89 protein-coding genes, 1 other RNA gene and 4 pseudogenes (2 of these 94 running past the window's edge) are annotated in these 115,343 nt (G+C 65.7%); 58 read left to right on the top strand and 36 right to left on the bottom strand.

Annotated elements, in window-relative coordinates:
- Positions 1–1,723, bottom strand: the 5' portion of a protein-coding gene (locus CA260_RS17170; RefSeq protein WP_111984221.1) for a penicillin-binding protein activator. 134 nt of this gene lie to the left of the window's left edge; 1,723 of the gene's 1,857 nt are visible here — the first part of the coding sequence; its start codon is at positions 1,721–1,723; its stop codon lies off the left edge, out of view.
- A gap of 83 nt (positions 1,724–1,806) precedes the next feature.
- Here CA260_RS17170 and rsmI point away from each other — a divergent pair, with 83 nt between their 5' ends.
- The 17 genes from rsmI (at position 1,807) to lpxC (ending at position 20,253) form a co-directional block, all read left to right on the top strand.
- Positions 1,807–2,634: a 16S rRNA (cytidine(1402)-2'-O)-methyltransferase gene (gene rsmI / locus CA260_RS17165; RefSeq protein WP_111984452.1), complete on the top strand. Its 828-nt coding sequence runs from the start codon at positions 1,807–1,809 to the stop codon at positions 2,632–2,634.
- Between the two features lie 187 nt (positions 2,635–2,821).
- Positions 2,822–3,188, top strand: an RNA gene (gene rnpB / locus CA260_RS17160) — RNase P RNA component class A.
- A gap of 313 nt (positions 3,189–3,501) precedes the next feature.
- Positions 3,502–3,948 (top strand): division/cell wall cluster transcriptional repressor MraZ, encoded by a 447-nt coding sequence (mraZ, locus tag CA260_RS17155; protein ID WP_038621199.1) that lies wholly within the window; start codon positions 3,502–3,504, stop codon positions 3,946–3,948.
- 57 nt (positions 3,949–4,005) lie between these two features.
- Positions 4,006–4,932, top strand: a complete 927-nt coding sequence (gene rsmH, locus CA260_RS17150; RefSeq protein ID WP_111984220.1) for a 16S rRNA (cytosine(1402)-N(4))-methyltransferase RsmH — start codon at positions 4,006–4,008, stop codon at positions 4,930–4,932.
- 5 nt (positions 4,933–4,937) lie between these two features.
- Positions 4,938–5,198 carry a cell division protein FtsL gene (ftsL, locus tag CA260_RS17145; protein ID WP_172461904.1) on the top strand — a complete coding sequence of 87 codons (261 nt, stop codon included), beginning with the start codon at positions 4,938–4,940 and terminating at the stop codon, positions 5,196–5,198.
- A complete protein-coding gene (locus CA260_RS17140) occupies positions 5,195–7,009 on the top strand; it encodes a peptidoglycan D,D-transpeptidase FtsI family protein (protein ID WP_111984219.1) in 1,815 nt (604 codons plus the stop codon). The genes ftsL and CA260_RS17140 overlap by 4 nt, the downstream gene beginning before the upstream one ends.
- Positions 7,006–8,478 carry a UDP-N-acetylmuramoyl-L-alanyl-D-glutamate--2,6-diaminopimelate ligase gene (locus CA260_RS17135; protein ID WP_111984218.1) on the top strand — a complete coding sequence of 491 codons (1,473 nt, stop codon included), beginning with the start codon at positions 7,006–7,008 and terminating at the stop codon, positions 8,476–8,478. The genes CA260_RS17140 and CA260_RS17135 overlap by 4 nt, the downstream gene beginning before the upstream one ends.
- Positions 8,475–9,845, top strand: a complete 1,371-nt coding sequence (locus CA260_RS17130) for a UDP-N-acetylmuramoyl-tripeptide--D-alanyl-D-alanine ligase (protein ID WP_111984217.1) — start codon at positions 8,475–8,477, stop codon at positions 9,843–9,845. Before CA260_RS17135 ends, CA260_RS17130 begins: the two co-directional genes overlap by 4 nt.
- Entirely contained in the window at positions 9,835–10,935 is a 1,101-nt protein-coding gene (mraY, locus tag CA260_RS17125; protein ID WP_111984216.1) for a phospho-N-acetylmuramoyl-pentapeptide-transferase, read from the top strand. Before CA260_RS17130 ends, mraY begins: the two co-directional genes overlap by 11 nt.
- Before the next feature lie 2 nt (positions 10,936–10,937).
- Positions 10,938–12,176 carry a putative lipid II flippase FtsW gene (gene ftsW / locus CA260_RS17120; RefSeq protein ID WP_172461880.1) on the top strand — a complete coding sequence of 413 codons (1,239 nt, stop codon included), beginning with the start codon at positions 10,938–10,940 and terminating at the stop codon, positions 12,174–12,176.
- Entirely contained in the window at positions 12,173–13,240 is a 1,068-nt protein-coding gene (gene murG / locus CA260_RS17115) for an undecaprenyldiphospho-muramoylpentapeptide beta-N-acetylglucosaminyltransferase (RefSeq protein ID WP_111984214.1), read from the top strand. Before ftsW ends, murG begins: the two co-directional genes overlap by 4 nt.
- On the top strand, positions 13,237–14,679 hold the full coding sequence (gene murC / locus CA260_RS17110) for a UDP-N-acetylmuramate--L-alanine ligase (protein ID WP_111984213.1): 1,443 nt from the start codon (positions 13,237–13,239) through the stop codon (positions 14,677–14,679). Before murG ends, murC begins: the two co-directional genes overlap by 4 nt.
- Positions 14,676–15,611 (top strand): D-alanine--D-alanine ligase, encoded by a 936-nt coding sequence (locus CA260_RS17105; protein ID WP_111984212.1) that lies wholly within the window; start codon positions 14,676–14,678, stop codon positions 15,609–15,611. The genes murC and CA260_RS17105 overlap by 4 nt, the downstream gene beginning before the upstream one ends.
- Positions 15,608–16,345: a cell division protein FtsQ/DivIB gene (locus CA260_RS17100; protein ID WP_111984211.1), complete on the top strand. Its 738-nt coding sequence runs from the start codon at positions 15,608–15,610 to the stop codon at positions 16,343–16,345. Before CA260_RS17105 ends, CA260_RS17100 begins: the two co-directional genes overlap by 4 nt.
- Entirely contained in the window at positions 16,342–17,574 is a 1,233-nt protein-coding gene (ftsA, locus tag CA260_RS17095; protein ID WP_111984210.1) for a cell division protein FtsA, read from the top strand. Before CA260_RS17100 ends, ftsA begins: the two co-directional genes overlap by 4 nt.
- Positions 17,575–17,692: 118 nt before the next feature.
- Positions 17,693–18,874, top strand: coding sequence for a cell division protein FtsZ (gene ftsZ, locus CA260_RS17090; protein WP_111984209.1), 1,182 nt, complete (start codon positions 17,693–17,695; stop codon positions 18,872–18,874).
- A 464-nt stretch (positions 18,875–19,338) separates the two neighbouring features.
- A complete protein-coding gene (gene lpxC, locus CA260_RS17085) occupies positions 19,339–20,253 on the top strand; it encodes a UDP-3-O-acyl-N-acetylglucosamine deacetylase (protein WP_111984208.1) in 915 nt (304 codons plus the stop codon).
- A gap of 221 nt (positions 20,254–20,474) precedes the next feature.
- On the opposite strand, the gene CA260_RS17080 is transcribed toward lpxC, so the two are convergent.
- Positions 20,475–20,960 (bottom strand): DUF721 domain-containing protein, encoded by a 486-nt coding sequence (locus CA260_RS17080; protein ID WP_111984451.1) that lies wholly within the window; start codon positions 20,958–20,960, stop codon positions 20,475–20,477.
- A 29-nt stretch (positions 20,961–20,989) separates the two neighbouring features.
- On the opposite strand from CA260_RS17080, the gene CA260_RS17075 reads away from it, so the two are divergent.
- Both CA260_RS17075 and secA read left to right on the top strand, forming a co-directional pair.
- Positions 20,990–21,919, top strand: a complete 930-nt coding sequence (locus CA260_RS17075) for a M23 family metallopeptidase (protein WP_111984207.1) — start codon at positions 20,990–20,992, stop codon at positions 21,917–21,919.
- Positions 21,920–22,172: 253 nt separating this feature from the next.
- Complete coding sequence (secA, locus tag CA260_RS17070) at positions 22,173–24,905, top strand: preprotein translocase subunit SecA (RefSeq protein ID WP_111984206.1); 2,733 nt, start codon at positions 22,173–22,175, stop codon at positions 24,903–24,905.
- A gap of 185 nt (positions 24,906–25,090) precedes the next feature.
- Here the strand turns inward: secA and CA260_RS17065 are convergent, their stop codons facing one another.
- The 6 genes from CA260_RS17065 to CA260_RS17040 form a co-directional block, all read right to left on the bottom strand.
- Positions 25,091–25,942 (bottom strand): symmetrical bis(5'-nucleosyl)-tetraphosphatase, encoded by an 852-nt coding sequence (locus CA260_RS17065; RefSeq protein WP_111984205.1) that lies wholly within the window; start codon positions 25,940–25,942, stop codon positions 25,091–25,093.
- Entirely contained in the window at positions 25,942–26,325 is a 384-nt protein-coding gene (gene apaG / locus CA260_RS17060) for a Co2+/Mg2+ efflux protein ApaG (RefSeq protein ID WP_111984450.1), read from the bottom strand. The genes CA260_RS17065 and apaG overlap by 1 nt, the downstream gene beginning before the upstream one ends.
- Before the next feature lie 89 nt (positions 26,326–26,414).
- Positions 26,415–27,200, bottom strand: coding sequence for a 16S rRNA (adenine(1518)-N(6)/adenine(1519)-N(6))-dimethyltransferase RsmA (gene rsmA / locus CA260_RS17055; protein WP_111984204.1), 786 nt, complete (start codon positions 27,198–27,200; stop codon positions 26,415–26,417).
- 49 nt (positions 27,201–27,249) lie between these two features.
- Positions 27,250–28,251, bottom strand: a complete 1,002-nt coding sequence (gene pdxA, locus CA260_RS17050; RefSeq protein ID WP_238149803.1) for a 4-hydroxythreonine-4-phosphate dehydrogenase PdxA — start codon at positions 28,249–28,251, stop codon at positions 27,250–27,252.
- Between the two features lie 7 nt (positions 28,252–28,258).
- Positions 28,259–29,608 carry a peptidylprolyl isomerase gene (locus CA260_RS17045; protein ID WP_111984203.1) on the bottom strand — a complete coding sequence of 450 codons (1,350 nt, stop codon included), beginning with the start codon at positions 29,606–29,608 and terminating at the stop codon, positions 28,259–28,261.
- A 38-nt stretch (positions 29,609–29,646) separates the two neighbouring features.
- Entirely contained in the window at positions 29,647–32,106 is a 2,460-nt protein-coding gene (locus CA260_RS17040; RefSeq protein WP_111984202.1) for an LPS-assembly protein LptD, read from the bottom strand.
- Between the two features lie 92 nt (positions 32,107–32,198).
- Here CA260_RS17040 and msrB point away from each other — a divergent pair, with 92 nt between their 5' ends.
- Positions 32,199–32,600 carry a peptide-methionine (R)-S-oxide reductase MsrB gene (gene msrB / locus CA260_RS17035; protein WP_111984201.1) on the top strand — a complete coding sequence of 134 codons (402 nt, stop codon included), beginning with the start codon at positions 32,199–32,201 and terminating at the stop codon, positions 32,598–32,600.
- A gap of 110 nt (positions 32,601–32,710) precedes the next feature.
- On the opposite strand, the gene CA260_RS17030 is transcribed toward msrB, so the two are convergent.
- The 3 genes from CA260_RS17030 to CA260_RS17020 are packed head-to-tail and all read right to left on the bottom strand — an operon-like array spanning position 32,711 to position 34,820.
- Complete coding sequence (locus CA260_RS17030; protein ID WP_111984448.1) at positions 32,711–33,631, bottom strand: histone deacetylase family protein; 921 nt, start codon at positions 33,629–33,631, stop codon at positions 32,711–32,713.
- 8 nt (positions 33,632–33,639) lie between these two features.
- Positions 33,640–34,206 (bottom strand): cob(I)yrinic acid a,c-diamide adenosyltransferase, encoded by a 567-nt coding sequence (locus tag CA260_RS17025; RefSeq protein WP_111984200.1) that lies wholly within the window; start codon positions 34,204–34,206, stop codon positions 33,640–33,642.
- Positions 34,207–34,214: 8 nt separating this feature from the next.
- Positions 34,215–34,820: a hypothetical protein gene (locus CA260_RS17020; RefSeq protein WP_111984199.1), complete on the bottom strand. Its 606-nt coding sequence runs from the start codon at positions 34,818–34,820 to the stop codon at positions 34,215–34,217.
- A gap of 99 nt (positions 34,821–34,919) precedes the next feature.
- Between CA260_RS17020 and ubiH the strand changes: the two genes are divergently transcribed.
- The 3 genes from ubiH to CA260_RS17005 are packed head-to-tail and all read left to right on the top strand — an operon-like array spanning position 34,920 to position 38,193.
- On the top strand, positions 34,920–36,152 hold the full coding sequence (gene ubiH / locus CA260_RS17015) for a 2-octaprenyl-6-methoxyphenyl hydroxylase (protein ID WP_111984198.1): 1,233 nt from the start codon (positions 34,920–34,922) through the stop codon (positions 36,150–36,152).
- The gene (locus tag CA260_RS17010; RefSeq protein WP_111984197.1) at positions 36,149–37,372 is read left to right on the top strand and encodes a UbiH/UbiF/VisC/COQ6 family ubiquinone biosynthesis hydroxylase; all 1,224 of its coding nucleotides are present in this window, start codon (positions 36,149–36,151) and stop codon (positions 37,370–37,372) included. Before ubiH ends, CA260_RS17010 begins: the two co-directional genes overlap by 4 nt.
- A 32-nt stretch (positions 37,373–37,404) precedes the next feature.
- Positions 37,405–38,193, top strand: a complete 789-nt coding sequence (locus CA260_RS17005; RefSeq protein WP_111984196.1) for a dienelactone hydrolase family protein — start codon at positions 37,405–37,407, stop codon at positions 38,191–38,193.
- Between the two features lie 97 nt (positions 38,194–38,290).
- Here CA260_RS17005 and CA260_RS17000 read toward each other — a convergent pair whose 3' ends face one another.
- Positions 38,291–39,292 (bottom strand): polyprenyl synthetase family protein, encoded by a 1,002-nt coding sequence (locus CA260_RS17000; protein WP_111984195.1) that lies wholly within the window; start codon positions 39,290–39,292, stop codon positions 38,291–38,293.
- Between the two features lie 136 nt (positions 39,293–39,428).
- Between CA260_RS17000 and CA260_RS16995 the strand changes: the two genes are divergently transcribed.
- The 13 genes from CA260_RS16995 to CA260_RS16930 all read left to right on the top strand — a co-directional run bounded on the left by CA260_RS16995 (position 39,429) and on the right by CA260_RS16930 (position 57,130).
- Complete coding sequence (locus tag CA260_RS16995; protein ID WP_111984194.1) at positions 39,429–40,646, top strand: MFS transporter; 1,218 nt, start codon at positions 39,429–39,431, stop codon at positions 40,644–40,646.
- A 184-nt stretch (positions 40,647–40,830) separates the two neighbouring features.
- Entirely contained in the window at positions 40,831–42,606 is a 1,776-nt protein-coding gene (ggt, locus tag CA260_RS16990) for a gamma-glutamyltransferase (protein WP_202864109.1), read from the top strand.
- A 92-nt stretch (positions 42,607–42,698) separates the two neighbouring features.
- Positions 42,699–43,670 (top strand): DedA family protein/thiosulfate sulfurtransferase GlpE, encoded by a 972-nt coding sequence (locus CA260_RS16985; protein WP_111984192.1) that lies wholly within the window; start codon positions 42,699–42,701, stop codon positions 43,668–43,670.
- 1,030 nt (positions 43,671–44,700) lie between these two features.
- On the top strand, positions 44,701–44,793 hold the full coding sequence (gene kdpF, locus CA260_RS16980; protein WP_111984191.1) for a K(+)-transporting ATPase subunit F: 93 nt from the start codon (positions 44,701–44,703) through the stop codon (positions 44,791–44,793).
- Positions 44,790–46,592: a potassium-transporting ATPase subunit KdpA gene (gene kdpA, locus CA260_RS16975; protein WP_111984190.1), complete on the top strand. Its 1,803-nt coding sequence runs from the start codon at positions 44,790–44,792 to the stop codon at positions 46,590–46,592. The genes kdpF and kdpA overlap by 4 nt, the downstream gene beginning before the upstream one ends.
- A gap of 19 nt (positions 46,593–46,611) precedes the next feature.
- Positions 46,612–48,693, top strand: a complete 2,082-nt coding sequence (gene kdpB / locus CA260_RS16970) for a potassium-transporting ATPase subunit KdpB (RefSeq protein WP_111984189.1) — start codon at positions 46,612–46,614, stop codon at positions 48,691–48,693.
- Positions 48,694–48,835: 142 nt separating this feature from the next.
- On the top strand, positions 48,836–49,036 hold the full coding sequence (locus CA260_RS16965) for a hypothetical protein (RefSeq protein ID WP_111984188.1): 201 nt from the start codon (positions 48,836–48,838) through the stop codon (positions 49,034–49,036).
- Positions 49,037–49,177: 141 nt separating this feature from the next.
- A complete protein-coding gene (locus CA260_RS16960) occupies positions 49,178–50,641 on the top strand; it encodes an outer membrane beta-barrel protein (protein WP_425479753.1) in 1,464 nt (487 codons plus the stop codon).
- Positions 50,642–50,650: 9 nt separating this feature from the next.
- Entirely contained in the window at positions 50,651–51,220 is a 570-nt protein-coding gene (gene kdpC, locus CA260_RS16955; protein ID WP_111984186.1) for a potassium-transporting ATPase subunit KdpC, read from the top strand.
- Between the two features lie 40 nt (positions 51,221–51,260).
- The gene (locus CA260_RS16950; RefSeq protein ID WP_111984185.1) at positions 51,261–53,927 is read left to right on the top strand and encodes a sensor histidine kinase; all 2,667 of its coding nucleotides are present in this window, start codon (positions 51,261–51,263) and stop codon (positions 53,925–53,927) included.
- Positions 53,924–54,619: a response regulator gene (locus tag CA260_RS16945; protein WP_111984184.1), complete on the top strand. Its 696-nt coding sequence runs from the start codon at positions 53,924–53,926 to the stop codon at positions 54,617–54,619. The genes CA260_RS16950 and CA260_RS16945 overlap by 4 nt, the downstream gene beginning before the upstream one ends.
- 365 nt (positions 54,620–54,984) lie before the next feature.
- Positions 54,985–55,548, top strand: a complete 564-nt coding sequence (gene ssb / locus CA260_RS16940) for a single-stranded DNA-binding protein (protein WP_111984183.1) — start codon at positions 54,985–54,987, stop codon at positions 55,546–55,548.
- A 1,009-nt stretch (positions 55,549–56,557) separates the two neighbouring features.
- Complete coding sequence (locus CA260_RS16930; protein ID WP_111984181.1) at positions 56,558–57,130, top strand: hypothetical protein; 573 nt, start codon at positions 56,558–56,560, stop codon at positions 57,128–57,130.
- Positions 57,131–57,575: 445 nt separating this feature from the next.
- Here the strand turns inward: CA260_RS16930 and CA260_RS16925 are convergent, their stop codons facing one another.
- The 3 genes from CA260_RS16925 to CA260_RS16915 form a co-directional block, all read right to left on the bottom strand.
- Positions 57,576–58,472 carry a flavin reductase gene (locus CA260_RS16925; protein ID WP_238149802.1) on the bottom strand — a complete coding sequence of 299 codons (897 nt, stop codon included), beginning with the start codon at positions 58,470–58,472 and terminating at the stop codon, positions 57,576–57,578.
- A 28-nt stretch (positions 58,473–58,500) separates the two neighbouring features.
- Complete coding sequence (locus CA260_RS16920; RefSeq protein WP_111984179.1) at positions 58,501–59,130, bottom strand: class I SAM-dependent methyltransferase; 630 nt, start codon at positions 59,128–59,130, stop codon at positions 58,501–58,503.
- Between the two features lie 148 nt (positions 59,131–59,278).
- Positions 59,279–59,788 (bottom strand): gluconokinase, encoded by a 510-nt coding sequence (locus tag CA260_RS16915; RefSeq protein WP_238149801.1) that lies wholly within the window; start codon positions 59,786–59,788, stop codon positions 59,279–59,281.
- A gap of 211 nt (positions 59,789–59,999) precedes the next feature.
- Here CA260_RS16915 and CA260_RS16910 point away from each other — a divergent pair, with 211 nt between their 5' ends.
- Positions 60,000–60,419, top strand: coding sequence for a type II 3-dehydroquinate dehydratase (locus CA260_RS16910; protein WP_111984177.1), 420 nt, complete (start codon positions 60,000–60,002; stop codon positions 60,417–60,419).
- A gap of 18 nt (positions 60,420–60,437) precedes the next feature.
- Here the strand turns inward: CA260_RS16910 and CA260_RS16905 are convergent, their stop codons facing one another.
- The 5 genes from CA260_RS16905 to CA260_RS16885 form a co-directional block, all read right to left on the bottom strand.
- Positions 60,438–61,370, bottom strand: coding sequence for a YihY/virulence factor BrkB family protein (locus CA260_RS16905; RefSeq protein ID WP_238149800.1), 933 nt, complete (start codon positions 61,368–61,370; stop codon positions 60,438–60,440).
- Between the two features lie 265 nt (positions 61,371–61,635).
- Positions 61,636–63,450 (bottom strand): DUF4231 domain-containing protein, encoded by a 1,815-nt coding sequence (locus CA260_RS16900; protein ID WP_238149799.1) that lies wholly within the window; start codon positions 63,448–63,450, stop codon positions 61,636–61,638.
- A 17-nt stretch (positions 63,451–63,467) separates the two neighbouring features.
- Positions 63,468–63,866, bottom strand: coding sequence for a hypothetical protein (locus CA260_RS16895; protein WP_111984176.1), 399 nt, complete (start codon positions 63,864–63,866; stop codon positions 63,468–63,470).
- 68 nt (positions 63,867–63,934) lie between these two features.
- Positions 63,935–66,127, bottom strand: coding sequence for a toll/interleukin-1 receptor domain-containing protein (locus CA260_RS16890; protein WP_111984175.1), 2,193 nt, complete (start codon positions 66,125–66,127; stop codon positions 63,935–63,937).
- Between the two features lie 461 nt (positions 66,128–66,588).
- Complete coding sequence (locus CA260_RS16885) at positions 66,589–67,098, bottom strand: hypothetical protein (protein WP_111984174.1); 510 nt, start codon at positions 67,096–67,098, stop codon at positions 66,589–66,591.
- Positions 67,099–67,670: 572 nt separating this feature from the next.
- On the opposite strand from CA260_RS16885, the gene CA260_RS16880 reads away from it, so the two are divergent.
- From CA260_RS16880 to CA260_RS16835, 10 genes are all read left to right on the top strand, one after another.
- On the top strand, positions 67,671–68,702 hold the full coding sequence (locus tag CA260_RS16880; protein ID WP_238149798.1) for an HAD family hydrolase: 1,032 nt from the start codon (positions 67,671–67,673) through the stop codon (positions 68,700–68,702).
- Positions 68,703–68,800: 98 nt separating this feature from the next.
- Entirely contained in the window at positions 68,801–70,468 is a 1,668-nt protein-coding gene (locus tag CA260_RS16875) for an arylsulfatase (RefSeq protein ID WP_111984172.1), read from the top strand.
- Between the two features lie 121 nt (positions 70,469–70,589).
- The gene (locus CA260_RS16870) at positions 70,590–73,118 is read left to right on the top strand and encodes a fused MFS/spermidine synthase (protein ID WP_111984171.1); all 2,529 of its coding nucleotides are present in this window, start codon (positions 70,590–70,592) and stop codon (positions 73,116–73,118) included.
- A gap of 67 nt (positions 73,119–73,185) precedes the next feature.
- Positions 73,186–74,169, top strand: coding sequence for an AAA family ATPase (locus CA260_RS16865; protein ID WP_111984170.1), 984 nt, complete (start codon positions 73,186–73,188; stop codon positions 74,167–74,169).
- Positions 74,170–74,331: 162 nt separating this feature from the next.
- On the top strand, positions 74,332–75,282 hold the full coding sequence (locus tag CA260_RS16860) for a DUF58 domain-containing protein (protein WP_111984169.1): 951 nt from the start codon (positions 74,332–74,334) through the stop codon (positions 75,280–75,282).
- A gap of 3 nt (positions 75,283–75,285) precedes the next feature.
- Positions 75,286–75,789 (top strand): DUF4381 domain-containing protein, encoded by a 504-nt coding sequence (locus tag CA260_RS16855; protein ID WP_146745365.1) that lies wholly within the window; start codon positions 75,286–75,288, stop codon positions 75,787–75,789.
- The gene (locus CA260_RS16850) at positions 75,776–76,807 is read left to right on the top strand and encodes a VWA domain-containing protein (RefSeq protein WP_111984167.1); all 1,032 of its coding nucleotides are present in this window, start codon (positions 75,776–75,778) and stop codon (positions 76,805–76,807) included. Before CA260_RS16855 ends, CA260_RS16850 begins: the two co-directional genes overlap by 14 nt.
- 3 nt (positions 76,808–76,810) lie before the next feature.
- The gene (locus CA260_RS16845) at positions 76,811–78,445 is read left to right on the top strand and encodes a VWA domain-containing protein (protein WP_111984166.1); all 1,635 of its coding nucleotides are present in this window, start codon (positions 76,811–76,813) and stop codon (positions 78,443–78,445) included.
- Positions 78,442–79,770: a BatD family protein gene (locus tag CA260_RS16840; protein WP_111984165.1), complete on the top strand. Its 1,329-nt coding sequence runs from the start codon at positions 78,442–78,444 to the stop codon at positions 79,768–79,770. Before CA260_RS16845 ends, CA260_RS16840 begins: the two co-directional genes overlap by 4 nt.
- 110 nt (positions 79,771–79,880) lie before the next feature.
- A complete protein-coding gene (locus tag CA260_RS16835; RefSeq protein WP_111984164.1) occupies positions 79,881–82,325 on the top strand; it encodes a tetratricopeptide repeat protein in 2,445 nt (814 codons plus the stop codon).
- Positions 82,326–82,330: 5 nt separating this feature from the next.
- Here CA260_RS16835 and arsB read toward each other — a convergent pair whose 3' ends face one another.
- The 6 genes from arsB to CA260_RS16805 all read right to left on the bottom strand — a co-directional run bounded on the left by arsB (position 82,331) and on the right by CA260_RS16805 (position 86,214).
- Positions 82,331–83,422 (bottom strand): ACR3 family arsenite efflux transporter, encoded by a 1,092-nt coding sequence (arsB, locus tag CA260_RS16830; protein WP_111984163.1) that lies wholly within the window; start codon positions 83,420–83,422, stop codon positions 82,331–82,333.
- Positions 83,412–83,903: an arsenate reductase ArsC gene (locus CA260_RS16825; RefSeq protein WP_111984162.1), complete on the bottom strand. Its 492-nt coding sequence runs from the start codon at positions 83,901–83,903 to the stop codon at positions 83,412–83,414. The genes arsB and CA260_RS16825 overlap by 11 nt, the downstream gene beginning before the upstream one ends.
- Positions 83,904–83,910: 7 nt before the next feature.
- Positions 83,911–84,372, bottom strand: a complete 462-nt coding sequence (locus CA260_RS16820; RefSeq protein ID WP_111984161.1) for an ArsI/CadI family heavy metal resistance metalloenzyme — start codon at positions 84,370–84,372, stop codon at positions 83,911–83,913.
- Positions 84,369–84,707: an ArsR/SmtB family transcription factor gene (locus CA260_RS16815; RefSeq protein ID WP_111984160.1), complete on the bottom strand. Its 339-nt coding sequence runs from the start codon at positions 84,705–84,707 to the stop codon at positions 84,369–84,371. Before CA260_RS16815 ends, CA260_RS16820 begins: the two co-directional genes overlap by 4 nt.
- Before the next feature lie 130 nt (positions 84,708–84,837).
- Entirely contained in the window at positions 84,838–85,251 is a 414-nt protein-coding gene (locus CA260_RS16810) for a DoxX family protein (protein WP_111984159.1), read from the bottom strand.
- Between the two features lie 147 nt (positions 85,252–85,398).
- Positions 85,399–86,214 (bottom strand): SDR family NAD(P)-dependent oxidoreductase, encoded by an 816-nt coding sequence (locus CA260_RS16805; RefSeq protein WP_111984158.1) that lies wholly within the window; start codon positions 86,212–86,214, stop codon positions 85,399–85,401.
- A gap of 168 nt (positions 86,215–86,382) precedes the next feature.
- On the opposite strand from CA260_RS16805, the gene CA260_RS16800 reads away from it, so the two are divergent.
- Both CA260_RS16800 and CA260_RS16795 read left to right on the top strand, forming a co-directional pair.
- Positions 86,383–88,143: a mechanosensitive ion channel family protein gene (locus CA260_RS16800; protein WP_172461879.1), complete on the top strand. Its 1,761-nt coding sequence runs from the start codon at positions 86,383–86,385 to the stop codon at positions 88,141–88,143.
- A gap of 54 nt (positions 88,144–88,197) precedes the next feature.
- The gene (locus CA260_RS16795) at positions 88,198–88,821 is read left to right on the top strand and encodes a hypothetical protein (RefSeq protein WP_111984156.1); all 624 of its coding nucleotides are present in this window, start codon (positions 88,198–88,200) and stop codon (positions 88,819–88,821) included.
- A gap of 430 nt (positions 88,822–89,251) precedes the next feature.
- Here the strand turns inward: CA260_RS16795 and CA260_RS16790 are convergent, their stop codons facing one another.
- The 5 genes and pseudogenes from CA260_RS16790 to CA260_RS16775 form a co-directional block, all read right to left on the bottom strand.
- On the bottom strand, positions 89,252–90,460 hold the full coding sequence (locus CA260_RS16790; RefSeq protein WP_111984155.1) for an AGE family epimerase/isomerase: 1,209 nt from the start codon (positions 90,458–90,460) through the stop codon (positions 89,252–89,254).
- The gene (locus CA260_RS16785; RefSeq protein WP_172461878.1) at positions 90,457–91,434 is read right to left on the bottom strand and encodes a carbohydrate kinase family protein; all 978 of its coding nucleotides are present in this window, start codon (positions 91,432–91,434) and stop codon (positions 90,457–90,459) included. Before CA260_RS16785 ends, CA260_RS16790 begins: the two co-directional genes overlap by 4 nt.
- Positions 91,434–92,165 (bottom strand): annotated as a pseudogene (gluP, locus tag CA260_RS21525) (glucose/galactose MFS transporter); the annotation flags it as partial. The pseudogene gluP and the gene CA260_RS16785, both read right to left, overlap by 1 nt.
- Before the next feature lie 204 nt (positions 92,166–92,369).
- Positions 92,370–93,071 (bottom strand): annotated as a pseudogene (locus CA260_RS21520) (MFS transporter); the annotation flags it as partial.
- A gap of 95 nt (positions 93,072–93,166) precedes the next feature.
- Entirely contained in the window at positions 93,167–94,219 is a 1,053-nt protein-coding gene (locus CA260_RS16775) for a LacI family DNA-binding transcriptional regulator (RefSeq protein WP_111984152.1), read from the bottom strand.
- Positions 94,220–94,656: 437 nt separating this feature from the next.
- On the opposite strand from CA260_RS16775, the gene CA260_RS16770 reads away from it, so the two are divergent.
- The 9 genes from CA260_RS16770 (at position 94,657) to CA260_RS16730 (ending at position 110,916) form a co-directional block, all read left to right on the top strand.
- Entirely contained in the window at positions 94,657–97,275 is a 2,619-nt protein-coding gene (locus CA260_RS16770; RefSeq protein WP_111984151.1) for a beta-mannosidase, read from the top strand.
- Positions 97,276–97,312: 37 nt separating this feature from the next.
- Positions 97,313–98,752, top strand: coding sequence for a glycoside hydrolase family 125 protein (locus CA260_RS16765; protein ID WP_111984150.1), 1,440 nt, complete (start codon positions 97,313–97,315; stop codon positions 98,750–98,752).
- Between the two features lie 44 nt (positions 98,753–98,796).
- Complete coding sequence (locus CA260_RS16760) at positions 98,797–101,241, top strand: GH92 family glycosyl hydrolase (RefSeq protein WP_111984149.1); 2,445 nt, start codon at positions 98,797–98,799, stop codon at positions 101,239–101,241.
- Positions 101,242–101,674: 433 nt separating this feature from the next.
- Positions 101,675–102,769, top strand: a complete 1,095-nt coding sequence (locus CA260_RS16755; protein ID WP_238149797.1) for a glucokinase — start codon at positions 101,675–101,677, stop codon at positions 102,767–102,769.
- Between the two features lie 55 nt (positions 102,770–102,824).
- The gene (locus CA260_RS16750; protein WP_111984148.1) at positions 102,825–104,474 is read left to right on the top strand and encodes an alpha-L-fucosidase; all 1,650 of its coding nucleotides are present in this window, start codon (positions 102,825–102,827) and stop codon (positions 104,472–104,474) included.
- 151 nt (positions 104,475–104,625) lie between these two features.
- The gene (locus CA260_RS16745; RefSeq protein ID WP_111984147.1) at positions 104,626–106,938 is read left to right on the top strand and encodes a GH92 family glycosyl hydrolase; all 2,313 of its coding nucleotides are present in this window, start codon (positions 104,626–104,628) and stop codon (positions 106,936–106,938) included.
- 143 nt (positions 106,939–107,081) lie between these two features.
- Positions 107,082–108,860 (top strand): sensor histidine kinase, encoded by a 1,779-nt coding sequence (locus tag CA260_RS16740; RefSeq protein WP_111984444.1) that lies wholly within the window; start codon positions 107,082–107,084, stop codon positions 108,858–108,860.
- Positions 108,857–109,297: a response regulator gene (locus CA260_RS16735; protein ID WP_111984146.1), complete on the top strand. Its 441-nt coding sequence runs from the start codon at positions 108,857–108,859 to the stop codon at positions 109,295–109,297. Before CA260_RS16740 ends, CA260_RS16735 begins: the two co-directional genes overlap by 4 nt.
- 41 nt (positions 109,298–109,338) lie before the next feature.
- A complete protein-coding gene (locus CA260_RS16730; protein WP_172461876.1) occupies positions 109,339–110,916 on the top strand; it encodes a hybrid sensor histidine kinase/response regulator in 1,578 nt (525 codons plus the stop codon).
- Positions 110,917–111,081: 165 nt separating this feature from the next.
- Here the strand turns inward: CA260_RS16730 and CA260_RS21515 are convergent.
- The 5 genes and pseudogenes from CA260_RS21515 to CA260_RS16710 all read right to left on the bottom strand — a co-directional run.
- Positions 111,082–111,228: pseudogene (locus CA260_RS21515) on the bottom strand (IS30 family transposase); the annotation flags it as partial.
- 512 nt (positions 111,229–111,740) lie between these two features.
- Positions 111,741–111,866, bottom strand: a pseudogene (locus CA260_RS21510) (helix-turn-helix domain-containing protein); the annotation flags it as partial.
- A gap of 265 nt (positions 111,867–112,131) precedes the next feature.
- The gene (locus CA260_RS16720) at positions 112,132–113,532 is read right to left on the bottom strand and encodes a sigma-54-dependent transcriptional regulator (protein ID WP_111984144.1); all 1,401 of its coding nucleotides are present in this window, start codon (positions 113,530–113,532) and stop codon (positions 112,132–112,134) included.
- 79 nt (positions 113,533–113,611) lie between these two features.
- Positions 113,612–114,685 (bottom strand): alpha/beta hydrolase, encoded by a 1,074-nt coding sequence (locus CA260_RS16715; protein WP_111984143.1) that lies wholly within the window; start codon positions 114,683–114,685, stop codon positions 113,612–113,614.
- Positions 114,682–115,343, bottom strand: the 3' end of a protein-coding gene (locus tag CA260_RS16710) for a trehalase family glycosidase (protein ID WP_111984142.1). The gene runs 1,072 nt beyond the window's last position; only the last 662 of its 1,734 coding nucleotides appear in the window; its start codon lies beyond the right edge, outside the window; it ends in the stop codon at positions 114,682–114,684. The genes CA260_RS16715 and CA260_RS16710 overlap by 4 nt, the downstream gene beginning before the upstream one ends.

The following is a 115,343-nucleotide window of genomic DNA, read 5'->3' as shown; positions in this document are numbered from 1 at the left end:
ACACCAGCACGCGACGGATGCGGCCGAACTGGTCCGCGGTGAGCTGTCCGCTGGCGCCGGGCAGGTAGCTGCCGGGGTGGGCGCGCAACCAGTCGACGTAGGGCGCGAGGTTCCATGCATCCATGCCGAAGGCGAACAGGCGCGCCGAGGTGCCGCGTGCGGCGGGCAGCTGGCCGGCGATGTCGCCATGGTTGGGCAGGCCGGGCTGTACGTCGAACAGCCATGGCGCGTCGCAGAACTCCACGCCTTCCAGGTCGCGGTTGGCGCCGGCGTCGTCGACGCCGGCGTAGATGTGCGAGGTGCCGAACACGGGCAGGTTCACGCGGGCTAGCTTGAGCTGGGGCAGCAGCAGGCGTGCCTGCTGCGGGCGCATGCTGATGAAGATGCCGGTGTTGTTGGTGGCCGCCGAAACATCGCCGGTATCGGTGGGCATGCCCAGGCCGCTGATGGTCGAGGCGTAGTTGACGCCGGTGGTGCCGAGGTTACCCATGCCGGCGACCTTGCCGCCGCGCGCTTCCAGCTCGGCCTTGAACGACTTGGCCGCACGCTGCGCGAAGTCATCGTTGCCGGCGATGACGAAGGCGTTGGTGATGCCACTTTCGCTCATGTGGTCGGCGGCTTGTGCGCCTTCGGTTTCCGGCAACAGGCCGAATTCACTCACGCCGCTGGCCGGCAGGCTCTTGTCGTCGGGATGGTTGAGCGCGAGCAAGGCCACGGGCAGTTGCGGCTGACCGAACAAGGCGGACACTTCCGCGCGCGTCAGCGGGCCAATGACGAGTTGCGCACCATCGGCGACGGCTTGTTGGTAGCCCTTGATCGCACCCGCGGCGGTGCCGCCGCTGTCGTATACGCGCACCGGAGGACGTGGTGCATGGTTACGCGAAGAATCGGCATACGCCGCGAAGAAACCTTCGCGCACCGTAGTGCCGGCAGACGCAGTGCTGCCGCTGATCGGCAGCAGCAGCGCCACGCGCGCGGGCATCTTGAAGCCTTCGCGTACGTTGGCGCCTTCGCCGGGGATCATCGTGCCTACTTCCTGCTCCAGCGACGGAGCTGGGCGAGCGACGGCGACGCCGAGCTGGCCGAGGGCTTCATTCACCCACGGCAGCATGCGGTCACCCGGCTGCATGGCTGCCGCGCGCGCCTTAAGCGGTTCTACGCCGAGCTGGGTAAGCAAGGTGACGATCTGCTTGCGATTCTGTGCCTGATCGAGGCCGCTCAGTTGGCCGTCCATTTCCACGCGCGTGCGCGCAGCGCCCCACGGGTCGCCGGTTTGCTGCATGGCTTGCGAGCGCAGTTCGAGCAGGCGAACCTGCAGCGCGGCGGGCACGGCCAGATTCGGCTGCGTGGTGAGCTGCAGGGCATGCGGCGCGTTGTGCTGCTTGAGCGCGAGTTCGGCTTGCAGCAGGTCCAGTCGCACGGGCTCGTCGCCAGTGAGGCGCTGGCGGCGGATAGCGGCGAGGAACGGCGCGGCTCGGTCGAGCTGGCCTTCCTGGCGGTACGCCTCGGCGGCGAGCAACTGGTATTCATCGCGATTGCCGCTGGTCTGCGCCAGCGTGAGGTACGACTGCGCCGCTTCCTCGAACTTGCCCTGCTGCGCCAGTGCCTGAGCTTGCTGGGCGGCGGCGATCTCGGCGGGAGAGCGCTGGGCGGCAGGGGGCACGCAGGCGGTGAGTGCGAGTGAAATCAGCAGGGCGATGCCTGCGGCGCGGTACAAGCGCATGGCCAAATCCCTTCGAGCTTTTGACGCGGATGGGCGATGATAGCCCATTGGATCGCCGCCTCGCGGCGGGAGAGATGGCACAGATGTCACAGATTCAGCCCGGCCAGCTATGGGTCGTCGCCACGCCGATCGGCCATCGCGATGACTTTTCCGCGCGCGCCATCGAAACCTTGCGCTCGGTGGCGGTGATCGCCGCCGAAGACACGCGGCACAGCCGTCCGCTGCTCATGCACTACAACATCGGCACGCCGCTGGTGGCCTTGCACGAGCACAACGAGCGCGACGTGGTGGACGCGATCGTGCGGCGGTTGCAGGGCGGTGAGTCGGTGGCGTTGATTTCCGATGCGGGCACGCCGTTGATCAGCGATCCTGGCTTTCGTCTCGTGCGTGCGGCGCGCGCAGCCGGCATTCGCTGTGCGCCGGTGCCGGGCGCGTGCGCGGCCATCGCGGCGCTGTCGGTCGCAGGACTGCCCAGCGATCGCTTCGTGTTCGAAGGTTTTCTGCCGCCCAAGGCAGCCGCGCGGCGGTCACGCTTGCAGGAACTTGCGGGTGACGCGCGCACGCTCATCTTTTATGAATCCTCGCATCGCGTGGCGGAAAGCCTGGCGGATATGCGCGACGTGTTCGGCGAGGCGCGGGAGGGCGTGCTGGCGCGCGAGTTGACCAAGTTGTTCGAGACGGTGATCGGCGAGCCGCTCGGCGAGCTGGCGACGCGCGTGGCGAATGACCCTGACCAGCAGCGCGGCGAGTGCGTGATCCTGGTCGCGGGGCGTGGCGAAGAGGCGGATGCGCGTGAGGCCGAAGGGCGGCGCGTGTTCGCCATCCTGCGCGAGGAATTGCCGCCGGCGAAGGCGGCGAAGTTGGCGGCGGCGATCAGTGGGGCGCCGCGCAAGCTGTTGTACGAGGGTTGAAGCGGTGATCTTCACCTTCCTGTAGGAGCGCACCCAGTGCGCGATCACGGTTGCGTCGGTGCCCCACGGCGACAAATGGAAACAGCGTTGTGCCATGCCTCTGCGGTCGCGCACTGGGTGCGCTCCTACAAGTGCCTTGTGCAACTCTCAAGCCCTTTGATCCTCACATTCCACTAGAATGCACGGCGGAGTCGGCCGGACAGTCGCGTCGCGTGCAAGCGCATCGAGGAAAGTCCGGGCTCCACAGGGCAAGGTGCCAGGTAACACCTGGGCGGCGCGAGCCGACGGCCAGTGCAACAGAGAGCAGACCGCCGAACGGCATCTCCGGATGCGCGTGGTAAGGGTGAAAGGGTGCGGTAAGAGCGCACCGCGTGCGGGGCTAACGCCGCATGGCACGGTAAACCCCACCTGGAGCAAGACCGAATAGGGGAACGATAACGCGGCCCGCGTTGTTCCCGGGTAGGTTGCTGGAGCCTGGCGGTGACGCCAGGCCGAGAGGAATGACTGTCGCGCCGCAAGGCGTACAGAACCCGGCTTACAGGCCGACTCCACCCTCTTTCTTGCCGGCTGTCGCCGCCGTGTCGGGTCCCGATACGGTGGCGACGGTCGCGTATGGAAGGCCTGAATGGCCGGTTCATGCGGAATGGCATTTCGGTGGCCGGAGGGCGGTCCGTTGGGAGTGGCCTGGATTCAAAAAATCCTAGTCATTCAAGCACCTTCGGGCAGTTCCTCATAAAAGGCTGGAATTACTGCCAGATCACCGCCTTTCTCATTGATTCACAAGCAAAATTCCCTTGACAGTCTCAGGGGGCGAGACTATCGTGGGTTCCTGTGTGAAATCGTGGGAATTAGTGGAGCCTAACGGTCGTGTTCCAGGGCGAAACCGCCATCACCGTTGACGACAAGGGCCGGCTGGCCATACCGACCGCGTACCGCGAGTTGGTGGCCGACGCCTGCGCCAATCGTCTGGTGATCACCTACAACCCCTTCGAGACGGGCTGCCTGTGGCTGTTCCCGTACGCCGAGTGGGAAAAGGTGCGCGACCAGGTGAACGCATTGCCCAAGGTCAAGGCTGCCCATCGCGACATGCAGATGAAGCTGGTCGGTGCCGCGGCGGTAGTCGAGCCCGATGGCGCCGCCCGCCTGCTGCTGCCTGCCAGCCAGCGCGCGACCACGGGTATCGAGAAGAAAGCGGTTCTGCTGGGCATGGGCAACAAGTTCGAGCTTTGGAGCGAACAGGCCCACCTGGCCAAGATCCGCCAGACCATCGGCGAAGACGAGATCACAGACGAGATGGCGGAGCTGCAGCTGTAACCGGCGACGGTTGCGGCGCGGCTATTTGGTGGCGGGACGGGAGCGGGAGTGCGCGGCATGGCCGAGCAGCAGCTGAAGCACATCCCGGTGATGCTGGGTGAAGCAGTGGAGGGACTCGCCGTGCACTCTGGCGGGCGGTATCTCGATGGCACCTTTGGACGCGGCGGTCACGCTCGCGCCGTGCTGTCGCGCCTGGGCCCCGATGGTCGCCTGCTGTTGATGGATCGCGACCCGCAGGCCATCGCGACGGCGCAGGCCGAGTTCGCCAGCGATCCGCGCGTCTCCATCCGTCATGCCAACTTCTCCACCATGGCCGAGTGGGATGAAACCGCTGGCGGCCTCGACGGCATCCTGCTGGATCTCGGCGTGTCCTCGCCCCAGCTCGATGAAGCCGCGCGCGGCTTCAGCTTCATGGCCGACGCGCCGCTCGACATGCGCATGGACACCACGCAGGGCGAGAGCGCGGCCGATTTCCTCGCGCATGCCTCGGAGAAAGAAATCGCCGACGTGCTGTGGATCTACGGAGAAGAGCGCTTCAGCCGCAAGATCGCGCGCGCCATCGTCGAGGATCGCACCGAAAACCCGATCACCCGCACCGGCCAGCTGGCTGGCTTGATCGAGCGCGTGGTCGGGCGTCGCGAGCCCGGCAAGCATCCGGCCACGCGCAGCTTCCAGGCGCTGCGCATCCGGGTGAACGGCGAACTCGACGCGCTGGAGCATGGCCTCAACGCCGCGCTCGAGCTACTCAAGGTCGGCGGCCGCCTTTCCATCATCAGCTTCCACTCGCTGGAAGACCGCGCGGTGAAGCTGTTCATCCGCGACCACTCCGGCCGCGTGCAGGGCAGCCGTCGCGGTCCGCCGGTGGCGGCGGCGCCGGCGCGTCTGGCGGCCGTGGGCAAGGCCCGGTTTCCTTCGGACGAAGAGCTCTCCGTCAATCCGCGCTCCCGCTCGGCCGTGCTGCGCGTGGCGGAGAAGCTCGCGTGAAGGTCATCGGCACCCTCTTCATGTTGATCCTGATCGCGGCGGTGCTGTCCAGCGCCATTGCCGTGGTGTGGACGCGTCATGAGAGCCGCGTGCTGTTCGTCGAGCTCACCCGTCTGCAGAACGCGCGCGACGACCTCAACATCGAATACGGCAAGCTGGAACTGGAGCAGGCTACCTGGGCCGAGCCGCGTCGCGTGGACGAAGAGGCCCGCAAGCTGGGCATGCTCAATCCCAAGCCGCAAGACATCCAGCTGGTGCGTCGATGAAGCCGCGCCCGCGCACCACGCCATCGCCCACCCGCCGCCGCACCTCGGCCCCCAGCGCCCGCCGCCGCATGTTGCTGGTGGTGGGCGTGCTGTCCCTCGCTTCGCTGGGCCTGGTCGCGCGCGCATTCGACCTGCAGGTGGTGCGCAAGGAGTTCTACCAGAACCAGGGTGACGCCCGATTCCTGCGTGAAGTGCCGATCGCCGTGTCGCGCGGCACCATCTTCGATCGCAACGGCGAGCCGCTGGCGGTGTCCACGCCGGTCGTCTCGATCTGGGCCAATCCGTCCGAGGTGCTGAACAGCGAGGACAAGCTGCCGGCGCTGGCCAAGGCCATCGGCATGGATGCGGATGCGCTCAAGCAGTACCTGATGCAGCGTTCGGAGCGCGAGTTCGTCTACCTGAAGCGCCAGATGTCGCCGGATGCGGCGCAGGTGGTGCTCGACCTCGGCGTGCCGGGCGTCAACGGCCAGCGCGAATTCCGCCGCTTCTACCCGTCGGGCCCGGTGACCTCGCATGTGTTGGGCTTCACCAACATCGACGACCACGGCCAGGAAGGCCTGGAACTGGCGTTCGACGACTGGCTCGCCGGCAAGCCGGGCGCCAAGCGCGTGATCCGCGATCGCATGGGCCACGTGGTGGAAGACGTGGAACTGGTGCGCGCGCCGCAGCCGGGTCGCGACATCACGCTCAGCATCGACCGCCGCATCCAGTTCCTCGCCTACAACGAACTGAAGAACACCATCGAGCAGTCCGACGCGGACTCCGGTTCGATGGTGATCCTCGACGTGCATACCGGCGAAGTGCTGGCCATGGTGAACTGGCCCACGTACAACCCGAACGCCTTGCGCGGCAGCAATCCGTCGAGCCGCCGCAACCGCGCGATGACCGACGTGGTGGAACCCGGCTCCACCATCAAGCCGTTCGTGATGGCGGCAGCGCTCTCCAGCGGCAAGTACACGCCGACCGGTCCGCTGATCGACACGGGCAACGGCCACTTCTATTACATCTCGCACGACATCCGCGACACGCACGCCTACGGCATGCTCTCGCCGACGGGCATTCTCGCCAAGTCGAGCAACATCGGCGCCGCCAAGGTCGCGATGACGCTGGATACCGGCCTGATGTACGACACCTACCGTGCGTTCGGCTTTGGCAACAGCACCAACAGCGGCTTCCCGGGCGAAGCCTCCGGCTACCTCAAGCCGGGCAAGAGCTGGGGCATGCTGGAGAAGGCCATCCTGGCCTATGGCTACGGCCTCAACGTGACGCCGCTGCAGCTGGCCAACGGCTACGCCACCATCGCCGACAGCGGCGTGATGCACCTGCCCACCTTCGTAAAAGGTTCGGACAACGAAGCCAAACAGATCGTCGATCCGAAGATCGCCAACGAACTGGTGCAGATGATGGAGTCGGTGACGCAGCCGGGCGGCACGGCAGCACCGTGGGCGTGGATCGCCAATTACGGCGTGGCCGGCAAGACCGGTACCGCGCACAAGGCCAGCGCCGGCGGCTACTCGAAGAACAACTACAGCGCCGCCTTCGCCGGCATCGTGCCGGCGTCGAATCCGCGCATGGCCGCGGTGGTGGTGATCGACAACCCGAAGAAAGGCAGCTACTACGGCGCGCTCGTCTCCGGCCCGGTCTTCGCCAAGGTGATGGATGGCGCGCTGCGGCTCATGGATGTGCCTCCGGACAACATCGGGCGCTGGTATGTCGGCGGCCCTCTGCAAGGACAGAACGGTTTGACCAGCAACAAGCAGCCCACCGTCGAACAGGTGGACGACGCGCCCATCGAAGGGGCGACGCCATGAGCGCTCGCCTCGACCAGCTTCTCCACGGCATCGCCGACACCCCTGGTGTAGGCGATATCGTCGTTTCAGGGCTCACGCTGGATTCGCGCGAGGTGAGGCCCGGCGACGCGTTCTTCGCGCTGCGTGGCACGCGCGAACACGGCATCACCTTCGCGAAAGGTGCGGTCGCGCGTGGTGCACGCGTGGTGCTGGCCGAGGCGCCCGCCGCCGACGCGGCCGGCATCGACGTGCCGGTGCTGTGGGTCGACGGCCTGCACGGCAAGGTCGGCGAGATCGCCGCGCGCTTCTTCGGACGTCCGTCTGAATCGCTGCACGTGATCGGCGTGACCGGCACCAACGGCAAGACCTCCACCGTGCAGTTGCTCGCGCAGGCGCTGGAACTGCTCGGTCATCGCGCCGCCACCATCGGCACGCTGGGTGCCGGCCTGCATGGCCAGATCAACGAAGGCGAGCGCACCACGCCGGATGCCATCAACGTGCAGGGTCTGCTCGCATCATTCCGTGAACAGGGTGCGACGCACGTGGCGATGGAAGTGTCCTCGCACGCGCTGGAGCAGGGGCGCGTAGGCGCCGTCGCGTTCGAAGTGGCGGCGTTCACTAATCTCACCCGCGACCATCTCGACTATCACGGCAGCATGGAGGCCTACGGCGAAGCCAAGGCCAAACTGTTTGCGTGGCCGACGCTGAAGGGCGCGGCGATCAATATCGACGACGCGTTCGGTCGTTCGCTCGCCGAGCGCCTGCCGCAGGGCGTGCGTGCGCTTCGTCTGAGCGCCGAGGGCCATGCGTCTGCCGACGTGCGTGCGACCGACGTGGTGACTTCCGCCGAAGGTTTGGCCTTCACCCTGCATACGCCGTGGGGCGAGCGCGCCGTGCGCAGCCGCCTGCTGGGTCGCTTCAACGTCGCCAACCTGCTGGCCGTGGTGGCCTGCCTCGGTGCCATGGGCGAATCGTTCGACCGCATTGCCGATGCCATCGCCGTGCTGGCGCCGATCAACGGCCGCATGAACCGTCTCGGTGGCGTCGACGGCGTGCCGCTGGCCGTGGTCGATTACTCGCATACGCCGGACGCGCTGGAGCAGGCGCTCAAGGCGCTGCGTGCGCATTGCGAAGGCCGCCTGATCTGCGTGTTCGGCTGCGGTGGCGATCGCGACGCTGGCAAGCGTCCGCAGATGGGCGAGATCGCCGAGCGCCTGGCTGACGCCATCATCATCACCGACGACAATCCGCGCACCGAGGACGGCGACGTCATCGTGGCGGATATCGTCGCCGGGTTGCGTCATCCCGAAGCGGCGACGGTCGAGCGCGATCGCGCCGCCGCCATCCAGCACGCGCTCGCCTCGGCCAAGGCCGGCGACGTGGTGCTGATTGCCGGCAAGGGGCACGAGACCTATCAGGAAGGCGCAACGGGCAAGCGTCCGTTCGACGACCTTGCGGTGGCCCGCCACGCGCTGGAGGGCCGCGCATGATGCGCCTGAGCGCCATCGCCCTGTGGACCCGCGGCCGCCTGCTGGGCGAGGACGTGGACGTCACTGGTGTCGCCATCGACACGCGCAAGCTGCAGCCCGGCGACTTGTTCGTGGCGATCAAGGGTGAGCGTGTCGACGGGCATGATTACCTCGCCGACGCCAAGGCCAGGGGCGCGATCGCCGCGCTGGTCACGCGCAAGATCGATTTCGACCTGCCGCAGGTGCTGGTCGACGATACCGAGCTCGCCCTGGGCGACCTCGCCAGCGCCGTGCGTGCGCAGAGCAACGTGCGCGTGATCGGCATCACCGGCTCCAACGGCAAGACCACGGTAAAGACGCTGACGGCGTCGATCCTGTCGCGCCATGGCCGTACGCACGTCAATGCCGGCAACTACAACAACGAACTGGGCCTGCCGCTGACTCTGCTGGCGATGCCGCAGGACACGGAATACGCCGTGCTGGAAATGGGTGCGGGCAAGCCGGGTGACATTGCCTACCTCGCCGCCATCGCGCGTCCCGATATCGGCCTCGTCAACACCATCGCACCCGCGCATCTTGAGCGCATGGGCAGCGTGGAAGGCGTGGCCGAGACCAAGGGCGCGCTGTATCAGGCCCTGCCGGTCGACGGCGTGGCAATCATCAATGCGGACGAGGCGTTCGCCAGCTTCTTTACGGGGCTGGCCGGCACGCGTCGCCAGCTGCGCTTCGGGCTGGACCACAAGGCGGACGTGGGCGCCGACATCCTCGACCAGCGCGTGGATGGCTCGCACTTCCTGCTGAGCACGCCGGTGGGCGACGCTGAAGTGCAGCTGCCGCTGGCGGGCCACCACAACATCGCCAATGCGCTGGCTGCCGCCTCCATCGCGCTGGCGCTGGACGTGCCGCTCGACACCATCGTGGAGGGCCTCGAGAACGTGCCCGGCGTGGCCGGTCGCCTGCAGTTCGAGCGCATGCCCGGTGGCTGGACGCTGATCGACGACAGCTACAACGCCAATCCCGGTTCCGTCGGTGCGGCCATCGACACGCTGGCCCTGGCCGAAGGTGAGCGCTGGCTGGTGCTGGGCGACATGGCCGAGCTCGGCGAGAACGCTCTTGCGTTGCATGCCGGCATCGGCGAGCGCGCGCACCAGCGAGGCATCGATCGCCTGTTCGCGGTCGGCCCGCTGAGTGCTGCCGCGGTGAAGGCGTTCGGCGAACGTGGCGAGCATTTCGCGGACAAGCCCGCGCTGGCCACCGCACTGAAACAACATCTGCACAGCGGCGTTGCCTGTCTGGTCAAGGGCTCGCGCTCGTCCGGCATGGATCAGGTGGTCGCTGCGCTCCGCGATAACAAGAAAACAGGGGAGGGCGCATCCGATGTTGCTTGAACTCGCAGACTGGATGGCACGGCACTTCACTGCCCTCCACCTGTTCCAGTACATCACGTTCCGCACCATCATGGCCGCGCTCACCGCGCTGGCGATGTCGCTGCTGTTCGGACCCAACGTCATCCGCAAGCTGGCCGAACTCAAGGCCGGCCAGGTGGTGCGCAAGGACGGCCCGCAGACGCACCTGTCCAAGGCCGGCACGCCGACCATGGGCGGCGTGATGATCCTGCTGGCGGTCACCGTATCCACCCTCCTCTGGACCGACCTGCACAACCGCTACGTGTGGCTGGTGCTGGCCGTGCTGCTCAGCTTCGGCGTGATCGGCTTCTACGACGACTACAAGAAGCTGGTGCTGAAGGACAGCCGCGGTCTTGCCTCGCGCTGGAAATATTTCTGGCAGTCGGTGTTCGGCCTGGCCGCCGCACTGTTCCTTTACTACACCGCGCCGCACGGCATCGGTAACGCACCGGTCGCCGAGACGGCGCTGTACGTCCCGCTGTTCAAGCAGGTGGCGGTGCCGCTGGGCGTGATGTTCGTGGTCATTGCCTATTTCATGATCGTGGGCTTCTCCAACGCGGTGAACCTTACCGACGGTTTGGATGGCCTCGCCATCATGCCCACCGTGCTGGTCTCCGGCGCGCTCGGCGTGTTCGCGTACCTCGCGGGTAACCGCGTGTTCTCTGAATACCTGGGCATTCCGTCGATTCCGGGTGCGGGCGAGTTGGCGATCTTCTGCGGTGCGCTGTCTGGGGCTGGCCTCGGGTTCCTTTGGTTCAACACCTATCCCGCCCAGGTGTTCATGGGCGACGTGGGCGCGCTGGCCATTGGCGCGGCACTCGCAGCTATCGCGGTGATCGTGCGCCAGGAAATCGTGCTGCTGGTGATGGGCGGCGTGTTCGTGATGGAAACCGCCTCGGTGATGATCCAGGTGGCCAGCTTCAAGATGACCGGCAAGCGCGTGTTCCGCATGGCGCCGATCCATCACCACTTTGAACTCAAGGGCTGGCCGGAGCCACGCGTGATCGTGCGCTTCTGGATCATCAGCGTCGTGCTGGTGCTGATCGGCCTCGCCACGTTGAAGGTGCGCTGATCATGTTCTTCGACGCCACCCAGGCCAAACGACGACAGGGACCCCGCGGCAGCTTCGACATGCCGCTGGTGATCGCGCTCGTCGGTCTCGCCTGCATCGGGGTGGTGATGGTGGCGTCCAGCTCGATCGCAGTGGCCGAGAGCCAGCACATTGGTGCGTTCTACTTCCTCAAGCGCCACCTGCTGTTCCTCAGCATCGGCATGGTGCTGGCGGGCATCGCCATGCGCACCGAGATGAAACTGCTGGAGAAGAACGCCTACCTGCTGCTCGCAGGTGCGGTGGTCTTGCTGCTGCTGGTGTTCGTGCCAGGCATCGGCATGCGCATCAACGGTGCGCGCCGCTGGCTCAACTTCCTGATCACCAGCTTTCAGCCGGTCGAGGCGGTGAAGCTGATCCTGGTCGTGTACACCGCCAGCTATCTGGTGCGCCACCGCGAGAGCGTGGAAACCAGTTTCTGGGGCCTGTTCAAGCCGATCATGGTGGCGGGCCTGTTCGTGCTGCTGCTGCTGGCGCAGCCGGACTTCGGCTCGGCCACGCTGATGATCGCGGTGACCATCGGCATGATCTGGATGGGCGGTGCCAAGCCCATGTACCTCGGTGGCATGGGCCTGCCGGTGGTGGCGCTGCTGTGGTTCGTGGCGAAGTTCGAGCCGTACCGCATGCGCCGCCTGACCTCGTTCATCGATCCGTGGGCCGATCCGTTCAACGACGGCTTCCAGCTCACCCAGTCGCTGATGGCGATCGGTCGTGGCGAGTGGACCGGCGTGGGCCTGGGCTCGAGCGTGCTCAAGCTGTCCTATCTGCCCGAAGCGCACACCGACTTCATCTTCGCGGTGATCTCCGAGGAACTGGGCCTGGCCGGCATCCTGCTGGTGATGGGCCTGTTCGCGCTCGCGGTGGGCCGCGGCCTGTACATGGGCCTCAAGGGCATGGAGATCGGCCAGCGCTTTGCGGGTTTCGTGGCCTGCGGCGTGTCGTTGATGCTCGGCCTGCAGACTATGGTGTCCATCGGCGTGAACCTCGGTGCGCTGCCGACCAAGGGCCTGACCCTGCCGCTGATCAGCTACGGCGGTTCGTCCATCGTGCTCACCTGTGCGATGGCCGGCGTACTGCTGCGCACCACGTATGAAATCAATCGCGCGCTCGACGCCCGCCAGATGGCGGCGCGCATGCCGGCGAACGCCGTGCCGGATGCGAACAGCGCCGTGGCCGCGCCTGCGCGCGAGGCGGTGACCGCATGACGGCGCCTGTGCTCATCATGGCCGGCGGTACCGGTGGCCACATCTTCCCGGGCCTCGCCGTGGCAGAAGCGCTGCGCGCACAGGGCGTGCCGGTGGTGTGGCTGGGTGCCGAAGGTGGCATGGAGACCAAGGTCGTGCCGGCGCATGGCATCGATCTGGTGACCGTGCCCGTCGGCGGACTGCGTGGCAAGGGACTGAAGACGCGTTTGCTGGCGCCCTTCATGCTCGCCCGTGCACTGCTCGCTTCGCTCGGCGCGCTGCGTCGCATCAAGCCGCGCAGCGTGCTGTCGATGGGCGGCTATGTGGCCGGCCCCGGCGGCGTCGCCGCGCGCATCACACGTCGTCCGCTGCTCGTGCACGAACAGAATCGCGTGGCCGGCTTCACCAATCGCAAGCTGGCCGAACACGCACAGCGCGTGCTGGCCGGCTTCAGTGATGCGCTGCCCGGTGCGGAATGGGTCGGCAATCCGGTACGTGCTGCCATTGCGGCGCTGCCGGCGCCGAGCGAGCGCATGGCCGGTCGTACCGGTCGTGCACGCCTGCTTGTGCTGGGTGGCAGCCTCGGCGCTCGTGCCTTGAATATCGCGCTGCCGCAGGCATTGGCATTGTTGTCGCCGGCCCAGCGCCCCGAGGTGCTGCATCAGTGCGGCAACCGTGGCATCGATGAAGCGCGCGCCGCCTATGCCAAGGCCGGCGTCGACGCGCAGATCGTGCCGTTCATCGAAGACATGGCCGGCACCTATGCCTGGGCTGACCTCGCGGTGTGCCGCGCGGGCGCGCTCACGCTGGCCGAGCTGACGGCCGCCGGACTCGGCGCCGTGCTCGTGCCGTTCCCCTATGCGGTGGATGACCACCAGACCCGCAATGCCGAGGCGCTGGTCGCCGTGCATGCGGCCGAACTGATTCAGGAGAAGGATCTGGACGTACAGCAGTTGGCGCAGCGCCTCGAGGCGCTGCTGGATGATCGCGAGCGACTGGTCGCGATGGGCGAGGCGGCACGCACGCTGGCCAAGCCCGACGCCGCGACGGTGATCGCACGCGCCTGCATGGAGGTGGCCGCATGACGCCGCGTCGCTTGCTCGCGCACGAAGACCTGATGACCACCTTCCGTCGCGTGCATTTCATCGGCATCGGTGGCGTGGGCATGAGCGGCATCGCCGAAGTGCTGCACAACCTGGGCTATGCCGTCTCCGGTTCCGATCGCGCCAATTCGCTGACCGCGCAGCGCCTTTCCGCGCTGGGCATTGACGTGCATGTCGGACATGCCGCCGAGAACATTGGTGATGCCGATGTCGTGGTGACCTCCAGCGCCATCAACGCCGACAACCCCGAATTGCAGGCTGCCCGCGCCGCGCGCATCCCGGTGGTGCCGCGCGCCGAGATGCTGGGCGAGCTGATGCGCTTCCGCCGCGGCGTCGCCATCGCCGGCACGCACGGCAAGACCACCACCACCAGCCTCGCGGCGAGCGTGCTGGCCGAAGCGAACTACGACCCGACCTTCGTGATCGGCGGCCAGCTCAACGCCGCCGGCGCGAATGCACGGCTGGGCACGGGCCAGTACATCGTGGCGGAGGCTGACGAGTCGGACGGTTCGTTCCTGATGCTGTCGCCGGTGGTCGCGGTGGTCACCAACATCGACGCCGACCACCTGGAGAACTACCACGGTGACTTCGCGCTGGTGAAGAAGGCCTTCGCCGACTTCCTGCATCGCCTGCCGTTCTACGGCCTCGCCGTGCTGTGCGTGGACGATCCGGAAGTGGCCGCGCTGGCCAAGTCGACGCCGCGTCGCGTGATGACCTACGGCATCGACACCCAGGATGCCGACGTGCGTGCGAGCAACCTCTCGCAGCACGGCTTCGAGATGCATTTCGACCTTTGGCTCCCGGGCCGCAACGAGGCATTGCACGTCAAGCTCAACCTGCCGGGACGCCACAACGTGCTCAATGCGCTGGCCGCCGCCACTATCGGCTGGCAGCTGGGCGTGGAAGCCGAGGCGATTGCGCGCGCGCTGCAGAACTTCCAGGGCGTGGGTCGCCGCTTCCATCGCCGTGGCGAGATCGCGCTGGACAAGGGCACGGCCCTGCTGGTCGACGACTACGGCCATCACCCGCGCGAGCTCGCGGCTGTGTTCGCCGCGGCACGCGGCGGCTGGCCGGATCGCCGCCTCGTGGTCGGTTTCCAGCCGCATCGCTACAGCCGCACGCGCGACCTGCTGGACGACTTCGCCAACGTGCTGGCCGAGGCCGACGTGCTGGTGCTGACGGACGTCTATCCGGCCGGTGAAGCGCCGATCGCCGGTGCTGACGGTCGCGCCCTGGCGCGCGCGGTGCGTGCGCGCGGCAAGGTCGATCCGGTGCTGGTCGATCATCCGCGCGAACTGAAGGACACGCTGCCCGCGCTGCTGCGCGACGGCGATCTGTTGCTGCTGCTCGGCGCCGGCGATATCGGCGCGGCGGCGGTGGAAATGGCGAATGCCGGTCAACTGAAGACGAGCAAAGCATGAGCAAGACGATCACCGATCCCGCACAGTTTGGCCGCGTCGCCGTCGTCATGGGCGGCAGCTCGGCCGAGCGCGAGGTCTCGCTCGATTCCGGACGCAACGTGCTTGCTGCGTTGCAGGCGCGCGGCGTGGACGCGCATGCGATCGACGGCATCCCGGCGCTGCTGGACGCCGTGCGCGCCGGCCACTTCGCCCGCGTGTTCAACATCCTGCACGGTGGTGGCGGCGAGAACGGCGAGCTGCAGGGTGCGCTGCAGTCGCTGCGCATTCCGTTCACCGGCTCCGGCGTGCTGGGTTCCGCGCTGTCGCTCGACAAGATCCGCGCCAAGCTGGTGTGGCAGGCGATGGGTCTTCCCACGCCGAAGTTCAAGGCGCTGCCGCGCGGCGCCGACGTGCACGCGGCCGCGCTCGAAATCGGTTTCCCGCTGATCGTGAAGCCGGCATGGGAAGGTTCCAGCGTGGGCGTCAGCCGCGTGTTCAAGGAAGAAGACCTCGATGACGCCGTGGCGCTGGCGCAGCGCTATCCCGGCGACATGCTGATGGAGACGCTGATCGAAGGTGGCGAATACACCGTCGGCGTGCTCGATCGCCAGGTGCTCGCCACCATCAACATCGTGCCCAAAGGCGAGTACTACGACTACAACGCCAAGTACATCGCCGAGGACACCCAGTACATCTGCCCGGGCCTGCACGGCGACGCCGAGCGCGAGATGCAGGAACTGGCGTTGCGCGCGTTCGACGCGCTGGCCTGCTCGGGCTGGGGCCGTGTCGACGTGATGCGCGACAAGCAGGGTCGCAACTGGCTGCTGGAAGTGAACACCGCGCCGGGCATGACCTCGCATTCGCTGGTGCCCAAGGCCGCCGCCGTCGCCGGCATCGACTACCAGACGCTGTGCTGGCGCGTGCTTGAAACGAGCTTCCGGGAGGACGTGTGAGGGGAATCATCCGCCTCGTTGCCTGGGTACTGGCCATCGCGCTCGTAGCGCTGCCGATCGTCGGCGTGCTGCGCGGATGGTTTGCGGCCAATCGTTGGCCGGTGACCCAGCTGACGGTGCAGGCCGAGTTCAAGCATGTGACCGAGGACGAACTCCGTACGGTCGTCATGCCGCGCCTCGGCAAGGGGTTCTTCGCGCTCGACCTGGACGGCGTGCAGAAGGCTGTTGCTGCGTTGCCATGGGTGGAATCGGTGGAAGCGCGCAAGCGCTGGCCCGACACGCTGATCCTGCGCATCTACGAGCGCCAGCCGTTCGCGCGCTGGAACGAGAAGCGCCTGATCAGTCGGCAGGGCCTGGTGTTCGACGTGCCTGACGTGTCCGCCAACGGGGATCTGCCGGACCTGCGTGGACCCGATGCCCGTCTCGCGGAAGTGGTGAGCTTCTATGCGGAAACGCAGAAGGCCTTCGCCAACACCAAACTGAAAATCACCGGCGTCTCGCTCACCGAGCGCGGCAGCTGGAGCCTCACCACGAGCAGCGGCGCACAGATCGTCGTCGGCGATCGCGACCAGGCCGGTCGTCGCCTGCGCCGCTTCCTCGATGTCTACCCACAACTCATGGCGGGCCATGCCGATGGCTTCGCCTATGCCGATCTTCGTTACACCAATGGATTTGCCGTTCGATGGCCGCCGCAGGCGAGCACCGTGAACGCTGGAGGCTCACCCCGCACATGAAACCCAAGAACGACAAGCAACTGGTCGTCGGCCTCGACATCGGCACCTCGAAAGTGGTGGCGATCGTCGGCGAGTACGAGCCTGGCGAGCCGATCGAAGTGATCGGCATCGGCACCCACGTCTCGCGCGGCATGAAGCGCGGCTCGGTGGTGGACATCGAATCGACCGTGCACTCGATCCAGCGCGCGGTGGAAGAGGCCGAGCTGATGGCCGGCTGCGATATCCGCTCGGTTTACGCCTCGATCTCCGGCAGCCACCTGGAAACCAAGAACTCCCACGGCACCGCCGCGATCCGCGATCGCGAAGTGACGCCGGGCGATCTCGACCAGGTGCTGGAGGCCGCCAGCGCGGTGGCGATCCCGGCCGACCGCAAGGTGCTCTACAAGGAGTCGCAGGAATACCGCATCGACGGCCAGGACGGCATCCGCTCCCCGGTGGGCATGAGCGGCGTGCGCCTGGAGGCGAGCGTGCACCTGGTCACCGGCGCCGCCGCGGCCGTGCAGAACATCTCCAAGTGCATCCAGCGCTGCGGCCTCACCGTGGACGAACTGGTGCCGTCGGCGGTGGCCAGCGCCAAGTCGGTGCTGACCGATGATGAGCGCGAGCTGGGCGTGTGCCTGGTCGACATCGGCGCCGGCACCACCGACATCGCCATCTACACGCAGGGCGCGATCCGCTACACCAAGTCGCTGCCGGTCGGTGGTGACCAGGTCACCAACGACATCGCCTATGGCGTGCATACGCCGACCGCGCATGCCGAGGAGATCAAGATCAAGTACGCCTGCGCGCTCGCGCAGCTGGCGCATGCCGAAGAAACCATCCAGGTGCCCAGCGTGGGCGACCGCCCGCCGCGTCGCCTGGCCCGCCAGTCGCTGGCGCAGTCGGTGCAGGCGCGCTACGAGGAAATCTTCGAGATGGTGCAGGACGAGCTGCGACGCTCCGGCTACGAGAGCCTGGTGGCGGCCGGCGTCGTACTCACGGGTGGTGCCTCGCGCATGGAAGGTGCGCTGGAGCTGGCCGAGGAGATCTTCCACAAGATGGTGCGCATCGGCGTGCCGCAGCACATCAGCGGCCTCGGCGAGGTCATTTCCAACCCGCTGCATTCCACCGGCGTGGGCCTGCTTCTGCATGGCGCGCGCAACGGCGGCATGCGCATGAGCGGGCCCTCGGGCGGCAGCGTGGGCGGTCTGGTCGACAAGCTGCGCGGCTGGATCACCAAGAACTTTTGATTTGGGTGGGGCAGGAGGCCCCGCCATGGACGAATGGATGTTCGTCCGCCACCAAGGGGCGACAGGAACGTCGACACCTGCGGATACAACGACAACAGAGCTCTACGGAGGACGGGAAATGTTTGAACTGATCGAAAAACTCGCACCCAATGCAGTCATCAAGGTCATCGGCGTGGGTGGTGGCGGCGGCAACGCCGTGGCCCACATGCTCAATGCAAACATCGAAGGCGTCGACTTCGTCGTCGCCAACACCGACGCGCAGGCCATGAAAAGCTGCGGATCGCGTACGCACCTGCAGCTGGGTGCCAACGTGACCAAGGGCCTGGGCGCCGGCGCCAACCCCGAAGTGGGCCGTCAGGCTGCACTGGAAGATCGTGAGCGCATCGAGGAAGTGCTCGAGGGCGCGGACATGGTGTTCATCACCTGCGGCATGGGCGGCGGCACCGGTACGGGCGCAGCCCCGGTCGTGGCCCAGCTCGCCAAGGAAAAGGGCATCCTCACGGTGGCCGTGGTCACCAAGCCGTTCCCGTTCGAAGGCCGTCGTCGCATGCAGGTCGCGGCCAAGGGCATCGAAGACCTCTCGCAGCACGTCGATTCGCTGATCACCGTGCCCAACGAGAAGCTGCTGTCGGTGCTGGGTCGTGAAGTGACGCTTCTCAATGCGTTCAAGGCCGCCAACGACGTGCTGCAGGGGGCCGTGCAGGGCATCGCCGACCTCATCACCGCGCCGGGCCTGATCAACGTCGACTTTGCCGACGTGCGCACCGTGATGTCCGAGATGGGCATGGCGATGATGGGTTCGGGCACCGCCCGCGGCGACGACCGCGCGCAGGCCGCCGCCGAGGCCGCCATCAACAATCCGCTGCTGGAAGACGTCAACCTCAATGGCGCCTGCGGCATCCTGGTGAACGTCACCGCCGGTCCGAACCTGACCATGCGCGAATTTGACGAGATCGGTCGCATCATTCATGACTTCGCCAGTGAAGATGCCACCGTGGTCATGGGCACCTCGCTCGACCCCGAAATGCAGGATGACGTCCGCGTCACCGTCGTGGCCACGGGTCTCAACCGCGCCGCGGCCCGCCAGCCGATGCGTCCGGTGGCCACCCAGCAGGTCGAAATGCGCCAGCGTCCGCGTCCGGTCGTGCTGCGTACCGGCACCGGCAACGAAGTGGTGGATTACGCTCAGCCGGAGGTCACCACGACCACCCGCGTCGAGGCCAGCGCCTCGGCCAAGAGCGCCGATCCGAGCTTCGACTACCTGGATATTCCGGCCTTCCTGCGCCGCCAGGCCGACTGAGATAGCTGACAGGGCAAATAATTTGAAGAAAAATTGAACAAATCGCCGGTTTCACTTGTCAGTAACGAATCGCACACCTGATGTTCCCTCGGGAAACGGGTGTACGTAAGGGTTTCCGCCCTCGGGCGGGTGTCCACTGACATTGCCGGCGAGCGTTCTGGACGTACGCAAAGCTCCAACGACTGTGCTTCAAGGACGACGCATGGCCTGCCGTCAGTGAATTTTCGGTGGGCCCGGCGCTCCGTGACCGGAATCCCGTCCCGGTCCGGAGCGCTGTGTCGGAACCCTAAGTCACTGAAGTTGTTGGAGAAAACGCTGATCACCCCATGAATGAAAGTTATTCATGAATGAAAGGAAGATGAAAGGGTGAACAGAGTGTGTGGAACGGACCGCCTTTTCACAGGTTAAGACTGTGTTAGCATCCGTCCCCTAATTTGGCTGCTGCCCCTACAGGTACCAAAAAAATGATCAAGCAGCGTACGCTCAAGAACATCATTCGCGCCACAGGCGTCGGTCTGCATACCGGCGACAAGGTGTACATGACGCTTCGTCCCGCTGCCCCGAATACGGGCATCGTGTTTCGTCGTACCGATCTGAATCCGCCGGTGGAAATCGCCGCTCGTCCCGACAACGTCGGTGACACGCGCCTGTCCACCACGCTCGTCAATGGCGATGTGCGCGTCTCCACGGTGGAGCACCTGCTCTCCGCGATGGCGGGCCTCGGCATCGACAATGCCTATGTCGATCTTTCCGCTCCCGAAGTGCCGATCATGGACGGCAGCGCGGGTCCGTTCGTGTTCCTGCTGCAGTCCGCAGGCATCGAGGAACAGAACGTCGCCAAGCGCTTCATCCGCATCAAGAAGCCGATCAAGGTGCAGGAAGGCGACAAGTGGGCCAGCTTCGAGCCGTTCGAAGGCTTCAAGGTTGGCTTCTCGATCGAGTTCAACCACCCGATCATCAGCAAGCGCACCTCGAAGGCGGAGATCGATTTCTCCACCACCTCGTTCGTGAAGGAAGTGAGTCGCGCTCGCACCTTCGGCTTCATGCGCGATATCGAGATGCTGCGCGAACACAACCTCGCGCTCGGCGGTTCGATGGACAATGCCGTGGTGCTGGATGACTACCGCGTGCTCAACGAAGACGGCCTCCGCTACGAGGACGAATTCGTGAAGCACAAGATCCTCGACGCGATCGGCGACCTGTACCTGCTGGGCCACAGCCTGGTCGGCGCGTACTACGCGCACAAGTCGGGCCACGAGCTCAACAACAAGCTGCTGCGCACCCTGATGGCCGACGTTTCGGCCTGGGAAGAAGTCAGCTTCGCCGACGACCCAGCCACCGCACCGATCTCCTACGCGCATCCCGCCCAGGCGATCTGATCGCGTAAGTCCTTCACAAGGCTGAACAAACTGAACGGCCGCGTCCTCCGGGACGCGGCCGTTCGTTTTGTGATATACCTCGCGCCTTCCATTGGCAGCTGTTCACGTCCTGATGACATCAGGGTCTATCCGGTTCGTGGGGGCATGGTATAAACCCATGCACGCCGACCTCAGGGTCGGTGCAGGGGAAGTACCGCAATGGTGTCGGCGAGGACCGGACGTCAGTCCGCTGCTTCGTCGGGTTGGGAATCAGAAACTTCGGCGACGGACGCCAGCTCAAGGAACAGTTCCCGCAATTCGGGGTCTGTTGTTGAGGCCGCAGCGGCTCTCAGGTGAGAGGCAGCGGCCGGCGAAAGCGGTTTTGACCGATCCGGCACGATGTCTGTCGGTGGAGGGGGGGCCACTTTCACGGTAACTGAACTGGCGTACGTGCCGATGGCGCGTGCGGTCGAGAGGATTTGCGTCTGGAGAAGACGCACCCTGGCGGCCAGAGCCGGCGAAGGAGCCAGAAAAACGAGGCGGCCGTCTTGCAGGTTGGCGAAGCGAACCTGCTCGCGGAGTGGTGACGGTAACGTCTGGCGCAGTGCGCGATCCAAAGCATCCAGCTCACGGGCTTTGCGGGCCAGTGAGGCAATGGGGCCGAAGGCGGTGATGGGCGTCAGCCCGGAACCCTTGCGGCGGGAGGGTGGTGGAGCGTCGCGCTGCATGGATACCGACATCTTCGACGAAGAAAGACATGCAAATCATACTTGTGTCCCGCACCAAAAAGGTGCCCAAAACCTTCAACCTCGCCGACCGGCGCCTGCGATGGCGACTGTTGGGCATAGCGGCAGTGGCGGTACTGGGATGTGCGGGACTGGGCGGCGCCCTTGCGATGGCGGTGGCCAGTCCGCATGACCGCGCCCTCACCGAGATCCGCCAGCTGCGCCAGCAGGTGCAGCAGCAGAACCAGCAACTGGTCGGCGTACGCAAGGATGCCCAGCGCGATATCGACGCGCTTGCCGTGAAGCTGGGCCAGCTTCAGGCGCAATCGACCCGTCTCAATGCCCTCGGCGAGCGCCTTACCCAGGTCGGCAAGCTCGACGACGGCGAATTCAATTTCGACGAGCAGCCCGCCGTCGGCGGTGTGGAAGATTCGGCGGATGGCGGCTACGCCCTGCCGCAGACGCTCGATACCAGCATCAACCAGCTCGCCAACCAGTTCGACAGCCAGCAGGCGCAGCTCTCAGCGCTGCAAAGCCTGTTGCTCGACGCCAAGATCGAATCCAACCTCAAGCCCACCGGCATGCCGGTCGACGGCTACATTTCCTCCTATTTCGGCGGTCGTCCGGACCCGTTCAGCGGCCACAGCGCTTACCACACGGGCCTCGATATCTCGACGCCGAAGGGCACCGCCGTGCATGCGGTCGCCGAAGGCATGGTGACCTTCGCGGGCGAGCGCTCCGGCTACGGCGAAGTGATCGAAATCGATCACGGCAACGGCTACATGACCCGCTACGCCCACAACAGCAAGCTGGACGTCGCGCCGGGCCAGCGCGTGCATGTGGGTGACGTCGTCTCCGAGGCCGGCTCGACCGGTCGCTCCACCGGGTCTCACGTGCACTTTGAGGTCTGGTACAAGGGCCGCGTGGTCAATCCGCTGGCCTTCGTGAAGAACCATCGCTGACCATGCCTCCGGGCGGCCGCCGGCCGCCCTTGAAAGCCTTTGCGCAAGCCGCCACACCTAGGCTGGGACGATGATCGGGGGAGTCCGCGGGCCGCCTTCAGGCGGGTAACCCGCCAGGCCGCGGGAGCCGCCAGGCCGCGGGAGGATGACCTCCGGCGTTTGGGATAGCCCGCCGACCCTAGTATCATCAATCCTTTCGTCCCGCCCGGTTTGAGCCAGGCGGGCGGCTCATGAATCCTGATCCGGAAGATCGATGCTCAACCGTGCCCTGACGAGCCTTTTCGGTAGCCGCAATGAACGCGTGCTCCGCCAGCTCTCCAAGACTGTCGCGCGCATCAATGCGCTGGAACCCGAATTCGAGAAGCTGAGCGACGAGGCGCTGCGCGCCAAGACCGACGAGTTCAAGCAGCGCGTTGCCGGTGGCGAGTCGCTGGACAAGCTGTTGCCGGAGGCCTTCGCGGTGGTGCGCGAGGGCGCCAAGCGCGTGCTTGGCATGCGCCACTACGACGTGCAGATGATCGGCGGCATGGTGCTGCATTCGGGCCGCATCGCCGAAATGCGCACGGGTGAGGGCAAGACCCTGGTGGGCACGCTGCCGGTGTACCTCAACGCCCTGGAAGGCAAGGGCGTGCACGTGGTGACGGTCAACGACTACCTGGCGCGCCGCGACTCCGCGCAGATGGGCAAGCTCTACAGCTTCCTCGGCCTGACCACGGGCGTGGTGTGGCCGGGCATGGATCACGCCGACAAGCATGTCGCGTATGCCGCCGACATCACCTACGGCACCAACAACGAGTTCGGTTTCGACTACCTGCGCGACAACATGGCGCTCAGCAAGGACCAGCGCTACCAGCGTGGCCTGAACTTCGCCGTCGTCGACGAAGTCGACTCGATCCTGATCGACGAAGCGCGCACGCCGCTGATCATCTCCGGTCCGGCCGAGGATTCCCCGCAGCTGTACCTCTCGGTGAACAAGATCGTCCCGAAGATGATCCGCCAGGAGAAGGAAGATGCGTCCGGCGATTATTTCGTCGACGAGAAGCAGAAGCAGGTGCACCTGTCCGAAGAAGGCATGTCGCACGCGGACGAGCTGCTGCGCGAAGCGGGCGTGATCGATCCGGAAAGCGGCCTGTACGATTCGAAGAACCTGGCCGTGGTGCACCATCTCAATGCGGCGCTGCGTGCCAACGCGATCTACCACCGTGACGTGGACTACATCGTCCGCGACGGCGAGGTGGTGATCGTCGACGAATTCACCGGCCGCACGCTGCCGGGCCGCCGCTGGTCGGATGGCCTGCACCAGGCGGTGGAGGCGAAGGAAGGCGTGCCGATCCAGCGCGAGAACCAGACGCTGGCGACGGTTACCTTCCAGAACCTGTTCCGCATGTACAAGAAGCTGGCCGGCATGACCGGTACGGCCGACACGGAAGCGTACGAGTTCCAGCAGATCTACGGCCTGGAAGTGGTGGTGATTCCCACCCACAAGCCGATGATCCGCCAGGACAACCCGGACATGGTCTTCCTGGCCCAGCAGGCGAAGTACCGCGCGGTGATCGAGGACATCAAGGAATGCAACAAGCGCGGCCAGCCCGTGCTGGTGGGCACCACGTCCATCGAAGTGTCCGAGCTGCTGTCGAACCTGCTGCGCAAGGAAAAGATCGCGCACGAGGTGCTCAACGCGAAGCAGCATGAGCGCGAAGCGCACATCGTGGCCCAGGCCGGTGCGCCGGGTTCGGTGACCATCGCCACCAACATGGCCGGTCGCGGTACCGACATCGTGCTGGGCGGCAGCCTCGAAGCCGCGCTGGCGACCTTGCCGGAAGGCGCCTCGGAAACCGAGCGCGCGAAGGTCAAGTCCGACTGGAAGAAGCGCCACGAGCAGGTGCTTGCGGCGGGCGGCCTGCACATCGTGGGCACCGAGCGTCATGAGTCGCGTCGTATCGACAACCAGCTGCGTGGCCGTTCGGGCCGCCAGGGCGACCCGGGTTCCTCGCGCTTCTATTTGTCTCTCGAAGACAACCTGCTGCGCATCTTCGCCGGCGACTGGGTCGGCCGTTGGATGCGCATGTTCGGCATGAAGGAAGACGACGCGCTGGAAGACCGCATGGTCAGCCGCCAGATCGAAAAGGCGCAGCGCAAGGTCGAGCAGCACAACTTCGACATCCGCAAGCACCTGCTGGAGTTCGACGACGTCGCCAACGACCAGCGCAAGGTGATCTACGCCCAGCGCGACGAGCTGCTGGAAGTGGACGACGTGTCCGACACCATCGCCGACATCCGCGACGACGTGGTCACCGACCTGGTGCGCCGCCACGTGCCTGCCGACAGCGTGGACGAGCAGTGGGACATCGCCGGCCTCGATCGCGAACTCGAGAGCGAGTTCGGCCTGTCGCTGGACCTCAAGCACTGGATCGAGCAGCAGCACGAGATCGACGACAAGATGATCCTCGAGCACGTGCGCGATGGGCTGGAGCAGCTGTTCAAGACGAAGGAACAGCAGATCGGCGCCGAGACCATGCGCCAGCTCGAGAAGCACATCATGTTGAGCGTGGTCGACAATGCCTGGAAGGAGCACCTGGCGAGCATGGATTACCTGCGCCAGGGCATCTATCTGCGCGGCTATGCGCAGAAGCAGCCCAAGCAGGAGTTCAAGCGCGAGTCGTTCGAGCTGTTCTCCAGCATGCTCGACCGCATCAAGACCGAAGTGGTGCAGATGCTGGCGCGCGTGCGCGTACGTAGCGAAGAAGAAGTCGCGGCGATGGAAGCCGAACAGCAACGCCTCGCCGAACGCCTGCAGCGCCAGATGCTGGCCAGCGGCGGTGGTGCGCCGGTGGGCGCGCTGGGCGCCGATGCGGAAGCCTTGGCGGCGGCCAGCATGGCGGCGTTGCCGCAGGCGGGGCAGGATGGTCCGCGTGTCGGTCGGAACGATCCTTGCCCGTGTGGCTCCGGCAAGAAGTTCAAGCACTGCCATGGCCAACTGAGCTGACAAGAAGAAACCCCGCCTAGGCGGGGTTTCTTTTTTGCGGTACCACGCAGCTTCTTTTGCAGGAGTGCACCCAGTGCGCGATCAACGTGCGCCGTTCTCGATGGCTGTGCTGCTGCGTTATCGCTCCGTAGGCTTTTCGCGCACTGGGTGCGCTCCTACAAAGAGCGACAAAGAGCTTGCGGGCGTCAGTCCCCGCCACCGGGTATGCGCTTGCGATAGGGCTCGGCGTCGACGGTGATGTATTGCGGTTCTTCGCAGTCCAGTCGCAGCGCAGTGAGCTGCCCACCCCACACGCAACCGGTGTCGATGGCGTACACGCCCATGCCGGCCATGCGGCCGAGAGCGGACCAGTGGCCGCACACGATGCGGGTTTCGCGACGACGCATGCCGGGAACCTCGAACCACGGATACATGCCGGGCTTCTGCGTTCCCGGGATGCCTTTGCTCTCGAAGTCGATGCGGCCCTGCACGTCGCAATAGCGCATGCGGGTGAGCGTGTTGATCGATGCGCGCATGCGCTCGATGCCTTGCAGGCGGCTGTTCCACGCGGCCGGACGATTGCCGAACAGGTTCTTCAGCAGGCGCGGATGACGCGGGCTGCCCAGTTCGCGTTCGATCTCCTGCGCCGAGCGTTGTGCCTGTCGCAGCGTCCACATGGGAGCGAGTCCCGCGTGCACCATGGTCCAGTTGAGTTGCTCGTCGTGATGCAGCAGCTTCTGCGAGCGCAGCCATTCCATCAGCACCGGCGCGTCGTCGGCAAACAGCACTTCGCGCAGTTCCGGGTTCACCTTCGATTGCGCCTCGGGGCGACGCTGCGCAATCGCCAGCAGGCTGAGATCGTGGTTGCCCAGCGTGACGATGGACTGCTCGCGCAGGCTATGGATCAGGCGCAGGGTCTGCAGCGACTGGCCGCCGCGATTGACCAGGTCGCCGCAGAACCACAGGCGGTCGCTGGCGGGGTCGAAGCGCAGCTTGTCGAGCAGGCGTTGGAGTTCGGGATGGCAGCCCTGCACATCGCCGATCGCATAGATGGCCATCAGTGCAGCGTACGCGGAATGGACAGCGTGAACGCCGGGATCTGCGCCTCGAAATGCGTGCCGTCATCGGCGAGCATCTGGTAGCTGCCCTCCATCACGCCCACCGCGGTTTCGAGCACGGCGCCGGAGGTGTATTCGTAGCGGTCGCCGGGACGCATCCACGGCTGTTCGCCGACGACGCCTTCGCCGGTGACTTCTTCCACCTTGCCGTTCGCATCCGTGATGACCCAGTGGCGCGAGAGCAGGCGTGCGGGCACGTCGCCCGCGTTGTGCAGCGTGATCGTGTAGGCGAAAACATAGCGGTTGTCGCCGGGACGGGATTGGTCGGGGACAAAGCGGGGTTCGACCTGCACGTCGATCGTGTAGGAAGATCTGTCGTTCATGCGGCGATTGTACGGGTTGTGGCCTTCCATGGGGAAAGCTTGCGTGCGCAGGGCTGAATCAGGGCCCGCCTTCCGGCCGACCCTCGCCTTCACTCCACGGCGACGCGTGCCAGCCGCACGTAATCCCGGGGTGAAAGCGTTTCGGCGCGTGCCTTGGGGTCGACATCCGCGGCGATGATCGACGGGGCATCCATGACATTCTTGAGTGCGTTGCCCAGTGTCTTGCGACGCTGCGCGAACGCGGCCTTGACGATGGCATGGATGCGTTCGGGGTCGGCATCGGGCAATTGGTCGGGCCCCAATGGAACCAGGCGTACGACGGCCGAATCGACTTTCGGCGGCGGACGGAACGCGCCCGGCGGCACCACGAACAGCGGCTCCACGCGACAGGCCAGCTGCAGCATCACGGACAGCCGTCCATACACCTTGCTGCCCGGCTCGGCCGCCATGCGGTCGACCACTTCCTTCTGCAGCATGAAATGCATGTCCTGGATCGCACGCGCATGTTCGACGCAGTGGAACAGGATCGGGCTGGAGATGTAGTACGGCAGGTTGCCCGCGATGCGCAGGCGTTCCACGCCGTGGCGGTGGGCCAGCGCGGTGAAGTCCACCTTCAGCACGTCCGAGTGGACGATGCTCAGCTCGCCCACGCTGGCGGCGCGTGCCTGCAGGTCGGGGATGAGATCGGTATCGAGCTCGATGGCCGTGAGTTTCTGCGCGGCCGCGAGCAAGGGCAGCGTCAGCGCGCCTTCGCCGGGGCCGATCTCGACCACGAAGTCGTCCGGGCGCGGTGAGATCGCGCTGACGATGCGTTCGATGTAGCGCTTCTCGTGCAGGAAGTGCTGACCGAAACTCTTCTTGGGACGGGCGTTCATCGGAGGAGACATAGCAAGAAAGACTCGTTGGAATAGGCCGTGCCGTGGGTCACGACATGACGGTGCGTCGGCGCACCAGGTCCAGCGCCATGTTCGCCGCGGCGATCAGGCTGGACGGATCGGCCTTGCCGGTGCCGGCGAGGTCCAGTGCGGTGCCGTGATCGACCGAGGTGCGGATGAAGGGCAGGCCAAGGGTGAGGTTGACGGTGCGGTCGAACGCTTCGCTCTTGAGCACCGGCAGCGCCTGGTCGTGGTACATCGCCAGCACGGCGTCGTAGCGATCGCGCTGCGACGGCACGAAGGCCGTATCGGCCGGCAGCGGGCCGACCAGCGCCATGCCTTCGCCGCGCAGGATGTCGAGCAGGGGAATGATCGTGTCCAGCTCTTCGCGGCCGAGATGCCCGCCTTCGCCCGCATGCGGGTTCAGGCCGAGTACGCCGATACGCGGCTGCGCGAAGCCGAACTTGGCGCGCAGTTCGCGATGGACGATGCGCAGCACCCGCTCCAGTGCATCGCGGGTGATCGCCGCGGGAACGGCGGACAGCGGGAGATGGGTCGTGGCGAGCGCCACGCGCAGTTCGGGGCTCGCCAGCATCATCACCACGTCGGCGTGCGCACGCTCGGCGAAGAACTCGGTGTGGCCGCTGAAGCGGATGCCGGCCTCGTTGATGGACGACTTCTGCAGCGGCGCCGTGACGATGGCGGCATAGCGGCCGGCCATGCAGCCGTCGGCCGCCTCGGCAAGCGTGGCCAGCACGTGGTGGGCATTGCGCGGATCGGGATGGCCGGGCTGCTCCGCCACAGCCAGCGGCGCATGGCGGACACGCAGTTGCCCTGGCGCGCGCGCGGTGATATCGGAACCATCATCGTCGACCAGCTCGATCGCCAGTCCGCAACGGGACGCAGCGCGGGCCAGCAACTCACGATCGGTGATCGCAACGAAATTGGCCGCCACGGGAGTGGCGGCCAATCGGATCAACAGCTCCGCTCCGACCCCCGCCGGCTCACCCGCGGTAACGGCCAGCCGGGGCAGGGCGTGGGCGACGTTCAATGCGGCCTCAGGAAGACTTGGTGGCCTGCGGCTGGTTGGGATCGCGCAGCTCGGGCACCAGGATGTTCACGTAGGCGGCGGAACGCATTTCGCGCAGGTAGTCATCATAGACCTGCTCGGCCTTGCGGTTGCCGATGGCCTGGCGCGCCTGGTTGCGCTCCATCTCGTCGGTGCGATCGCTCTGGCGGGTGCCCAGGCGCTCGAGGACGTGCCAGCCCGCTTCGCTCTGGAAGGGCTGCGCGACCTGGCCATCCTTCATCTCGCCGAGCTGCTGGCCGATGATCGAACCCCAGTCGCCCTGCGCGAACCAGCCCATGTCGCCGCCGTTGTTGGCGGTGGTGTCGTCCTTGGAGTTTTCCTTCGCCAGCTTGGCGAAGTCCTCGTGCTTGGTGACGATGCGGTTGTACAGGTCTTCCGCCTTCTGGTGGGCCTGTTCGGGCGTCAGCAGCTCGCTGGGCTTGATCAGGATCTGGCGGGCGTGGAACTCCTGCACGACCTGGCGGCTCGGGGCGCGCTGCTCGATCAGCTTGAGGATGTGGAAGCCGGTCGGGCCACGCATGGCCGGCGTGACGTCGCCGGCCTTCATGCCGGCCACGGCGTCGGCGAAGGCCGGCGGGATCTCGTCCATGCGGCGCCAGCCGAGGTCACCACCGTCCAGGGCGTCCTGGCCGTCGGAGTAGCGGATGGCCGCCGCGTGGAAGTCCATGCCGCCCTTGATGGCGTCGATGGCCTGGGTGGCCTTGTCCTGGGCCGCCTTGATGTCGGCGGCGCTGGCACCGGCCGGGAGGCTGACCTGGATGTGCGCCAGATGCACCTCGCCCGCCTTGTAGGTGGGGCTGGCCAGCATGTTGTTGATTTCGCTGTCGGTGATGGTGACCTGATCACGCACCACGCTGTCGTGCAGGCGCTGCGCCACGAGCTGGTCGCCCAACTGGTGGCGGAAGGCGGCCCAGCTGGAGCCGTCCTGTTCCACGGCGGCACGCAGCTGTTCCGGCGACATGCGGTTCTGCTGGGCCACGGCGGCAACGGCCTTGTCGACGTCGGCATCGGACACGCGGATGCCCTGGTCGTCGGCGCGCTGCACCTGCAGGCGCATCAGGATCAGACGATCCAGCACCTGGCGCTGGAGGACGTCCATCGGGGGAAGCTGGCCGGGGTTGCTGGCGTATTGCTGCTGCACCGAGCGCACCGCCTCGTTCAGCTCGCTCTGCAGGATCACGCCCTCGTCCACCACCGCCACGATACGGTCGAGCGGCTGTTTGCCGGAAGCGGCTGCCTGCGGCAACAGCTGGGCGTGGGCGGGCAGGGCGGTCGCGGTGGCGATCGCGAGCAGGAACAACGCGAAGGGCTGCTTCATCAGTCGGGGGCCTTCAATCGCCATGGGCGACAGGGAAGTTATTGATAACCAAGAATACCATTACGCAGGGAGCTTTCCGACTGACCGGTGAACCCGCCCATGCCCTTGAACTCCACTTCCAGCATGATGGCGTTGTTCGCCGCGCCCGTCGTGGTGATGTAGTTGTAGGTGTTCACGTAGTGCCGGCCGATCAGGCGCAGCGCCACGCAACAGCTGTCGTACTCCACACCCGCCAGGGCTTCCACCGTCTTCTTGTCGAGCACCGAATAGGTCCAGTGGCCGAGCAGGCGCCAGCGGTCGGAAATGGGGTAGACCACCGAGGCGTCGTATTGTTCCAGCAGGGGCGCTTCGGATCCGGGCTGGCGGCGGTAGCGGTACGAGAAGTTGATGATGCCGTCGACCTTGATGCGCTTCTGCAGGGTCAGGGCGCCCAGGTCGGTGAGGCTGGTATTGGGGTTCCACTGGTACTGCGAGGTCAGGCGCCAGTCGTCGCTGAGCTGGGTGTTGAGCTCGACCACGTAGTCCGAGCCGGACCAGTCGGTGGCCGGGGTGACCGTGTTCTGGCCGTTGGGCAACTGCACGCGCTGCTGGTTGAAGTAGCGGATCTGGCCGAAGGTCGCCGACAGCCGCTCCACGCCGTTGTCGTCCAGCAGGCGCGTGGTGAGCGCGGCGCTGAGGTTGTTCGCGTTCATCTGGCGATCGGCACCCGAGTAGGTGTTCGTGGTGAACAGCTGCCAGGTGTCGAACGACATCAGGTTGGTGTCGAACAGCGGGATGTTGTCCTGATTGCGGTACGGCACGTACAGGTAGTACAGGCGCGGCTCCAGCGTCTGCGTGTAGTTGGTGCCGAACAGGGACGTGCTGCGGTCGAAGACCAGGCCGCTGTCCACGCTGACGATCGGCAGCGAGCGGCTGGGCGAGTTGCTGGTGAAGGGCGAGGCGACGTTTTGGCCGAGGCGGCCCAGGTAGCCGTACTGCTCGTAGTTGCCCTGCAGGTCGTACCCGGTATAGCGGTAGGCGATCTTGGGCTTGACGAACCACGCCGCACCGCGGAAATCCGCCCCGATGTACGGGTACAGGTCGAGGCGGTTGCCTTCCACCACGTTTTCCTTGCGGAACGCGACGGCTTCGGTGTTCGCGCCGACGTCGAGCCAGCGGTTGATCGGGTAGTCGACGTTGAACGCGGCGCGCGGCCAGCGCTTGTACTGCACGACGGTGTCGGGCAACGACGGATCGACGTTCTGGTAGTAGTCGGCGCCGAGCTGCGCGTTCCAGTACGCGCTGCCCCACATGCCGCCACCGTTGATATAGGTGCTCGACGTGAGCGTGCCGATGGCCGAGGTGTACAGGTCGTTGCCGAAGTCGCGCAGGTAGTTGCGGTCGGACGCGCGATTGATCGAGGCGTTGAGCGACCACGGACCATACAGGTGCGTGATGTCGTTGTACTTCAGCAGCCAGCGGTCGTCGCCCTTGGTGTCCTCGGTGCTGCCCGGCGTCGGGTCGCCGCGGTCGTTCGGCAGGTATTCGAAATTCAGCTGGCCGAGGCTGCCTGGCACGAGGTAGCGGAATTCGCCGGCGAGCATGACGCCGCGCGAGGTATAGATGCGCGGGTCCAGCGTGGCGTCGTAGTTCGGCGCGAGGTTCAGGTAATAAGGCGTGCTGACCGTGAAGCCCGAGCGGCTGGAGTTGCCGATCGTCGGCGTCAGGAAGCCGGTCTTGCGGCGATCATCGATCGGGAAGGAGAACGTCGGCAGGTAGAAGAACGGCACGCCATAGAGAGACATGGTGGCGTCATGCGCGACGCCTTCCCCGGTCTCCTTGTCCATCCGGATGTCCTTGCCCTTGATCTCCCATACATGGTTGCCCACGTCGCAGGTGGAATAGGTGGCCTGCGTGTAGCGGCTGCGCTGGTCGTCCAGCATCTGGCCCTGCTGGGCCACGCCGTTGCCGCGATTGGTCAGCATCTGGTAGCTGACGTTGTCGGCGGTGGCGGTGCTGGCGGTCTGGTTGCCGCGCATGTGGTCCGAGGACAGCAGCTGGCCGGCTTCCTGGTAGCGCACGTTGCCGCGCGCGTCGTAGTCGGTGGTCTCGTCGTTGTAGTCCGTGACGTCCGCCTGCATGCGCTGGTCGGCGCGTTCCACCTTCACGTCGCCCTCCAGGTGGTAGACAGTCTGGTTGGAGCTGTCGACGCGCTGGGCGGTGACGTACGTGTTGGACGTGTCGCGGACCGAGCTGTCCTTGCTCAGCGTCGGGTCGTAGAACGACAGCATCGCGTTGGGGCGGCACATCGCATAGTTCAGCGGACGCGGCGGGCAGCGGAACGCGCCCAGCGGGCAGTTCGACACGGCCGGCGGCGGCGTGTTGCTGACCGGGGCCGTGGGTTCGGGTTGGTCCGAGGCCGACTGGGCCTCCACCGGGCCACCAAACAGGGCTAGCGCAGCAGCGACCGCCAGCAGGCGGCGCGGAGGCAGGTGGCGCGAAGTCGGCTTGGGCGTCACGATGGCAGTCTGTCGGCTGGGAGGCTCGTAAAACTAGCAGAAAGCCCCTCTGGACGGCAGTTGGATGAACCTTGTCCCGATAAGGATTGCGCGTGAGTGAGCAAAAGATCACCAGGCCCGACGAGGATTGGCGTGCCCGCCTGAGCCCGGAGCAGTACGCGGTATGCCGTTGCTCGGCCACCGAGCCGCCGTTCAGCGGCAAGTGGTACCGGCACAAGGCCGCGGGAACCTACGTATGCGTGGCCTGCCGCGCGAAACTGTTCGCGTCGGAAGCCAAGTACGATTCCCGCTCCGGCTGGCCCAGCTACTTCCAGCCGATCACGCGGGCGGCCGTCAGCCTGCATCAGGACGAGAGCCACGGGATGCGTCGCACCGAGGTGCGCTGTGCCGGATGCGACTCCCATCTGGGGCACGTGTTTCCCGATGGTCCCAAGCCGACCGGGTTGCGCTACTGCATCAATTCAGTGGCGCTGGATTTTCTGCCGATGGGGTGAGCCGGTAACCGCAACTGTAGGAGCGCACCCAGTGCGCGACCGCAGCGTTGCCGCGTCGCCGCTGCGTAGGCTTTTCGCGCACTGGGTGCGCTCGTACAAAAAAGCCTTGGTCAGGGCTCCATCAGCTCGCTGACGTGCTCGGCGACGCTGGTCGCCAGTGCGAGCAGGTTGTAGCCGCCCTCCAGCGTCGATATCAGGCGGCCATCGGCATGGGCTTCGGCCACGGCCACCAGGCGGCTGGTGATCCAGGCGTAGTCCTCGCTGCCCAGGCGCAGATCGGCCAGCGGGTCGTTGCGGTGCGCATCGAAACCGGCGGACACCAGCACCAGCTGCGGCTTGAACGCGTGCATGCGCGGCAGCAGCACGCCTTCCCACAGCTCGCGGAATTCGTAGGAACCATCGCCAGGCGAGAGCGGGCCGTTGACGATGTTGCCTGCGCCGCGTTCGTCCTCACGACCGGTTTCCGGGTACAGCGGCATCTGGTGGCTGGACAGGAACAGCACGCGCGGCTCGTGCGCGAAGATGTCCTGCGTGCCGTTGCCATGGTGCACGTCGAAATCGGCGATGGCGACGCGCTTCAGGCCATGCGCAGCGATCGCATGGGCTGCGGCTACCGCAACGTTGTTGAACAGGCAGAAACCCATGGCGCGGTCGGGCGTGGCGTGGTGGCCGGGCGGCCTCACCGCGCAGAAGGCCCGGCCTCCCTGGCCCAGCACCGCATCGACCGCCGCCACCAGTGCGCCCGCGGCTCGCAGCGCCGCCTCGGCGGAGCCGGGTGACATCAGGGTGTCTTCGTCCAGGCGAACGGTGCCGCTGTCGGGCAGGGTATTCAGGATGCGATCGACATGCTCGGCGGTGTGCACGCGCAGCAGTTGCTCGCGCGTGGCACGCGGTGCCTCGATGCGATCCACCGCCACGAAGCGATCGTGATCGAGCGCCTGCAGCACAGCGCGCAGGCGCGCGGGGGACTCGGGTTGATCCGGGCCGGGATCATGCTGCAGGCAAGTGGTGTGGGTGTAGAGCCGCAGCATGGCGTCGATCAGGCCGTCGGCTTGCGACGGCGCTCGTGCTGCCACAGCACTTCGCCGTGGCCGCTGGCCCGGGCCAGCACGCGGCAGATCACGAACAACAGGTCGGACAACCGGTTGAGGTAACGCTGCGCCTGCGGGCGGACTTCCTCGACGCGGCCCAGCGCGATGACGTCGCGCTCGGCGCGCCGGCACACCGTGCGGGCCAGATGGCAGCACGAGGCTGCCATGCCGCCGCCGGGCAGGATGAAATCCTTCAGCGGCGGCAGCGGATCGTTGAAGCCGTCGAGTACGCGTTCCAGGCGCTCGATGTCCGCGTCATGGACCATCGCCATGCCGGGAATGCACAGCTCGCCACCCAGGTCGAACAGCTCGTGCTGGACCTGGGTCAGCGCTTCACGCACGTCGTCGCCCACGCCATCGGAGGCGAGCACCATGCCGATGGCGCTGTTGAGCTCATCGACGGTGCCGTAAGCGGAGACGCGCAGTGAATCCTTGGCGACGCGCGAACCGTCACCCAGACCCGTGCTGCCGTCATCGCCCGTACGCGTGTAGATCTTCGAAAGACGATTGCCCACGCGCTGCCTCAGTGCGGCAGCTTGGACTGGCCCGCATGACCCAGTGTGCGCGACAGCTGGACGGCCAGCGCGTGCACCACGAGGCCCAGGGCGATATAGAGCACCGTGGCTTCGAGGAAGAACAGGTACCAGTCACCCATGTTGGCGACCCAGGCACCTACGCTGCGCGGCTGCGGCACGCTGTTGCTCAGCCAGTAGAAGCTGCCGTTGGAGATGACGTAGCACGCCACCCAGCCGCCCAGCACCGCGACGGCTGCCGTGCCCAGGCCACGAAGGTTCAGGCCCGGCTGCTGGCGGGCCAGCCAGCTGCCACCCAGCCACAGGCTGAGGTAGGAAGGCACCAGGAACCAGTAGGCGGCCGACACGCAGTAGTGATCCCAGAAGCTGATGCCCTGGTTGCTGATCACGATGTAATCGACCACGACCGCTTCGACTATCAGCAGCGGGAAGGCCCAGCGGAACGAGCCGCGCAGCCAGAAACCGGCCAGGAAGAAGATTGCCCAGGAAGCGTCCCACACGTCGTGGTGGAACAGCGAGAGGTGCACGCGGGTGGCGGCCATCACCAGGGCGAGGGCCAGGAAAATGCCAAGCCGCTGGTTTTGCGTCGTAGCCATGAATTGCTCCAAGTGTTGCGCAGAGTGCAGACGCCAAGTCTATCGCAAACCGGCGCGGCCCTGATGGGGCTGGGCAGGGCTAGCGCGTATGATTCGGCGATGACTACCTCATTCCCCCAGGCCACGACCGGGCGGCCGCCCGTCCTCATCATTGGAGGCGGGCTGGTCGGCGCCAGCCTGGCCATCGCTCTGGACGCCGCAGGCATCGAGGCCGTGATGGTCGAAGCCGCGGCGCCGCGTGTCGGCGAACAGCCGAGCTACGACGAGCGCAACCTCGCGCTGGCCCGTGCCACCGTGAATGGTCTCGCCGCGATCGGCGTGTGGCCGCATGTGGCGGCGCAGGCCACGCCGATTCGTCACATCCACGTCACGCGCGCGGGTGAGTTCGGCAGCGTGCGGATGGATGCGCGGCAGCATGGGGTCGACGCGCTGGGCTGGACGCTGCCAGCCCGCGAGCTTGGCGCTGGCCTGTTGCGCCGGCTCGACGAGTGCCGCCATCTGAAGCGGCTGGCGCCAGCCAAGCTGGAGGCGCTGGAGTCGACGCCGAGCGGCTGGCGCGCACGTATCCAGACGGCCGATGGCGTGATCGAACTCGACACGCCGCTGCTGGTGGGCGCGGATGGCACGGCTTCCTTCGTGCGCGATCGCCTGGGCATCGCCGCCGAGCACCATGACTACCAGCAGACCTTGTTCGTCTGCACGGTGACGCCGGAACGGGATCATGCCAACCGCGCGTATGAGCGCTTCTCCGACGATGGCCCGGTGGCCTTGTTGCCGCTGTCGGGCCGCCGGTGTGGACTGGTGCTGACCGTGCCGCGCGAGGATGCCGACGCGGTGGCATCGCTGGATGACGACGGCTACATCGCGCTCGCGCAGCAACGCTTCGGATGGCGGCTTGGCCGCCTCAGCCGGCCTGGACGTCGTCATCCGTATGCGATCCAGCGCGTGGCGGCGAAGGAACTGATCGGACCGCGTGCCGTGCTGGTCGGCAACGCCGCGCAGACCGTGCATCCGATCGGCGCGCAGGGATTCAATCTCGGTCTGCGCGATGCCTTGACGCTGGCCGAACTGGTAGCCGGCGCCGACGATCCGGGCTCTGAAGCATTGTTGGAACGCTATGCGGCACGCCGTGCGGCGGACCGCGAAGGCACCATGGCCATGAGCCACGGGCTGGTGCAGCTGGCCTGCCTGGCGCAGCCCCTGCTCGGACCGCTGCGTTCGATGGCCATGCTTGCGTTCGATCGCGTGCCGCCGCTGCAGCGCCTGATGGCCCGGCGCGGCATGGGTTTTCGCAGTGAGCCGCCGCGTGCGGTATTGGAGCGGTTGCCGTGAGCGTGCCGTCGTTGTCCCGGAACGAATCTCCGCGCCGCCGCGGACCGGCATGGGATGTCGCCGTCGTTGGCGGTGGCATGGTCGGTGCCGCCGCGGCGTTGGCGCTGGCGCGCGCCGGTTTTGCCACGGCGCTGGTCGAAGTCCGCGCTCCCACGCCCTGGTCAGCGCAGGACGAAGTGGATCTTCGCGTCGTCGGGCTCGCCCCATCGTCCGTCGCCCTGCTCGACGATCTGGACGTCTGGGCATCCATCCGTTCGCAGCGTGCCGGCCCTTACGCGCACATGCATGTGTGGGACGCCGCTACCGGCGCTTCGATCCATTTCGACGCCGCCGACGAAGGACGTGACCTGCTCGGTTACATCGTCGAGAACAATCTCGTGCAGTGGCAGCTGTGGCAGGCGTTGGAGTCAGCGGGCGTGCACCGCCTGTGCCCGGCGCAGGTCAGCGGTTTCGATGTATTGGAAGACCGGGTGCAACTCACGCTGGATGGCGCGGAGACCGACGTGCTCTCCGCGCGACTGCTGGTGGCCGCCGATGGTGCCAATTCGCCGCTGCGTTCGCTGGCCGGCATCGAAACGCAGGGCCGCGACTATGCCCAGCGCGGCGTCGTCGCGCATGTCAGCACCGAGCGTCCGCACGAAGGCACGGCCTGGCAACGCTTCCTGGACACTGGGCCGTTGGCCCTGCTGCCGCTTGCCGATGGGCGCAGTTCGATCGTCTGGTCGCTGCCGGAGGCTGAGGCGCAGCGCGTGATGGCATTGGATCACCAGGCATTCCTCGACGAGCTGGGCGTGGCCAGCGATTTCCGCCTGGGGCGCGTCGTGGGAAGCACGCCGCGCGCCGCGTTTCCGCTGCGCCTGCAACTGGCCAAGAGCTACCAGTCCGAACGTTTCGTTTTGCTGGGCGATGCTGCGCATGCGGTGCATCCGCTCGCTGGGCAGGGCGTGAACCTGGGCCTGCGCGATGTAAGCGAGCTGCGCGACGTGTTGGTGGGCGCGCGCGAGGATGGCGTTGATATCGCTGCCCCGCAGGTGCTGCGTCGCTACGCCCGTCGTCGGCGCAGCGCCGACACGCTCGATGCGTTGAGTTTCGATGCGCTTGCGCGCGTCTACGGCTGGACCTCGCCGCCGCTGGTGGCCGCGCGCGGTCTCGGTGTGCGTCTGCTCGACCGTTTGAACCCCATCAAGCGTCGGCTTGCCGAGCACGCGGCAGGCCTCTGATTTGTTTTGATCCGCAACGAGGAGTGGAAGTCATGCGCATGGCCCGACTTTGCTGTTTGCTGTTGCTGTCCGGATGTGCCTTCGCCGCGCAGGCGAAGATGGTGCACAAGCCGGTGGAATGGACCGAAGGCAGCACCAAGTTCCATAGCGTGCTGGTCTATGACGATGCCGTCGCCACCAAGCGGCCCGGCCTGGTGATGGTGCCGAACTGGTACGGCGTGAACGATGGGGCCCTGAAGAAGGCTGAAGGCATCGCCGGCAAGGAGTACGTCATCCTGGTCACCGATATGTACGGCGAGACGGTGCGCCCGACCAATGACGACCAGGCGATGGCGGCGGTGAAGCCGCTGTACGGCGACCGCGCGCTCATGCGCAAGCGCATCGACGTGGCACTGGACCAGTTGAAGGCACAGGGAAAGAGTGCGCCGATCGACCTGACCAAGCTCGCCGCGATCGGCTTCTGCTTCGGCGGTTCGGCCGTGCTGGACCTGGCGCGAAGCGGTGCCGATGTGGCGGCGGTGGTCTCGTTCCACGGTGCCCTGCAGACGGACGATCCATCACTCGCCAAGCAGATCAAGGCGCGTGTGCTGGTGATGAATGGCGCCGACGACAAGGGCACCATGCCCGACGCCGACAAGTTCATGGACGAGATGCGTGGCAGCAAGGCCGACTGGCAGTTCGTGGTGCTGGGCAACGCGGTGCATTGCTTCACCGAGACCGATCAGCACAAGCCGGGTTGCATGTATGACGAGCGGGCGGCGCAGCGCAGCTACCGGCTGATGCGTGACTGGCTGCATGGGGCGTTTACCAACGCGCCGTAAGTGATGGCGGGGTGGATCGCGCACTGGGTGCGCTCCTACAAAAGCACCGTGACTTTGTAGGAGCGCACCCAGTGCGCGATCCAACCTCGCGAAAGAATCAGAAGCTGCGCTGCACCGAATAATCCGCCAGCGTCGCCATGGCTTCGCGCCACGGCGAATCGGGCAGCGAACGCAGCGCATCGCGGGCGGCATTGGCGTGGAATACGGCACGCTCGTGCGTGCGTTCCAATGCACCGGAATCGCGAATGGCGGCGATGATGCGGTCCAGCGAATCCAGGCCGCCATGTTCGATGGCGTGGCGCAGCGAGCGCTTCTGTTCGTCGCCGGCGTTCTGCAAGGCGTAGATCAGCGGCAGCGTCGGCTTGCCTTCGGCAAGGTCGTCGCCGATGTTCTTGCCCAGCGTGTCGGCATCGCTCACGTAGTCGAGCAGGTCGTCGGCAATCTGGAAGGCGTAGCCCAGTTCCATGCCGTAGCGGCGCAGCGCGGCAACCTGGTCTTCATGCAGCCCGCCCAGCAGGCCGCCCAGTTCGGTGGCAGCGGCGAACAGCACGGCGGTCTTGCGTTCGATCACTGCGAGATAGGCGGCTTCGTCCACGTCGGCGTTGCCGATGTTGAGCAGCTGCAGCACCTCGCCTTCGGCGATGGTGTTGGTGGTGTCGGCCAGGATGCGCATGATGCGCATGTCATCCAGCTCCACCATCAGCTGGAACGAGCGCGAGTAGAGGAAGTCGCCCACCAGCACGCTGGCGGCGTTGCCCCACAGCGCATTGGCGGTCTTGCGGCCCCGGCGCAGGTCCGACTCGTCGACGACGTCGTCGTGCAGCAGGGTGGAGGTATGGATGAACTCGATCACCGCGGCCAGCTTGATGTGCTGGTCGCCCCGATACCCGGCCGCGTTGGCGGCCAGCACGTGCAGCATCGGGCGCAGGCGCTTGCCGCCGCCGGCGATGATATGGTCGGCGATCTGGTTGATCAGCACCACGTCGGAAGAGAGACGGGTGCGGATCAGCGCATCGACGCGCTGCATGTCCCCTGCGGAGAGCCCTTTGACGGCGGCAAAGTCGGCGGTACGGCGAGTGTCGGCGTGAGTCGTGGTCATGAGGGAGTCGCGGCGTCTTGTCCTCTGATTATAGAGAGAGTTGAACGCAAGAAACCGCCGCGACACGGGACCGCGTCTGGATTTGCGGGTCCAAACGTATAATCGGCGGAGAAACTGCCCTGAGAAGAACCCTCCGGTGAGCAAACTTTCCCCACTCGAACGGCGCAGCGCGCTGACGCTGGCCTGCGTGATCAGCCTGCGATTGTTCGGCCTGTTCCTGATCATGCCGGTGTTCTCGCTGTACGCGCAGAAGATGCCGGATGCCACGCCGTTGCTGATCGGGTTGGCGCTGGGCGTCTACGGCCTGGGGCAGGTGCTGCTGCAGATTCCACTGGGCCTGCTGTCCGATCGCATCGGCCGCAAGCCGGCCATCACCCTGGGCCTGCTGGTATTCGCCGTGGGCGGACTGGTGGCGGCGTTGTCTCACAGCCTGGCGGGTATCGTGATCGGCCGCGCGCTGCAGGGCATGGGTGCGGTGGCGGGCGCTGGCACGGCGCTGGCGGCCGACCTCACGCGCGAGGAAAACCGCGGCAAGGTAATGGGCATCATCGGTGTGTCCATTGGCGTGGCCTTCCTGCTCGCGCTGATCCTCGGGCCGCCGCTCGAGGCGATCGAGGGCCTGTCGGGGCTGTTCGGCGCCACCTCGATACTGGCGCTCGCGGCGCTGGTGCTGCTGTGGCTGATCGTGCCGACGCCGGAGCGCCAGAAGGCACCGGCCGCCGCGGCATTCGCCAGCGTACTGTCCATGCTGCGCGACGGACGCATGCTGGTGTTGAACGGCTCGGTGTTTTTCCTGCACATGCTGCTGACGGCGAGCTTCGTGGGCCTGCCGCTGCTGCTGGCGGAGCGGCTGCAGTTGCCGGTGAACCGCCACTGGGAGCTGTACCTGCCGGTGATGGTGATCGCCGCGTTCGTGATGGGTGCCTGCCTGCATCGGATGCGCGACGTGGCGCAGAGCCTGCGCATCGTGGGCATCTGCGTGGTGGCGATCGGGCTGGGCCTGCTCGGTTTTGCGCTATCGGGTCATCACCTGGCGGTGTTGGGCGTGGCGGCCGCGGTGTTCTTCTCCGCCTTCAACCTGCTCGAGGCGGCGTTGCCGAGCCTCGTCTCGCGGCTGGCGCCCTCGCACCTGCGTGGCGCGGCGATGGGCGCGTATTCCACCAGCCAGTTCCTCGGCGCCTTCGTGGGAGGCGCGGTGGGCGGCATGGCGCTGGGTCGGCTGGGCACGGATGGCGTGTTCCTGTGCGCTGCGGCGATGACGCTGCTGTGGCTGCCGCTGGTGCTGGCCGGCGCGCGTCGCATTCGCGAGGGCGATGCCGGCGTCGATGGCGCCGTGGTGGCGCGGGGCGCCTGATACCGGCGAGCGGCCGCTTCATCGACGCGATGGCCGTGATGTGGCGGCGTTCCTTGGCAGCGGTGCGGTCAGGGTGTATGACGGCACGTCTTGTGGCGTGATGTGGCGGTGGCGCAGTTGGCCATGACGCATGGCGCCGTGCTTCCCTCCCGTTGATGAGGCCGTCCGCATGGCGACATCCCGTATTTCGCGCTTCCCCGCGATCACCCTGTTGGCCGCTGCCACGAGTTTGCTTGCCGGGCAGGCGCTGAGCGCCGACATCAGTCGTGGAGACCGCTACTCCGGCGTTGCCTGGGCGTCCCGATCGCCGGTGATCGCCCAGCATGGCATGGCGGCCACCGAGCAGCCGCTCGCATCGCAGGCGGCGTTGGACGTCCTCAAGAAGGGCGGCAGTGCGGTGGACGCCGCCATTGCCGCCAACGCGGCGTTGGGCCTGATGGAGCCGGTGCTCAATGGCATCGGTGGCGACTGCTTCGTGATCGTGTGGGATCCGAAGACGCACAAGTTGTACGGCTACAATGGTTCCGGTCCTTCGGCGAAGGGGCGTGACCTGGCGAAGATGAAGGCCGAAGTAAAGGCCGCTTACGCCAAGGCGGGCATGCCGGCGAAGGAACATATCCCTGCCGTGGGCTCGTTGCCGGTAACGGTGCCGGGCACGGTCGACGTCTGGTTCGCGCTGCATGAGAAATTCGGCAAGCTGCCGATGGCCGAGGATCTCGCGCCAGCCATCGGCTACGCCAAGGACGGTTTCCCGATCACCCAGCTCGTTGCCAAGTACTGGAAGGCCAACTTCGCTTCGTTCGAGAAGCAGAAGGGTCTGATCGAGGAGCTGGACAATGCGCGACACACGTACCTGATAGACGGCCATACGCCTGCCGAGGGCGAGGTATTCCGCAACCCCGACCTGGCGCGCACGCTGACGATCATCGCGCAAGGCGGACGCGATGCGTTCTACAAGGGTGAGCTGGCGCGCACGATGGATGCGTATTTCAAGCGCATCGGCGGCGACCTGCGTTATGAGGACTTCGCCGGCTACCACGGCGAATGGGTGACGCCGCAATCGGTGAACTACCGCGGCTACGACGTGTACGAGCTACCGCCCAACGGGCAAGGCTTCGCCGCGTTGGAGATGCTGCAGATCCTCAAGGGCTTCGACCTGCGCAAGATGGGCGTCGGCAGTGCCGATGCCATCACGGCAATGCTGGAAGCCAAGCGCCTGGCCTACGAAGACCTGGCGAAGTTCTACGCCGATCCGAAGTTCGTGAAGGTGCCGATGAAGGGGCTGATCTCCGAAGGCTATGGCGGGCAGCGGCGCAAGGAGATCCATCTCGATCGCGCGAATCCGTCGATCGGTCCCGGCGACCCGCGCCTGTTCGATGGCGACACCACGTACTTCACCACTGCCGACAAGGACGGAATGATGGTGTCGATCATCCAGTCCAACTATCGCGGCATGGGTTCGGGCCTGGTGGCCGATGGGCTCGGTTTCATGTTCCAGGATCGCGGCGAGCTGTACTCGCTCGATCCCAAGGCGGCGAACGTGTATGCGCCGGGCAAGCGGCCGTTCCACACCATCATCCCTGGCTTCGTGCTGAAGGATGGCGAGCCCTTCCTCGCCTTTGGCGTGATGGGCGGCGACATGCAGCCCCAGGCCCATGTGCAGGTGCTCACCAACATCATCGATTTCGGCATGAACGTGCAGGATGCCGGCGACGCCGCGCGCTGGCGGCACTACGGCAATGCCGAGCCGACCGGCGAGCCGTCGCAGGGTATCGGGAAGGTTGAGATGGAGTCGGGTTTCGACCCTGCGGTAAAGGCGGAACTGGCCCGGCGCGGCTATACGATCGAGCCGGGCACCGGCAATTTCGGCGGCTACGAGGCGATCCTGTTCGACGCCAAACAGGGTGTGTACTGGGGCACGACCGAGATGCGCAAGGATGGCGAGGTCGTGGGCTACTGAAAGCGGCCATCCCGGCCAAGCGGCCGATTGTTTTCGGGTCGGGGCGACCCAATCATCCCACTGCTTCAGGAAACACCGTTGGCGAGGTTCGTATGGCCCATCACATCGTCGCGCTGATCACCCAATACGGCCTTTTGCTGGTGTTCCTCAACGTGCTCGTGGAGCAGGCGGGCGCCCCCGTGCCCGCCGTGCCCACGATGATCGTCGCCGGCGCGCTGGCCGCGATGGACAAACTGCCCCTGAGCGGCGTGCTCGCGGTGGGGTTGCTGGCCTGCCTGCTGGCCGATTTCGCGTGGTATCTCGCTGGCCGTTACTTTGGCGGTGGCGTGATGCGCACGCTGTGCCGCATCTCGCTCTCGCCCGATTCCTGCGTGAAGCAATCGGAGCTGCGCTTCCAGCGCTGGCGCGGCGGCGTGCTTCTGCTCGCCAAGTTCGTGCCCGGCCTGTCCACGGTGGCTCCGCCGCTGGTCGGCGCGATGGGCCTGCGTGCGGTGCCGTTCGCGCTGTTCGATGGCATCGGCTCGCTGTTGTGGGTGGGCGTGGCGGTGTCACTGGGTTACGTGTTCGCCAACCAGATCGACGACGTGATCGAGGCGCTGGCCAACGCCGGCAGCGTGGCGCTGATGCTGATCGGCTGCCTGCTCGCCTTGTACATCGTCGCCAAGTGGTGGCAGCGGCATCGCCTGCTGAAGACGCTGCGCATGGCGCGCATCACGGTGGACGAGCTCAACGAAGCGATCGAAGATGGACGCACCCCGGTGGTGGTGGACGTGCGTTCCGATGCCTCACGCATGATGGATACCCGCATCATTCCCGGCGCGTTGCTGGCGGACGTGAACAGCGTCGACCGCATCGCCGCCGAAGTACCGATCGATGCGGAACTGGTCATTTATTGCACTTGCCCGAACGAAGCCTCCGCCGCGATGGTGGCGAAGGCGCTGATGGCCCACGGCTACAAGCGCGTGAGGCCGTTGCTCGGTGGGTTGGATGCGTGGGAGACAGCTGGCTTTCCGGTGCATCGCGTGCCGGGACAGGAGCCGGAAGTGGTGTCGCACGCGGCGTAGGCTTGGGCCTTTGTTTTGCTCGCAGTCGGGCCAGCGTTGGCGGACGGCGGGAGCCAGCATCCATTGGCCAATCTTATGTTGTAGGAGCGCACCCAGTGCGCGATTGCCTTTCGCCGCAATCTCCACACTATCGCCGCTCTTTAAATTGTGGGAGCGCACCCTGTGCGCGACAGTCTTTCGCGCAGGTCTGCATGGTTATCGCTCTAGCTGAGAGCGTCTGTTGCCTTCGGTAGCCGTGCTACCGCGAGCATGCCGCTTACGACGCAAAGCTAGTCCCTGTGGGACGCGGCGGGCGTTTCGATCTCCTGCCGGCGACGCGAAGCTAGTCCCTGTGGGGCGACGCGAAGCTAGTCCCGTGGGAAGCTCGCGTCACTTTTCTTTTGCTGGCCCACGCACGCGCTCTTTGCGTGCGAACGGCGAAGCCGGCCCGAAGGGCGGAGGGCGTCAGCCCGGAGTCAAAGTCCCACGGGATTAGCTTCGCGTCAAAAGTAACCCAAAGAAAACGGCCTTCAGAGCCAAGGCTCGTTGCGATATGAGGAATAGAGCCTGACGACCGAAGTTAGTCGGGGAGCGCTCGTTACTACCTCGAACGGTGTGGCTACACCGCAACGCGCCATGGCGAAGAGGACTTAAAACAACTTCGTTGCATGGAGAGGGGGGGCGGGCGCCGCCATTCCTTCTCCCTCTCCCCTCCGGGGAGAGGGCTGGGGTGAGGGGACAATCTTGCGGTGAGTTTGGTTTTCGCCAGGCAAGCATCGGCTGCCCTCTCAAAATTTTACGGCTTCTATACGCCCCCGCCGGGTTTCACTACCCCTTTGTTATACCCCGATACCGACAATTTCCGCCGTTGCAGAACACGGTGAGTCGGTGCCCATGGATGTCGTTTACCTCCTCTTTTCGTTCGTGCTGTTCGCCGCGTCGATCGGCTTCCTGCTGATCTGCGATCGGCTCGGCCGGCGCCCCTGATCGACCGCCGCCGCCCGGATGGCGGCGCCTTCGCAGCTTTCGAGTCCCTGGGGGAGATCCACCCATGAACGCTATCTATTTTGTGGCTGCCGCCATCGCGGTGGCCCTGACGGGCTACCTGTGCGTGGCCTTGCTCAAGCCGGAGTGGTTCGAATGACCACCAACGATCTCCTCCAAGTCGCGATCTATCTGATCGTCCTGTTGCTGCTGGTGAAACCTATGGGCGGCTACATGGCGCTGGTGTTCGCCGAAACGCCCAATGGCGTGCTGCGTGCGGGCCGCCGTGTGGAGAGCCTGCTGTATCGGCTCAGTGGCGTACGCGCCGAGCAACAGATGAGCTGGCGTCGTTATGCGATCGCCATGCTTGTCTTCAACATGGCCGGCCTGGTCGTGGTGTATGCGTTGCAGCGCTTTCAGCAATGGCTGCCGCTCAACCCGCAGCACTTCGGCGCTGTGGCGCCGGACTCGGCGATCAACACCGCCATCAGCTTCGTCTCCAACACCAACTGGCAGGGCTACGCGGGCGAAAGCACGATGAGCTACCTGACCCAGATGCTGGGCCTGGCGGTGCAGAACTTCCTGTCGGCGGCGACCGGTATCGCGGTGCTGGTGGCGGTGGTGCGCGGCTTCGTGCGTCGCAGTGCCGATAGCATCGGCAATTTCTGGGTCGATATGACCCGCAGCACGCTCTACATCCTCGTGCCGTTCTCGCTGGTGATCGCCTTGCTGCTCGCCTCGCAGGGCGTGGTGCAGAACTTCCGCTCGTACGTCGACGTGCCGCTGATGGAGCACACCACGGCGATCGAGACGGTGAAGAATGCGGCCGGCAACACCGTGAAGGACGCCGCCGGCAAGGACGTCACCAAGGCAACCATGGTGACCACGCAGACCCTGCCGATGGGCCCGGCCGCGTCGCAGATCGCGATCAAGCAGCTCGGTACCAACGGTGGCGGCTTCTTCAACGCGAACTCCGCGCACCCGTACGAAAACCCGACGCCCTTCAGCAACTTCATCGAGATGTTGGCGATCTTTCTGATTCCGGCGGGTCTTTGCTTCACTTTCGGCAGCATGGTGGGCGACCGGCGGCAGGGCTGGGCGATCCTCGCCACCATGCTGCTGATCTTTGTGCCGCTGGCGTTGGGAGCGGTGGCCGCGGAACAAGCGGGTAATCCCGCGCTGCACGGACTCGCCGTGGACCAGCAGGCCAGCACGCTGCAGGCGGGCGGCAACATGGAAGGCAAGGAAACACGTTTCGGCATCGCCGCCAGCGGCTTGTTCACTGCGATCACCACAGCCGCCTCGTGCGGCGCGGTGAACAACATGCACGACTCGCTGACGCCGCTGGGCAGCCTGGTGCCGATGTGGCTGATGCAGTTGGGCGAGGTGATCTTCGGCGGCGTGGGCTCGGGCCTGTACGGCATGCTCGCCTTCGCCGTGGTCGCGGTGTTCATCGCCGGCCTCATGGTGGGCCGCACGCCGGAATACCTCGGCAAGAAGATCGAGGCGCACGAGATGAAGATGGCGAGCCTCGCCGTGCTGGTGCCCTGCGCCCTGGTGGTGACCTGCACGGCCATCGCGGTGGCGACGCCGGCTGGCGTGGCGGGTGTCGCCAACCCTGGCGCGCACGGCTTCAGCGAGATGCTGTACGCCGTCACCTCCGCGTCCAACAACAACGGCAGCGCGTTCGGTGGCCTCTCTGCCAATACGCCGTTCTGGAACGTGTTGCTCGGCGTGTGCATGTACTTCTCGCGCTTCCTGCTCGCCATCGCGATGCTTGCCATGGCCGGCTCGCTGGCCGCCAAGCGTCATGTGCCGCCGTCGGCAGGCACGCTGCCCACCCATACGCCGCTGTTCGTCACCTTGCTGGCCTGCGTGGTGATCGTGGTCGGCGCGCTCACCTTCCTGCCGGCGCTCGCGCTGGGGCCTATCGCCGAATTCCTGATGTCGGCCCATTGATGCCCACCGGATATCGATCATGACAACAACTCATACCCATGTGCCTGCGGTGCGCAGTTTCGACCGCAGCCTGATTCTCCAGGCCATCGCCGACTCGTTCCGCAAGCTGTCGCCGCGGTTGCAGTTCCGCAATCCGGTGATGTTCGTGGTATTCGTATGCAGCGTGCTCACCACCCTGCTGTGGGTGCAGGCGCTGGCCGGCCACGGCGAGGCGCCCACCGCCTTCATCTTCTGGGTGACGATCTGGTTGTGGTTCACCCTGCTGTTCGCCAATTTCGCCGAAGCGCTGGCGGAAGGCCGCGGCAAGGCACAGGCCGCCGCGCTGCGCAGTTCGCGCAAGGATGTGGTGGCCAAGCGGCTCGCTGCGCCTTATCGCGATGCGGCCGTCACGTTCACGCCGTCTTCCGATCTGCGCGTCGGTCACCTGGTGCTCGTCGAGGCGGGTGACTCGATGCCGGGCGATGGCGACGTGGTAGCCGGAGCGGCCAGCGTGGACGAGAGTGCCATCACTGGCGAATCCGCGCCGGTGATCCGCGAATCGGGTGGCGATCGCAGTGCGGTGACCGGTGGTACCCGCGTGCTGTCGGATTGGCTGGTGGTGCGCATCACCAGCAATCCGGGCGAGAGCTTTCTCGACCGCATGATCGCGATGGTGGAAGGCGCGTCGCGCCGCAAGACGCCGAACGAGATAGCGCTCACCATCCTGCTGGCGAAGTTCACGCTGATCTTCCTGCTGGCCTGCGCCACGCTGCTGCCGTACTCCATCTACAGCGTGCAGGCGGCCGGTACGGGCAATCCGATCACCCTCACCGTGCTGGTCGCGTTGCTGGTGTGCCTGATTCCCACCACCATCGGTGCGCTGCTGTCGGCCATCGGCATCGCCGGCATGGATCGCATGATTCGCGCCAACGTCATTGCCACTTCCGGTCGCGCCGTCGAAGCAGCGGGTGACGTGGACGTGCTGCTGCTGGACAAGACCGGCACCATCACGCTGGGCAACCGCCAGGCCGTGGCTTTCCTGCCGGCGCCGGGCGTGGAAGAGGGCCGCCTGGCCGATGCCGCGCAGCTCGCTTCGCTGGCCGACGAAACGCCGGAAGGCCGCAGCATCGTGGTGCTGGCCAAGGAACGCTTCAACCTGCGCGAACGCCAGCTGGAAGAGGGGCACGCGGAGTTCGTGCCGTTCACCGCGCAGACCCGCATGAGCGGCGTGAACATTGGTGATCGCCGGATCCGCAAGGGTGCGCTCGATGCCGTGGAGCGCCATCTGGAAGCCAGTGGCAGCCACCTGCCGCCGCTGGTGAAGCACATGGCCGAAGACATCGCGCGCCGGGGCGCGACGCCGCTGATCGTCACCGAAGGCGCGTCCGCGCTGGGCGTGATCGAGCTGAAGGACATCGTGAAAGGCGGCATCAGCGAGCGTTTCGCCGAAATGCGCCGCATGGGCATCAAGACCATCATGATCACCGGCGACAACCCGCTCACGGCGGCCGCCATTGCGGCAGAAGCCGGTGTCGACGACTTCCTCGCCGAGGCGACGCCGGAAGCGAAGCTCAAGCTCATCCGCAAGATCCAGGGCGAAAATCGCCTGGTGGCGATGTGTGGCGACGGCACCAACGATGCGCCCGCGCTGGCCCAGGCCGACGTGGCGGTGGCGATGAACACCGGCACGCAGGCGGCGAAGGAGGCCGGCAACATGGTCGATCTCGACTCCAACCCGACCAAGCTGATCGAGATCGTCGAGATCGGCAAGCAGATGTTGATCACGCGCGGTGCGCTGACCACGTTCTCCATCGCCAACGATGTGGCCAAGTATTTTGCGATCATTCCGGCTGCGTTTGCCACGACCTATCCCGCGCTCAATGCGCTCAACGTGATGCATCTGGCCACGCCGCAGAGCGCGATCCTGTCGGCGGTGATCTTCAACGCGCTGATCATCATCTTCCTGATCCCGCTCGCGCTGAAGGGCGTGAAGTACCGCGCGCTCGGCGCCGGTGCGCTGCTGCGGCGGAACCTCCTGGTCTATGGCCTCGGCGGCATCGTGGTGCCGTTCGTGGGCATCAAGCTGGTCGACATGTTGTTGGTGATTTGCGGATTGGCGTGATTTTGCGTCGACCCTGCATGACGTCATCCCGGCGCAGGCCGGGATCCAGTGGCGATACCGCCCACTGAGACTGCTGGATTCCGGCCTGCGCCGGAATGACGAGATCACAAGTGGACGGTGATTCCCCATCGGATGCTTCTCCATGCAAACCCTCAAGCTTTCCGTTTCGTTGCCAGACGACATGCATCCCGACATCGAGCTTCGCCTTTGTGCGAATGACTCGCCGTGTGACGTCGTGATTGCGTTGCCCGCAGCGGCCCGATCGCGACCGCAGCCGCACGACACCGAGTCGCCGCGCAACGAGCAGGACGATTACGTGCTCGGCGGTTACGCCGGCATCTGACTTGGGCGTTCGCGCGGCACCCATCCTCTACCCACTAGAAAAGGACGGCTCGCCCCGAGCCGGTTTTCAGGAACACCCATGATGTCCAAGAAGGTACTTTCGTTCGCGCTTCTCTTCGCACTGGCTCCGGCCGAACAGGCCATGGCTTCGGCCGAGCGTGCCGCGTCGGTCACGGAGGTGACGCCTTCGGCCGAACTCGGCGACGTCGCGCCGTCGGCCCCGACGGCAGAGAGCGCCGATTGTTCGCGCGGCTTCTTCTCTCGCCTTGCCGCGGCCTATCGCGAGGATGCCGAGCCTGCCGATCCCAATGCGCCGGCTCCAGCGCGTCGCGGCATGGATGCACCGTTCTCTTCGCCGCCGTTCCCGTCGTCAGAATGGCAGCTGGGCGGCGTGGACTATCCGATCGGCGTCCCCAACGGCAATGCGCAATACCCGCTGGAAAAAGCGCTGGCCTGCACCAAGCTCGGCCACTGGATGCAGGACAACCGCATCGAGGTCTATGGCTGGATCAATCCGTCGGCCAACCTCAGCACGTCGGATCACACCAATTACCCGCTGTCCTACGCCACGCGCCCGAACCGCGTGGAGTTCGACCAGTTCCTGTTTCGCATCGAGCGCATCCCCGATACGGTGCAGACCGACCACGTCGACTGGGGATTCCATTTCGACGACCTGTACGGCTACGACTATCACTACACGACCATGAAGGGTGTGACGAGCGATCAATTGCTCAACAATCCCCGGCCGAACAGTGCGCTCAACGGCAAGATCTACGGCAATGACCCGATGATCGCCTATGTGGATTTCTACATCCCGTGGGTGGCGAAGGGCATGGTGATCACGGCGGGACGTTATCTCTCGCTGCCCGACATCGAGGCGCAGTTCTCGCCCAACAACTATCTGCTGACGCACTCCATCCTCTACACCGTGGATGCGTACACCAACATGGGCGTCATCACGACCACCAAGCTCAACGACCAGTGGACGCTGCAACTCGGCCTGCATGGCGGCGACGATTCGGCGATCTGGGACAGCACCAGCCGCCTGACGGCGCAGGCCTGCGTGCGCTGGGTGTCCAAGTCGAACGATGACATGCTCTATCCCTGCGTGGAGTCCTACAACAACAAGAAGCAGACCTATAACAACCTGCAGGAGTTCGTGCTGACCTGGGGCCATCGCTTCACGCCCGACGTGCACATGCTGACGGAGGTGTACTACATCTACGTCAAGGACCAGGCGCTGGCGACCGACCCCTCGCAGTCGCACGCGCCCAATGGCGTGCCGGGTTACCCGGTGGGCGAGGCGCCCAATTTCCCACTGGGTCGCAATCCCGCCTTTGGCATCGTCAACTACTTCAACGTCCAGGTGAGCCCGAAGGCGTTCGTTTCGATCCGCAACGAGTTCTACAACGACGAGGACGGCCAGCGCACGGGCTATGCCACGCGCTATTCCAGCCACACGGTGGGCATGACGTATTGGGTGTCACCTGACCTGGAGATCCGCCCTGAGATTCGCTACGAGTACGCCTACGATTTCCCCGCCTATGACGGCGGCATCAAGAATCATCAGACGACCGCGTTGCTCGACGCGATCCTTCATTACTGAGGTCAAGACATGATCAGGCTCATTCGCAACGCGGTGATGATGCTGTTGTTGATGACAGCCATCACCGGCGTGTTCTACCCGCTCGTCGCCACCGGTCTGGCCCAGGCGCTGTTCCCGTCGCAGGCGAACGGCAGCCTGATCGAGAAGGACGGCAAGCCGGTCGGCTCCACGTTGATCGGCCAGTCGTTCACCGATCCGACGTACTTCTGGGGCCGTCCGTCCGCCACCATGCCGCAGCCGAACAACGCGGCGGCATCCACGGGTTCCAACCTGGGCCCTACGAATCCAGCACTCACTGACGCGGTGAAGCAGCGCATCGATGCGCTGCATGCTGCCGACCCCGACAATCGCGCGCCGGTGCCGGTGGACCTCGTCACCGCGTCGGGCAGTGGCCTGGACCCGGAAATCTCGCCGGCCGCGGCGGCTTACCAGGTGGCACGTGTGGCCCGCATCCGTGGCTTGAGCGAATCGCAGGTGCAGGCGATGGTGTCGATGGCGACGACGGGAAGGCAGCTTGGCGTGCTGGGCGAGCCACGGGTGAATGTGCTCAAGCTCAATATGGCGCTGGATGCCCGTTAAGGCATAACGTACCCCCATCCACACTGACGGCACGCGATGCATGTCTGAACCTTCCCGCGAAGCGCGCGCCGATGCCCTGCTCGATTCGGTGCAGGAAGAAAACGGCCGTCGGCTGAAAATCTTCCTGGGTGCGGCACCTGGCGTCGGCAAGACCTACGCCATGCTGTCGGCCGCCCGTGAACTGAAGCGGCAGGGCATCGATGTGGTGGTCGGCCTGGTGGAAACCCATGGTCGCGCGGAAACGCAGGCGCTGCTCGAAGGTCTCGAAGTGCTGCCTCGGCGCAAGGTGAACTACCGAGACCGCGACTTCACCGAGTTTGATCTGGACGCTGCCTTGCAGCGGCGTCCGGCGGTGATCCTGGTGGACGAACTGGCGCACAGCAACCTGCCTGGCGGTCGCCACGAGCGTCGCTGGCAGGACATCGCCGAACTGCTGGATGCGGGCATCGAGGTCTACAGCGCGCTCAACGTGCAGCATCTGGAAAGCCTCAACGACCAGGTGCGCCGCATCACCAACGTGACCGTGCGCGAGACGGTGCCCGATGCGTTCCTCGATCGCGCGCGCGACATCGTGCTGGTGGATCTGCCGCCACGCGAACTGATCCAGCGCCTCAAGCAGGGCAAGGTCTACGTGCCGGAAACGGCGGCGGCGGCGTTGGATGCGTTTTTCTCACCGACGAATCTGGTCGCGCTGCGCGAGCTGGCCGTCGATACCGTGGCCGGTCACGTGGACAGCGACCTGCGTGAGCAGATGCTGGCGCGTGGCGGCGCCATGCCCGTACGGCGCCGCGTGATGGCCGCCATCGATGGTCATTCGCAAAGCGAATACCTGGTGCGCATCGCGCGCCGCATCGCCGAGCGGCGGGGCGCGCCATGGAGCGTGGCCTTCGTCGACAACGGCGCCACGCTGGACAAGGGGCGTCGCGAGCGCCTGGATGCCGCCATGCGACTCGCACGTCGGCTGGGTGGCGACACCGTGATGCTGCGAGGCCACGCCATCGCGGACGAATTGATCGCGCATGCCGATCGCGAGGGCATCGGCCAGATCATTCTCGGACGCACGCGCGAACGTCCAATGGCGCGCATGCTGGGCCGGTCGCTCACGCAGTTGTTGTTGCGCCGTGGCGCGCATCTGGAACTGACCATCATCGCCACGCCGGCGGAACGCGCGAAGTCGCGCATGCGTCTTCGCATGCCGGGCGGGAAAGGGCGGCGGGACGAATACGTGTTCGCCACGGTCGCCACGCTGGTGGCGTTCGGCCTGTCCTTCATCGCCGACCGTTACCTGTCGGTGGCGAACCTCGCGCTGATCTTCCTGATGGCCGTGATGGTGGTGGCGGCGAGAACGCGCATGGTGGTGGCGGTCTATACCGCCATTCTCTGCTTCCTCGGCTACAACTTCTTCTTCGCTCCACCACGTTACACCTTGGCCATCGCCAACGTCGACGATGTGCTGGCGGTGTGCCTGTTCCTGGTAACGGCGCTGGTGTGCAGCCGGCTGGCGACGCGACTGGCGAGCCAGGTGGAGTCGCTGCGCGCCGCGCATGCGAACGCCAGGGCGCTGCTGTCCTTGGGGCAGCGCCTTTCCACCAGCACCGATGCGGCCGGCATCCGCAAGGCCGGCGTCGATGCGCTCTCCCATGTGCTGCATTGCGATGCGGCTATCCTGGCGCGCGACGCCAGCCAGGTGCTGCGTGTCGTCGCCACGGCGCCGCGTGATTTTCCGCTGGCCACGCAGGATCTCGGTGCCGCGTCATGGAGCGAGCAGCACGCCGAGCAGGCCGGTCGCTATACCGACACGCTGAATGCCGCGCCTTGCTGGGTATTGCCATTGGGCAGCGCCGACAACCCACTTGGCGTGGCCGTATTGCGTTTTCCGCCCGAACGTGGCGAGCCGCAAGTGGACGAACGCAGCCTCGCGATGGCGATGGTGCAGGACATCGGCCAGGCGCTGCAGCGCGCGCGCCTGGCCGACGAATTGGAAGGCGCGCGGGTGCAGGGTGAAACGGAGCGCCTGCGCAATGCGCTGCTGTCGTCCGTATCGCATGACCTGCGTTCGCCGCTCGCGTCGATGATCGGTTCCGCCGGCACGCTGGCAAGCTACGGCGACCAGCTTCCCGCCGGCGAACGGCGCGAGCTGCTCGAAGCGATCCTCGGCGAAGGACAGCGCCTGGATCGCTACATCCAGAACCTGCTTGACATGACACGCCTGGGTCACGGCACGCTCAAGCTCAATCGCGACTGGACCGACGTGGCCGAGATCGTCGCAGCGTCATCCAACCGGTTGCGCAAGCTCTTTCCTGATCTGCGCCTCGACATCGCGCTGCCGTCGAACACGATCCTGCTCTATGTGCATCCGGCGCTGATCGAGCAGGCCTTGTTCAACATCCTCGAGAATGCCGCGCGCTTCTCGCCGCCCGGTGAAGCGGTGCGCATCGTGGTGCGACCCAACGGCGAAAAGGTGCAGATCGACGTGGTGGATCGCGGCCCCGGCATCCCCGAGGACGAACGCGCGCGCATCTTCGACATGTTCTACTCGGTGTCCCGTGGCGACCGGGCGCCGCAAGGTACCGGCCTGGGCCTTGCCATCTGCCGCGGCATGATCGGCGCCCACGGCGGCAGCGTGGAAGCCTTGCCGGGCGACGGTGTTGGCACCACCATTCGCATCACCTTGCCGTTGCCGGCGCCGCCCGAAAACAACGCATGACTGCCGCTGCCCCCTGTGTCCTGGTCATCGACGACGAGGCGCAGATCCGCAAGTTCCTCGACATAGGTCTCCGCGCGGAAGGCTATGAAGTACTGCTCGCCGCGAACGCGGCCGAGGGACTCGCTCTGGCCGCCACGCGCTCGCCGGACCTCGTGGTGCTCGACATCGGCCTGCCGGACCGCGAAGGCCATGAGGTACTGGCCGAATTGCGCCAGTGGAGCCAGGTGCCGGTGCTGATGCTGTCCGTGCGCGATTCGGAAACCGAGAAGGTGAAGGCGCTGGACGCAGGCGCCAACGACTACGTGACCAAGCCCTTTGGCATCCAGGAGCTGATGGCACGCCTGCGTGTACTGTTGCGCAGCCGGCCCGGTGAGCCCGATGCGCCGCAGCGCTACGACGACGGCCGGCTGGCCATCGACCTGGCGCGGCGCGAGGTCACGCTCGACGGCCAGCTGCTCGCGTTGACCCGCAAGGAATACGCCGTGCTGGCCGTGCTGCTGCGCCATGCCGGCCGGGTCGTGACCCAGCAGCAGCTGTTGCGCGACATCTGGGGCGCCACCCACACCCACGACAGCCACTACCTGCGCATCGTCGTGGGCAAGCTTCGCCAGAAACTGGGCGACGACCCGGCCTCGCCCCGCTGGCTGAAGACCGAACCGGGCGTGGGCTACCGCTTCATCAGCGGGAACTGAGGAACAGGGCGAGCCTCCCTGTAGGAGCGCACCCAGTGCGCGACCGTCCCGCATGGAATCCCTATACCGGGTTATCGCGAGCGGGCGGGGAAACCGTACTGCCCATCGCGCACTGGGTGCGCTCCTACAAAAGCCACTTGGCCCCTGTGTCGCAGCCGCTGAGAACCGCCAGTGGTCTGATTCGCCTGGTTTTTCGTCCGATCCGGACGCCAGCCGGAGTCCTTGCCGGGCCGGCAGGCGGGTCATGACGGAAAAATTCTTCCTGTTTTCGACGGCCGGCCCACGGTTATGATGGCTGCCGGATCAACCATCCCGGTGCTGACTGCCCCAGAACGCAGCGCCGGCTCACAGAGGACATTCCTTCCATGGCACGTGGCATCAACAAGGTCATCATCGTCGGCAACCTCGGTGCCGACCCGGAAACCCGTTACACCAGCGGCGGCGCGGCGATCACCAGCATCCGCATCGCGACGTCCGAGAACTGGACCGACAAGCAGAGCGGCGAGAAGCAGGAGCGCACCGAGTGGCACCGCGTGAAGCTGTTCGGCCGTCTCGCTGAAATCGCCGGCGAATACCTGAAGAAGGGCCGCCAAGTCTACATCGAAGGCTCGCTGCGCACCGACAAGTACACCGACAAGGACGGCATCGAGCGCTTCAGCACCGACATCATCGCCAACGAGATGCAGATGCTTGGCGGTGGTTCCGAAGGCGGCGCGGGCGGCGGCGGTGGCGGCTTCCAGCGCTCGCAGGGCGGTGGCGGCGGTGGTCAGCGCCAGGGCGGCGGCAACTACGGTGGCGGCCAGTCCCGTGGCGGCAACGACTACGGCAACCAGCGCGGTGGCGGCGACAACTACGGCAACCAGCAGCGCCAGTCCGCCCCAGCGCCGGCCCAGAACAACAGCTTCGACGACGACGATATTCCGTTCTAATTTGTACCACCTGCAAAATTGTTGCGTTTGATCAAAAGGCCATGATTTCATGGCCTTTTTTTTAACGCGACTTGAGGTGCGGTGAGTGGCACGGGGGGTATCTTTCCTACCAGATACCCCGTGTAATTTGTTCAATGCAACGTCGAGAGCCTTTTCAAATTCACCTTATCGTGCTCGACGATGGCGAGCGCTTGTCGATGCTGGTCGATGACACCGGCATGCCCATCTACTTTCTAGCGCTCTTCATCACGACTCAGGTGCGAAACGCGGGACGCTCGGCAAACACCATCAGCGCCGATCTAGTGCCATCAAGCGTCTGTATCTGTGGGCCCATGCCAGCGGGATCGACTTGGAGCAACGTCTCTCCACTCGGTCCTACCTCACCGATCCTGAACTTGAATCGCTCTCTTCCAGCGTTGTGCGCCGAATTCGAAGCCGGTCCGCCATTTCCTTTGGTCTCGCAAAGCTCGAATACCAGGGGGGGGGCGCGCGCGAAAATTCGGAAGGGGCAGATCCTGAGTCATGGAAAGTACCGAAACCTGACTTACATCGGGATATACCTATGCTGGCTGGCCGCTCGATTGACTGAGCGGGCTATCGGAATGGTTGATCAGCTTGCGAGGGGAGCCATAAAGGACATGGCCCAATCGATCGAGACGAAGCGGCCTCGACGCGCGAGACGATCAATCGTAAACGCACCTAAGGGACTACAGCACGCGGAGGAATCGCGGTTACTGAACTTTGTCAGTGAGCAGGTGTGCCAGGGCGCCTGGGAGCGCATTGGCATGTAGGAACGAGCTCATCGTCCACTTGCTCATCAAGCTAGGTCTTTGAGCTGGCGAGTTGCTTGCCCTACGGGTTTCGGATTTCGATCTGCAACGCAATGAGGTTCTCATCGGGCATTGAGTCGCTTTCGGTTTCCCTGATCGCAGACTCTAGTGACTTGATTGCCGTGACAGCTAACTGGGTGCTAACGTCTGGCGGCACCCAAACCCGCAAAGGAAAACGCATGACCTCCGTATCGCCGGAAGCCGTTGACGTGCGTCTGACCCAGCTTGAGCGTTCGTTGCGACGCGCGCGCTGGGGTATGGTCGGTTTGCTGTTGCTGATGGTGGCGATGTTCTTGGCTTGGTATGGCGTAGGCGGCATCGTCCAGCGCGAGGTACGAGTCCACCGCATTTATGCCGTGGATGACGCGGGTACGGTGCGGGTGCGGATCGGCGAGGATCCTGCTGGCGGGAACCGCAAGAGCCGCGTGGCTGGACTGGTGGTTTACGACACCACCGGAATCGAACGTGGCGGCATGGCAACCATGGCCAATGGCAGCGTAGCGATAGGGCTGGATGCGCAGCACTCCGAAAAGGGTGTGCCTCGCGACCGAATCGGCATGATGGTCGATGGCAAGGGCAACACGATGTTCATATTGGAGGATGGCCAGGGCGCCCCCGTCGTCACAGCTAAGGGGGCGGCCGCCAACGGTGGAGCTCTTCAGGTTTCGGAGGCCACGCCTGATGGCAAGCAATTGCAGGTACGCACGCTAGGTGTGCACGGCGATGCCCAGTCGACTGAAAGTGGCGAGTGACTAAAGCTTTTTCCTCCTGGCCGTGACATGAGTCGGGAGCCAGGCAAGGGGCCGCTTCGGCGGTTCCTTGCTGATCGTTGCAGCCCGCGGTCTGCTTTCGCCCGGAGGGGACAGTTCGGGCCACTGTGATCTGCCTAGGGCCGCCTAACCGGGTCCTCTTGATATTGCGCGGCGGATGCGTCTGGGGACGGCGTCTAGGAAGTTGTTGTGTTTTGCCCCTCCCTGGCGCCAAATCTTGACGGAATCTCCACTTCCAGTACGGTTTCGAGGTCAGGATTGGCTTACTGGCTTGCGTTGCGCCGGGTGGGGGTTTCTCTCAGGTAGAAAGAACCGTTCTGAGTCGTCAGGTGAAATCAGCGCGAGTACACGAAGGGGCCGACCATCCGTCGGCCCTTTTCATTTTCTCCGATAGGGCCGGCGCATCGTCTGAAACAGGCGGTGTCGGTCAGACCTCCTCAAATGCCGCGTTGCGCTGGCGTCGATACGCCTGGTGGAAACCCGCGGTGTGGTGCAGCTGCGCGCCTTCGGTGAGATCTTCATCGGAAGCCATGCGGCCGAGGAAGAAGGTATGCGAGCCCATGTCATGGGCGTGCACGATGCTGAGCTCGCGAATGCGCAGTGCGGCGGCAACGGCGGGGATGCCGAATGCCTGCGAGGGGCGCGTCGGGAAGGGCAGCGCGGTCCAGTCGTCGAGCGCCTGTTTGTGGTGTTCGGCGAGCTTGTAGACGGTGCCCTTCATCGAGGCCGGCATGCTGGAAAGCGCCACCTTGCACGCGTCGCGCATGACGGGCTCGGAGACATTGGTGTTGCGCAGGGCGAGGGAGAAGAGGGCACTGCGTTGCAGTGGCCCGATCAGATCCATCGGAAACATGTTCCGGTGACCCCGCGCATCGACCGAGACCAGGATGACTGGCCTGGGGCAGAGATAGGCGATCATCAGCTGCTGCACCGAGTCTGGATCCATCAACGCATGATGCGAGGTGTTGCTCTTGCGCATGACGCGGTTCTGCAGCCACTGATTCCACGAACGTCGCGGCCACGGAAGGCAGCGGTGCTCGCTGCCACTGACGTGATAGACGGTGATGCAGGCGCCTTCGATGGCGATGGATGTCGCCTTGGCCAGGTACAGCACGCCAAGTACTTTTCCCGTGGCGCTGTCCGTGTATTCGAGCGTGGGGGTGTCTCCCGCGTCGAGGCTCGTCGCAATTGAAAGCGGTTTTAGCGAGGCCACCGTATGGTCGGTGGTGACATCGGCGGACTGGTGATTCCAGCGCAAGCTCGCGGTGACGTCCTGCTGGGGAGGCGCCACGGCAATGGTCGACCACTGTGGGAGCGGGCGCACGAACGGCCTTATCCAGTCTTTCCACATGTCAGGAACGCCTGAATAGCAGGAACATGTAAAGGTGGGTTGCCAGGCCGAGGCCTCGCGGCGTGACGCGCTCCAATCGAAAGAACGGCTCTGCCGCACGCGCCACGACGCGTGGTGCAAACCGGTGTATGTGGCTCTCGCTGGCGATGGCGTAGTGGCCGCTACGCATGAGCGTCGCGAGGTTGCGTCGCCACCAGCGGTAGCGTGCATCACCGAGATAGTACGGATTGAGCATGCTCGCCAGCACAAACCCGCCCGGGCTCACCGTGTGGGACAACTCCTCGAACAGCGGTGCGTGATCCTCGATGTGATTGAGCACGGCGAAGTTCGCGGTGACCGCCTGCACCCTGCACTCGCTTGGCGAGGCGACCGACACGATGGTCTTGCGGATGATTTCGTCCTGGCAGTGATGGTCAAGGTAGTTGCGCATCGCCTCCGACGGCTCGTAGACGAACGTCTGGTGACCGTGGGCCGAATAGGTCTTCGCATCGATGCCGGTACCGGCGCCGAAGTCGAGGATGCCTTCGTCCTTGCCCAGCAGACCAAGCACCATCCTCTGGAACCGTCCGCGCACGGCGCAGTCTCGTTCGGAGGCCAGCATGAAGTTGTGGTACTGCTCACCCGTATGCATGTCGCGTACCCTGCCGACATTCCCGTGAATCGCTCGACGGGGCCTCACCCGCCTTCGCGTGCAGGTAGCCATACCTGCCCGGGTGAGTGCCTCTCACGAACGGGAAGGTTGCGTGGCATGGGGCAGGGCGACAGCTCCACGTGCCTCGTCAGAGGGTGGCTTCAGCGCTCCACCAGGCCACGATGCGATCGATGTTGGCCTCCAGCAGGTCGAGCGCGTCGACCGTGAGCACGCCAGCTTCGTTCGTGGGAGGCTCCAGGTCGCGAAACTGGCTGTCGATCAGACTCGCTGGCATGAAGTGTCCAGAGCGCCGGTTGACGCGCTCGGCGGCAGCATCGGGTGACAGTTTGAGGAAGACGAAGCCCAGGCCCGGCACGGCCCGGCGCAGGGTGTCGCGATAGCGGCGCTTGAGGGCTGAGCAGGCGAGCACGGCAGGTTGGTTGGCCATCGCCGCATTCGCCAGCGCCACGCCCAACCGGTCCAGCCAATCCTTTCTGTCGTCATCGTCGAGCGGCACGCCGGCCTCCATCTTCCGGACGTTGTGCTCGGAGTGGAACGCATCGCCTTCGATCATCCGCCAACCCATGCGCTCGCACAGTGCCATGCCGACACTGGTCTTGCCGCAGCCGCTCACGCCCATGACGACGATGGCGCGCATGTGGTCAGGCATGGCTGGTCCCTCTCCTGGCATCGGTGATGCTCAGCATATCCCGCGCAGCCGCTGCCTACCGGTGGATCGCGCCGTCGGTATGAAAGAAGACAGAAAAATGGCGGGGAATTTACGCCGCGGCGCCATGGCAATGCAGCGTTTTTATCGCCTGCGGTAGCACCATGTCGTCAACGCAGATACTGCGCACCGGACCTGGGTTATGACCATTCTGATCGTGCAGGGACCGCATACCGCCGGCCATTTCGCCGGCGGTGACCTCTCGGCCCGCTTCGACTCTCTGATGCGAGCCGCGGGGCAGGACATGTCGGTATGCACGTGCGGAGGACTTCGCGAGCTTGTCGCCAGGGTGCGCGAGGCGAAGGCTGAAGGCGCCGAATTCATGTTGCTGGCGCCGGGCAATCTCGCCGAAGAAGCCCGCGCCCATCCCGAGGCTGGCCTCGACGAAGCATTAGAGGCGCTGGCCTCGCCGTACGTCGAGGTGCACGACGACAGCGGCGCTGTGGTGGAACGGGCTGACGGCCGGCACGGCGCGCCGCTGGCGACCATCGTGATCAATGGCGACCTGGCGACGAGCTATCGCATCGCGCTGGGGATCGCCTTGCGCCAGCTTGCCGCATGAATCGTGGTATCTGCTGGGTCAACGGTGCCGCTGCCAGGGTTCGTCGTCTTCCCGTTTCGGCGCGCCACCGGGCTCACTGACTTCGGCCAGCTTGGTCTCGATCTCCACGGCGTGGTCGCTTGGCAATATCGGCTTGCCGCGAGCCTCCGCGACGGCGCGTGTCAGCGCCGCGCCGACCAGCACGATGATCGATGAGTAGTACACCCAGGTGAGCAGCACCACGAACGCGGCGGCGGGTCCATAGGCGCCGCCAACGTTCGCGTGCGAAATGTAGAAACCGATGGCGTACTTGCCGAGCAGGAACAGCAGCGTGGTGATGAGCGCGCCCATGACGGCGTCCTTCCATTCGATGGCGGCGTCCGGCAGCACCTTGTACATGCCGCCGAAGGCGACGACGAAGACCACCACCGAAACGATGTATTCAATCGCCTTCCACAAGGTGTCCTGGCCCGGTATCAATGCCTGGATCGCGGCGCTTACCACGAAGGAAGTAATCAGCAGGAAGCCGACGCCAACAAGTAGCGCGAAGGCATGTGCGCGAGCCTTCAGCCATGCGCCAATGGCCGCGCCGGGCTTGGGCTTGACGTGCCACACGCGGTTGAGCGTGCCCTGCAGCTGGGCAAAGACGGCCGACGCGCTGAAGAGTGTGATGCCCATGCCCACCAGGCCGGCGAGATTGCCCAGCTGCGGATGGGCGTGCGCGGATTTCACCACGTCGTCAATCGCGCCCGCCGCTCGTGTCCCGACCAGGGTGGCCATCATGGCCAGCATCTGCTCCAGCCAGGCGGGCTGGAGCACGGATACCGTCCATACCAGTAGCAGCAGGATCGGCGCGAACGACAGCGCGGCGTAGAAGGCCAGCGCGGCCGCACGCGTCATCAGCTCATCGTCGTTGAAGGCGTCCACCGTCGACGAGAGCGTGATCATCAACTTGTTTCGGTGCTTGGGCATGCGGAGCCGCAGGGCAGGGCGATGGTCTCGGCCCTATCGTCATATCTCGGCACGAGGGAAATCGTGCACGGAACGTCGTCGCTGCGTGGACGTTTGTCCTTGAAAACGGGCGCCTCGGCAAGGAGAGACCCGCAAGTCTTGGAAAAACCTCGTGTCGCAAAGCCGCGACGCCAAGGGGGTGAACCCATGCAATCAGGGCGTGCCGGATTCTCCTGCGACGCCCGGTGCCGCTCGAATGCGTATGAAGGTTGGCCGCGAGGACAGTTCAGAACTTGCTGTGCTCCACATCGCGCTCGCGGTGCATCAGGGTCCACTCCGCGTGCTCGGTGAGCGCGGCGTCGCCCAGGGCGAGGAGGATTTCGCGCTGCTTGGCAGGGTCACCGGTGCGGTCCAGGGCGGCGCGTGCGCTGGCGAAGATGCGTTGCATGAAGCGGTATTGGCGGATGAGCTCCTTGTCGGCCTTTCGATAGGCATAGGCTTCGCGCACGGCGGCGATGATGGAGAGCACGGCCATCATCATCACCATGGTGGTCTTGATGCTCTCCGGCAGGCGCAGGGCGAAGATGGCGAGGAATACGCTGATCGAGATGCCGCCCCAGAGGCTGACCATGCCGATGGTTTCGGTCACGTGATGCAGGCCGGTGCGTTCGAGGGTCTTGCGTTCGAAGTAATGCAACTGGCCGCTCTTGCCGGATTCGCCGACCCATTCGTCGATGACTTCGGAGAGCGCCGTCGCGTGGCGCGTGTCGACGTTGGGCAACGGGTCAATGCCTGCCACGCGCATCACATGGCGGATCCAGCCGAGCTCGATGTTCTGCTTCTGCAGGAAATTGTCGTGGGCGAACTCATGCTCGCCGGTGGCCGATATTCCGGCGTGGCGCCAATAGGCTTGTATGCGCAACCCTTCGGCGAGGGCGCGATAGTCGAGGTACTTGCGGTGCCAGCCGCGATGGCGCGCGAGTATGGCGATCAGCGCGCCGAGCGCGAACAGCAGCAGGAAGGTGTAGATGAGGAAGTCCTGCTCGGACAGGTGCGCGTAGAACGTGAAGGCGATGCCCATCAGGGCCGCCAGGATGTAGGTGAGCCTCAGCGCGAGCAGGACACGTTTCTGGAAATGGATGGCCAGCCAATCCGCCGCACGGAAGATGCGCCCGACGGCGTTGCCGTCGGTAAGTATGCGGCCGCTCTCGTTGCATGACGCCTTCGCGATGTCGTCCGCGTACTTCACGCCGTCGCCGTTGAATTCCGACATGTGCGTGAACATCTGGCAGAACTCGGGCGGTGGCGTGCGGTCGGTGGTGGTGAAGTCGCCACAGCGCCAGTAGGTCTGCAGCGGCAGGAGGCCCGGTGCGACGTCGCCATGGTCTCCCTCGCGCGAACAGACGATGTGGTACAGCAGACGCTCGTCGCCGCTGCCGAGCACATGCCGCGCTTCGCGATGGCGTTCGACCAGGCCCGGCAGGGTGCCGTTGAGATGGTAGTTGACCACCTGTGCCGTGCCTCCCAGCCGTCCCGAATCCTTGCCGTCCCAGATGGCGAGAAGGATATGGCAGTGGCTGGCGATGAATACGCCCGCCTTGGCGTATTGGCGGTCGCGTGATGGGCCGGGCATGGCCACGGCATGATGCGAAGGTCCCCGTGGCAGCGGCAGTGGAATCAACTGGGCCTGTTCGCACAAGGCTTCGAAATGCGCGCGCGCCGACGGCGCGGGGAAGTCGTCGAGGTAGAGGTCCATCGGCAACGGCAAGGGCGCCATCAGCCGCGCGCCTGCTTCGAGCGCGACGTGCGCGACCAACTGGTCGCCCCCTTCCGCCAGCGCGGAAAGCACGCATAGCGGCAAGCCGGGAAATTCCTGTCGAAGCATCTCGAAGAAGGCGGTGACTCGTGCGCGTATGGGCTCGATCTCCGCCGACGAAATGTTGCGGTGACTGGTGATGCCGACCACCAGCGGTGTCATGGCCGAACCCGGCGGTATGGCCGACACGGAGTAGCTTGCCTGGCGTGGCGACGAGTCATGCATCGCAGGTGGTTTGACCGACACATCCTGCGAATCCACGTCCGAGTTGTCCCTGCGATGCATGACGCCCCCTGGTGCGGTCAGTTGTTCTTGATCGTTGGGTTGGTTGCAGTGCCGGTGATGGAGACGTAGCCACTCTGGTAGATCGGGCCGTTGTCGACGAGCTGGACCGATATCTGATAGATCCAGTCACCGGTGGTGCTGGTGCTGTTGTTGAGGTCGGTGATGGTCATCGACTTTCCGTTCGGCGCGATGACGAACGGCCCGAAGATCCCGGCGGGTGGAGGGTTGGTGGCGGGCGGGTTGTTGACCCAGTTGCAGCTCACGATCTTTCCCGACGCCGCATTGCCGTTGAGCTGCCACGTGATGGTCTGGGTCTGGTTGCTGCGGGCCACATGGTTGGCGTTGTTCTTCTGATCGACGTCCACGAGCCATGGATTCGTGCTCTCGTTCAAGGTCACAGCTAGGTCGTTGGCCATCACGTGCTCCTCAGGTCAGGATGCGGCAGGATCCCTGTTCGGTGGGTGTTTCCGGGCGGAAGAGGGTGCTACTGCGGGTCGCTCCTCGCCAGCGCCGCCTGCAGGCGCTGCTGGAAGGCCGCATTGGCGGGATAGTCGATGTCGCGATGCTTCAGCGCGGCGAGCAGGTCGAGATCGCGATAGCCCGAATCCCATAGCTGCTGCACGAGCGGAGCTGCCTCGGGCGCGCGGTCGAGGCTAAGCAGCGCGTTGACGCGCAAGGCGAGGAGACGCGGATCGGCGGCGCCGCTGGCGACCGAGGCGATGTCCTTGACCACTTGCTGGCGCCATTGCGCGGCTTTCGCCGCGTCGCCGGTGCTCGCGGCAAGCAGCAGTCGCGCGGCCGCGGTGTCCAGCAGCAGCGTGCGTTCGCCGGGCTGGCTGTCGTGCATGGGCGCGAGCACCGCGAGCGCCTGGCCGGCCTGCGTCTGCGTCTGCGCGTTATCGCCGGCGGCCAGCGATTGCGCGGCCTGCTCCACCTGCGCTTCGGCGAAGTCCTGCTTCCACTCCGCATTGCTCGGGTCCTGGTGCGTGATGTCGCCGAAGATCTTCAGCGCGCGGTCGTTCAACTGCTTCGCCGCATCACGGTCGCCAGCGAGGCGGCGCAGACGCGCGAGCTGGGTCGAATACAACGCCACCTTGGCGCGAAAGCCCGTCTCCTTGGGTTCGAACTCCGAGAGTTGCATGGCGCCATCGATCGCCTGCTGCAGGCGCGCGCCGCCGACGTCCACATCGCCGCCCAATGCCATGGTGCGGCCGAGGATGGCGCGCACGCGGACCATGTTCTCCTTCTGGTCGTGGTTTCGCGGGTCGCGGTTGCTCAGCGTGGTTTCGATCGCGTCGTCCGCACGGTACTCGGCGATGGCCGTGGCGAGGTCGCCTTGCATCAGTGCGATCTTGCCGAGATTGTTGTGCGCTTCGCCGAGCAGTTCCTGCCAGTCCGTCTTTGGGTTCTTGCCGCGCACCAGTTCCCGGCAATGCGTGAGCATGCTCTGGTATTGCATGGCGGCCTGGTCGAGCTTGCCTTGCGACTCCAGTACGTGCCCCAGGTTGTTGTCCACGGTGGCCCATTGCTGGATGAAGTCCTTGTCGGGCGTGCCGGTCAGCGGCATGCGCCGCAGGACATCCTGCGCCGTCGTGAAGTTCTTCTCCGCCGCCGGCAGGTTGCCGCGGTACCACTCGGTGATGCCGATGAATGCGAGCACGCGCGAGTAGGCCACTTGCCTCGCCGCATTCCGCGGATCGCGCTCCGCCAGCGCGCCGGCAATGTTGGCGGCCGCCTGATAGGACTGCATGGCGGCATCGAGGTGGCCTTGGTCGGTGCGTACGCTGCCGATTTTTTCCAGCGCCTTGGCGCGTTGCTCCAGCGACAGGTCGGTGACGTCGTTGTTCGGCAAGGACTGGAAATAGGCCATGGCGCGATCGTCCACCGCCTCCATGATATCCAGGCGCTGCACTTGCCCGAGCTTGTCGTTGAGATCGCCCAGCATGAAGCTGACCAGGCCCTCGGCCTGGTTGCGCTCGCGCTCGGCGACGCGCTGCGCTCGAACGGCGATCACGGCGAGCGTCGATGTCATCAGCATGATGCCGACCGCGACTGCTGCGATGGCCGCAAGCCGGCGCTGATGGCGTTGCTGTTCGCGTTGCTTGAGCTGGTCGAAGCCGATGTCGAGCACGCCAGCGACCAGCTTGAGTTTCGCGTTGGTCCGGCCATCCTTGCCAGGCCGCGCATCGGCCGCGATGGGCTCGGTGCGCTCGTCGGACAAGCTGCCCATGCCATTCCATTCAAAACGCAGCGCGGGGGCAAAACACTCCTTGGCTTCGCCGCCGGCGAGTTCGCTGGCGTTGGGCTCGCCGTCGACGATCAGGCAGAAGATGCGGTCGGCATGGCCCAGCCGCTTGAAGGCCAGCACTTCCTCGTTCACCCAACGTGACTTCGCCGAGTGGGGAGAGCAGATCACCACCAGGTTGGCCGATTGCGACAGGGCCTCGTTGACCTTGCGGCCAAGGTCGGTGGCGCTGGCCAGTTCGTCGCGATCACGAAAGACCGGCATGAGGCGCCTGGGAACGACGCCTGCCGATGTCTCCAGCCCCACCAGGCGCTGTGGAATCCGATAGCTTTCCAGCGAACGGTGCAGCCAGTCGGCCCAGGCTTTGTCCTGGTGGCTGTAGCTGATGAATGCGCGATACCGGAATGTCGGTACGCCGGTTTCCTGCGCCATGACGAGTCGCACTCCTGTACCAGCTAGTGCAATCCCTTGCCGGGCAATCCTCACGCATGGGCGGCGGCGAAGCTTGGCCAGCGCCGACACGTGAAGGCGGCTGGCTCCCCTAGGTTGGGCAGCCTAGCACGTGTTCGCGCAAGCGGGCCTTCTGGACGGCCAAACGTATGACGTCCATATGGCGTATTCCGTCCGCCGACAGCCGTCATGCTGTCTTCAAGCTTGCTTGGCCGAAGGCTGCCTCCCGCAGTGGCGCTTCAGCGGTTCTTGATCAGCGGATTACTCGTGTCCGGCGTAGGAGTCTTGTCAGGGGACGGAGCCGGGGCGGGTGCGGGAGCCGGCGCGGGAGCCGGTGCTGGCGCCGATGTGGACGCGGTGGTGCGAGAGCGACGAGGGCCTGCCGTCAGGTCGCCATTGAAGGTCATGTACATAGCGTTCTCCCATAGGGGTGAGCCGGCCGCTCAGCGATTCTTGATCGTGGGGTTGCCGGCGGTTCGCGGGTCAAAGCCGAAGATCAAAGGTGGCAAGGGCGATACTGCAGTGGAGCCACTGTGGGTGGCCGCGGGCATGCGGCTGCTGCGCAAGGGGCCTACGCGCGGGGGATAGGGCGATTCGAAACGCGTGCGATAGACCACGCCGCCGATCGTGGCGCTGAGCCGGTAGTACCAGGTGCCGATCTTCTCTTCGAGATTGTGATCGTCCAACAGCGTGATGGATTGTCCGCGATCGCCAATCCTGGGCGGGCCGAAAATCCCCGGAAACGGCGGGCTTATCCAGAGAAAGCCCGGCGAAATCGCATCGTCCAGCGCGTTGAACCGGCCCGGCACGCCATGGTGTTGCAGCTGCCAACGGATCGTTTGCGGCCTGGGCTTGCGGCCGAGCCGGATGGCGCTCTTGGGTATGCCTACCGCGAGGTAAGGTGGCTGGCCCCGCCGCACGACGAGTTTCACGGGAAGGGTGTGTATGACCATGGGCTACTCCGGTCCGCCAAGGGAGGGGGCTCGGTCGGCATGCGCGTCCTGTCGCGTGGCGCATGCGCATCGCCGGGCAAGCGACGTGCGCGCGGTGACGTTCCGCCCGAAAGACGGAGGCACGGAATAGGCAATGCGGATGGATCGACACCATGCGCCATGACGTGCCCGCTCCACGCAAGAACGCCATCCGTGACGGAAGTCCTCGTACGTCGGGCGGTTGTCGAGCCGATGTCGGCGCGCGTCGCGCCGGCTCCCCATGGCGACGGCCATTATCGCGCGTCTTGCCGGCCAGGCGGCAAGAGCGCCGCTTTTTCTTCACCTCGCTGTCACGCGTGAAAGCCAGCAACCACGCGACGTCGAGCGGGATCTCAGTAATTTTGCGTAGAAACGCTACGTAGACTCTCGAATTGTCAGAGCCATGGGAATCCGCAATGGTGCAGGCCGATGTGCTGGAAAAAGCACGTCCGAAGCATGTGTCGCTGTATAGCGGGCGATGCATGTTGGCAGGGGGAGTGGTGCGCGCCTGACGCGCGAGCGGCTCTCCGGGCGAAGAACACATGGAGAGCACCATGGTCGCGAGAGCCGTCATTGCAGGTCGCCGTGCTTCCCGGGCCTGGCCCAGGCTGCTGCTGATGCTGTGCTGCCTGTTGTGCTGGGTGAATGCCAGCCTGGCAGCGCAGGACGTCCTGCCTTCATGGAACGACGGTGCGGCCAGGCAGCACATCGTGGATTTCGTGAAGAAGGTGACCACCACCGGCTCATCCGACTTCGTGCCCGCCGAACAACGCATCGCGGTGTTCGACAACGACGGCACGCTGTGGGCGGAGCAGCCCATCTATTTCCAGTTCTTCTTCGTGATCGACCAGGTGAAGGCGCAATCGCCGCAGCATCCGGAATGGAAGACCACGGAACCCTTCAAGTCGGCCCTTGCCGGTGACCTCAAAGGCGTCGCCGCCTCCGGCGAAAAAGGCATCGCCCAGCTGATGGCGGCGACGCATGCGGGCATGACCACGGAACAATTCGCGCGCAACGTCAACGCGTGGATGTCCACCGCGCGCCACCCCGAGACGCACCGCGTGTTCACCGAGATGGTTTACCAGCCGATGCTCGAGCTGGTGCATTACCTGCGCGACAACGGCTTCAAGACGTACATCGTCTCCGGCGGCGGGCAGGACTTCATGCGCGCCTGGGCGACGGCCGTCTACGGCATTCCGCCCGAGCAGATCATCGGCAGCCAGGGCGAACTGAAATTCGAGTTGCGCGACGGCAAGCCCGTATTGATGAAGGAGGCGAAGGTGGCGCTCATCGATGACGGCCCGGGCAAGCCCGTCGGCATCGAGCGTTTCATCGGGCGCAAGCCGATCTTCGCGTTCGGCAATTCCGATGGCGACCAGCAGATGCTCGAGTGGACGGCTTCGGGTGACGGCGCGCGCTTCGCCGGCCTGGTGCACCACACCGACGCGGCGCGCGAATGGGCCTACGACCGCCAGTCGCCGGTGGGAAAGCTGGACAAGGCACTCGATGAAGCAACGGCCAAGGGATGGACCGTGGTCGACATGCAGAAGGATTGGAAAGCGGTTTTTCCAGCGGAGCAGAAGTAACGCAGTGAGGGTTGCGGCACCAGGCCAGGGTGCCGTCATGGAAAGGCTTGCATCACCGACGGTTGCCTGGCGCAGCCGCAACACCCAGGAGGTACCCCATGTTTCCCCCGTGGCAGCGCAGCACTTTGTTGAAATCACTGACGACGGTAGTCGCGACGGCCTTGCTCGTCGTCGGCGCTGTCACCATGGAGCCGAGTGCCGTCAAGGCGCGACCGGCACAGGACCAGCAACAGGAGCAGGGCGACAACGGCAAGCCGAACATCATCGTGATCTTCGGCGATGACGTCGGCCAGTCGAACATCAGCGCGTACTCGATGGGCCTGGTGGGCTATCGCACGCCCAACATCGACCGCATCGCCCGCGAGGGCATGATCTTCACCGACTACTACGCCGAGAACAGCTGCACGGCGGGTCGTTCCACCTTCATCACCGGCCAGACGGTGTTGCGCACGGGCATGTCCAAGGTCGGCATTCCCGGTGCGCCGGTGGGTATCCAGGATCGCGACGTCACCATCGCGCAGGCACTCAAGGGCCTGGGCTATGCCACCGCGCAGTTCGGCAAGAACCACCTGGGCGACCAGGACCGTTTCCTGCCCACCAAGCACGGCTTCGACGAATACTTCGGCAACCTTTATCACCTGAACGCCGAAGAGGAGCCGGAGCGCCCGTACTGGCCGAAGAACAATCCGGCCTTCCTCAAGAGCTACAACCCGCGTGGCGTGTTGCACACCTATTCGGATGGCAAGATCGAGGATACCGGCCCGCTGACCGTCAAGCGCATGGAGACCATCGATGACGAGACCACCGGCGCCGCGGCTTCCTACATCCAGAAGCAGGCGCAGGCCAAGCAGCCGTTTTTCATGTGGATGAACTTCACGCGCATGCACATCTTCACGCACGTGCGGCCGGAATTTTCCGGCAAGGCCGGCCTCGGCAAGGGGCATGAGTACGCCGACGGCATGTGGGAGATGGACCAGAACGTGGGCAAGCTGCTCAAGGCGATCGACGATGCAGGCATCGCCAAGAACACCATCGTGGTGTTCACCACCGACAACGGCCCGAACTTCTTCACCTGGCCGGATGCCGCCAATACGCCGTTCCGCAGCGAAAAGGATTCCAATTGGGAAGGCGCGTTCCGCGTACCGGCGATGGTCCGCTGGCCTGGCCATATCCGGCCGAACACAGTGAGCAACGCGCTCATGTCGGGCCTGGACTGGTTCCCCACCCTGGTGGCCGCAGCCGGCGACCCGGACATCACCAACAAGCTGCTCAAGGGCGAAAGCATCGGCGGCAAGAGCTACAAGGTGCACCTGGACGGCTACAACTTCCTGCCCTACCTGACGGGAAAGACCAATACGTCGCCACGCGACGAGTTCTTCTACTTCAATGACGACGCCGAGATCGTGGCGGTGCGCTGGGATCCCATCGAGCCCGGTGGAAGCCGGCCCGATGCATGGAAGGTCGTGTTCTGCCAGCAGCGTGCGCAAGGCGGCTTCAATATCTGGGCTGAGCCATTCACCTGCACGCGTACACCCAGTCTCTACAACCTGCGCATGGACCCGTATGAGCGCGCGAGCATCGGTCCGACCACCGGCTGGGAAAAGTGGGAGGTGGACAATGCCTACCTGCTGTTCGAAGGCAACCGGCGTGTCTTCGAGATGCTCAATACCTTCAAGGACTATCCGCCGAGCCAGACGCCGGCCAGCTTCACGATCGACCAGGCGGTGCAGAAGCTGAAGATGCAGTTGCAGAAGGAAGGCAAGTAAGCCTGACGATGTCGGCGACAAGGATGTCGCCACCTTTCACCCCATCGTCGGTCGGCAGCGCTTGCGCTGTCGGCCGGCGATCCCTCCATACTCGCAGGGAGTGCAACCTCGCGTGAGTTCCATGCCCAGTGCCGTGCGGCAGCGCCGCGTTGGAAAGCTTGCTTCCGCGGCCAAGCCCGTAGCGTCCGCCATATCGTTTTGGCCTGCGTTGCTCCTGTTCGGTTCCGGCACCGCATCGCTGGTCTACCAACTCCTCTGGATCAAGCAGCTTTCGCTGGTGGTGGGCGTGGAGGTCTACGCTGTCACCATCGCGGTGAGCGCGTTTTTCGCCGGCCTTGCCGTGGGTGGCGCGTGGCTGGGCCGCATCGCTGATGGTCTCGCACGCCCGCTGCGTCTTTACGCGTGGCTGGAGTGCGCCGTCGCATGTCTGGCCGTGGCTTCCACCACGTTGCTGGCGCACAGCGCCGCTACGTTTGCGTGGCTGGAACTCCATGCGGGATGGTTTGCGTGGTTGTTGCCCTTCGCCCTGGTCGGCGTACCCGCGGTGGCGATGGGTGGCACCTTGCCCGTGCTGGTGCGAGTCAGCGCGCGGGATAGCGTGGCACGTACGGGCGGTCGGCTCTACGCAGCCAATACGGCGGGCGCGATTGCCGGCGTGCTGCTGGCGCCGTTCGTGCTGTTGCCGGCACTTGGTGTGCAGGGTTCCGCGTGGGCGGCGGCCGTGCTCAATCTGCTGGCGGCTGCGCTGGCCTTCGTGCTTGATCGGGCACCGGCGTTGAGGCAAGAGACGCCGAACCATGACGCTACGGTTGCTACGCCGTCTGCACGCCTGGCACTCGCGCTCTACGCCATCGCTGGCGGCATTGCGCTGGGCTACGAAGTGGTGTGGTCGCAGACCGTGGTGCAGTTCATGAGCACGCGCGCGTTCGCCTTCGCCATGATGCTGGCCGTCTATCTGCTGGGCCTGATGGCGGGCAGCGCGATCTATGCGCGCTTCGCCGAGCGCGTGCGCGATGCGTGGACGGCATTCGGCGTACTCATCGCCCTGGCCGGTCTGATGGCCCTGCTGCAGGTGAGTTGGCTGGGCCCGTGGCTCGGCGACGCGCAGGCGGCGCTGGCCGGCATATTCAACGATGCGACGGGAAGCCGTCTCGTCGCGATGTGCGCGCGTTTTGCCCTCGCGGCGGCCGCCATCGTGCTGGCGCCGACGCTGTTGTTGGGCGCGGCATTTCCCGCCGTGCTTAGGTTGTGCGCACAGCCTGGCCGAAGTGGACAGGGCGTGGGGAGCGCCGTTGCGCTCAATACGCTGGGTGGCATCGTCGGAACGACGTTGACGGGCTTCGTGCTGGTGCCGATGTTTGGGCTGGTACGCACACTGGGTTTGCTCGCGGTTGCCGCCGCGCTGGTCGGACTCGTGGCCGTGTTCGCCGGCCGCGCACCGCGCGATGGGAAACGTTGGCTGGTGCCGTTGGTGGGAATGTGCTCGTTGGCCCTGGCCATGCTGACACCCGCGGACAAACTGGCCACCCTGTTGGCGCACGCGCGTGGCGGCGAGGTCACCTACTACGAAGAAAGCCGCGGCGGCACCGTAGCGGTGCTGGCGCAGGGCAGGGAAGACGCCGCCTTCCATCGCCTCTACATCCAGGGCGTGTCCAACTCCGGCGATACCTTGCCCTCGCAGCGCTACATGCGACTGCAGGCATTGCTGCCTTTGATCATCCATCAGGGCGAGCCGAAGTCGGCGCTGGTGATCGGATTCGGTACGGGCATTACCGCCGGTGCGCTGTCGCAGTATCCAGGGCTCACCTCACGTGTCGTTGCCGAGTTGCTCCCGGCCGTGGTGCGCGCTGCACCGCAGTTCCAGGGCAACTATGGCGCGGGTACCACTGACAAGGGGCTCGACATTCGCCTGCGCGATGGCAGGCGCGAGCTGCTGCGCAGCACGCAGCGCTACGACATGATCACGCTGGAACCACCGCCGCCCTCGGCGTCCGGCGTGGTGAACCTGTACTCGCGCGATTTCTACCGCCTGGCCGCGTCGCGACTCAACGACCACGGCCTGCTCGCGCAGTGGTGGCCGATCGCCACGCAGAACGATGAGGATTCGCGTGCGATGGTGCGCGCGTTCCTTGATGCGTTTCCGCACGCCACCTTGTGGACGACCGAACTGCACGAAATGTTGCTGGTGGGTTCGAACGAACCGATCGAGCTTGACGCCGCGCAGATCGAACGACGATTCAACCAGCCGAGCGTGGCGGCATCGTTGCGTGAGGTGGGCATCGAATCGCCGGCGGCCCTGCTCGCCACCTGGGTATCCGGTCGCGCATCCCTGGAACATTATGCCGGCGACACGCCCGCCGTGACCGACGACCGGCCAAGCATCGAATACGCGACATGGGTGCGTCGTAACGAGATCGTGCGTGTGCTGCCCGAGCTGATCGCGACGCAGACACAACCACCGATTCATGGCGCCAGTGCCGACCTGCAGGCCGAAATGCGGATGCAGCACGACGTCTTGTTCACCTTTTACGCTTCAGGCTTGGCCGCGTACCAGGGCGACCGTGAGCGTTGGGGCGGCGCGCTGGAGCAGGTGATGCGCGTGGATGGCAGCAATCCGTATTACCGATGGATTGCCGGTGGAGGTCCATAACCTGGACATGCGCGGTGCGGTGGTGGTGGGCGCGGCGCAAGGGAAAGTCGGGAGGCAACGAGGGACCATGAGCGCGCGAGAGGCGATCAACGCACTGCAGACGCAGATGGAGACGTCGATCATCGGCCAGCGCGAGCTGATCCGGCAGATGATCGTCGGCTTGCTGGCGAACGGCCACCTGTTGCTGGAAAGCCTGCCGGGCCTCGCCAAGACGCGCGCGGTGAAGAGCATGGCGAAGAACCTCGACGCGCAGATGCGCCGCATCCAGTTCACGCCCGACCTGTTGCCTTCGGACATCACCGGCACCGAAGTGCTGCACCAGCAGGGTGGGCAGAACGTCTTCCAGTTCCAGCCCGGCCCGATTTTCGGCAACGTGATTCTCGCCGACGAGATCAATCGTGCGCCGGCCAAGGTGCAGGCAGCGCTGCTGGAAGCGATGGAGGAACGGCAGATCACCGTGGCCGGCACCACGCACGCGATGCCGGACCTGTTCATCGTGATGGCCACGCAGAACCCGATCGAGCAGGAGGGCACCTATCCGCTGCCCGAGGCGCAGCTCGACCGTTTCCTGATGAAGGTGCTGGTGGACTATCCGGATCGCGACAGCGAGATCGGCGTGCTCGCGCTGGTGCGCGGCGAAGAGATCGCCACCGCGACCGGCGGCAGCGCGGAAGATGCGGGCGCGCGCATCGAGCCCGAACGCGTGTTCGAGGCGCGCAAGGAGATCCATGGCATCCATGTGGCGCCGGCCATCGAGCAGTACATCATGGCGATCGTCGACGCCACGCGGCATCCGGATCGCTACGACAAGACGCTGGGCACCTGGATCCAGATCGGCGCGAGCCCCCGTGGCGGCATTGCGCTGGAGCGCACCTCGCGCGTCAACGCATGGCTGGAAGGTCGCCCGCATGTCACACCTGACGACGTGCGCGCGATGGCCCATGGCGTGCTGCGCCATCGGCTCATCCTCACCTATGACGCGAGCGCCGAAGGCATTCATGCCGATCAGGTGATCGACAAGATATTGGAGCTGGTGGCGGTGCCGGCTTGAATTTCGCTCCCTCTCCCCTTTTGGGGAGAGGGCTGGGGTGAGGGGTGGGTGCTCGAGAAAGCCCTGAAATAGAGCCTGCTCTTGGAAGTCTTCCCGCAAGGCCGCCCCTCATCCCGACCTTCTCCCCGAAGGGGAGAAGGAGACAAACGCTGTGGTACCCACATGGCCCAGACACAACCCAGCGACATCGGCACCGTCTACGTCACACCCGCGCACCTCGCGCGGCTGGAGTACGACGCCCGTCGCCTTGCGGCCACGCCCCATCGCCCGCACCACAGCATCCTCGCCGGCCGCCACGCGTCGCGGCTGCGCGGACGCGGGCTCAACTTCGAGGAGATCCGCGCGTATGTGCCCGGCGACGACCTGCGCCATCTCGATTGGAAAGCCTCCTTGCGCGTGGGCCATGCCCTGGTGCGGTCCTATACCGAGGAACGCGATCGCCCCGCGCTGTTCGTGGTGGACCAGCGCATCTCGATGTTCTACGGCACGCGGCGCGCGATGAAATCGGTGGTGGCGGCCGAGATGGCCGCGCTGGGTGCGTGGATGGCCTTCCAGGCGGGCGACCGCGCCGGCGCCGTGGTGTTCGACGACCGTCGCATCGACACCGTGCGGCCGCACCGCAGCCGCAGCCGCGTGCTGGCCACGCTGGGCATGCTGGCACGCAGCAACCAGGCCTTGCATGCCGATACGCCGGTGCGCCCCCATGCGGGCCAGCTCGACGCGGCGTTGCGTTCGGCCTTGCACCTGGCCACCCATGACTATCTCGTCTGCGTGGTGAGCGACTTTCTAGGTGCGGATGAGCAGACCCTGAAACTGACGCGCGAACTGGCCTCCCACAACGACGTCATCGCCGTGCTGGTGTACGACCCTTCGGCGCGGGCCATGCCCGCCAGCGGCAAGATCGTCGTGACTGAAGGCGAGTTGCAGGTGGAGATCGACTTCGGCCGCAAGACCGTGCGCGAACCGCTCGGCGCGATGTTCGACACGCGGTTGCAGCAGACCGTGGATCTCCTGCGACGCTGCGGCGTGCCATTGCTCGTGCTCGATACCGAGCAGCCGACCGTGCATCAGGTCGCCCGCCTGCTCGGCCACTTCGCGCAACGGAGGGCCTGAGTGATGTTTGCGCTGCCCGCGCAGCCACCGGCGCCGTCGATCGCGGATCTCAAGGACATTCCGTTGCCGCCGCCGGTGCCCTACACGCCGCAAACGATGGGCTGGTGGGTGCTGCTCGCGCTCGTGCTGCTGGTGGTGCTTTGGATCGGTGCGTTGCGTCTGCGCCGCTGGTGGCGCAATCGCTACCGGCGTGCCGCGCAGAAGGAACTGGCGGCGATCGAACACGCCATGGCCGATCCATCGCAGCGACAACAGGCATTGGCCGCGGTGCCTGCGCTGGTCAAGCGCACCGTGCTGACATGGGCGCCGCGCGACACCGTTGCGCCGCTCAGCGGTGAGGCGTGGCTCGGGTATCTCGATCGCACGTTTGCCGGCGAGCGTTTCACGCGGGGCCCGGGGCGGCATCTGCAGACGCTCGCCTATGGCGGCGCTGACATCGCAAGCGGCGACACGGATGCATTGATGACCTTGTTGCATCGCTGGATCGACGATCATGTTCCAGCTTGAATATCCCTGGCTGCTGCTGGTGCTTCCCTTGCCGTTGCTGGTGTGGTGGCTGTTGCCACCGTACGGCGAACGGACGCGGGCGATACGCGTGCCGTTTTTCGATGAGCTGGCGCGCATCACCGGACAGACACCATCGCGCGGCGCGGTGATCCTGCGCAGCAACTGGCTGCGGCGCGTCCTGGCGCCCTTGTGCTGGGCGCTGGCAGTAGTGGCGCTGGCCAGCCCGCAATGGCTGGAGCCACCGGTGCAGCGTACCGAATCGGCACGCGACCTGTTGCTGGCCATCGATCTCTCCGGCTCGATGGCGACGCCGGATTTCGTCGATGATCGCGCCGAGCGCATAGATCGACTCACTGCGGTGAAAAGCGTGGTGGATGACTTCATCCGCCGTCGCACCACCGATCGCATCGGCCTGATCGTGTTCGGCACCAATGCATTTCCCCAGACCTCGCTCACGCTGGATCACGTAGCGGTACGCGACCTGCTGCAGGAACTTCGCGTGGGCATGGCCGGTCCGCAGACAGCAATCGGCGACGCCATCGGCATGGCGGTGAAGATGACCGAACGCTCGCAGCAGCGCGAGCGCGAGCGCGTGCTGATCCTGCTTACCGACGGCAACGACACCGCTTCGCGCTTGCCTGGGGAAAAAGCGGCTGCGATCGCCAGGGAACACCACATCGTGATCCACACCATCGGCATCGGCGACCCCAACGCCGTGGGCGAGAACCGCGTGGACCTGGATGCGCTCAAGCGCATCGCGGCAGCGACGGGCGGGCGAAGCTATCGCGGCGAGAACCGCCAGCAACTGGCGGACATCTATGCGTTGCTCGACCGCATCACGCCGAGCAAGGTGAAGCATTCGATCTATCGCCCAAAAGTGAAGCTCTACTACGTGCCGCTGGGCATCGCCTTGCTGCTGATGCTCGCCTATCACCTGCTGATGCTGGGCCTGGTGGCGCCGATCAGGCAGCGCCGCACGGCGAGGGCCGATGCAGCGCCAGGCGCGACTGAGGCCTGAGCCATGGACCAGGGCTTCCACTTCATCCGACCGCTATGGCTGCTGCTGGTGCCGCTGGGGCCGTTGTTGCTGTGGTGGTGGCAGCGGCGCAACGATCCACTGCAGCGATGGAAGGGCATGATCGCGCCGCATCTGCTGCCGCATCTGGTGGTGGGCGATCACGGGAAGTGGCGCGTGCGGCCCATCCACCTCGTGTGTGCCGTGCTGGTGATCGGCGGCGTCGCCTGTGCCGGTCCCACGTGGGAGCTCGATCCGCCGCCGTTCGCCGAGGACCGCGCGCCGATGGTGGTCGCCATCGACCTCTCGCCGGCCATGAATGCGATCGACGTGTCGCCGACGCGGCTGGAGCGCACCAAGCAAAAGGTGCGCGACCTGATGAAGCTGCGCGCCGGCGGTCGCGTAGGGCTGATCGTGTATACGAACACCGCGCACATGGTGTTGCCGCCCACCGACGATCCCGGCTTGATGAACCTGTTCCTCGGTGCACTATCCACCGACCTGTTGCCGCCAAAGGGACAGAACGCCGCCGCGGCGCTTACGCTGGCCGATCGCATGCTCAACGCGGAAAGCGATCCCGGCACGATCGTGTTCTTCACCAGTGGCTTCGACGATTCGCAGATCCGCGCCTTCATGGAGCATCACGAGGACTCGCGACAGCAGGTGCTGATGCTTGCGGTGGGGACGACCAAGGGCGGCGTGCTGCGTGCGCCATCCGGCGCACTGGTCCTTGGCCGCGATGGCGCACCGGCCGAGGCCAAGCTGGACGACGAAGCCTTGCAGCGGCTTTCCGACAAGGCGCATGTGCCGCTGGCCAGCATCACCACCAATGACGACGATATGCGCTGGGTGCAGCGCGAGGCGCTGCATCACCTGGCGATCATGAAGGACACCACCTCCACCGTGCGCTGGAAGGAATACGGCTATTACCTCTGCTATCCCCTGGTGCTGCTGGCGCTGCTGTGGTTCCGACGCGGCTGGGTGGTGCGCTGGGTGTTGGTGATCGGCGCGCTCGGCCTGGCAGGCGTGCCGGCACCGGCGCATGCCAGCGACTGGAAGGTGGTGGACTGGTTCTTTACGCCCGACCAGCAGGGGCGCTGGTATTACGAGCATCGCGACTTCGCCAAGGCGTCGGAACGCTTCGTCGATCCGTACTGGAAAGGCCAGGCGCTGTACGAGCATGCGCGCTACGAGGATGCGCAGAAGATGTTCGCCACCGTGACCACGCCGGAGGCGAAATTCATGGAAGGCAATTGCTACGCCCGGCTCACGCAGTACGAGGAAGCGAAGGACGCCTACGACCAGGCGCTGCGCATGCGTCATCCGTTTCCGCAGGCGCAGGCCAACATGCAGCTGATGGACAAGCTGCTCGCGCTGCAGGAAAAGACGCCGCCCCAGGACGACGATGACGAAAACAAACCGGACAAGGTGAAGTTCGACAAGGAAGGCAAGAAAGGCACCGGCAAGACCCAGCTGATGGGCAAGCGTCCACAACAGGTGCCATCGGACGTATGGATGCGCAACCTCAACGTGTCTCCCGCCGATTTCCTGCGCACTAAGTTCAACATCGAGAACAACGCGCCGCCACCGGGCCAGCCGACCACGCCAGCCAAGGAAGTGATCAAGGAGCCCGGCGCATGAAGGCGTGGCTCGCCTGCACGTTGTTGCTGCTGGCCGGCGCGGCATGGGCGGAGGAGCCGCCAACGGCGCCTCGCATGCAAGTGCGTGTGCACCAGGAGCCGGCGGGCGCGCTGGTGGAAGGCGAGACGGCGCGCATCGTGGTCGACATGCTCACGCCGGATTTCTTCACCGATGCGCCGGTGCTGCCCGTGCCGCACGTGGAGGGCGTCTATCTCGCCTTGTCCGACGAAACGCCGGGGCACGTGGTGGACAGCATCGACGGCGCCACCTGGTCGGGCGTATCGCGCACGTATCTGGTGACGCCGCTGATCTCGGGCAAGGTGGAGATTCCCTCGTTCGACGTGACGGCGCACATCGGCCCTCAATCCACTGCGGTTACCGTGCCGACCGCACCGCTGACGTTGAGCGTGCAGCCCTTGGTGCTGCCCAAGGGCGTGACCGAAGCACTGATCGCCAGCTCGGTGAAGATCACCCAGACCGTGCTGCCGGAAGACAGCGGCCTGCACGTGGGGGACAGCATCACGCGACGCGTGGAAATCACTGCCGAAGGCGCACCGGCCATGATGTTGCCGCCGGTGACCTTCGCACCGGTGCGCGGCCTCGGGCTATACGCATCGCCGCCGGCCACGCGCGACGTGATCGGCAACCAGGGTGGCTTCGTGGGCGGCAGTCGCGTGGACTCGGCGAGCTATGTGATCCAGAAGCGCGGGCGCTACACCTTGCCGCCGATCACCGTGCGCTGGCTGGATAGCCGCACGTACACGTGGAAGGTGAGCGAAGTGCCCGCGGTGCAGTTCCATGCGTGGTGGGGCGCGCCGACGCGGCCGCGCTTCGCCTTGCCGGGGCAGGGCGTGATGCCGAGGTTGATCGGTTTCTTCTCCAGCGACCTGGGCATGCTGCTGATCCTGCTGGCGGTGGCGGGATGGGCGGTGTGGACGTTCCGCGCCCGCCTGCAGCGAAAGCTCGAGCAGTTCAGGGCATGGCGCTATCGGCGCCGGCATTCGGAGGCAGCCGCGTTCGCGGCGCTGCGCCGCCAGCACCACGCCACGTCCGCCGCAACGCTGCACACGGTCGCCGATGCCTGGGCGCGTCGCAGCGCGCAGGAGGGCGCACCGTCGTCGGTCGAAGCCTGGTGCCAGCGTTATGGCGATGCATCACTCAAGGCGCAGTGGACGGCGCTCGATGGCGCGCTTTATGGAACGACCGCGGGGACGTGGTCGGCACAGGCGCTGGTCGATGGTCTGGCAGCCGCGCGAAAGCGCTGGCGACACGAGCGACGCCAACGTCGGCGCGGCATCGTGCTGCCGCCCTTGAATCCGGCCTGAGGCACTGATCTTCACGAACTCATCGCTTGGGCTCGCTACCATGCCTCGGTACGGTGTCGGTCGGCGCGCATGGATGCGCCGCATCCAAGGGCGAAACGGGGGAGCAAGGCATGGGCCGTTCCAGGAAGCGCCAGCAACGACGCTCGACGCCCGCCACGCCTCCGCCTTCCGCGCCGCCTTCGTCGTCCACCCACGCGTCGGGCCGGTGGTGGTGGCTGCCTTTCGTCGTCGGGCTGCTGGTACTCGTGGCGCTGGGTGCATGGTGGCTGCGCGCGCCGACGCCGGAACACCGCGCGCCGCTCGCCTCATCCACAGCATCTGCACCGCCCACGCCGACCAAGCCGGTCGCGCACTACGTGGGTGCGCAGGCCTGTGCGTCGTGCCACGCGAAGGAAGCCGCCGCGTGGCAGCAGTCCCATCACGCGCTCGCCATGCAGGTCGCGGATGAGCACAGCGTGCTGGGGCATTTCGACAACGCCACCCTCAAGCAGGACGGCAGCCAGGCCAGCTTCTTCAAGCGCGACCAGGCCTTCGTCGTTAAGACCGATGGACCTGACGGCAAGCCCGGCGAGTTCGAGGTGAAGTACACGTTCGGCGTCTATCCGTTGCAGCAGTATCTCGTGGCCTTTCCGGATGGACGCATGCAGGCCTTGCGTGCCTCCTGGGATGCACGGCCTGCCGCCGAAGGCGGGCAGCGCTGGTTCAACCTGTATCCCGGCGAGCACATCGATGCGCACGATACGCTGCACTGGACGCGCCTGAACCAGAACTGGAACTACATGTGCGCGGACTGCCATTCGACCAACGTGCAGCGCCATTACGACGTAGCCAGCAACACCTTCAAGACCACCTGGAGCGACATCAACGTGGCCTGCGAGGCGTGCCATGGTCCCGGCTCGCGCCATGTCGAATGGGCAAAATGGAGCGACGCGCAGAAGCAGGCCGACGCCAGCAAGGGCCTCGCCATTGCGCTCGACGAACGCAAGGGCATGCAGTGGATGCCCAACGCCGCCACTGGCAACCCGGTGCGGAGCACACCCTTGGCAACGCATCGCGAGGTGGAAACCTGCGCGGTCTGCCACGCGCGGCGCAACATCATCGCCAAGGACAGCGCGCCCACCGGCCGATTGATGGATACGCACGATCCGATCCTGCTGGCGGCAGGCCGCTATCACGCGGATGGCCAGCAGCTCGACGAGGTCTACGTGTACGCATCGTTCCTGCAGAGCCGCATGTACGCCAAGGGCGTGACCTGCAGCGACTGCCACGATCCGCATACCGCCAAGGTGCGTGCGCAGGGCAATGCGCTGTGCGAGAGCTGCCATTCGCCCAAGGTGTACGACACCACCGCGCACCACATGCACAAGGATGGCGGCGCCGGCTCCCAGTGCGTGGCCTGCCACATGCCCGCGAAGAACTACATGGTGATCAATGCGCGGCCGGATCATTCGATCCGCGTGCCGCGACCCGACCTCACGGTGAAGTTCGGCGTTCCCAACGCGTGCGCCAACTGCCACGCCGACAAGGGCGCGCAGTGGGCTGCCGACGCCATCGAGAAGGCGCACGGTCCCGAGCGCAAGGGCTTTCAGCATTACGTCGAGGCGCTGGACGCGGGCCGGCATGGCAAGCCGAACGCGGCCAGCCTGTTGATGGATCTGGCAAGGGACACGACCTCGCCGGTGATCGCACGCGCCACCGCGATCGGTGAACTGGCGCATTTCGCCAGCCCCGCGGCCGTGTCCACGCTGCAGGCGGCGCTGGCGGATGCCGATCCGCTGATGCGCAAGGCCGCGCTCGAAGCGCTCGTCGCCTTTCCCAGCCGCGTACGCGGTCCGATGGCGGCAGCGTTGGCGGACGATCCCGTGCTGGATGTGCGCATCAAGGCCGGCCGCGTGCTCGCCGGCGTGCCTGATGCCGAGCTGGATGCGAACCAGCGTGCGGCGCGCGACCGTGCGTTCGGCACTTTCGTGGCATCACAGCAAGCGATCGCGGATCGTCCGGAATCCCATTACGACCTGGCCCTGGTGTACGTCGAGCGTGGCGAGACGACGAAGGCGGAACAGGCGTTTCGCCAGGCATTGAAGCTGCAACCGGATTTCGTGCCGGCCTATATCAATCTTGGCGACATGTATCGTTCGCTCGATCGCGAAGCCGACGCCCAGAAAGCCATCGACGAGGGCCTGGCGGTTGCGCCCGACAACGCGAGCCTGTTGCATGCCAAGGGCTTGTCGCTGGTGCGTAGCGGCCAGGCGGCGGCAGCGCTCGGCTGGCTCGAGCGTGCCCATCGCGCCGATCCGGCGAATGCGCGCTTCGCCTATGTGTACGGCGTGGCGCTGCATTCGGCGGGACAGGGCGAGCAGGCGCGCAAGGTCTGGGAGGGCGCGCTGCAATCGTCGCCGTATGACCCGTCGCTGCTCCTCTCGCTGGCCCGCGTCGAGCGCGATGACGGCCATGCCGACAAGGCGCGCGATTACGCCCAACGCGTGCTCGCGGTCGCACCGCAGTCGAGCGATGCGCAGCAGTTGCTGCAAAGCCTGGACGCAGCGCCGAAATAGCGTCGCTATTCGGCCACTTGCGGATGCGGCTCCGGCGAGCGTTGCGGCGCGGCGGCAAACCAGGTCGCCGTGCCGTTCACCAGGCGCACCACCGACAGCATCACCGGCACTTCCACCAGTACGCCGACCACGGTGGCAAGCGCCGCGCCGGAGCGCAGCCCGAACAGGCTGATCGCCGCCGCGACGGCCAACTCGAAGAAGTTGCTGGCCCCGATCAGGGCGGAAGGCCCTGCAACGCAGTGCGGCACGCCAAGCCAGCGACTCAGTGCGTAGGCAATGCCGGCGTTGAGATACACCTGGATCATGATGGGCACGGCCAGCAGAGCGATCACCAGGGGTTGTTGCGTGATCGTTTCGCCCTGGAAACCGAACAGCAGCACCAGCGTGGCGAGCAGGGCCATCATCGAGCAGGGTTCGAGACGCGCCAGCACTACGTGCAACGCCGCCTCGCCCCCACGCCGGATCAGGCTCGCGCGCCACGCCTGCGCCAGCACCACCGGCAGCACGATGTAGGCGAGCACGGAAAGCAGCAGCGTGCCCCACGGCACGTGGATGGATGCCATGCCGAGCAACAGGCCGACGATGGGTGCGAACGCCAGCACCATGATGGTGTCGTTCAGCGCGACCTGCGCCAGCGTGAAGTGCGGATCGCCACCGCACAGGCGCGACCATACGAAAACCATCGCCGTGCACGGGGCAGCGGCGAGCAGCACCAGGCCGGCGATATACGCGTCGTGTTCGCCCGCAGGCAGCCACGCCGCGAACACGTGGCGCACGAACAGCCATCCCAGCAGCGCCATCGAGAACGGCTTGATGGCCCAATTCACCAGCAAGGTGACACCGACGCCGCGCCACTGTTCGCGCACGCTGGCCAGCCGGCGAAGGTCGATGCGCAGCAGCATGGGCACGATCATCACCCACACCAGCACGGCGACCGGCAGGTTGATGTGTTGCGTCTCCAGCGACGAAAGTGCTGCGAACACGCCGGGCAGCCATCGTCCCAGCACGATGCCGGCGACGATGCACAACGCGACCCACAGCGTGAGATAGCGCGCGAACAGCGAGATCGGCGCAGCGGTCCTGTTGTCAGTGCTCATGGCCGATCGCACGCAGTTCACGTTGGAGTTCGTGTGATCCCAGACGATCGACGGGCAGCGCCAGCAGACGCTCGACGCGTTGGCGTAGCAACGCACAGGCGGAGTGGAACGCCTGGCGGCGCTGTTCATCGCTGCCTTCGACGGCGACCGGATCGGGCACGCCCCAGTGAGCGGTGACGGGATGGCCCGGCCAGATCGGGCAGACTTCGCCCGCGGCGTTGTCGCAGACCGTGATCACGGCGTCGATCGGCATGGCGTCCGCGTGTGCGAACTCGTCCCAACTCTTGCTGCGCAGGGGCGCGTGGTAGCCGAGTTCGCGCGCGATCTCGGCCGCGAAGGGCTGCACCTTGCCGCCGGGAAAGCTGCCGGCGCTGAAGGCTTCGAAACGCCCTTGGCCGAGCACGTTGAGCAAGGCCTCCGCCATGATGCTGCGCGCGGAGTTGCCGGTGCAGAGAAACAGCACTCTGTACGGAGAAGACATGGAAAAATCAGCAGCAGGACGAAGAGGACGGACCGCAGCAGCTGGTGGCAGCTGCCGTCGCGGAGGGACCACAACAGCCATCCGCTGCGCTCGGCGCGGTGTAGCTGGTGGCGTCGCCAAAGGTGTGGAAGGTTTCCCAGCGCACGCCTTGCGGGTCCTCCGCCCAGAACTTGTCCGACCGCGCGTAGCAGCAGGTCGTGGCCTTTTCGGCGAGGGCCACTGCATCGGCCTGGAGCAGGCGATCGCCGATCGCGTTGAGTTCCTCCGTATCATCCGCCTGCAGTCCGAGATGGTCGATGCCGGCCTGGCGGTCGCGCTGCGAAATGGCGAAGTTCACGCGCGGATCGTCCAGCATCCATTTGGCGTAGTCGTCCTTCACCACCGATGGCCCGGTGCCGAACAGCGTGGTGTAGAAGCGGATGCTGGCATCGAGCCGGTCGACATTCACGTGGACGTGGAAGCGTTTCATGGCTTTCTCCGCGTGGGCTTGCAACGGGACGGTGCGCAGTTCGCGCTTGGCGAACCGGCGCAGCAGTTTTCGGTAAGGAAACCGAGCAGGGCATCCATCTGCGCATAGTTGGCGCGGCACTGGATGACGCGGCCGCGCCTCTCGTCCGTCACCAGTTCGGCGCGACGCAGGACGTGCAGGTGATTGGTGAGCGTCGCGCCGGCAAGGCCGGTCGCTTCCGCCAGTTCGCCCACGGCCATGCCTTCGTCGCCGGCCTGCACGAGCAGGCGGAACAGCGAGAGACGATGTTCATGGGCCAGGGCGCCGAGGGCGGAGAGAGCGTCAGTTGATTCCATATTTCCATAATTCTGGAAATATGGAATCAAGTCAAGCGACGGCGTTGCACATGGAGCGGCCCTCTGATCGGCCCGCTGCGGATGCCTTGTTTCCGTACCGGCGTCGCTTCGCGGCGCCGGTGCGGTAAAGCTACCTGCCGTCCAGCGAGTAGCGGCCCGGGCCGGTGATGCACAGCATCAGCAGGCCACCGGCGATGCTGACGTTCTTGTAGAAATTGATCATCGCCTCGATGCGATCCGGATCGATCATGTGCCAGAACTGGTGCCCGATCACCGCGGCGCCCAGCGTATACAAACCAAGCAGCAGGGCCAGCGGTCGCGTGTAGAAGCCGATGACGATCGCCAGCCCCACGAACAGCTCCATGATCACGGTGACGGCGGCGGTCACCGTGGGAAGCGGCAGGCCGACCGAATCCATGTACGTGACCGTGGCGCCGAATCCGAGCAGCTTGCCCCAGCCGAAAATCACGAACAGGACCATCAGCAGGATGCGTGCGAGGAGAATCATGCCGTCCCTGCTGCCTTCCAGTAACGTGTATCGCATGGTCGTTCTCCCATGACTTTACGCGGCGCATGCAGGCGAGTCGCCCGCATCGACCGTCGCCGCCGGGCGGCGGTCAAGCACACTATATGCCTATGGAAGCGCGTCGGTGATACCGAATTGTGTAGCCGCCCAGACGGCGAAAGCCACTCAGGCGTCTTCGGGAATATCGCTCTTGTAGCGATCGGCCGCCTGGCTTCGCGAAAGCTCGGGAAACAGGCGTCGCCGCGCTTCGTCGTAGCCGTTCCATTCCTCGCCGTCGGGCAGCGACGGCACGGTGACGAGTTCGCCCATGTCGTAGCCGGCCAACGCGGCGTCGACCATCTCGTCCACTTCCATGATCATGTGCTCGGGAAAGCTGTCGATATCCTTGCCCGCGTGTTCCCAGATCGCCGTACGCGTGATGCCGGGCAGCACGGCCTGAACCTGCACGCCGCGCCCGTTCACTTCCTTGTGCAGCGATAGCGTGTAGGTAAGCAGATAGCTCTTGGTGGCCGCATAGGCGCCGACGGAAAGTTCCGGCGCGATCGCCAGCGCCGATGCGATGTTGATGATGCTACCGCGACCGCGCGCGAGGAGGCGGGGAAGCAGCGCGCCGGTCAGCCGCGTCGGGGCGACGACGTTGAGCCCGATCATCGCCTCGACGTCGTCGAGCCGCGCTTCGGCGAGCCCGCCGGCGACCGAGGCGCCCGCGTTGTTCACCAGCGTGCCGATCGCCTCGTCTTCGCGGAGCCGCCGCTCCACCTCGGCGCGCTGTGCCGACGAGGTAAGGTCGGCAGGCAGCACGTCGACCTTCACGCGATGCTCACGCGACAGGCGCGCCGCCAGCGTGTCCAGCGCCTCCCGGTTGCGCGCCACCAGCACCAGCGGATGGCCGCGCGCCGCGAGGCGATCGGCATAGGCGGCACCGATGCCGGTGGAGGCGCCGGTGACCAGTGCGGTATCCAGGGTGTCGACGGGCAGCATGGGGGGAGATCCTCTCAGGGCGGTTGCCTGGCCTCGAACCACGCACCTTAGTCCTCCGGTCGCCGCCTGTCATGCCCGGTGCGGCAGGTCGACTTCGGTAGAACTACGTAGTCGCCTTGGGTGGTTTTACGCTCGTGGCGCGCCGCTTACTGGTTGAACATGATCGGCATGAGCAGCCAGGCTCCCCACGGCGTTGATGGCACGTCTTCTTCCGCAGCGCGTCGCGCGCGGGCCGATGCGTGCCGCCGCGTGGTCCTGCTGTTGATGCTCGCCTTGCTGCCGCTCCGGGTGGCGTGGGCGGATTCATCGCCACAGGCCCCCGCGCCCAGCACGTCATCGTCGCTGGCGGGAAACCCCGAGGGCGCGCCCGTCGTGGTGTGGAATCGCACCGTGGTCACCCTGTATGCGCCCTATCACGGCATGAGCGCCGAAGAGCGCGCGCATGCCGCAGGCGAACGCATCGAAAACGCGCTCGATACGTTGAAGGCGGACCATCTTTCGATCTCGTGGATCGAGGCCGGCGGCGAGAGCGGCGCCGCGGTGCGCGCGGACAATCTGGTCTTGTTCGGCGTGCTTCCCGGCGACGTAGGTACCGATGACCGCGCCGCCATCGAGCAGGCCGCGGAGCGCGGCGCGGCGGTGCTGCGCGAGATCATTCGCGAACGGGAGCAGGCGCGGCAGCCACGCCTGTTGCTGGTCGGCGTGCTGTACAGCGCGTTGGCCACGGTGATCCTGATCGTCCTTTGCTGGGCGTTGATCCGCCTGGATCGCTTCGTGCAGCGCAAGCTGATCGCGGTCACCCAGGCGAGGTTGCGCCTCGATGTCGCCGGCTTCGACCTGCGGCCGATGATGTGGACGCTGGTACGGCGTGGCGTATCGCTGGTGCGCCTGGCGCTCACGCTGTTCTTCGGTTACCTGTGGCTGAGCTTCGTGCTCAAGCGGTTCCCCTATAGCCATCCGTGGGGTTCGCGTCTGGGCGATTACCTGATGCAGATCGGCCTGCAATTGATGACGGGCTTGGTCAACCAGCTGCCCAACCTGCTCACGTTGATCGTGATCTTCCTGGTCACGCGAGGCGTGACGCGCCTCATCGCCGCATGGTTCCAGGCCGTCGAGGAAGGAGCGGTGCAGGTGGGTTGGCTCGAGGCGCCGACGGCGCGCGTCACCAGTCGCCTGGTGTCGACGCTGGTGTGGCTGTTCGCACTGATCGTGGCGTACCCATACATTCCCGGTGCCGGCACCGATGCGTTCAAGGGCGTGTCGGTGTTCCTCGGCCTGATGCTGTCGCTGGGGTCGGCGGGTATCGTCAACCAGGTGATGAGCGGCCTGGTCGTGCTCTATTCGCGCGCGGTGCGCGTGGGCGATTTCGTGCGCGTGGGTGACCACGAGGGCATGGTGGTGGAAATGGGCGCGCTGTCGATGAAGCTGGTCACGCGCAAGCGCGAGGAGATCACCGTGCCGAACTCGGTGCTTTCTTCCACCTCCATGCGCAACTTCACGCGCCAGTCCCGCGACACCGGTCTCTTGATCACCACCTCCGTCACGATCGGCTACGACACGCCGTGGCGACAGGTCGTGGCGATGCTGGAACAGGCCGCGTCCAGGACCGACGGCCTGCAGGCGGAGCCGCGTCCGTTCGTGCTGCAGACGGCGCTGTCAGACTTCTACATCGAGTACCAGCTCAATGTGGCGATCCAGCGCCCCGCCAGCTACGTGATGATCCTGTCGGAACTCAACCGCCACATCGTCGACATCTTCAACGAGTTCGGCGTGCAGATCATGTCGCCGCACTTCGAGGAACAGCCGAAAGAGAAGGTGTGGGTGCCTCACGAACAGTGGTACGCCGCGCCGGCCTCCCGCGACCGACGCCCCACGGCGCCGCCCGGCGCGACGGCGTCGTCGATGTCCGACGGAAGGCCGCCCGTCTGAGGGTTGCGGCTGCACGTATCCGAACCAGTCGATTCAGCCAGCAGGAGGTGTGAGATGAACCAACGGTACCCGTTCCGCAGCATGGCCCTGGGGATTGCGCTGGCCATGGCGATCCCGACCTACGCGCTCGCCCTGCCGCAGCAGACCACCGAAGAGGCGGGCGTCACCAGCACGGCGCATGAACTCAAGCGCGAAGAGTCCACCCTGAATGCGACGGTGGTGAGCGTGGATCAGGAAAACCGGCAGGTGGTGCTGCGTGGCCCGAAGGGCAACGAGGAAACCATCAAGGCCGGTCCGGAAATCAAGAACCTCGACCAGCTGCACGCAGGCGATACGGTCACCGCGAAATACGAGCGAGCCGTGGCGCTGGAACTGCTTCCCGCCGACAGCGCGGAAGCAGGCATGGAATACCAGAACGGCATGAAGACGGCCGAGAAGGGCGCAACGCCCGGCGGCACCGCCGATCAGTCCGTCTCGGTCACGTCCAAGCTGACCGCGGTGGACATGAAGAACCACACCGTGACGCTCACCGGCGCGGATGGCAAGTCGCGTGTCATCGAGGTGAAGGATCCCAAGCGCCAGGCCCAGATGAACAAGCTGAAGGTGGGCCAGATGGTGCGCATCACCTATGTGGAAGCACTGGCGATCAGCGTGACCAAGGGCAAGGCGAAGAAGTGAGCAATACATCGGTCGCGAGGCCATGCGCCTCGCGGCTGGTCGCTGGCAGCCATGGTGAAGGCGTCGACGCGGCCGCGGCGATGGGGCGTGGCATGGCGCTCACTGTCGTCGTCTCACTCACTTCGTAGGAGCGCACCCAGTGCGCGACCGCAGAGGTTGTCGATCCGTCGCGGTCGCGCACTGAGTGCGCTCCTACAGAGGTAGGTGGCTCTGTCGCGGGCACCCGCCCCTCACCCCAGCGCCCTCCTCGCTCCTCAAAGCCGCGGCCGTCCATGGCCGCTCTCCGCGTGCCCCGAAGGGGAGAGGGAGAAAAACGTGGCGGCGTCCTTAGATTCCCCGCCGAGTCGCTCTTGGCTAGAGCGATAAACACGCAGCCCACCGCGAAATGCTCTCGCGCACAGGGTGCGCTCCCACATTGAGGTGGCTACCGTTACGGTACGCCACCCTCCCGAATCAACGCGATGACCTCGTAACACGCGCCCATGGTGTGATAGTCGACCTTGCCGGCAGGGCTCTTCTCGTCGTCGTACTTGCGGTTGTCGCGGGTGAGGATGCGATACCACGCGCCGTAGGTGTGGTCGACGAAGTGCTTCCACGAATAGTCCCACAGCTTTTCGTACCATGCGTCGTACTCGGCCAGTCCGGTGCGTGCATGCAGCAGCGCCGCGGCGGCCAGCGATTCGGCCTGTACCCAGAAGTACTTGTCGTCGTCGCACACGCTGCCATCCGGCGCGAAGCCGTAGGCGATGCCGCCGAACTCGTTGTCCCATGCGCGCGCCAGAGCGGTATCGAACAGGTGCTTGGCGGTGGGCACCAGCCAGTCTTCCTCGCGGCCGCGTTCGAGCAGCAGCGGTTCCATGATCAGCAGCAGCTTGGCCCATTCGGTCTGGTGGCCGGGCTGGAAGCCCCATGGGCGGAACAGGTGCTTGGGATTGTCGAGGTTGTACTTCCAGTCGACGTTCCAGTCGATGTCGTAGTGTTCCCACACGAGGCCATTGGCCTTGGCGGCCTGGCGACGCGTCATGTGGTCGGCGAGTTGCAGCGCGCGTTCGAGGTAGCGCGGTTCGTCGCTGGCCTGGTAGGCCGCGAGCATGGCCTCGCACATGTGCATGTTGGCGTTCTGGCCGCGATAGCCGGTGAACTGCCACTGGTCGTTGGCCTCGTCGCGGTAGAGGCCGGCGTCGGCGTCCCAGTAGTGCTTCTCCAGCAGTTCCCAGGTTTCGTCCATCCACGCCTCGGCCTCGTGCACGCCGGCCTTCTTGGCGGTGGAGTAGGCGAGCAGCACGAAGGCAACGCCATAGGCGTGGTACATGGTGTCCTCGGGCTTGCCGTCGCGGATGGTCCAGGCGTAGCCGCCGGTGGCCGGGTTGCGGTGCACGTCGCGCAGGTAGCGCAGGCCGTGGTGCACGGCATCGAGGTATTCGGGATTGCCGAACTCGATGTGCGCCATCGCATAGTTGAAGACGAAGCGCGTGCTGCTCACCAGGTGGCGATGGCTGCGGTCGTAGATCGTGCCGTCGTCCTTGTAGTAGTGGAAGAAGCCGCCTTCGGGGTCGATCGCGTGCGGGTGGTAGAACGCCATCGTCTGCGCGATGTGTTCGCGCAGGAATGCCTCGCTGCGGAAATCGGGCGTGGTCATGCGTAGTTCTCCATGAAGGCCAGCACTTCGGCTTCGTCGGGCATGGCGGTAAACGAGCCTTGGCGCGTCACGGTGAGTGCGCCGCAGGCGGCGGCGAAACGCAGCGTGGCGTGCAGGCGGGGCAGCTCGGTGACGAGGTGGTCGATGCGGTCCTGCGACGTCTCCAGCGAGGCGAGGCCGTGCAGCAGGCCGCCCACGAAGGCATCGCCCGCCGCGGTCGTGTCGACCGCGCGCACGGCATAGGCCGGCAATTCGCCGTCCGCGTCGGGATGGAACCAGCGCAGCGCGCCCGGGCCGTCGGTGACCACCAGCAGACGCGTGCGGCCTTCCCAAAGCTTTTCGAGCACGGCGTCTTCGCCATCCACCGCGAGCCAGGCGAGTTCTTCGGTGCTGAGCTTCACCACGTCGGCCAGATGCAGCGCGGGCCACACCAGCGGACGCGGATCGACGCCGCGCGGCCACAAGGCCGGGCGCAGGTTCAGATCGAAGCTCACCAAGGCGCCCGCGTCGCTCGCACGGCGCATGCCGTCGCGCGTGGTTTCGGCCAGAGCGGGGTCGGTCATGCTGTTGGAGCACACGTGGAAGACCGCGGCGTTGCGCAGGCTTTCCTCGCGGAAGTGCTCCGGCCGGAACAACAGGTCGGCCGAGGGCGGGCGGTAGAAGGTGAAGCTGCGCTCGCCATGGCCGTCCAGCGACACGAAGGCGAGTGCGGTGTTCGCTTCGTCCGTGCGCGCGATGCCCGTGGTATCGACGCCCGCGCTGTGCAGGCTGTCGAGCAGGAAGTCGCCGAAGACGTCTTTTCCAAGCATGCCGGCGAACGCCGCGGCGCCGCCGAGGCGTGCGACCGCGACTGCGACATTGGCGGGCGCGCCGCCGGCGAAGGGCACGAAGCTGCGCGGATAGCCGTGGGAGTCGTTGCCTTCGCTATGGAAATCGATCAGGGCTTCGCCAAAACAAAGAATAGAGCGGGACATCAAGCGTTCTCAGCGGTGGCGGCGGGAACGGCCGGGTTGCGGATCAGCGAACCGCGCAGGCCATAGAAGACGATGTAGCCGTAGCAAAGCATCGGCAGCACGAAGGCGTGCTGGATGCCCAGGTGGTCGGCCAGGACACCTTGCGCCAGCGGCAGCAGCGCGCCGCCGACGATGGCCATGATCAGCAGGCTCGACGCCTTGCCGGTCAGCGGACCCATGCGCTCGATGCCCAGCGAGAAGATCGTCGGGAACATGATCGAGTTGAACAGGCCGATGGCGATCACGCTCACCATGGCCGCCTGGCCGTGCGTGAGCATGGTGGTCAGCACCAGCAGGCCGGCGATGGCCGCAAAGACGGCCAGCAGCTTGCGCGGGTTGATCCACACCAGCAGCGCGGAGCCGGCGAGGCGGCCCACCATCGCGCCGCCCCAGTACAGCGACACGTAGTGCGAGGCGTCCTGTTCGCTCATGTGGCCGATCTCGGGCAGCGACAGATAGTTCACCAGGAAGCTGCCGATCGACACCTCGGCACCGACGTAGAAGAAGATCGCCAGCACGCCATAGAACACGTGGCTGTGGCGCAGCGCGTCCATCAGCGTGTGATGCGCGGTGTCGGCCTGTTCGGTGGTCTCGGTGAGCGGCGGCAGGCGGAACAGCCACACGCCCACGGCCAGCAGCAACAGCACCACGCCGAGACCGAGGTAAGGCACCTGTACCAGTTCCGCCTGCTTCTGACGGAACGCCTGCAGCTGCTGCGTCGTCTCGGGCAGCAGGCTGGCGCGAACCTTCGCCAACTGCTCGGTCTGCGTGGCGTCCAGGCGCGACGCGGTGAGCTTGTCCAGCGCACTGGCGAGGCGATCGACCGGCAGCGCGGCGAGTTGCTGTGGTGACTGCGCCGTCAGCGTAGCAAGCAGCGATTCCACCGGCAGCTTGTCGAGCACGTTGGACAGCTGTTGCGATGACAGCGGCTTGAGGCTGTTGGCGACTGCGTCGGCGGGCAGCCGATCGAGCGCGGTGGCGGCGGCATCGTTCAACGCGGCCACCAGGCGATCGGCGGGCGCTTGCTGCAGGGCTTGGACCGCCTGCGCCGGCGCGCCATCGTTGAGCACCTGCACCAGCTGCGTGGTTTCCGGCGCCTTGCGCACGTCGGCCGGAAGGGTGGTGACGGTGACGGCGGAAAGAATCAGCAGGCCGCCGAACCATGGGCCGAGTGTCGTGCCCAGCGAATTCATCGCCTGTGCCAGCGTGAGGCGGCTGGAGCTGGTGCGCTCGGGACCGAGCAGCGCCACGTACGCATTGGCCGCGACCTGCAGCACCGTGATGCCGGTGGCGAGCACGAACAGCGCCGCGAGGAAGGCGGCATACGAATGCAGCGCCGCTGCCGGCCAGAAGCCGAAGGCGCCGAGTGCCGCGATGGCGAGGCCGGCCACGATGCCTTTCTTGTAGCCCAATGCGGCCACCAGGCGGCCGGCGGGCAGGGACATCAGGAAGTACGCGCCGAAGAAGGTGAACTGCACGAGCATCGCGCGTGCGTAGTTCAACTCGAACACCGACTTCAGGTGTGGAATCAGGATGTCGTTGAGGACGGTGAGGAAGCCCCACATGAAGAAGATCGTGGTGGCCACCGACATGGCCATGGGGTAATCGGTGTAGCGCGTGCTGCCGGTAGCGGGCGCGGAGCTTGTCGTCGACCGCGCGGAAGGAGCTGCAAGGGCCATGCGAAATTCCGATGTCAGGAAAGGGGACAGCTGCTTTCGCGCACGACCAGCTCCACCGGCGCGATAACGGTGCTTGCCGGTGCCTGCGGATCACGCAGGCGTGCAAGGAGAAGTTCGGCGGCCTGCCGTCCGCGCGCGCGCGGCGCGGTGGACAAGGTGGTCAGTGGCGGCACGCTCATGGAGGCTTCGGCGATATCGTCGAAGCCGGTGACGGCAAAATCGCGACCTGCCTGCAGGCCGCGCTGGTGCAATCCAAGAATCAGGCCGAGCGCGACCGCATCGTTGTAGCAGACGGCGGCGGTGGGCTTGCTGCCGCCTTCGAACAGCGCGGGCGTGGCGCGCACCGCGTCGATGCGCGTAGGCGTGGTCTGCACGCGCCAGTGCGGTTCGATCTTCAGCCCGGCGGCCTGCATCGCCTCGACGTAACCGGCGTGGCGTTCGCGCGTCGAGCTGGCGTCGTCGTGGCCGCCGAAGAAGGCGATGCGTCGATGGCCGCGCGCGATCAGGTGTTCCGTGGCTTGCCGCGTGCCGGGACGGTTGTCCAGCATCAGGCGATCCCAATGCGCGTACTGCGGCAGGCGTCCGCCCAGTTCGCGGTTGAACAGCACCACCGGCAGATGCGCGCCGATCGCCGTGAGTACGTTGCGCGCCTCGCTGCCTTCGGCCGGCGACAGGATGATGCCGCCCGGGCCATGCTCGATCAGCGAGCCGAGCACGGCCTGTTCGCGCGTGGTCGATTCGCCGGTGCTGCCGAGCAGGGTGACGAAACCGGCTTCGCCGAGCGTTTCGTCCACACCGGCGGCGAATTCGGCGAAGAACGGGTTCGCCAGTTCGTTCACCACCAGCGCGATGCTGGACGACGTACGCCGACGCAGGTTCGCTGCGGCACGGTTGTAGACGTAGCCCTGGCGTCGCAGTTCTTCCTCGACGCGTGCGCGCGTGTGCTTGTTCACCAGCGGGCTGCCGCGCAAAACCAGCGACACCGTGGCGCGCGAAACACCGCAACCGGCAGCGATGTCGCTGAGCGTGGTCTTGCGGTGGACGGGGGCGGAGCTTTCCGTGGCCATGCTGGCGGCTTTCCGTGAGTTGGAACGATCCAAATGTAACCGAAATCCTGTGTCGTTTAGCCATATTGCAATGCGGCATGCATCGCGTCGTGGCAGGATGGTACCGTGAAATATAAATCGATCTAAATCGGGGGAAACCACGATTTGTGTGAAATCGCCTGCGGCGTCGCGGGACGAGCCCGGCATGGCCTGGGCGCGTCCGGTGCGAAGCTGCGGCGCTGCCGTTTTCGGACAGCGTCCGCAGGCGTGGCCGATGGCCGTCGGCAACATCGCGGCGTCGGTGAGTTCTACAGCGTAGTGAACCGGTTGCTGGCGGTGCGCCAGCAGCCATGGCGGCTGTCAGACGGATATCCCAGATGATCGTATCGATCCACGCAGGCGAGACACGCAGCAAAGGGACGTGCAGGCGGCTGGCGCGCGTACGCCGGTGTGGCTTCATGGCGGGGATCTGCCTGGCGGCGCTGCTTCCGGCGATGGCATGGGCGGCCCCGCTCACGACGATTGCGCTCGATCATGACTGGCAGTTCCGCCTGGCGCCGGGCGACGCGGCGGCGGCCACGCATCCGGAAGCGGCCAAGTGGTTGCCCGCGACCGTGCCGGGCACGGTGCAGACCGACCTGATGGCGGCGCGGCAACTGGCCGATCCGTTCTATCGCGACGACGAAGCCCAGGTCCAGTGGGTGGGCCTTGCCGACTGGCAGTACCGCACCAGCTTCGACGTCGATGCCGCCACGCTGGCGCGCCCGCATGTGGAGCTGGTGCTGGACGGCCTGGACACGTTCGCGGATGTCTTCTTGAACGGCACCAGGCTGGTTGCGGCCGACAACATGTTCCGCCGCTGGCGCGTGCCGGTGAAGTCCGTGCTGCACAAGGGCTCCAACAAGCTGGAAGTGCGGCTCTATTCGCCGATCAAGCGCCTGCAGCCGTGGCTGCTGAAACAGCCCTACGCATTGCCGGGCGAATTCGATTCCGCCTTCGGTGATGAACCCAAGGGCAAACAGACGGCCAATTACATCCGCAAGGCCAATTACCAGTACGGCTGGGACTGGGGCCCGCGCATCGTCACCGAGGGCATCTGGCAGGGCGTGCACCTGGACAGCTGGGATGGCTTTCGTGTCGATGATTTCCATATCGAGCAGAGCCAGGTCGATCCGCAGGTCGCGCGCGTGGCCGCCAAGCTTGATGTGCAGGCCGACGCCAGCCAGCGCGTGACGGTGAACCTGGACGTCCTGGGTCCGACCGGCGAAACCGTCGCGCATGATGCGCGCCAGGTCATCGTGGATCCCGGCACGCACGAGATCAGCCTGCCGCTGCGCATCGCCGACCCGCGCCTGTGGTATCCCGCCGGCTACGGTGCGCAGGACATGTATACGTTCAAGGCCACCGTGCGCGACGGCGACGGCGTGCTGCATGGCGCCGATCGGGCCGTGGGCCTGCGCAGCGTGGAGCTGCGCAGGCAGCCGGATCGCTGGGGCCGGAGCTTCGAGTTCGTCGTCAACGGCATCCCGGTGTTCGCCAAGGGCGCCAACCTGATCCCGTTCGACAGCTTCCCGAGCCGCGATGTCGAACTGCGCATGCACGACGTGGTGGCCTCGGCGCGCGATGCGAACATGAACATGCTGCGCGTGTGGGGCGGCGGCTACTACCTGCCGGACCGCTTCTACGAGCTGGCCGATCGCTTCGGCATCATGATCTGGCAGGACTTCATGTTCGGCGGTGCGATCCCGCCGAACGACACGGCGTACGTCGAGAACACGCGCCAGGAAGCCATCGAGCAGGTCAAGCGCTTGCGCAACCATTCCAGCATCGTGCTGTGGTGTGGCAACAACGAAGTGCAGACCGGCTGGGAATCGTGGCCCGACCGCGAGGCCTTCAAGAAGTCGCTGACCGGCGAGCAGCGTGACCTCATCGTCACCGGCATGGTCAACCTGTTCGGCAACGTGCTGCGTGACGTGGTGACGCGCTACGACCGCGACGTGCCGTACTGGGCAAGTACGCCCAGCACCGATTACGAGGGGCCGGCGAACGTGCCCGACAACGGGGACATGCACTACTGGGACGTCTGGTCCGGGCAGGCGAAGCCGTTGACGGAGTACCTCAACGTCACGCCGCGCTTCCAGTCGGAGTACGGCCTGCAGTCGTTCCCGGTGATGCGCACGATCCGCGCGTTCGCCGGACCGGACGACCTGCAGGCCGAATCGCCGGTCATGCGGGCGCACCAGAAGTACGACAACGGCAACGGCAACAAGCGCCTGCTGCTGTACATCGAACGCAGCTTCGGCGAGCCACGCGATTTCCCTGCCTTCGTCTACCTGAGCCAGGTGATGCAGGCGCAGGGCATCGAGCTCGCCGCCGAGCACCTGCGGGCATCGCGGCCACAATCGATGGGTTCGCTGTACTGGCAGATCAACGACGTGTGGCCGGGTGCGTCCTGGTCCAGCATCGACTACTTCGGCCGGTGGAAGGCGCTGCAGTTCCATGCGCGACGCTTCTATGCGCCCTTGCTGATCGCGGCCTTGCGTCAGGACGGCAACACCTCGGTGTCGCTGGTTTCCGACCAGGTGTCGTCGACCAGCGGGCATTGGAACGTGCGCCTGATGGACTTCAACGGCAAGGTCATCGACGAACACAAGCATGTGACCAACATGCCGCCATTGAGCAGCACGCCCGTGGGCAAGTTCACCGATGCCCAGCTGCTGCATGGCGCCGATCCGAAGGCCGTGTTCGCGGTGTTCGAGCTGGATGACGGCGACGGCGCCACGGCGCGCAACCTGGTGTTCTTCGACGAAGCGAAGAATCTCAAGCTGCCATCGCCGCACATCCGCACGCAGCTGCAGCCTTCGCTGGAGGGATACAAGCTCACGCTAACCACCGACACCCTGGCGCGCGACGTGTGGGTATCGTTCGGCGATCTCGATGTCGAGATGGACGACAACGCCTTCGACATCCTGCCGGGCCAGAGCGTGACCGTGGGCATCAAGAGCAAGGCCTTGCTCAACGACATGCAGCACGCGCTGCAGGTGCAGAACCTCGCCGGCGTGATGCAGGGACAGTGAACCATGACGATGACCTTCGATAAGGACGAGACACGCCATGCCATCGCGCCGTGACGTACTGAAGTGGTTTGGCGTTGCCGCCGTGTCGGCGGCGACGCTGGATATCGCCCCGTCGCGCGCCTTTGCCGCCGGTGCCACCCGCTATGCGAGCCAGCGTCCGCCCGTGGGGAAACGGAAGTTCGTGAGCCAGGCCGTCGAGCGGCAGCTGGCGACGGTGAAGTCAGCCATCGCCGATCCCAAGCTCGCGTGGATGTTCGAGAACTGCTACCCGAACACGCTCGACACCACGGTGGAGCTCGGCACGCTCGACGGCAAGCCCGACACCTTCGTGATCACCGGCGACATCAACGCGATGTGGCTGCGCGATTCATCCGCGCAGGTGTCGCCATACATCCCGCTGGCGAAGCAGGACCCGTCGTTGCAACGGCTGTTTCGCGGCCTGATCCGCCGGCAGGCGCGCTGCATCCGCATCGATCCCTACGCCAACGCATTCATGCCCGACCCCCATTCGCAGCCGTTGTCATGGTCGCTGCACGACGACACGGACATGAAGCCCGGCGTGGGCGAGCGCAAGTGGGAGATCGATTCACTGTGCTATCCGATCCGCCTCGCACACGGTTATTGGCAGGCGACCGGCGACACCGAACCGTTCGACGACGACTGGCGTGCCGCGATGGCCACGGTGGTGAAGACCTTCCGCGAGCAGCAGCGCAAGCAGGGTCACGGGCCCTATCACTTCCAGCGGCCTTCCAAGATCCCGACCGATACCCTGATGCTCGACGGCTACGGCAATCCGGCGCGACCGAACGGGATGATCCATTCCATGTTCCGGCCGTCCGACGATGCGTGCCTGTATCCGCTGTTCGTGCCGGCCAACCTGTTCGCGGTGACCAGCCTGCGTCAGCTGGCGCAGATGAGCCGTGGCATGCACCGCGACGAGGCGTTTGCCGCCGAATGCACCGCTTTGGCCAACGAAGTGGAGCAGGCCGTGCATCGCGACGGTCGCATGCGTGACGAGCAAGGGCAGGAACACTGGGCCTACGAGATCGACGGCTACGGCAACCAGCTGTTCATGGATGATGCGAATGCGCCGAGTCTGCTCAGCCTGGCGTACCTGGGCTGTTGCGATCGCAAGGACGCCCTGTACCAGCGCACGCGCGATCGCGTGTGGAGCACGCACAACCCGTATTTCTTCAAGGGCAAGGCGGCCGAAGGCATCGGCGGCCCGCATGAAGGGCTGCGCATGATCTGGCCGATGTCGCTGATGATGTATGCACAGACCAGCGACGATCCCGCGCAGATCAGCCAATGCCTGCGCTGGTTGCGCGATACCGATGCGGGCACGGGCTTCATGCACGAAACCTTCGACCAGGACGATCCCTCGCACTTCACGCGTGCGTGGTTTGCCTGGGCCAATACCTTGTTCGGCGAGCTGATCGTCGACCTCCACCGCACGCGTCCAGCGCTGCTGCGCTGACCTCTTTCCCCACTGGCAACCACAACTTCAGGAGAACCGCCCTCATGGTGTCCCGCCGACAATTCCTCCAAGGCATGGGCGCGCTTGCGGTGCTCGGCACCCCGCTGTCGTCGCTCGCGACGAGCGTGGCCAGCGCGGTGGCCGCGCAAAAGAGCGCGGCCGGCGCCGGCGCCTTGGGCGCCCAGGGTGTTTCGTCCTACGTCGACGTCTTCGTCGGCACGGGCGGCCATGGCCATACCTTCCCGGGTGCGACCTTGCCCTACGGCATGGTGCAGCTGAGCCCGGACACCAACGATGCGGGCTGGGATGCGTGCTCCGGCTATCACCAGGCCGATGGTTCGATCATGGGTTTCTCGCACACGCATCTCAGCGGCACGGGCGCGAGCGACATGCTCGACGTGCTGGTGATGCCGGCGCAGGGTCCGGTGCTGCTGCAGCCGGGCGAGCGCGGCCTGCCCGACCACAACTACCGCTCGCGCTTCGATGGAACCAGCGGATCGGACCGCCTGCCGGCGGACAGCAAGGCGGTGCCTGGCAAGGGCTATCGCTCGCGCTACGACAAGGCCTCGGAACAGGCGCAGCCGGGCTACTACCGCGTGCATCTCACCGACCACAACATCCTGGCCGAACTCACCGCGACGCCGCGCGTGGGTCTGCATCGCTACACCTTCCACGGCAAGGGCGACGGGCATCTGCTGGTCGACCTGGCGCACGGCTACCACGACAGCGCGACGGTGCCGGCATCAGTCACCGATGCGCAGCTGCGCGTGGTCGGCAACGACACCCTGGTGGGTGCGCGCCGTGTGCACCAGTGGGCGAACGGGCGTTACCTCTACTTCGCCATGAAGCTGTCGCGACCGTTCTCGCATGCGACGCTGTACTCCGAAGACACGGCCCTGCCGAACGGCTCGGCGGAGGCCAACGGCACGCACCTGAAGGCCGCCCTGCACATCAAGCGTGCATCGCACGCGCCGCTGCTGGTCAAGGTGGGCATCTCGGCGGTAGACATCGATGGCGCACTGAAGAACCTCGAGGCCGAAGTGCCCGCGTGGGACTTCGAACTTGCGCAACGCACCGCCGCCGAAGCGTGGGAGCGCGAGCTCGGGCGCATCCGCATCGAGTCCTCGTCGGAGCCGGTGCTGCGCACGTTCTACAGCGCGCTCTACCACACCATGCTGGCGCCCACGCTGTTCAGCGACGTGGACGGCCGCTATCGCGGCATGGACCTGGCGATCCATCAATTGCCCAACGGCCAGAACAACTACAGCACCTATTCGCTGTGGGACACCTATCGCGCGCTGCACCCCTTGCTGACGTTGTTCCAGCCCGATCGCGTGCCCGACCTGGTGAACGGCCTGGTGCGCATGGCGGAGGAAAGTCCGCAAGGTCCGCCGGTGTGGCCGCTGCAGGGCGTGGAGACCGGCTGCATGATCGGTTACCACTCCGCCGTGGTGCTCGCCGAAGCGCAGGCGAAGGGCTTCAAGGGCATCGATTACGCGCGCGCCTGGCCGATCTTCCGCCGCCGTGCGATGGAAGACGATTACCGCGGCCTGACCTTCTACCGGCACCTCGGCTATATCCCCAGCGACAAGGAAGGCGAGGCGGTCAGCAAGACGCTCGAATACGCCTACGACGACTGGGCGATGGCGCAGCTGGCCGAAGGCGCGGGCGAAAAGGGTGACGCTGCCGCGTTGCGCCAGCGTTCGCGCAACTACCGCAACGTGTTCGACAAGAAGCTCAATTTCGTGCGACCACGGGGCAGCGACGGGCAGTGGCTGGAGCCGTTCGATCCGCGCGGCATGGGTCATTCCAGCCAGTGGCGCGACTTCACCGAATCCAACGCCTGGCAGGCGACCTTCCTCAACCAGCACGACCTGTATGCGTACATGGAGATGTTCGGCGGCCAGAAGGTGTTCGAACGCAAGCTGGACGAACTGTTCACCACCAGCTCGGAACTGCCCGCCGATGCGCCGCCGGATATCGCCGGCATGGTGGGCCAGTACGCCCACGGCAACGAGCCCAGCCATCACGTGGCCTACCTGTATGCGTACACCGGCTCGCACCACAAGACGCAGGCGCGCGTGCGCATGCTGCTGGAAACCATGTATCCACCCGAGCCCGATGGACTGGCCGGCAACGAGGACTGCGGCCAGATGAGCGCGTGGTACGTGATGAGCGCGCTCGGCCTGTACGCCGTCGATCCGGTGAGCACCAACTACGTGTTCGGCAGCCCCTTGCTGGATCGCGCGGAGATCGCGCTGTCCGGCGATCGCAAGCTGGTGATCCAGGCGCACGGCAACGGCCCGGGGCAGGCTTACATCCAGTCCGTGCTGTGGAACGGCAAGCCGTGGACGCGCAGCTGGATCAGCCACGCCGAACTCGCCGCCGGCGGTACGCTGGAAATCCAGATGGGTGCGACGCCGAACACGCAATTCGGCGCCGCGGCCAAGGACCGTCCGCCCGCCTTCGGCATGCCGGCGACCGCATGACCGCTTCGCCCTGATCGCACGGCCTCACACGAACGCCGCCCACCCCCGGGCGGCGTTTTTCTTCACCGTACCGTGCTCGTCCCCTGTAGGAGGCCGCCCAGTGGGCGACCGCAACACGCCAACGCACCTCATGCTTCGCAGGCCGCACAACCTGCACACTCGCGCAGAACGTAACAGCAGAACGCTGCGGGCTCTTGCGCAGAGACCGGCTCCGTAACCCCCGCGTAAGAGTGTTGCGCTGCGACTTGTCTCGATCTAATCTCGAATGGAATAGTTTCACCGATCCAGGCGATGCGTTCTTTCCAGCGCTATGGATCAAGAGGTCGCGCCTGGGGAGCGCATCTCGAGGGAGCCGTTGAAGCGGTCGTGATCGAGACAGTGTCGGCCCGACGGAAGAACCGTCCGGCCAACGCGAGCGAGGGTAGGGCGGTGCATGAATGACGGCGGCCACGCACGTGGCGAGGTGCGGGGGAGCAGCACCTTTGCGACAGACGAACCGGGTGGCGACACCACGGCCGGCATGAATCCCCTGCGCGGAGACGCGGCCCACGCCTTGCTGGCGGCCGACGTCGGCGGCACCCATGCACGCATGGGTCTTCTCGCCGTCAATGCATCACCGCAGGCACATGATGCAACCTTGTCGGTGCTCGCCTATCAGGTCTATCCCTGCCGTGATTACACCGACCTCGCCTCCATCGTGCGTCGCTTCTGCGACGAGCATGCGGTCAAGCCGCGCCGCTTCGCGCTCGCGTGTGCGGGCTACCTGCATGAAGGGCGCGTGCTCAACAGCAACCTGCAATGGCCGATCGAGCCCGTTGCGCTGAAGCGCGAACTGGGCATGGACGATGTGTCGGTCCTGAACGATTTCGTCGCGCTGGCGCATGCCATGCCGCATCTGCAGGCGGACAGCGTGATGTCGTTGCATCGGCCTTCGCGGCAAGTGGCGCGGGGCCCTGTCGTGGTGATCGGGCCCGGCACGGGGCTCGGTGTGGCGGTGCGCCTGCCAGGCACGCCGCCGCAGGTGTTGCAGACCGAGGCCGGCCATATCCAGCTGGCGGCGCGCACGTCACGCGAACTGGAAGTACTTGCCGACCTGGCGCCATCGGGCACGCATCTCCCCTATGACCACGCGCTCTCCGGACCTGGGCTGCTGCGCATCTACCAGGCGATGTGCCGCATCGAGGACAAACCCGCGTCGCTGCATGCACCCGCCGACGTCGTGGCCGCTGCCGTCGCGAACGCCGATCCTTGCGCCGTGGAAACGCTGCAGCTGTTCTGCGGATGGCTGGGTTCCTTCACCGGCGACATGGCCATGCTGTACGGCGCCACCGGTGGCATCTATCTGGCTGGCGGTTTTCTCGCCCGCATGTTCGGGCTGCTGGAAGCCAGCGGTTTTGTCGCGCGCTTTCTCGACAAGGGCGTGATGCGCCCCTTCCTGCAGACCGTGCCCGTGTACGTGGTGGACCACGCGCAGCTCGGCGTCATCGGCGCGGCCAGCTGGCTGCACGAACGCCCGGACAACAGCTGAAACAGTCTCACCCTCCCGTCGTCGAATCCACCTCGCAGGTTTGAAGGGAATGCCAATGTCAGCGTCTACGTACTCGTCGTGCCGTATCCATCGACTCCTGGTTCTCAGCGCGTGCGTGGGCCTGGCCTTCGGCGCAGGCACGGTCGCCGCGGCCGAACAGCCGACGACGGTTACGCCACCCGATGCGGCAACGATCGAGCAACAGTGGGTGGCGGCCAATCGTCCTTATGATGCGGCGCGCCACGAGATCCTCGCGCAGACAGAGAAGGTCGCGTGGCAGGGGCCGATGCAACCCGACTGGCAGACGCTGACCGCGTATCGCACGCCCGATTGGTATCGGGACGCCAAGTTCGGCATCTTCGTGCACTGGGGCGTGTACTCGGTGCCGGCGTTCAAGGGCGAGTGGTATCCGCGGCACATGTACGAGCGCGAGGGCGAAAACTCCGATCGCTATCGCCACCAGCTCGCCACCTACGGGCCCATGCCCAAGGTGGGATACAAGGACCTGATCCCGATGTTCAAGGCCGAGCACTTCGACCCGCAGGCGTGGGCGAAGCTGTTCCACGACGCGGGCGCGCGCTACGTGGTGCCGGTGGCGGAACATCACGACGGCTTCGCCATGTACGACTCCAAGCTGTCGGACTGGACCGCGGTGAAGATGGGCCCGCACCGCGACGTGATCGGCGAGCTCGCCAAGGCGATACGCGGGCAAGGCATGAAGCTGGGCCTGTCGTCGCACCGCGCCGAGCACGACTGGTTCTACGAGTACGGCCGCACCTTCGACTCGGACGTCAACGATCCGCGCTATGCCGCGCTGTACGGGCCGGCGCACCGCCTCGTTTCGGCTAAGGGCGAGGACGGGCAGGAAGTCGACTGGACCTTCGTGTCCGATGCGTATCTCGCCGACTGGTTGGCGCGCTCCGCGGAAATCGTGCAGGACTACCATCCGGACCTGATGTACTTCGACTGGTGGATCGGCCAGCCGCGCTTCCGCGGTCCGCTCGCCGAGTTCGCCGCGTTCTTCTACAACCAGGCAGCAGCGCGCCAGCAAGGCGTGGTGCTCAACTACAAGTTGAACGACATGCGTCCGGGCACCGGCACGCTCAATATCGAGCGCGGGCAGGCGGCGGGTATCCGCGAACAGCCGTGGCAGACCGAGACGTCGGTGAGTCCCGATTCGTGGGGTTATGCGGAAGGCGACACCTACAAGTCGCCCGACGAGATCGTGCAACTGCTCGCCGACGTGGTAAGCAAGAACGGCAACCTGCTGCTCAACGTCGGGCCGAAGGCCGACGGCACCATTCCCGACGAGGCGCGCGGCATCCTGCAGTCCGTGGGGCAATGGCTGCATGCGAACGGCGAGGCGATCTACGGCACCCGGCCGTGGCATCGCTTTGGCGAAGGCCCGACCGAAGTCGCGGCCGGCACCATGCAGGACACCAAGACCAAGCCGTACACGGCCGAGGACTTCCGCTTCACCACCAAGGGCGACGCGCTCTATGCGATCGAGCTGGAGTGGCCGGCAAGCGGACAGGCGGTCATCCATTCGATCGATGCCGGTACGAAAGTCGCTTCGGTGACGATGCTTTCCACGGGCAAGCCGATCGCGTTCAAGCAGCAATCCGATGGCCTGCACCTGACGCTGCCGAAGCAGCCATCCGGCGCGCATGCGTATGCCTATCGCATTGCACTGGCCAAGCACTGACCGGGTGCAGGGCGGCCCGCCTTCGCCTCGTGACGGAACCCACGCATTGCAGCGTGCACGACGGCGTGGACGCTGCTAGATTTCAAACGATCTAAATCTGGCGCTGGGGTATCCGATGGCTCGTCTCCCGTCCCGTTCGTGGCTTCCGGCCATGCTGGCCCTTTCCCTGTTGCCCGGCCTGGCGGCAGCGGCGACGACGGGTCACGCGGTGGATGTCGACCCGCGCATCGGCACGGGTGGCGATGGCCATACCTTCCCGGGCGCCACGGTGCCCTTCGGCATGATCCAGCTGTCGCCGGACACGGCCATGCCGGATTTCAAGCACGCCTACAAGTGGGCGGCCGGCTACCAGTACGGCGACAGCAGCCTGCTCGGTTTCTCGCATACGCATTTCTCCGGCTCCGGTCATTCGGACCTCGGCGATGTGCTGGTGATGCCGATTGCCGGCGACGTGAAGCTCGACCCGGGTGATGCAGCCCAGCCAGGCAGCGGTTATCGCTCGCGCTTCAACCACAACACCGAAGTAGTGCAGGCCGGCTATTACGCGGTGACGCTGAGCGACTACGGCGTGCGCGCCGAACTCACCGCCGGGCGCCGCATCGGCTGGCATCGCTATACCTTCCCGGCGGGCAAGCCGGCGCACCTGCTGCTCGACCTGCGTCCGAGCATCTACGACTACCCGGGCAAGGTGCTGTGGTCGCATCTGCGCGTGCATGACGACGGCACCGTCACCGGTTGCCGCACCACGCGCGGCTGGGCGCCGGGTCGCGAGCTGTGCTTCGCCATGCGCTTCTCGCAGCCGCTGGCCTCGCGCACGCTGTACAGCCGCGAGACCGACGTGCCGTACAAGGGCTTCAAGGGACCGGGTTACCAGCCGGAAGACCACGACGCGCTGGAAGGCCGCGCACTGGTTGGCGTGTTCGACTTCGGCGCGCTCAAGCAGCCGTTGGGCGTGAAGGTGGCGATTTCGCCGGTGAGCGAAGCCAACGCCATCGCCAACCTCGATGCCGAAGGCAAGGGCTGGGACTTCGATGCCCGCCGCGCCGAAGCACGCGCCGACTGGGACAAGGCGCTCGCTTCGATCGAGATCGATGCGCCCAAGCAGGACCGCACCAGCTTCTACACCTCGCTGTACCACGCGCTGCTGTCGCCGACGCTCAGCATGGACGTCAACGGCCAGTTCCGCGGCCCCGACGGCGCCGTGCACGAGGCGGTCGACAAGAACGGCAAGTTCGAATTCCACTCCACCTGGTCGCTGTGGGACGTGTACCGCGCGCAGCAGCCGCTGGTCGTGTTGCTGATGCCTGAGCGCAGCACCGACTTCATCCGCTCGCTGATCGCCGCGCGCGAAACCAGCCCGTTCGGCATCCTGCCGGTGTGGGCCTACCAGGGCCTGGAAACGTGGTGCATGATCGGCTACCACGCCGTGCCGGTGATCGCCGACGCCTACATCAAGGGCGTGCGCGGCTTCGATGCGGAAGCCGGCCTCAAGGCCATGGTGGCCAGCGCCACCTACGCGCCCTACGGCGGCCTGGGCGACTACATGAAGCTCGGTTACGTGCCGATCGACAAAGAGCCGGAGGGCGCCTCCAAGACGCTGGAATACGCCTACGACGACTGGTCGCTGGCGCAGATGGCCAAGGCCATGGGCAAGCAGGACATCGCCGCCACCTTCGACAAGCGCGCCGGCAACTGGCGTAACGCCTACGACCCCAAGACCGGCTTCATGCGCGCACGCAAGACCGACGGCACGTTCCGCGAGCCGTTCGATCCGGATGCCGCCGGCTACGGTACCGACTACACCGAAGGCAACGCCTGGCAGTACTCCTGGTACGTGCCGCAGGACGTGGCGGCGCTGGTGAAGGCGATGGGCGGCGACCAGGCCTTCGTCACCAAGCTGGACAGCGTGTTCGAGGCCAAGGTGGATCCGGCCCGCTTCGCCCACGTGGAGGACATCACCGGCCTGATCGGCTGGTACGCGCACGGCAACGAGCCCAGCCATCACCTGGCCTACCTGTACGACTATGCCGGTGCGCCCTGGCAGACCCAGAAGCGCCTCAAGCAGATCATGGACAGCCAGTACGCCGCGCGACCGGACGGCCTGGCCGGCAACGACGACCTGGGCCAGATGTCGGCCTGGTACATCTTCACCGCGCTGGGCTTCTACCCGGTGACCCCGGCCAGCGACGAGTACGCCATCGGGCGCCCGTTCGTGAAGCGCGCCACGCTGCACCTCGGCAACGGCAAGACCTTCACCGTGAGCGCGGCGCCGCTGGACGACAAGCACCCCTACGTGGGCAGCGTGACCCTCAACGGCAAGCCGCTGGACCGGGTGTTCCTGCGCCATGGCGAGATCGTGGCCGGCGGCGAGCTGCACTTCACCATGCAGGCCGAGCCGAATCGTTCGTGGGGAAGCCAGCCCGATGCGCGTCCCACGTCGATGAGCTCGGCTGAGCGGCGCTAGACTGTCCCCTACCAAAGACTTAGTAAAAACCTCGCGGGGACGGTGGTAATCATCCGGGCGATTCTGCAACCATGCCGTCCATGTTGCGCTCATCCTGGAAACTGGCGTCGACGCTCCGGCCGGTCTTGAAGGACCGCATGGCCATGCGCTGGCGGCTCGGCGGCCTCCTGGCCGCCGTGCTGGTGATCGTGGCGCTGCCGTACATCGTGACCCGCAGCGGCGCTGGCGAAGCCATCGAGGCGAATGAGCGCGTCACCCACTCGTCCGAGGTGAAGTCGCTGACGTATCGCATCGCGTATGTCACACGCGATGGCGAGGCATCGATCTACCGCCTCATCAATGGCGACACCGACCCGCAGGTGCGCATGCGCGCCGAGCGGGCCAGCCACGAGGTGCCGGGTCTCCTGTCCCAGCTGCGGGAGATGACGCGCGACAACCCGGACCAGCAGTCCCTGATCGGCTCGCTGACCTCGGTGGTCAACGGGCGCCTGGCGCTCACCGGCCAGGCCATCCTTCGCCACGAGCGCGGCGACGATCGGGGCGCCGCCGAGGCGATGCGCGACTCGGGCACGCTGTTCAAGATGGACGACCTCATCGACGGCGTCGTGCGCAACGAGAACAACACGCTGCTGGAGCGACGCGACGAGGCGCAGCGCGAATCGTTCAACAGCAGTCTCGCCCTGAGCATCACGGCCATCGCGCAGATCCTGCTGCTGGCCATCGTGGTGGTGGTGTCCGAGCGCCAGATCAGTCGCCGCCTGCGCGCTGAGGAGCGCGAGGGGCAGGCCGTGCAACGCTCGCAGCTCATCGTGCAGGCGGTGCGCGAACCTATCGCGCTGCTCGACGCCGGCCTGGGCACGCTGCTGGTCAATGCCGCGTTCGGCGAGCTGTACGGCCTGCCGCCGGATTTTCGCCAGTCCATGCCGCTGACCGAGATCGGCGACGGCGCCTGGAGCGACAGCGCACTGCTGCAGCGGCTCAACGACGTGCTGCTGCTCGATCGCGAACTGTGGGACTACGAACTCATCCAGCGGACGGTGGACGGCGTGGACCGCCACGTGGTGATCAATGCGCGTCGACTCGAGCAGGACGACGGCGGTGATCCCGTGCTGCTGCTCACGCTCAGCGACGTCACCGCGCGTGCGCTGGTCGAGCAGCAGGTGAAGGAGCTCAATCGCCAGCTCGAAGGCAAGATCGAGCAGGTGTCCGACGTTAACCGCGAACTGGAAGCCTTCAGTTACTCGGTGTCGCATGACCTTCGCGCGCCGCTGCGCCACATCAGCGGCTTCGCCGGCAAGCTGCAGCAACACCTGGGCGAGGCCGCCGACGAACGCACGCGCCACTACATCGAAGTGATCAACGATGCCGCGCGGCGCATGGCCCTGCTGATCGAGGACCTGCTGGTGTTTTCGCGCCTGGGCCGCGGCGCGCTGCGCCTGCAGCCGGTCGACATGCAGTCGCTGGTGGACGAGGCGCGCGCGCTGGCGGAAACCGATGCGCAGGGGCGGCACATCGTGTGGTCGATCGCGCCGCTGCCCATCGTCATCGGCGACGAGAACATGCTGCGCACGGTATGGCAGAACCTGCTTGGCAACGCGGTGAAGTACACCGGCAAGCGCGAGGTGGCGCGCATCGACGTCGACGTGCAGCGCAACCGCGACGGCAGCTACGAGTTCACCATCAGCGATAACGGCGCGGGCTTCGACATGCAGTATGCTGGCAAGCTGTTCGGCGTGTTCCAGCGTCTGCATCGCGCTTCAGAGTTCCCCGGCAACGGCATCGGCCTTGCCAACGTGCGACGCATCGTGACGCGCCACGGTGGGCGTGTATGGGCTGACGCGCAGCCCGGCGTGGGCGCCCGTTTCCACTTCACCCTGCCTTCGTCCGACCTGGCAGAGAGCTTTGCGCAGAGGCGGTTATGAATCAGCGCGACATCCGAACCATCCTTCTCGTCGAGGACAGCCTCGCGGACGCCGAAATGGCCATGGATGCGCTGGCCGGCGCCAACCTTGCCAATCCCGTGGTGCATCTCGAAGACGGCGTGGATTGCCTCGACTATCTTTATTGCCGTGGCGAGTGGGCCGGACGCGATCCGGTCGATCCCGCGGTGGTGCTGCTGGACATCAAGATGCCGCGCATGGGCGGCCTGGAAGTGCTCACGCAGTTGCGTGCGGATGACCGTTTCCGCCGCGTGCCCGTGGTGATCCTCTCCTCGTCCCGCGAGGAAAGCGACCTGGCGCGCAGCTGGGACATCGGCGCGAATGCGTATGTGATCAAGCCCGTCGATGTGGATCAGTTCTTCGACGCGGTGCGCACGCTGGGACAGTTCTGGGCCGTGCTCAACCAGGCGCCGGAATAATCCCGATCGACGCGGGCAGGGAGCCCACGACGGAGTTGCAAATGGCGGACAGGCAACAGTGGGCCTTGCCCAAAATCCGGATCCTGCAGATCGAGGACAACCAGCTCGATGCCGAGCTCGTGCTGTCCGAACTGGATGCCGATGCGATCGACTACGACGTGCACCTGGTGGACGAGGAGCGCGCCTACGTGGACGCGCTGGACAGGTTCCGTCCGCACATCGTGCTGTCGGATCTCAGCATGCCCGGCTTCTCTGGCGAGCGTGCGCTCGATCTATTGCGCGAACGCGACCAGGATCTTCCCTTCATCTTCGTGTCGGCCACGCTGGGCGAGGAAGCCGCCATCGAGGCGCTGCGCAATGGCGCGACCGACTACATCCTCAAGCAGAATCCGGCTCGCCTGGCGTCAGCCGTGCGACGCGCGCTGCGCGAGGCCGAAGCGCAGCGTGCACGTCGTCGTGCGGAAACCGAGCTGATCCGCGCACAGCGCTTCGAGAGCCTGGCGATGCTCGCGGGCGGGCTCAGTCACGATTTGCGCAACCTGCTGCAACCGCTGCTGCTCGCGGGCGACAGCCTGCAGGACTACCAGGACGATCCGCGCCTCGCGCGCCTGGGGCGTCTCGTGCGCGATTGCGGCAAGCGCGGCCTGGACATGGTGCAATCCATGCTCTCGTTCGCGCGCGGCGCGCGACGTGCGGAACAGGTTCGCGTCGGCGCGCTGCTCGACGCACTCAACCTGCTGCTGCAGGGCAGCGTGCCGCGCGGCGTCGCGCTGGGCATGGCATGCGATGATCCCGACCTCACCTTCGACGGCAACCACACCGAACTGCAGCAGTGCCTGCTCAACCTGAGCCTCAACGCGATCCAGGCCATGCCTTCGGGTGGCCGCCTGGAGATCCGCACCTCGATGACCACGCTGCCGACGTCGTTCTTCAAACCGGAAGAGGAGCCGCGCGAAGGCAACTATCTTTGCCTCACCGTCGCCGACACCGGCACCGGCATGGACGACGAGGCCATGCAGCACATGTTCGAGCCGTTCTACACGACCAAGGAGAGCGGCACCGGCCTGGGCCTGATTTCCTGCCGCCGCATCATCACGGCGCACGGCGGCGTGATGCGCGTGGAGAGCAAGCCCGGGCAGGGCACGCGTTTCCATCTCTACATTCCGCTGGTGGAAGTACCTCAGGAAGCGGAGGTGGAGGAAGAAGCCGACCTGCAGGGCGAAGCCGAGCGCGTGCTGGTGGTGGTGGAAGAAGCCGGCCAGTTGTCGCTGCTGGTCGACACGCTGGATTCGTGGGGTTACCAGGCACACGCGAGCCAGAGCGGTACCGCGGCCTTGCAGTGGATCGAGGCGCAGGGCGTGCCCGATCTCGTGGTGATGGATGCGGACATGAACCTGTTCACCGGCGTGCGCACGCTGGCGGCGCTGTTCGAACACGGCTATCGCCGCGCGGTGATCCTGCTGGCGCGTCCGGATGCGCCACCGGACATGGACGAACTGCCGGTGATGGAGCATCTGTTCCTGGTCGACAAACCGATCTCGACGATCAAGCTGCTGCGCACGGTGCGAGAAGCCCTCGAAGCCAGCGCCTCCGCCCCCGAAGGCCCTGCTACCTTGTAGGAGCGCACCCTGTGTGCGACAGCCGTTCGCGGCGGTCTTCAATGATCGTCATTTCGGTGCTGGACAAGCGCGTAGGGCAGAGCGCCCAGTGCGCGGTTTTGAAGTGGCGAGAGTAGCGAGCCATCAGTAGCGATGCGCTTGGTTTTCGCGGTACGGAGGGCGGTGTCAATCTAGAAGTGCATCATCGATGGCCTGAGCGAGGTCATCGCGCCCCAGTGCCCGCATGAGCATCTCCGCCGGACAGTGATAGTCGAGGGTGGCTCGTGGACGCAGGTTCATCTCCCGCGCGATGGCATCGAGCTTGCGCTGGCTGTCGGGCACCCCTGCGGGGCCTGGTCGACCACCCCTCACCGCCACACAGGGGTTTGGGTGACGGCTCGTGCCGCGGAGCGGCACATCGCGTCGTGGAGCTAAAAGCCGCCGTTCGCTATTTTTTAGGAGCGCACCTAGTGCGCGACCGCGGATTGGCATGGTTGTTTCAGTTGGCGGTGGTCGCGATGGTGCAGGATGAGGTCCGCCGCACGCTGCGGTCGCGCACTGGGTGCGCTCCTACAGAGTGTAGGTCGTAGGTAGTGCCCTCGCGAGCACAGCGCACTGGCATGGTTGCCTCAATGGGCGGTGTTCGCGATTTGCGTTGAGCGAGTTACATCGCCACGCTGCGGTCGTGCACAGGGTGCGCTCCTACAGAGGGAGTAGGTAGTGTCCTCGCGAGCACCCGCCCCTCACCCCGTCCCTCTCCCCGGAGGGGAGAGGGGGAAAAGCGAGGCGGCAGCCCCAGATTCCCTGAGGGTCCAACGGAGCTGCTTTAAGCCCTCTCCGCTACGGCGCGTTGCGGTGTAGCCGCTGCGACCCAGCAACCGCCCCAACTGCCTTGCGCTCTCGCCACGGGCCTTGCCCACCATGATCGCACCTCGCTCTTCGGCGCTCAGATGGCTGTAGTGCTGTCCCATGCATCACCTCGTCGTGGGGTGTTGCACTTGATGTTAGAGACCGCCTGACTCGAGCTCCGGCAGGAGATCGAAACGCCCGCTGCGTAAGCGGCAATCTAGCGACAGCACGGCAACCGAAGGCCGCAGCCGCTCTCAGCTAGAGCGATAACCATGCAGACCGGCGCGAAAGGCGGTCGCGCACAGGGTGTACTCCCACAATAAAGGGCGGTGCCGAATGAGCGTCGACCGGATACAAAAAAGGCCGGATGCGATCCGGCCTTTTCGTTCAATCGATGCCCAGCTTCTTGAGCTTGTACCGCAATGCGCGGAACGTGATCCCGAGCTTCTTCGCGGCGGCAGTCTTGTTGTACCGCGACTCTTCCAGCGCCTTGATGATCGCGGTGCGTTCAAGGTTGCTGATGTAGTCGTCGAGGCCACCGCTCGCCGTCGGCGCGGGGGCCGGCACCGGCGCTGCCGCGGGCGGAATGCCGCCGGCCATCGCCGCGACAGGCTCCTGCGAACGCGGCGTGCGCTGCGGCAGCATCAGGTCGGTGACGTCGATCTGGTCGCCCTCGCACATTGCCATCGCGCGTTCGAGGATGTTCTCCAGCTCGCGTACGTTGCCGGGGAAGTCGTAGCCGTCCAGGGCCTGTTGCGCGGCCGGCAGCAGGCGGCCCGGAGCGCCGCCGCTCTTGGTGGCAAGCTGACGCAGCACGAAGCTCGCCAGCAGCGGCACGTCACCGCGGCGCTCGCGCAGCGGCGGCACGCGCAGCTCGATCACGTTGATGCGGTAGAACAGGTCCTGGCGAAACTGGCCCTGTTCAACCAGCGCGGCGAGATTCTTGTGGGTAGCGGAAAGGATGCGCACGTCCACCGGCACTTCCTCGCGGGCGCCGATCGGGCGCACGGCCTTTTCCTGGATCGCGCGCAGCAGCTTCACCTGCATGTGCAGGGGCAGCTCGGCGACTTCGTCGAGGAACAGCGTGCCGCCGTGGGCGGCCTGGAACAGGCCTTCCTTGTCGCCCACCGCGCCGGTGAAGCTGCCCTTGCGGTGGCCGAAGAATTCGCTCTCCATCAGCTCGGACGGGATCGCGCCGCAGTTCACCGGCACGAACGGGCCGGCGGCACGCGGGCCTTGCTCGTGGATGAGGCGGGCGACCAGTTCCTTGCCCACGCCCGACTCGCCGGCGATGTACACCGGGGCCTGGTTGCGGGCGAGCTTGGCGATGGTGCCGCGTACCTGCTGCATGGCCGGCGAATCGCCGATCAGGCGCTCGTTGCCGTCGGGCTTGGCGGCAGCCTGGCCGCTGCGTTTTTCCTCGGCGAGGCGCAGCGCGGTGCGCACCAGGCGGCGCAGCATCTGGATGTCGACGGGCTTGGAAACGAAGTCGAAGGCGCCGGCCTTCAGTGCGCTCACGGCCGCATCGACGTTGCCGTAGGCGGTGATCATGGCGACCGGCGTGTCCGGATGCTCGGCGGAGATCAGCTCGACCACTTCATGGCCGGTGCCGTCGGGCAGGCGCATGTCGGTGAAGCACAGATCGTAGTGCCTCTCGGCGAGGGCGCGTCGCGCCTCCGTGACCGTGCCGACCGCATCGACCAGCAGGTCCATGCGCCCGAGCGTGATGGTGAGGAGTTCGCGGATGTCGCGTTCGTCGTCGACGACCAGTACGGTCTGTTGGCTCATGTCGTCTCGAAGGGGTGAGGCCGGCCGTAGGATACCCGCCCGGGCCTATGGCGGGCAAAGGTTGGCGTGTCGCACTGACTTACTTTTTGCCCAGATGGTGGTCGAAGAACGTCACGATGACCCGGTAGGCATCGCGGGATTCGGGGATCTCCGGGTCGGAGAAGAACGAGTGCCACATGCCGTCCCAGACGTGCAACTCGGTTTCCACGCCGGCCCGGCTGAGCAGGGTCTGGCTCTGGATCACCGAGCCCATGGCCATGTCCCGGGTGCCGGTGATCAGCAGGGTGGGCGGGAACTTGGCCAGCAGGGCCGGCGACTGGCCCGGGAACACCATCGGGTCGGTGACGCTGGCGCCCTTGAAGTAGGGCAGGTCGTTCAGCCGCAGCGGATGGTCGGGCACCGGTTGGCCGTTCAGCAGCGGGGCCACGTAGACCGAGTCGCCTTCCATGTTCACCAGCGAGCCGCAGAAGGTGCCGATGGCGCCGGGTACGGGCAGCTTGTGATCGATCAGCCGGGCCACGGTCTCGCCGGTCAGCACACCGCCGGCCGAGCAGCCGTAGATGCCGATGTTGCCGGGCTTGTACTGCTTGAGCAGGGCCCGGTACACCGCCTCCACGTCCTCGCTGGCGGCGGGGAACACGTGTTCGGGACCCTGGCGGTAGTCCACGCCGACCACCTTGATGTGGCCCACGCTGGCGATCGGGATCGCCTCGACCAGGGCGCCGCTGTGCGCACCCCACAGGAAGGCGCCGCCGTGCAGGTTGATCAGCACGCGGTCGCGGTTCTGCGGGGCGATGCCATCGGCCGGTTCCACCACGTCGGCACCCACGCCGCCGATGGTTTCCTTGTGCGTCTTCACGGCATAGAGCTTTTCCATGCGGGCGGCGCGGTCGCTGTTCATGCGGTCGTAGAACGCGCGGCTTTGCTCGATCGGGCCGGCGAGGGGCGGCGCCTTGCCGCCGGCCGCCAGCATCTTCGGGAAGAATGCCCGCGCTTCGGGCGAGGCGAACGCGGAGTAGGGCACCGAGATGGCCCCCGCGTGGACGCCGCCATCGGCGCTGACAGTCGGCACCTCGGCCTGCTGCGCCAGCACGCCCAAGGGCAGGGTGAGGCCCAGCGCCAGCAGGGACGGCAGGAAACGGCAGCGCCTCATGGCAGCTTCTCCGGCGTGGCCGTTTCGGCAGGCGTGGTGGCGGTTTTCCTGGCCGTGCCGCTGACCACCTGCTGCATCATCAGGTACACACCGTTGGTCCAGCCGAAACCGACCACGTTCTCGCTGTAGCCGGCGCTCACTTTCACGTCGGCGTTGCCCAGCTCCATGTTGTATTTCTCGCGGATGGTGCCGTCGTCGGCGAGGCCCTGGTCCACCGTCGCCATGAACTTGCCGGCGATGCGCCTGGCGTCGTCGTGGAAGCCATAGGCATCGAGCCCCGCTACCGCCAGCCAGTTGGTCGGTGCCCAGCCGAACGGCGCGCCCCACTGCACGCCGGCCGGACGGTCGTCCATGCTCAGGCCACCCTTGCGCTCGAAGATCGAGAGCTTGCCGCGCACCGATGCGGCCTGCTGGGCCGTGGCCGTGCCCGCCCACAGCGGATAGAACGTGGTGACGTAGGGATAGGGCGACGGCTTGCCGGCGACGAAGTCGTAGTCGCGGTACATGCCCGCATCCGGGCGCCACAGATAGCGGTCCATCGCCTGCCGTCGCGTCTCGGCCGCATGCGCCCAACGCTCGGCATCGCCGGCCTTGCCCAGCTGCATGGCGAGGTCGTGCAGGTCGAGTTCGTAGCGATAGAGCAGGCTGTTGAGGCTGA

This window comes from Dyella jiangningensis (assembly GCF_003264855.1).
Lineage (GTDB): Bacteria > Pseudomonadota > Gammaproteobacteria > Xanthomonadales > Rhodanobacteraceae > Dyella > Dyella jiangningensis_C.
The sequence above is the reverse complement of the archived record's forward strand: the minus strand, read 5'-3'. Positions and strand labels throughout refer to the sequence as shown.

Bases quoted from the DNA above. Each gene is read 5' to 3' on its own strand.
- rsmI (WP_111984452.1), top strand. From the start codon at position 1,807: ATGTCACAGATTCAGCCCGGCCAGCTATGGGTCGTCGCCACGCCGATC.
- rsmH (WP_111984220.1), top strand. From the start codon at position 4,006: ATGGCCGAGCAGCAGCTGAAGCACATCCCGGTGATGCTGGGTGAAGCA.
- CA260_RS17140 (WP_111984219.1), top strand. From the start codon at position 5,195: ATGAAGCCGCGCCCGCGCACCACGCCATCGCCCACCCGCCGCCGCACC.
- CA260_RS17135 (WP_111984218.1), top strand. From the start codon at position 7,006: ATGAGCGCTCGCCTCGACCAGCTTCTCCACGGCATCGCCGACACCCCT.
- CA260_RS17130 (WP_111984217.1), top strand. From the start codon at position 8,475: ATGATGCGCCTGAGCGCCATCGCCCTGTGGACCCGCGGCCGCCTGCTG.
- mraY (WP_111984216.1), top strand. From the start codon at position 9,835: ATGTTGCTTGAACTCGCAGACTGGATGGCACGGCACTTCACTGCCCTC.
- ftsW (WP_172461880.1), top strand. From the start codon at position 10,938: ATGTTCTTCGACGCCACCCAGGCCAAACGACGACAGGGACCCCGCGGC.
- murG (WP_111984214.1), top strand. From the start codon at position 12,173: ATGACGGCGCCTGTGCTCATCATGGCCGGCGGTACCGGTGGCCACATC.
- murC (WP_111984213.1), top strand. From the start codon at position 13,237: ATGACGCCGCGTCGCTTGCTCGCGCACGAAGACCTGATGACCACCTTC.
- CA260_RS17105 (WP_111984212.1), top strand. From the start codon at position 14,676: ATGAGCAAGACGATCACCGATCCCGCACAGTTTGGCCGCGTCGCCGTC.
- ftsA (WP_111984210.1), top strand. From the start codon at position 16,342: ATGAAACCCAAGAACGACAAGCAACTGGTCGTCGGCCTCGACATCGGC.
- ftsZ (WP_111984209.1), top strand. From the start codon at position 17,693: ATGTTTGAACTGATCGAAAAACTCGCACCCAATGCAGTCATCAAGGTC.
- lpxC (WP_111984208.1), top strand. From the start codon at position 19,339: ATGATCAAGCAGCGTACGCTCAAGAACATCATTCGCGCCACAGGCGTC.
- CA260_RS17080 (WP_111984451.1), bottom strand. From the start codon at position 20,960: ATGCAGCGCGACGCTCCACCACCCTCCCGCCGCAAGGGTTCCGGGCTG.
- CA260_RS17075 (WP_111984207.1), top strand. From the start codon at position 20,990: ATGCAAATCATACTTGTGTCCCGCACCAAAAAGGTGCCCAAAACCTTC.
- secA (WP_111984206.1), top strand. From the start codon at position 22,173: ATGCTCAACCGTGCCCTGACGAGCCTTTTCGGTAGCCGCAATGAACGC.
- CA260_RS17065 (WP_111984205.1), bottom strand. From the start codon at position 25,942: ATGGCCATCTATGCGATCGGCGATGTGCAGGGCTGCCATCCCGAACTC.
- apaG (WP_111984450.1), bottom strand. From the start codon at position 26,325: ATGAACGACAGATCTTCCTACACGATCGACGTGCAGGTCGAACCCCGC.
- rsmA (WP_111984204.1), bottom strand. From the start codon at position 27,200: ATGAACGCCCGTCCCAAGAAGAGTTTCGGTCAGCACTTCCTGCACGAG.
- CA260_RS17045 (WP_111984203.1), bottom strand. From the start codon at position 29,608: ATGAAGCAGCCCTTCGCGTTGTTCCTGCTCGCGATCGCCACCGCGACC.
- CA260_RS17030 (WP_111984448.1), bottom strand. From the start codon at position 33,631: ATGCTGCGGCTCTACACCCACACCACTTGCCTGCAGCATGATCCCGGC.
- CA260_RS17020 (WP_111984199.1), bottom strand. From the start codon at position 34,820: ATGGCTACGACGCAAAACCAGCGGCTTGGCATTTTCCTGGCCCTCGCC.
- ubiH (WP_111984198.1), top strand. From the start codon at position 34,920: ATGACTACCTCATTCCCCCAGGCCACGACCGGGCGGCCGCCCGTCCTC.
- CA260_RS17005 (WP_111984196.1), top strand. From the start codon at position 37,405: ATGCGCATGGCCCGACTTTGCTGTTTGCTGTTGCTGTCCGGATGTGCC.
- CA260_RS17000 (WP_111984195.1), bottom strand. From the start codon at position 39,292: ATGACCACGACTCACGCCGACACTCGCCGTACCGCCGACTTTGCCGCC.
- CA260_RS16985 (WP_111984192.1), top strand. From the start codon at position 42,699: ATGGCCCATCACATCGTCGCGCTGATCACCCAATACGGCCTTTTGCTG.
- kdpF (WP_111984191.1), top strand. From the start codon at position 44,701: ATGAACGCTATCTATTTTGTGGCTGCCGCCATCGCGGTGGCCCTGACG.
- kdpA (WP_111984190.1), top strand. From the start codon at position 44,790: ATGACCACCAACGATCTCCTCCAAGTCGCGATCTATCTGATCGTCCTG.
- kdpB (WP_111984189.1), top strand. From the start codon at position 46,612: ATGACAACAACTCATACCCATGTGCCTGCGGTGCGCAGTTTCGACCGC.
- CA260_RS16965 (WP_111984188.1), top strand. From the start codon at position 48,836: ATGCAAACCCTCAAGCTTTCCGTTTCGTTGCCAGACGACATGCATCCC.
- CA260_RS16960 (WP_425479753.1), top strand. From the start codon at position 49,178: ATGGCTTCGGCCGAGCGTGCCGCGTCGGTCACGGAGGTGACGCCTTCG.
- kdpC (WP_111984186.1), top strand. From the start codon at position 50,651: ATGATCAGGCTCATTCGCAACGCGGTGATGATGCTGTTGTTGATGACA.
- CA260_RS16950 (WP_111984185.1), top strand. From the start codon at position 51,261: ATGTCTGAACCTTCCCGCGAAGCGCGCGCCGATGCCCTGCTCGATTCG.
- CA260_RS16945 (WP_111984184.1), top strand. From the start codon at position 53,924: ATGACTGCCGCTGCCCCCTGTGTCCTGGTCATCGACGACGAGGCGCAG.
- ssb (WP_111984183.1), top strand. From the start codon at position 54,985: ATGGCACGTGGCATCAACAAGGTCATCATCGTCGGCAACCTCGGTGCC.
- CA260_RS16930 (WP_111984181.1), top strand. From the start codon at position 56,558: ATGACCTCCGTATCGCCGGAAGCCGTTGACGTGCGTCTGACCCAGCTT.
- CA260_RS16920 (WP_111984179.1), bottom strand. From the start codon at position 59,130: ATGCATACGGGTGAGCAGTACCACAACTTCATGCTGGCCTCCGAACGA.
- CA260_RS16915 (WP_238149801.1), bottom strand. From the start codon at position 59,788: ATGCGCGCCATCGTCGTCATGGGCGTGAGCGGCTGCGGCAAGACCAGT.
- CA260_RS16910 (WP_111984177.1), top strand. From the start codon at position 60,000: ATGACCATTCTGATCGTGCAGGGACCGCATACCGCCGGCCATTTCGCC.
- CA260_RS16905 (WP_238149800.1), bottom strand. From the start codon at position 61,370: ATGCCCAAGCACCGAAACAAGTTGATGATCACGCTCTCGTCGACGGTG.
- CA260_RS16900 (WP_238149799.1), bottom strand. From the start codon at position 63,450: ATGCATCGCAGGGACAACTCGGACGTGGATTCGCAGGATGTGTCGGTC.
- CA260_RS16895 (WP_111984176.1), bottom strand. From the start codon at position 63,866: ATGGCCAACGACCTAGCTGTGACCTTGAACGAGAGCACGAATCCATGG.
- CA260_RS16890 (WP_111984175.1), bottom strand. From the start codon at position 66,127: ATGGCGCAGGAAACCGGCGTACCGACATTCCGGTATCGCGCATTCATC.
- CA260_RS16885 (WP_111984174.1), bottom strand. From the start codon at position 67,098: ATGGTCATACACACCCTTCCCGTGAAACTCGTCGTGCGGCGGGGCCAG.
- CA260_RS16880 (WP_238149798.1), top strand. From the start codon at position 67,671: ATGGTCGCGAGAGCCGTCATTGCAGGTCGCCGTGCTTCCCGGGCCTGG.
- CA260_RS16875 (WP_111984172.1), top strand. From the start codon at position 68,801: ATGTTTCCCCCGTGGCAGCGCAGCACTTTGTTGAAATCACTGACGACG.
- CA260_RS16870 (WP_111984171.1), top strand. From the start codon at position 70,590: ATGCCCAGTGCCGTGCGGCAGCGCCGCGTTGGAAAGCTTGCTTCCGCG.
- CA260_RS16865 (WP_111984170.1), top strand. From the start codon at position 73,186: ATGAGCGCGCGAGAGGCGATCAACGCACTGCAGACGCAGATGGAGACG.
- CA260_RS16860 (WP_111984169.1), top strand. From the start codon at position 74,332: ATGGCCCAGACACAACCCAGCGACATCGGCACCGTCTACGTCACACCC.
- CA260_RS16855 (WP_146745365.1), top strand. From the start codon at position 75,286: ATGTTTGCGCTGCCCGCGCAGCCACCGGCGCCGTCGATCGCGGATCTC.
- CA260_RS16850 (WP_111984167.1), top strand. From the start codon at position 75,776: ATGTTCCAGCTTGAATATCCCTGGCTGCTGCTGGTGCTTCCCTTGCCG.
- CA260_RS16845 (WP_111984166.1), top strand. From the start codon at position 76,811: ATGGACCAGGGCTTCCACTTCATCCGACCGCTATGGCTGCTGCTGGTG.
- CA260_RS16840 (WP_111984165.1), top strand. From the start codon at position 78,442: ATGAAGGCGTGGCTCGCCTGCACGTTGTTGCTGCTGGCCGGCGCGGCA.
- CA260_RS16835 (WP_111984164.1), top strand. From the start codon at position 79,881: ATGGGCCGTTCCAGGAAGCGCCAGCAACGACGCTCGACGCCCGCCACG.
- arsB (WP_111984163.1), bottom strand. From the start codon at position 83,422: ATGAGCACTGACAACAGGACCGCTGCGCCGATCTCGCTGTTCGCGCGC.
- CA260_RS16825 (WP_111984162.1), bottom strand. From the start codon at position 83,903: ATGTCTTCTCCGTACAGAGTGCTGTTTCTCTGCACCGGCAACTCCGCG.
- CA260_RS16820 (WP_111984161.1), bottom strand. From the start codon at position 84,372: ATGAAACGCTTCCACGTCCACGTGAATGTCGACCGGCTCGATGCCAGC.
- CA260_RS16815 (WP_111984160.1), bottom strand. From the start codon at position 84,707: ATGGAATCAACTGACGCTCTCTCCGCCCTCGGCGCCCTGGCCCATGAA.
- CA260_RS16810 (WP_111984159.1), bottom strand. From the start codon at position 85,251: ATGCGATACACGTTACTGGAAGGCAGCAGGGACGGCATGATTCTCCTC.
- CA260_RS16805 (WP_111984158.1), bottom strand. From the start codon at position 86,214: ATGCTGCCCGTCGACACCCTGGATACCGCACTGGTCACCGGCGCCTCC.
- CA260_RS16800 (WP_172461879.1), top strand. From the start codon at position 86,383: ATGAGCAGCCAGGCTCCCCACGGCGTTGATGGCACGTCTTCTTCCGCA.
- CA260_RS16795 (WP_111984156.1), top strand. From the start codon at position 88,198: ATGAACCAACGGTACCCGTTCCGCAGCATGGCCCTGGGGATTGCGCTG.
- CA260_RS16790 (WP_111984155.1), bottom strand. From the start codon at position 90,460: ATGACCACGCCCGATTTCCGCAGCGAGGCATTCCTGCGCGAACACATC.
- CA260_RS16785 (WP_172461878.1), bottom strand. From the start codon at position 91,434: ATGTCCCGCTCTATTCTTTGTTTTGGCGAAGCCCTGATCGATTTCCAT.
- CA260_RS16775 (WP_111984152.1), bottom strand. From the start codon at position 94,219: ATGGCCACGGAAAGCTCCGCCCCCGTCCACCGCAAGACCACGCTCAGC.
- CA260_RS16770 (WP_111984151.1), top strand. From the start codon at position 94,657: ATGGCGGGGATCTGCCTGGCGGCGCTGCTTCCGGCGATGGCATGGGCG.
- CA260_RS16765 (WP_111984150.1), top strand. From the start codon at position 97,313: ATGCCATCGCGCCGTGACGTACTGAAGTGGTTTGGCGTTGCCGCCGTG.
- CA260_RS16760 (WP_111984149.1), top strand. From the start codon at position 98,797: ATGGTGTCCCGCCGACAATTCCTCCAAGGCATGGGCGCGCTTGCGGTG.
- CA260_RS16755 (WP_238149797.1), top strand. From the start codon at position 101,675: ATGAATGACGGCGGCCACGCACGTGGCGAGGTGCGGGGGAGCAGCACC.
- CA260_RS16750 (WP_111984148.1), top strand. From the start codon at position 102,825: ATGTCAGCGTCTACGTACTCGTCGTGCCGTATCCATCGACTCCTGGTT.
- CA260_RS16745 (WP_111984147.1), top strand. From the start codon at position 104,626: ATGCTGGCCCTTTCCCTGTTGCCCGGCCTGGCGGCAGCGGCGACGACG.
- CA260_RS16740 (WP_111984444.1), top strand. From the start codon at position 107,082: ATGCGCTGGCGGCTCGGCGGCCTCCTGGCCGCCGTGCTGGTGATCGTG.
- CA260_RS16735 (WP_111984146.1), top strand. From the start codon at position 108,857: ATGAATCAGCGCGACATCCGAACCATCCTTCTCGTCGAGGACAGCCTC.
- CA260_RS16730 (WP_172461876.1), top strand. From the start codon at position 109,339: ATGGCGGACAGGCAACAGTGGGCCTTGCCCAAAATCCGGATCCTGCAG.
- CA260_RS16720 (WP_111984144.1), bottom strand. From the start codon at position 113,532: ATGAGCCAACAGACCGTACTGGTCGTCGACGACGAACGCGACATCCGC.
- CA260_RS16715 (WP_111984143.1), bottom strand. From the start codon at position 114,685: ATGAGGCGCTGCCGTTTCCTGCCGTCCCTGCTGGCGCTGGGCCTCACC.